The sequence below is a fragment of the Terrabacter sp. FW104-15G4B genome (assembly GCF_058790095.1).
Map to the genome: position 1 here is coordinate 1 of NZ_JBYTCI010000004.1, position 114762 is coordinate 114762.

Sequence of the window (114762 nt, forward strand, 5' to 3'; positions counted from 1 at the left end):
CCCTCCCCCAGGCCGCCGACCGCGCAGGAGCCACGCATGACTGAGACGACCAGCGAGACCCTCCACGACGTGACGGTCACGGTCAACGGCGTACGCCGGTCGGCCTCCGTCCCGGCTCGCCGGCTGCTCTCGGACTTCCTGCGCCACGACCTCGAGCTCACCGGCACCCACGTCGGCTGCGAGCACGGCGTGTGCGGTGCGTGCACCGTCCTCGTCGACGGCCAGCCGATGCGCTCGTGCCTGATGTTCGCCGTGACCGCCCAGGACCACGCCATCACGACGGTCGAGGGGCTCTGCACCGCGCCGGACGCGCGTGTCGCCCCGACCGGCGAGTCGATGAACCCCGTCCAGCAGGCCTTCGCCGAGTGCCACGGCCTGCAGTGCGGCTTCTGCACCCCCGGCTTCCTGACGACCGTCACGGCCTACCTCGAGGAGAACCCCTCGCCGACGAGCGAGGAGGCGCGAGAAGCGATCTCGGGCAACCTGTGCCGCTGCACCGGCTACCAGAACATCGTCAAGAGCGTCCTGCGCGCCGCGGAGATCAGGGCCGAGCGGGCTGGCTCGACCGGTGGGGAGCAGGCATGACGACGCAGATGTTCGGTGCGCCGATCAAGCGCAAGGAGGACCCCCGCCTCGTCACCGGCGGCGGCCGCTACCTCGACGACCTCGGGCACGACGCCCTCGCTGCGGCGTTCGTCCGCAGCCCGCACGCCCACGCGCGAATCGTCGACATCGACGCTGGCGACGCCATCGACGTCGAGGGCGTCCTCGGCATCTACGTCCACGAGGACCTCCCGGGACGCGTCGGCGAGCCGCTGCCCCTGCTCATCCCGCACCCGACGCTGACCCACGGGCGCACCGGGCATGCCCTGGCCAAGGACGAGGTCAACCACGTCGGCGAACCGGTCGCAATGGTGGTCGCGACCGACCGCTACGTCGCCGAGGACGCCTGCCAGCGCATCCGCGTCACCTACGAGCAGCTGCCCGTCGTCGTCGGCATCGACGCCGCCCGCGCCGGGGAGCTGCTCGTCCACGACGACGTGCCCGGCAACGTGGCCGCCCACATGCTCCAGGAGGTCGGCGACGTCGAGGCGGCGATGGCCGCCGCGCCGCACACCCTGACCCTCGACCTCGACATCGAGCGCAGCGCCTGTACGCCGATGGAGGGCAAGGGCGTCTACGCCCGCTGGGACCGCGACCGCGGCGAGCTGCGGATGTACTCCTCGACGCAGACCTCGACCGGGGTGCGTGCTGCGGTCGCCGCGAAGCTCGACCTGCCACTGGCGAAGGTCGAGTGCATCGCCCCCGACGTGGGCGGCGGCTTCGGCGTCAAGATCGTGCACCCCTGGCCGGAGGAGGTCCTGGTCCCTTGGGCCGCAATGCTGCTCGGCCGCCCGGTCAAGTGGTCCGAGGACCGCCGTGAGCACTTCATCAGCGCCGCGCACGAGCGTGGGCAGCTGCAGAAGGTCACCGTCGGCTTCGACGACGAGGGCCACCTGCTCGCGCTCGACGTGAAGCTCTGGCACGACAACGGCGCCTACACGCCCTACGGGATCATCGTCCCGATCATCACCTCGACGCAGCTGCTCGGGCCCTACAAGCCGGGCGCCTACCGCTGCGAGTTCTGGTCGCTCTACACGAACACCGTTCTCGTGACGCCCTATCGGGGTGCCGGCCGCCCGCAGGGCTGCTTCGCGATGGAGCGCACGATGGACGCCATCGCCGACGAGCTGGGCCTCGACCGCGCGGAGGTGCGTTCGCGCAACTTCATCCTCCCGAGCGAGATGCCGTGGGACCACGGGCTGCTCTTCCAAGACGGCCGCCCCCTGAAGTACGACTCCGGTGACTTCCCGGCGAGCCTGGCCAAGCTCAAGGAGCTCGTCGGCTGGGACGACTTCGCCGCCTACCGCCGCCAGGCGGAGGCCGAGGGACGCAGGGTCGGGCTCGGAATCGGCTGCTACGTCGAGGGGACCGGCGTGGGGCCGTACGAGGGCGGTCACATCCAGATCGAGACGAGCGGCCGCGTCAACGTTTCGACGGGCCTGACGTCCCAGGGCCAGGGGCACGAGACCGTCTTCGCGCAGATCGTCGCCCAGGAGCTCGGCGTGCGCATGGAGGACGTCTTCGTCACCACCGGCGACACCCGCAAGATGGCGTATGCCGTGGGCACCTTCGCGTCGCGCGCCGCGGTCATGAGCGGCAGCGCCATCGCGCTCGCGGCGCGCAACGTCAGGGCCAAGGCGCTGCGCATCGCCGCCGACGCCCTCGAGGTGTCACCCGAGGACCTCGAGATCGTCGAGGGCACCGTGCGGGTCAAGGGCGCCCCGACGACGTCGATGAGCCTCGGCACGGTGTCGGTGCTGTCCAACCCGCTGCGCTACGCCTTCGACGAGGCGGCTCAGGCCGCAACGCAGTTCGCGGGCACCTTCGACCCGGACAAGCCGCCGGTGGCCGACGACGAGGAGCCCGGTCTCGAGGGCAAGGACTTCTACTCCCCCACCCAGGCGACGTTCGCCAACGGCATGCACGCCGCGATCGTCGAGACCGACCCCGTGACCGCCGAGATCAAGATCCTGCGCTACTGCGTCATCCACGACTGCGGCACGATGATCAACCCGATGATCGTCGAGGGCCAGGTCCACGGCGGCGTCGCGCAGGGTGTCGGTGGCGCTCTCTACGAGCGGATGGCCTACGACGAGTCCGGACAGCTGCTCAACGCCTCCTTCATGGACTTCCTCATGCCCTACGCCTCGGAGGTGCCGACCATCGAGGCCGACCACCTCGAGACCCCCTCGCCGCTGAACCCCTTGGGCATCAAAGGCGCCGGCGAGGCCGGGTGCATCCCGGTGTCGGCCGTCATCGCATCGGCCATCGAGGACGCCGAAGGCTTCCCCATCACCCGCATGCCGATCTCGCCCTACGACCTCTGGGAGCTGCGCCGCCGCCACGCCGACGGCGAGATCCCGTCGCTGCACCGCACGTCTGACACGCCTCGCACGTCATCGAAGGAGCCGACCGCATGAAGATCACCGGATCCGCCACTCTCGCGGGCCACCCGCAGCAGGTGTGGGACGCCTTCCACGACCCGGCCGTGCTCGCTCGCTGCCTGCCCGGCTGCGAGAGCCTCACCGAGGTCGGTCCGGACCACTACGCCATGACCGTGACAGCCGGTGTGGCCGCGATCAAGGGCACCTACGACGGCGAGGTGTCGCTGCGCGACCCGCAGCACCCCGACTCCTTCACGATGAAGGCCTCCGGCGCCGGCGCTCCCGGCACCGTCGACGCCGACGTCGTCGTGCGCCTGCAGCCGTCGCCCACCGGCGGCACCGACCTGACCTACGACGCGGACGCCTCCGTCGGCGGCGTCATCGGCGGCGTCGGCCAGCGCATGCTCGCCGGCGTCACGAAGAAGATGGCAGGCCAGTTCTTCTCGGCCGTCGACGCCGAGATCTCCGGTGTCCCTGTCCTCGCCCCGAGCGCTCCCGCGGGAGTCCCGGACACCGCGGCACCCGGCATACCCAGTGGGGCGCCTGCGCCCGGAGCCCCGGTGACGTATGCCGGCCGGCCGGCCGCCGCTCCCTTCGCCGGGCGCGAGTACGCTCTCGGCGTCGTGACGGGCGGAGTGGTCGCCCTGGTCGGCGTCGTCGTCGGCTGGGCGATGGGGCGGAGGGGCTGACCATGCGTGCGTTCACCGCTGCGGCCGTGCAGGTCGCTCCCGTGCCGGCCCCGCTGACCGCGGAGACGATCCGCACCAACCTCGACGTGTGCGCCGAGATGACGCGCCGCTGCGTCGAGGCGACGGGCGCCGAGCTCGTCGTGCTCCCCGAGACGGCGACGACGGGCTTCACTCCCGGCTGCTCGAAGGAGGAGCTCTGGGACCTCGTCACCGAGCTGCCCGGCGCCATGGCGGAGCCGATGCAGGCGGTGGCCCGCGAGCTGGGCGTCCACCTCTGCTTCGGCACCTACGAGCGCGGGCCGGAGCGCGGCGTCGTCTACAACTCGTCGGTGCTCGTCGCGCCCTCGGGTGACGTGCTGGGGGTCTACCGCAAGACGCATCCCTTCTGTTCCGAGATCGTCTCGGGCGGCGGCTGGGTCACGCCCGGCGACACCGTCACCGTCTGCGACACCGAGCTCGGCCGCATCGGCATGATCATCTGCTTCGACGGCGACTACCCCGAGCTCTCCCGCATCCAGGCCGTGCAGGGGGCCGAGGTGATCTGCCGGCCCTCGGCGCTGCTGCGTTCGGCCGACATCTGGGACCTCACGTCGCGGGCGCGCGCCTACGACAACCACGTCTACGTCATCGGCGCCAACGCCGTCGGAAGCGACCCCGCCGGCGTGCTCTACTTCGGCAACTCGCACATCGTGACGCCGATCGGTCACATCGTGGCCAAGGCCGCGACGCACCCCGGCTGGGTCACGGCGCGACTCGACCCGGCCGACGCCCTCTCCTCGCTGACGCCGGGGTCCAACATCGGGCAGGCGTTCGACCACCTGCGCGACCGCAACCTCGACCTCATCCGCAACCACCGGGCCGAGCTCGAGGGCGCCGCCGAGACGCCCTTCCCGCACGCCCCCATCCACCGCGGCGACGCCGGCTGACGCTGGCCCTCCGCCGAGCGACGACCGTTGGTAGACCGGCCACGGCGTTCCCGGCGTGTCGGACGGCGTGTCGTGCCCTTCGGCGCACCAACGGTCGTCCGTGGGCGCTCAGCCGGCTCCGCCGGACTCGAAGCGACGCAGCAGCTCGCGGATCGCCGCCATCTCCTCGTCGAGGGCGCGGCGCCCGGCCCGCGTGATCGTGACCCACGTCCGAGGCCGCTTGCCCGCGTAGCCCTTCTCGACGTGCACGAGACCGCTGCCGGCGAGGACCTCGATGTGCCGCCCGAGGTTGCCGTCGGTGAGCTGGAGCAGCCTCTTGAGGTAGGTGAAGTCGGCCTTCTCGGTCTCGGCCAGCACGGCCAGGATCCCGAGCCGGGCCTTCTGGTGCACGACGTCGTCGAGCCCGCTCGTCGGGTGCGGTGGCACCTCGGGCGACTCCGCAGGACGGTGCGCCGAGCTCACGTCGCGGGGCCGGTGGCCGGGGTCCCTCCGCCACCGCCGTCCCGACGCATGGCCCGCGCGCCGGCGACGACCATGACGACGCCGAGGGCGACCTGCGCGACGATGTCGCCCTTGGCCCCGACGGACAGCATCGCCGCCTCGGGCACGCCCAGCAGGCTCAGCAGGTCGTAGAGGCGGTTGCTGAAGAAGCCGAGCGACGCGAGGACGGTGACGACGCCGAAGGCGAGGACCCACAGCGCGAGTCGCCCGTTGTGACGGCGCCACGCGATGACGAGCAGGGCGAGCGTGATGACCGAGCTCGGGGCGAGGAAGGTCGCCATGGCGAGGAACGGCGCCACCGTCAGGAGGAGCCCGCTGTAGGCCGCGAGCACGTAGACACCGGCCGCAGCGGCGATCCACGCGCCGGCCCCCGTGCCCACACCGCGGCGGCGACTGCGCCAGCCGAACCAGACCCCGATCGCCACGAGCCCGAGCGCGCCGACGGTGCCCCAGTACGAGTCGACGAAGTCCGAGAGTGCCAGCTCACCGTCGGTGGCTGACCGCGACTCACCGGGGCCGAGGTCGTGGAAGGTGACCCACTCCCACACGAGCTGCAGCACTGCGGCCGCGACGGCCAGCGGACCGAGCACGAGGAGCGGGATGGCGACGCCCTGCTGGTCGGCCCGGGCGGTGCGGCGCACCTGCTCGGTGCCCGTGAGCAGGTCGCGCGCCTCGTCGGGGTCGAGACGCGCCGGCCATGCCGTCGGTTCGGGCTGGTTCGTCGCATCCACGGTGCCTCCTCGATGGGAGACCGCTTGGCGTCCCTCGCGGCAAACTCTGCACTGCAGAGTGCTCACGCGTCAAGAGTTCTCGTGGTCGTCCGGGACTGAGCCACCCCTCACCCGTCGTGGGGCAGCACGATCGGCGGCGGGGTCGTCATCGGCTCCCGGCCGCGGCGGGCGCTCGAGGTCCAGTCGTAGACCACCGACGTGCGTAGCAGCACGTCGGGCACGGAGCGGTTCTCGCGGCTGACGACCGCCCAGAACAGCACGATCGGGAAGATGACGCAGAGCGCGGCGCGCACCAGCGCGCGGACGAACCCGACCGCGCCGCCGCCGTCGGCGACGACCCGCAAGCCGAACAGGCGGTTGCCCACGGTGCGGCCCGTCGTGGCCCACGCCACCGTGAGGTATGCCGTGAGCAGGGTCAGCACGAGTCCGAGCAGTCTCAGCCCGCCCGGTTCAGGGAAGCTGAACGACCGCGGGTCGAGCAGGAACGAGGTGCTCGACCACACGGCATACCCGAGGGCGATCCCCAGGAGGGCGACGGCGAGGTCGACCGCGCCGGCGCCGACCCGCGTGACGATGCCGGCCCGATGGCCCTGGATCGAGCGGGCCGGGCCCGGGAGGACGATCCGGGACACGGAGCCCCGGCCGGGTCGAGAGGGAGTCGTCATCGCGGCGAGCCGATCAGCCGGCCGGCCCGGGCACCGGAGAGACGGGGAGCTCGGCAGCGGCCGGGATCTCCGTCGCCGGAAGGGCGGGACCCGGACTGCGGGGCCTGCGACGCAGCATCCGGTCGACGATGTGGGCCACTCGCTCGTCGGCTCCGACGCCCTGCCACCTGACCTCCCGCATGCCCTCGGAGGCCATGGCGCCCGACGAGCTCTGGATGATGCCGGGCAGGTCGATCTCCTCGACGACGTACTCCGCGAGGCCCACGAGGTCCAGGCGCGCCACGACGGCGTCGATGTCCAACCGCTTCGCGATGGCATCGATGTCCACCTTCGCGACGATGGCGTCCAGGTCGAGCCGGTCCAGGATCGCGCCGATGTCGACGCGCGCCACGGCAGCGTCGAGATCCGCCCGGGCGACCGCGGCATCGAGGTCGACCTTCGCGACGATGGCGTCCAGGTCGAGCCGGTCCAGGATCGCGCCGATGTCGACCCGCGCGACAGCAGCGTCGAGATCCGCCCGGGCGACCGCGGCATCGAGGTCCACGCGCGCAACCGCAGCGTCGAGGTCCACGCGTGCGACGGCGCCGTCGAGGTCCACGGCCCGCACGACCGCGTCCAGGTCGACGTGGTCGATCACGATGTCCGTGAGGTCCACCAGGTCGAGGAGCGCCTCGACGACGAGGCCGGCCACTCGCCGGGCCGCCTGGTCGGCTCGCCCGGCGAGCTCGCGGCGCTCGAACCGTCCGCGACGGAGGAGGTCCTGCGACCACTCGGTGCGCCGCACGCGCCCGCTCAGTCCGGTCACGGCCGCCCTCAGCGGGACCGTCACCGCCGCGCTGACGAGGGACGGGGGCCGGAGCCGGTCGACAACCCTCCCGGCGGCACCGACCCCGACGGCGGCAAGACCGAGCACCAGCTCGGCTGCGTTGGTGGGCGTCCACGGGTCGGGCCGCGGGCCTGCACCTGCTGTCCCTGCCGCCGTGGTCTCGTCCATGCCTCGTCCTCACGTCATGGGCACCGTGGCCCGGGCGGGCCACGCCAGTGACTCGTTCCAGCCCCAGCATGCGTTTGCGCGTGGCCGCCTACATCACCCCAGAGGAGTGAGGGCCAGCCGCCCTGCACCCGGCGGCTCCCGCGTCAGCCGCCGACGCCGCATACGACTGGCGAGGGTTGGGCCGGGAGCCGATGGGCCTTGGCACGATGTGCCAACGCCGCGGGGGCGCCCCGCCGGTTGAATCCTTGCCATGACCGTCACGACCTCCACCCCACGGCGTCGCATCCGCATCGGCATCGACACGGGTGGCACCTTCACCGACGTGGTCGCGCTGGACGAGGACTCGGGCGAGCTCGTCACGACCAAGACGCCGTCGACCCCGGCCAACCCGGCCGACGGCTTCCTGGCGGGGGTCCGCAAGGTGCTCGACCTCATGGGCGCCAGCGGCGACGACATCAGCGCCGTCTCGCACGGCACGACCGTCGCGACGAACAAGCTGCTCGAGGGCAAGGTGGAGGCGCTCGGCTTCGTCACGACGGAGGGTTACGAGTTCATCCTCGAGATCGCCCGCCAGGCCGTACCGGATGGCTACGGCAACTCCTACTTCTGGGTCAAACCCCCGCGCATCGTCCCGGCCGACTACGTCAAGACCGTCGGTGGGCGCATCGACTTCGAGGGCAACGAGATCCGCCCGTTCGACGAGGAGCGCGCCGTCGCGGTCGCCCACTGGTTCAAGGAGCGCGGCATCACCACGATCGGCGTCTGCTTCCTGCACTCCTACGCCGACGACAGCCACGAGCTCGCGATGCGTGAGGTCCTCCGCCGCGAGCACCCCGACGCCGTCGTGTCGATCAGCTCGGAGGTGCTGCGCGAGTACCGCGAGTACGAGCGCTCGATGACGACCCTCGTGGACGCCGCCGTCAAGCCCAACGTCTCGCGCTACGTCCGCAACATCCACGAGCGGCTCGACGAGTTCACCGGTGGCGCCCCCATCCCCTTCTACGTGATGAAGAGCAACGGTGGCGTGCTCTCCGCCGACGAGGTCGTGCACCAGCCGATCACGACGGTCCTGTCCGGCCCGGCCGCGGGGGCGCTCGGCGCCGGCCTCATCGCCGGTCGCGCCGGCTTCGACAAGGTCCTCACCTGCGACGGCGGCGGCACCTCGACCGACGTCTCCGTCGTCCTCGGCGGCGAACCGACGCTGACGACGGAGGGCACCGTCGGCGCCTACCCGAGCAAGATCCCGATGATCGACGTCGTCACCGTCGGGGCCGGGGGCGGCTCGATCGCCTGGATCTCACCCGAGGGCTCACTCAAGGTCGGCCCGCAGTCCGCCGGCGCCGACCCGGGTCCCCTCTGCTACGCCAAGGGCGGGACGGAGCCGACGATCACCGACGCCCACCTCGTGCTCGGCCGCATCCCCCCGCACCTGCTCGGCGGCGAGATCCCCCTGGACGTCGACGCAGCGCGCGCCGGGGTCAGTGAGATCGCCGGGAGGCTCGGGCTCGACCTCGAGCACTGCGCGACCGGCATCCTCGAGATCTCCGCGTGGAACCAGGCCAACGCGCTGCGCCAGGTCTCCGTCAAGCGCGGCCTCGACGTGCGCGACTTCATGCTCGCCACCTTCGGCGGCTCCGGCTCCCTGCTCGCCTGCCGGCTCGTCGACGTCCTCGGCCTCGCCGGCGTCGTCGTCCCGCAGAACCCTGGGAACGTCTCGGCCTTCGGCCTGCTCACGGTCGACGTCAAGAACGACTACGTCCAGACCGCCGTCGCCCGGCACCACTCCCTCGACCACGCCGCCGTGCGGAAGACCTTCGACGACCTCACTGCCAGGGCGGCGAGCGCCCTTGACGCCGAGGGGTTCTCGCTCGAGCAGCACCGCTACTCACGCACGGTCGACCTGCGCTACTTCGGCCAGGCCTACGAGGTCCGTGTCCCAGCGCCGGAGGGCGAGGTCGACGAGGCGTATGCCGCTGCAATCGCCTCCCGCTTCCACGACGAGCACCGCGCGCTCTACGGCTACGACTTCCGCCACGACCCCACCCAGCAGGTCGAGTGGGTCAACCTCCGCGTCACCGGCGTGGGACCCATCACCCGGCCGGAGCTGCGGGAGCTCGCCGATGGGTCGGGCGGCGCGGCCGACGTGCGCCATCGCGCCCACCGCAGCGTCCGCCCGGTCTGCTTCGACGCCGACGCCGGCTACGTCGACACCGACGTGTGGTGGCGGGCCGAGCTGCTCGCCGGCGACACCATCAAGGGCCCGGCGGTCATCGAGGAGTTCGGCTCGACGGTGCCCGTCCACCCCGGCTTCACCGTCCGGGTCGACGCCCTCGGCAACCTCGTCATCACCAAGGAGGCCTGAGATGTGCTTCTCCTGCCAGACCGCCGCGACGCGCCTCGCACCCGTCGACGCCGCCACCGGCTCCCGGACCGCCGCGCCTCACGACGGCTCCCTCCCCCGCCACGACGGGAGCCCGGTGAACCCCGCGGGGCTGCCCACGGCATACGAGCACGGCAACCGGCTGACCCCGGAGGGCACGTCGGTCGACCCGATCCTGGTCGAGATCGTCGAGGGGACGCTCGCCAGCGTCGAGCTCGAGGTCGAGACGGCCATCGCCCGCACGTCGCGCTCCCCCATGATCCGCGACGCGCACGACTTCCGAGCCGGCATCCACGACCGCCAGCTGCGCAAGCTGACCGGACGGTCGTACAGCGCGCTGGTGCACCCGATCGCTCGGGACTTCCCGCTCGCCGAGATGAGCGAGGGCGACGTCTTCTTCCACAACGACGTCTACGAGTCCGAGGGCGGCATCGGCCACCTGCCCGACCTCTGCGTCACCGTGCCGGTCTTCACCGGCGGTGAGGTCGTCGCCTTCGTCCAGGCGTTCGGCCACCACGACGACATCGGCGGTGCCGTGCCCGGCTCGATGCCGAGCAACGCGCGGACCGTCTTCGAGGAGGGGCTCTCCGTCCCGCCGATAAAGCTGTGGGACCAAGGAGTTCCCAACCAAGCGGCGCTGCGCATCATGACCCGCAACAGCCGGATGCCCGACAGCCTCGCTGCCGACCTCGACGCCGAGTGCTCGGCCTGCCTCATGGGCGCCCGCCGCCTCGGCGAGCTGTTCGAGCGCTACGGCCGCGACACCATCGAGGCGGCCTTCGACGCCATCCTCGACCGGACGACCGAGACCTACCGACGCGAGATCCTCAGCAAGATCCCCGACGGCACGTACGTGTGGGAGGACTACGCCGAGCACGACGGCGTCGACGAGCCGAAGCTGCACACCCAGCGGATCACCTTGACGAAGCTGTCGACCGGTGGGCCGGGCCCCGGCGACGGCGGCCCCAAGCTGGTCATCGACTTCACCGGTACCGCCCCGCAGGCCAAGGGCCCGATCAACCACTGCGGCGACTACGTCGGCGGCAACTTCCTCAAGAAGTGGCTCGCCCCGATCCTGCGCAACCTCGCCGACACCCCCGAGCGGATGGCCGAGCTCGACGTCAACGAGGGCATCGTGCCGCTCATCGAGATGCGCTTCCCCGAGAAGGGCACGCTGCTGACGCCGATCTACCCGGCGCCGACCAACGCCCGCACCTTCGTCATCCTGCGCCTGCTCGGCGTCCTCGCCGGTGTCGTCGCCAAGGCGGTGGACGGCCGGATGCCCGCCGACCAGGAGACGATCCGCTACACCGGCGTCTACGGCAAGGACCGGGACGGCAACGACTACCTCATGCGCGAGGTGCTCGGCGGCGGCTCCGGCGGTCGCTACTACGCCGACGGCGAGGACACGATCCACGTCGTGCCCGACAGCCGCAACCTGCCGACGGAGTTCACGGAGAGCCGCTTCCCGTTCCTCGTCGAGCGCCTCGGCCTCGCGGTCGACTCCGGCGGCGCCGGACGCCACCGCGGTGGCCTCGGCTACGAGAAGCACATCCGGATGCTCAAGGACGCGCACTTCATGTCCATCGCCGACCGGTCGATCCTGGCCTGCTGGGGCGTCAAGGGCGGCAAGGCGGGGCGTCCCTTCGAGGTGACCGTCGACGTCGGCGGTCCCGAGGAGCGCACCGTCGACGCCCTCGCCGACGCCGAGGTCGTCAAGGCGGGTCAGGTCATCCGCATCCGCACCACCGGAGGCGGCGGCTGGGGCGACCCGCTCGAACGGCCCTACGACGAGGTCGAGCGCGACCTGCGCTGGGGCAAGGTCTCGTTCGAGGGCGCCCGTCGCGACTACGGCGTGGTCGCGGCGGGCGACCTCGACGAGCCGGTCGTCGACACGGCCGCGTCCGATGCCCTGCGCCAGCAGCTCCGCAGCGAGCGCGCCACCGAGCAGCCCTTCTTCGACCGCGGGCCTGGCTACGCGACGCTCGCCGCCGGTCGAACGGCCGCCGATGTCGACTGGGTGTGAGCATCGTGACGACGATCCTCGTCATCGGCGCCGCCGGCAAGACCGGGCGGGCGGTGGCGCGCGCCCTGACAGCCGGGGGCATCGCCGTGCGCGCTGCCGTGCGCTCCACGGCCAGGCACGAGGTGGTCAGTGCCGCTGGGGCACAGTCGATTTCGGAGATTGACCTCGAGACCGGCGCTGGCCTCGCGGAGGCGGTCGAGGACGTCGACGGCCTCTACCACCTCGCCCCGAACCTGCACCCCGACGAGGTCGGGATCGCCGACCGGGTCGCCCGCGCAGCCGCGGCGGCCGGGGTCCCCCGGTTCGCCTTCCACTCGGTGCTGCACCCGCACGAGGCGTCGATGCCGCACCACCTCCGCAAGGCGGAGGCCGAGGAGGTCGTGCGCACCCACCTGCCGGGTGCCACGATCCTGCGGCCCGCGGCATACCACCAGAACCTCGTCGCGGCGGCTCGGTCCGGCCGTCTCGCCGTGCCCTACTCGCTCGACGCGCCCTTCACGAACGTCGACCTCGACGACGTGGCGCTGGTGGCTGCCGTCGTGCTGACGCGCCCGGGCCACGAGGGCCTCACCTACGACCTCGCCGGTCCGGAGGTGCTGTCCGTGCGCGACCAGGCCGGCATCGCCATGGACGTGCTCGGCCGTCCCGTCGAGGCCGTACACGTGGAGCTCGCCGAGTGGGTCGCGGGACCGGGCGCGGCCCTGACGCCACACGCGCGTGCCGACCTCGTGGCGATGTTCGCCGCCTACGACCACGGCGGGCTCGTCGGCGACCCAGGGACGTTGCGCCGCCTGCTGCGACGCGAACCGCGCGGCTGGGCCGGGGTGCTCGCGCGTTCCTGAGCGGACCGGCCGCCGCTGACGCGCGCGTCAGTCGATGTCGCGTTCCTCGATCGTCTGACGCACCGTGCTGGTCGGCGTGGAGGCGCCGCTCGGACGCTCCTCGCGGGTGATGACACGCTTGCGGCGGCTGCCCTTGCTCCCGTGCCAGATCAGCGCGCCCCCGGCGACCATGAAGATCACCCCGACGGTCGGCAGGCTGATGACGGACGTGTTGGCCCGCACCGCGAAGGTCAGGATCGCCCCCACGATCGCGAGCAGAACTCCCACTCCCACGTGCGGCCACCTCTCGAGTCGAACCACGGGCACCGGACAACGCCCCAACGCTATCCCCGTACCCGGCCCGCGGAACGGGGCACCAGCGCACCGCCTCGCTGCTCCGTGGCGGCACCCCACGGCATACATCTGCCAACGTGCGGGGCCGCCTTGGGGCAGGAGGTGACAACGCGCCTGCCTCTCCCCGCTCCCTAGGCTCACGCCATGACGACCGAGGACGCGCCGTGAGGGTGCTCGTGGCGCTGGGCGGCAACGCCATGACCGGTCCCGACGGCGACGCGACACCCCAGGCGCAGACCGAGGCCATCGCAGGCGCGAGCCACCACGTGGCCGACCTCGTCGCAGCCGGCCACGAGGTCGTGCTCACGCACGGCAACGGCCCGCAGGTCGGCAACCTGCTGGTCAAGAACGAGCTCGCCGCTCACGTCGTCCCGCCGGTCCCGCTCGACTGGTGCGGCGCCCAGACCCAGGGCACGATCGGCTTCACGCTGCTCGACACCCTCGAGGCGGCCCTGGCGGCTCGCGGCGTCGCTCGCCCTGTGGCGGCCCTCGTCACCCGCACGCTCGTGCATGCCGAGGACGCCGGGTTCACCCATCCCACCAAGCCGATCGGGCGGTACCTGCCCCGCGAGCAGGCGCAGACCCTCATCGACCACGGCGAGCGCTGGGAGGACCGCGGCGAGAAGGGCTGGCGCCGCGTCGTCGCCTCGCCCGAGCCCGTCGAGGTCCTGGAGACGCCCGCGCTCCACACGCTTCTCGCCGCCGGTTACGTCGTCGTCACGGCCGGCGGTGGAGGCATCCCCGTCGTTCGCGACGACGACGGAACGTTGCGCGGCGTCGAGGCCGTCATCGACAAGGACCTCACCGCGGCGATGCTCGCCCGAGACGTCCACGCCGACGTCCTGCTCATCGCGACCGACGTCGCGCACGCCGTCGCCGGCTGGGGCACGCCCCAGGCGCACGACCTCGGCCGCGTCAGTCTGGCCGAGATGGAGGCGTATGCCGCCCAGGGGCACTTCGCGTCGGGCTCGATGGGCCCGAAGGTCGAGGCCGCCCTCCGCTTCGTCCGGTCGGGCGGTTCGCGCTCGATCATCACGGCACTCGACCAGCTCGCCTCGGCGATCGACGGCCAGGTCGGGACCGTCATCGAAAACCCAGCAACAGAAAGGTGATTCACGTGCCCGAAGCCATTGAGGTGCGCAAGGTGCCCATCCACTCGGTCGCCGACGCGTCGGAGCTGGCCAAGCTCATCGACGACGGCGTCATGGAGGCGAGCCGGGTCATCGCGATCATCGGCAAGACCGAGGGCAACGGCGGAGTCAACGACTACACACGCATCATCGCCGACCGGGCCTTTCGCGAGATCCTCGTCGAGAAGGGCGCCCCCGCCGAGCAGGTCCGACAGGTGCCGATCGTGTGGTCCGGCGGCACCGACGGCGTCATCAGCCCCCACGCCACGATCTTCGCCACGGTCCCGGCCGAGAAGGCCGAGCCGTCCGACGATCTCCGGCTCACCGTCGGCTTCGCCATGAGCGAGCCGATCAAGCCCGAGGAGATCGGCTACGTCGCCATGGTGCAGAAGGTCGCCGACGCGGTGAAGATCGCGATGGAACGAGCCGGCATCACCGACCCCGCGGACGTGCACTACGTGCAGACCAAGACCCCACTGTTGACGATCCACACCATCCGCGATGCGAAGTCCCGCGGCCACGAGGTCTGGACCGAGCACACGCACGAGTCGATGGACCTCTCCAACGGCACCACAGGCCTCGGCATCGCCGTCGCCCTCGGCGAGATCGAGATGCCCACCGACGCCGACATCATGCACAACCGCTCGCTCTTCTCGTCCGTCGCCTCGTGCAGCTCGGGCGTCGAGCTCGACCAGGCGCAGGTCGTCGTCGTCGGCAACGCGCGCGGCGCCGGCGGCCGCTACCGCATCGGCCACTCCGTCATGCAGGACGCCCTCGACGCCGACGGTGTGTGGGCGGCCATCAAGGACGCCGGGCTCGACCTGCCCGAGCGTCCGCACAGCAGCGACATCCAGGGGCGGCTCGTCAACGTCTTCCTCAAGTGCGAGGTCAGCCAGGACGGCACCGTCCACGGCCGCCGCAACGCGATGCTCGACGACTCCGACGTGCACTGGCACCGGCAGATCAAGTCGGCCGTCGGCGGCGTCACGGCGTCCGTCACCGGCGACCCTGCGGTTTTCGTGTCCGTGTCGGCCGCCCACCAGGGTCCCGACGGCGGCGGCCCGGTCGCCGCGATCGTCGACCTCGGCCAGGGCGAGCCGACCGGTTACCGCTGGACCCGCTGACGTTCGAGGCAGTCCCGGCACGCAGGCTAGGACCGGCCACTGTCGGCCAACTCCTCCAGCTGTCGCACGACGGCCTCCGGAGAGGGCATCGCGGCTATCTCGCCGCGGGCCCGAACCACCCGAGACCGCAGCAGCTCGTCCGACAGGACTCGGTCGATGGCGGCAACGACGCTCCCCTCCGGAGCGTCGTTGCCGACTGCGGCCCCGAGACCGAGCTCATCGATCCGGGCGGCGTTGAGGAACTGGTCGGCGCCTTGCGGGGTGATGACCTGCGGGACCCCCGCAGCGAGGCAGCCGAGCACGGTCCCGGTGCCGCCGTGATGGATCGCCAGGTCGACGTGGTCGAGCACCGCGGCCTGGTCGACGAAGCGCTCGACCCGCACGTTGGCCGGAAGCTCTCCCAGCAGAGCCGGGTCGCCCTCCGGGCCTGCGGCGACGAGAACCCGCTCGCACCGTTCCGCCGCTTCGACAACGGACCTTCTCAAGACCTCCACCGCGCCGAACGCGACCGTCCCCAGCGTGACGTAGACCCTGGGTCTCGGTACCTCGGAGATCCAGCTCGACACCGGATCCCTCGCGTTGGACCACGCCACCGAGCGGATCGGCAGCCGTTCGAAGGGCGGCTCACCGTCCGCGACCCAGATCGTCGGCCGCGGGTCGAGAGTGGGCCCGGGCTCCACGTCGATGACGCGGCTGAGCAGTCCCTGGAAGAAGGCCGGTGGCGCCATCGCGATGTGAAAGGACACGGACGGCACGCCGACCTCACGCGCCGCTATGGCGGCACCGACGTTGGAGCCCTCGTGGACGACGAGGTCCGGGACGCCTTCGCGGACCCACAGTCCGTGGAGGCGCGGAATGATGTGGCGGGGCATGACGATGCCGAACATCGCCGTGGGGAAAGCGAACGGGTCCGCGCCGTCCGTGACCTCGGCCATGGCCTGCTGCTCGGCGGCGTGCAGGGTCAGGCCCGGCGGCACCCCGGCCACGACCCGGAGCGGCAGCTTGCCCGCGAAGGTATCCCCCGCCGAGAAGGTCACCTCGTGGCCGGCCGGGGCGGCCGCCGCTGCCAACGGCACCATGGGCAGAAGGTGCCCATAGGCAGGGATCCCCGAGAAGGTGATCTTCACGTCACCGAGTATGACGGCGCCACGTCCCGGGAGCAGGGCTTCGGCGCCAAGCGGGCTCGGCGGCACACGGCCCTTCCGTACGCCGCTGAGCCCGCTGGCGTCGGCGCAGTCAGTGGGCGAAGTGGCGCGTCCCGGTGAAGTACATCGTCACGCCAGCCCCCTTGGCCGCCTCGATGACCTCCTCGTCGCGGATCGAGCCCCCGGGCGCGACCACGGCGCGCACCCCCGCCTCGAGCAGGATCTGCAGGCCGTCGGCGAACGGGAAGAACGCGTCGGAGGCCGCGACCGACCCACGCGCCCGCTCCTCCCCTGCTCGACGCACGGCGAGGTAGCAGGAGTCGACGCGGTTGACCTGCCCCATGCCGACGCCGACCGCGGCGCCGTCGTGGGCGAGCAGGATCGCGTTGGACTTGACGGCGCGGATCGCGCGCCAGGCGAACTGCAGGTCGGCAAGCGTTGCGTCGTCCGCGGCGTCACCGGCGACGAGACGCCAATTCGCTGCCTCGTCACCACCCGTCACGTCGCCGTCCTCCCCGCGCACGACGGCGTCCACCTTGTCGACCGTCTGCACGAGCAGGCCGCCGCTGACGGCACGCGTCTCGATGGGATCTGCGGCCTCGGCCATGCCGGCGGGCAGGCGCAGGACGCGGAGGTTCTTCTTCGCGGTGAGGATCTCGAGGGCCTCCGGCTCGTAGTCCGGCGCGATGATGACCTCGGTGAAGACCGGCTTGGCCGCCGCGGCCATCGCCGCCGTGACGGTGCGGTTGGCGGCGATGATGCCGCCGTAGGCGCTCACCGGGTCGGTCGCGTGGGCCCGCTCGTAGGCCTCCTCGATCGTGGCACCGACGGCGATGCCACACGGGTTGGCATGCTTGACGATCGCCACCGTCGGCTGGTCGCCGTGGTCGTGCGCGGCCCGCACGGCTGCGTCGGTGTCGACGTAGTTGTTGTAGGACATCTCCTTGCCGTGCAGCTGCTCTGCGCTCGCCACGCCCGGACGCCAGTGGCGGTAGAGCGCCGCGCCCTGGTGCGGGTTCTCGCCGTAGCGCAGGACCGCCGCTCGGTCGAACGTCGCGCCGGTCCACGCCGGGAAGCCGGTGCCATCGGTCGTGTCGGCGACGACGCTGCCCATCCAGCTCGCGACCGCGGTGTCGTAGCTCGCCGTCTGCACGAACGCCTCGGCGGCCAGGCGCCGGCGCTCCGTCAGCGTGAAGCCCCCCGCGGCCAGCGCCTCCGTGACGTGGGCGTATGCCGTGGGGCTCGTCACGATGGCGACGCTCGCGTGGTTCTTGGCGGCGGCCCGCACCATCGAGGGGCCGCCGATGTCGATCTGCTCGACGCACTCGTCCTCGCTCGCGCCGGACGCGACGGTCTCGCGGAAGGGGTAGAGGTTGACGACGACCAGGTCGAACGCCTCGACGCCGAGGTCTGCCAGCTGCTTCACGTGGTCGGGATTGCGCGTGTCGGCGAGGATGCCCGCGTGCACCTTCGGGTGCAGCGTCTTGACACGCCCGTCGAGGCACTCGGGGAAGCCCGTCAGCTCCTCGACCTGCGTCACCGGAACGCCTGCGGCAGCAATGGTCTTCGCGGTCGAGCCGGTCGAGACGATCGAGACGCCGGCGGCATCGAGCGCACGGGCGAGGTCGTCGAGGCCGGACTTGTCGTAGACGGAGACGAGGGCCCGCTTGATCGGGCGGCGGCTGGTGGCAGCGGACGAGGCGACGGTCATGAAGGTGCACTCCTGGTTCGGTGACATCGGTCGCGGCGTGCCGTGCAGGTCGGCGGGACCCGACGGCATCCGTTCTCGCGAGGCACCCAGGCGGTCGATGCTCCCGACGTCACTCCCCGGTGGTGTCCCACCCGCGCCAGTCGTGTGCCACCAGCGTAGCGGTCAGGCCCTGCCGATCCGAACTCGGCGGCCCTCGACGGCGAAGCCCTCGCGGGCGAGGCGGGCGACGACCTCGACGAGCAGCTCGCGCTCCTGCACCTTGATTCGCTCGTGCAGGCTCTCCTCGGTGTCGTCGTCCGCGACGGCCACGACCCGCTGCTCGATGATCGGGCCGGTGTCGACGCCGGCGTCGACCACGTGGCACGTCGTGCCCGTCACCTTGACCCCGTACGCGAGCGCGTCGCGTACACCGTGCGCGCCCGGGAAGCTCGGCAGCAGGGCCGGGTGGGTGTTGACCACTGGTGCCGCCCCGAGCGTGGTCGGGCCGAGGATCCGCATGAAGCCGGCCGTGACGACGAACCGTGGGCTCGCGGCGGCGACCCGCGCGGCCAGGGCGACGTCCCACGCGGCCCGGTCCCCGAAGTCGGCCGGGCGCACGACGAACGTGGGTATGCCCGCCCGCTCGGCGCGCTCGAGGCCCACACACGGGCGGTCAGCACCGACCGCCGCGATGCGCACGCCGTAGCCCGGCTCGGCGGCGGCGTCGATCAGCGCCTGCAGCAGGGTGCCCGAGCCGGACACGAGGACGACGACCGGGGCCATGCGCTCGGCGGCGGCCGCCACAGCGTCGCCGGTCTCGGACGGGCTGGCGGGTGCGTCGGTCGTCACGCGCCGGAGTTTAACGTCCACCTCCCCGCCGTCCCGATGACGTCCTGCGCGGGTCGATGGGCGAGGATGGTCCGCATGACCGAGCCCCACCCCGAGCAGGAGATCGCGTACGCGCGCGAGAAGGCCAAGCGCACCCTGCCCGTCTCGCTGCTCGTGCTGCTCGCCCTCATCGCGATGTACCTCCCTCTGCCGAAGCGCTTCGTCGCCTTCGTACCGCTCGTGCTGGCGGTCGTGCTCACGGTGCGCCTGCTCCGGTTCATGTCGGCTCGCGCCGGCCGGGAGAAGGTCTGGCCCGTCGTGACCCTCGTCATCGCCGGGATGCTGCTGTCGACCCTCGCGCTGCAGGTCGTGTTCTACGACTCGGTGAGCGCCTACGAGCGCTGCCTCGCCGGGGCACAGACGAGCATCGCGCAGGGTGACTGCCAGCAGCTGAAGAACGCCGGGACGTTCAGGCTGGTCATGCGCTGAGCGGCCGCCACGGCGCTCAGTCCTCGTCGGCCCCCGCCGCTGCGTCTGGCTGCTCCGCCTTGCGCTCCTGACCGCGTTCGCGCAGGAGAAGAGCCCCCGCGAAGAGCAGTGCTCCGCCGACGACCTCGGCGGTCAGGGCCGCCGCAAACGCCCACAGCGGCGGGCCGACGACCGAGAGCCGGTCGACCCCGACCGCGCCGTTGCCGAGGGCCGTCAGAGCGACGACCACCGCGACCGCGATCAAGCCCGCCACGGCCGTGGCCGACAGCCGCGCCCGCACGTTGCCGAAGAACTCGAGCTCGGCATCGACCCGCCGCCCGGCCCAGACCCCGAGGGCCACGGGAACGAGCACGACGGCATACATCAGCGGTGGGAAGTCACTGGCCCGCGGCAGCGCGCCGAGCACGGGGACGAGCGGCAGCAGTCCCGGCTGCGCGGCGGCGGGAGTGATCGCCGAGCCCAGCGCCACCTGGAAGCCGGGGCCGGCCAGGAAGGAGAGCGCCCACGTGGCGGCGTTGCCGAGCAGGGCGAGCTGCGCCAGGCCGATGACGAGCAGCGCGCCGAGATTGGCGCCGTACTCATCCTGGACCTCGGCCACGGACGACCACGCGACGACGAGCCGGACCAGCACGACGACCAGGCCGACGGCGAGCAGGAGCCCCGCGCCGCGCCAGCCCGTGCGCCAGACCGACGGCAGCCAGGTCGGTCCACGGCGGAACCACGTGCGCACGAAGGCCGGCGCCGACTCGTCGTCGGGGCGCAGCATCACGAAGCCGAGCGCGGCGGCCGGCACGAGGAGGGACCCGAGGACGGCGGCCACCCCAGGGGTGGCCGGGCCACCGAGGGTGAAGAGCGCGAAGACGGCGGACAGCAGCGCGTAGCCGACGAGGAAGCCCGGCACCACGCCCCACTGCGCGACCTTGCTCCAGTCCGCGGCGCCGACCCGGAGCCGCTCGGTGGCGGCGAGGCGGCGGGCGAAGCGGAAGGCGACGTAGACGAAGACGAGCAGCAGCAGCAGGGGCGTCACCGAGATGGCGACCGAGCCGGCACCCACCGACTGGCCGTGGCCGAGGAACCAGATCGCGCTGGCCACCGACACGGCCGAGAACCAGCCCACCGTGGTCTCGGGCGCCGCCAGCCAACCGATGAGGGCCGGGAGCACCACGACGGACCAGGTGCCGAGGGCGGCCAGCACGCCGGCGCGCAGGGCAGCCGGCATGGCGGTGGAGGGGCTCGTCGACGCGGTGGCCGACCTCGTGGTCGACGTCGTGGTCGTGCTCGGCGGGGCCAGTGGTCTCACTCCTGCGGTGGCTCGGGCGGTGCCTCCATGGTCACAAGATCGCCGCCCGGGAGCGAGCGCCCACGCCGGGCACGCCGCACACGGCACCAACTCGGTCACGGATTGCACGATCACCGACAGCGCCTCACGGCCCGGACGCACACTGGCAGTGAAGGGGATGAGACACATGAACAGAAAGAACCTCCACGCCCTGACGCCCCTGCTCGCAGCACTCGCGCTCACCGCCGCCCTCGCCGCACCCAGTGCGGTACCGACCACCGGGACGTCCCCGGCGCGTCCGACGACTGCGTCACCGACGGCCGGTCCGGACGTCGCCACGCTCCCCGTCGCCTACGCCGGGACCGTCTACTTCACCTTCGACGACGGGCCGCACCCGACCTGGACGCCGAAGATGCTGGCCGTCCTGCGCAAGTACGGCATCCACGCCGTCTTCTTCGAGATCGGCCAGAACGTCGCGTCGTACCCGTCGATCACCCGCAGCCTGCGCAGCAACGGCATGCTCATCGGGAACCACACCTGGAGCCACCCGGACCTGACGACGCTGTCGACCACGTCCGTGACCTCGCAGCTCAACCGGATGGAGTCCGCGCTCGGCTACCGGCCACGCTGCGTCCGCCCGCCCTACGGCGCGACCAACAGCCGCATCGCGACGATCATCGCCAACCGCGGGCAGCGGCAGATCCTCTGGACCGTCGACCCGCGCGACTGGTCACGGCCGGGCACGACGACCATCGTCAACCGGGTGCTGGCCAACGTGCGCGCAGGCTCGCGGATCCTCATGCACGACGGCGGCGGTGACCGTTCACAGTCCGTGGCCGCGGCCGACATCCTGATCCCGAAGCTGCGCGCCCGCGGCTTCGTCATCGGCCTGATGGCCTGTTGACCCCACCGGCCGTATGCCGTCACGCCGCCACAGCGCACCGGCCACACGGCATACGCCAACAGTCCACGACGACGGAGCGGGCGGCCACCCGAAGGTGACCGCCCGCTCCGGAACGCCCGTGGCGCAGACTACTTCGCGAGCTCCTGCATGATCTCGCGCATCAGGTCGGCAGTCTCGGACGGCGTCTTGCCGACCTTGACGCCGGCGGCCTCGAGGGCCTCCTTCTTGGCCTGGGCCGTGCCCGAGGAGCCCGACACGATGGCGCCCGCGTGGCCCATCGTCTTGCCCTCGGGGGCGGTGAAGCCGGCGACGTAGCCGACGACGGGCTTGGTCACGTGCTCCTTGATGTAGGCCGCCGCGCGCTCCTCGGCGTCGCCGCCGATCTCGCCGATCATGACGATCGCGTCGGTGTCGGGGTCGTTCTGGAACGCCTCGAGGCAGTCGATGTGCGTCGTGCCGATGATCGGGTCGCCGCCGATGCCGACGGCCGAGCTGAAGCCGAAGTCCCGCAGCTCATACATCATCTGGTAGGTCAGCGTGCCCGACTTGGAGACCAGGCCGATGCGGCCGGTGCCCGAGATGTCGGCGGGGATGATGCCGGCGTTGGAGACGCCCGGCGTGATCAGGCCGGGGCAGTTCGGGCCGACGATGCGGGTCGTGCCCTTGTCCTTGGCGTAGTTGTAGAACTCGGCGGTGTCCTTGACCGCGACGCCCTCGGTGATGACGACGGCGAGCGGGATCTCGGCGTCGATCGCCTCGACGGCGGCGGCCTTGGTGAACTGGGCGGGCACGAAGATCACGGACACGTTGGCGCCGGTGGCCTCGACGGCCTCCTTGACCGTGCCGTAGACGGGGACGGAGACGCCGCCCTCGAAGTCGACCGTGGTGCCGGCCTTGCGGGGATTGACGCCGCCGACGATGTCGGTGCCCGACTTCAGCATGCGCTGCGTGTGCTTCATGCCCTCGGACCCGGTCATGCCCTGGACGATGACCTTCGAGTCGGCGTTGAGGAAGATAGCCATGTTCGTCGTTCTCTCTTCTGTGGCTCTGTGGTCAGTTGGCGGCGGGCCGGGAGGCGAGCTCGGCGGCGCGGCGCGCGGCGCCGTCCATCGTCGGCTCGACCGTCACCAGCGGGTGGTTGCGCTCCTGCAGGATGCGTCGGCCCTCCTCGACGTTGTTGCCGTCGAGGCGCACGACCAGCGGGCGGTCCTCCTCGTCACCGAGGGCGTCGAGCGCGCCGACGATGCCGTTGGCCACCGCGTCGCAGGAGGTGATGCCGCCAAAGACGTTGACGAAGACGCTCTTGACCTGCGGGTCCGACAGGATGATGTGCAGGCCGTTGGCCATGACCTCGGCGCTCGCGCCGCCACCGATGTCGAGGAAGTTGGCCGGCTTCTGGCCGCCGAACTCCTCACCGGCGTACGCGACGACGTCGAGCGTGCTCATGACCAGGCCGGCGCCGTTGCCGATGATGCCGACGGAGCCGTCGAGCTTGACGTAGTTGAGGTTCTTCTCCTTGGCGGCCGCCTCGAGCGGGTCGGCCTGCGCCGTGTCCTCGAGGGCCTCGTGGTCCGCGTGGCGGAAGCCGGCGTTCTCGTCCAGCGTCACCTTGCCGTCGAGGGCCACGATCTGGCCGTCCTCGGTCTTGACGAGGGGGTTGACCTCGACGAGCGTCGCGTCCTCGTCGCGGTAGACGGTCCAGAGCTTCTGAATGGCGTCGGCGATGGCGGCCTTGTCGGCCTCGTCGAAGCCGGCGGTGTCGACGATCTCCTGCGCCTTGGCGGCGTCGATGCCGGTGTTGGGGTCGACCGCGATGCGCGCCAGGGCCTCGGGGCGCTCGACGGCGAGCTGCTCGATCTCCATGCCGCCCTCCTTGGAGCACATGGCGAGGTAGGTGCGGTTGGCGCGGTCCAGCAGGATCGAGAAGTAGTACTCCTCGGCGATGCGGGCGCCCTGGGCGATCATCACGGTGCCCACGGTGTGGCCCTTGATGTCCATGCCGAGGATCGCCTCGGCCGCGGCCTGCGCCTCGTCGGGGCTCTTGGTGACCTTGACGCCGCCGGCCTTGCCGCGGCCGCCGGTCTTCACCTGCGCCTTGACGACGGTGACACCTCCCGACTTCGGCCCGATCTGCTCGGCGGCCGCGCGGGCCTCCTCTGGCGTGGTGGCGATGGCGCCGGCCAGCACGGGCACCCCGTGCTTCTCGAACATGTCGCGGGCTTGGTACTCGAAGAGATCCACGGGTGGGGTCCGTCCTCGTCGTCGATTCGTATCGTCGTCGATCGCATCGCTGCGGCGTCCTTGGGGGCTCCCGTGCTCGCGCTCGGACGGGCCCTGCGCCGAGGCGCAACCGAATCAGGCTGTCCCTCGGACTCTAGTGGCTCCGAGGCGTGCTGCCGCCACCGGGGTGCGCCCGACTGGAGCAAGATCACACCGCCGCCGGGGCGCGCTGTCGCCTGCTCCGCGGGTTGGTGGCCCGTCCGCGCGGCCTGCCGTCCGTCTCGTGCCGGATCCCGCGGAGCAGGCCGTATGCCGCGTCGCACGTCAGGCGGCCGCCTGGCCGAGCGCCTGCTGCAGCCGACGCCTCAGGCGGTCGGCGTCGGCGAGCTCGGACCAGACGACCCTGACCACGACCCAGCCGGCCCGGCGCAGGGCATCCTCTCGCTGCTTCTCCTCGAACAGCGCCCGCGAGTCGGCGTACTTCACGGCACCGTCGAACTCGACCAGCACGCGGGTGCCATGGACCCGGAAGTCCGCCCGGTAGCGGCGGCCCTCGACCGTCAGCTCGACCTGCGGTTCGAGGTCCAGACCGAGGCTGCGCAGCACGTATGCCGTCCGCGTCTCCCCGGGCGACTCGTGCCGTCCGTCGACGTGGCGCAGGGCGGCCCTGACCGTCGCGAGGCCCGGATGCCCCGCCAGCCGGTCGACGGAGCGCCCGAGGCGGTCGGCGTCGACGACTCCGCGCGCGAGCGCCGCATCGGCCGCGACGAGTGCCGCCTCCGGCCCGTGCACGAGCCCCGTCTGCACGACGGCCAGCGCGATCGGCACCGTGGCCGTGGTCGAGGAGTCGGGGAGACCGGATGCGCGGAACGGCGCCAAGGCAGCGATCGGCCGATGGAGCACCAGTCCTCGTCGTCGCGCCGAGGCGTTGGGCACCCGAGCCCCTGACGCTCGGGGCAGGGAGGTCAGGTGGACGGTGTCGAGGTCGACGGCATACGTCGGCAGTCCGTGCAGGAGCAGCGCGGAGTGGTGGCTGACCACGGCCCGCCCCGCGTTGGCTCGGCCCAGAGCGGTGGCCATCAGCACGTGCCGCGCCTCCGCCGTGGGCGGCTCGCCGGACACGACGGCATACCAGCCTCGGGTGAGGCGCAGGCACTGCCCCGACCTCACGAGCCGGCGCAGGGCGTGGCCGTCCAGACCGTGAGCGGCGGCGTCCGCAGCCGAGAAGACGCCGTGGGCGCCCAGCAGGTCGAGTCGCATGGGCCGAGCGTCGCGCGGCCGGCCGTGTCGGGCCAGCGCCCGGCCGCCGGTTGTGGACGGACGCGCCGTGGCGCCACCGGCTGTGGACGACTCGCGCTCTTCCGGGCCGTACGCGGGTTGCGGGTCCGCTCGCCCGGTAGGCCCCCCGTCGGGGCCCCGAACCCGCGGAGCAGCCCGGAAGGCGCGGAGCGTCAGCCGGGGTGGACGTGCTCGCGGACCCAGCTGACGATCTCCATCGTCGTCGCGCCCGGGGTGAAGACCTTGGCGACGCCGAGCCGCTCGAGCTCAGCGATGTCGTCCACGGGGATGATGCCGCCGCCGAAGACGACGATGTCGCTCGCGTCGCGCTCGGCGAGCAGCTCGACGACCCGCGCGAACAGCGTCAGGTGCGCGCCCGAGAGCACCGAGAGCCCGACGACGTCGGCGTCCTCCTGGATGGCCGCCTCGACGATCTGCTCGGGAGTCTGGTGCAGCCCCGTGTAGATGACCTCCATGCCCGCGTCGCGCAGGGCCCGCGCGACCACCTTCGCACCGCGGTCGTGCCCGTCGAGCCCCGGCTTGGCCACGACCACGCGGATGACGTCGGTCTGCTCGGTCACGGCTTCGGCGGCGACTTCGGCGGCGGGGGTCTCGCTCATGCCGGGCACTCTAGCCAGCCCCACCAGACCCCGGCGCGCGATAGTGATGCATCGCCCACCCACAGGGGTACGGTCAGGAGGTGGGAGAGGCAGCACGGGCGGCGAGGACGCCGCCACAAGCCGGCACCCCGACAGGTGACGCGCAGGCCCCGCGGGGGTTCGCCGCAGCGGTCGGGGAGGTGGCCGGTGCGCTCCTGACGCCCACCGGACTGGCCGGGGCCGCGCTCGAGGCGTCGTGGATGGGCCTGCACCTCGGGCTCTACCCCTTGGGCCTGCTCGGCTCCCGGGCCAGTGACCGGCGGCAGGGCTACCGGCTCGGGCACCTGCCCCCGACCCAGCGGGGCCTCGCCATCCAGAACGTCGAGGCGGCCGAGACCCCGATCCTGCTGGTGCACGGGATGGCAGACAACCGCTCGATCTTCACCGTGTTGCGGCGCGGCCTCGTGCGCCGCGGTTTCGGGCGCCTCGAGACGATCAACTACTCGATCTTCACCCGCGACGTCCGAGCGGCCGCCGCCGAGCTCGGCGCCGAGGTCGAGCGCATCGTCGAGGAGACCGGCTACGAGCGCATCCACGTCATCGGCCACTCGATGGGCGGGCTGATCGCCCGCTACTACGTGACCCGCCTCGGCGGCGACGAGCACGTGCACACCCTCGTCACCCTGGGCACCCCGCACCAGGGCAGCTATCTCGCCTACACGTGGAACAACGGCCTGACCCGCCAGCTTCGCCCCGGCAGTGCCCTGATGAGGGAGCTCGCAGCCCCGGCCAAGGAGTGCCAGACCCGTTTCCTCGTCTACTGGTCCGACCTCGACCAGGTCGTGATCCCGCAGCACAACGCGGCACTGCACCACGACGACCTCAACGTGCACAACATCGCCCTGCACGGAGTGGGTCACATGAGCGTGCCCATCACGAGCAGCGTGGTGCACGGCATCTCGACCGCGCTGGCGCACCTGGACACCTCCGGCGCCACGGTGACTCCCGGCGTCAGCCCGCTGAGCAGCCGGCGCAGCCGTATGCCGTAGCGCCCATTCGCGGCGAATGTGCACAGCTATCCCCCAAATCGTCGGGGATGCCCTAGTCTCGTCGCAGTCGCGGCCTCCACCACGACGCCCGGACGTCCGCGTTCCTAACGTGATTTCGGATCACGAAACGATCACGTTACGCTGGCCCCTCGCCTCCTGTACTTGATAGGTAAATCTTTCGTGCCCCAAAACAGCTACACCGGCCGGCACCGTCCGGCAGCCAAGCCTTCGCGGGGTCGACAGTTCGTCGTCCCCGTTGCGCTGCTCTCCTCGACCGTCGCCGGAGGCCTCGTGATCCGCGACGCCGGCGCCAGCCAGCTGAGCCCCGAAGCGGCCGCGATGAAGAACGTCTCCGACTCGGTCACCGGTCTCGGCCTCACGGCGGACCCCGAGGCGGTCGCCGCAGCCGCGGGCAACCGAGCTGGTGCACGCTCCTCGCGTGACATGGCTCGCGACGCCAAGGCGCTGATCGCCAACGCGAGCGCCTCCGCGCAGCAGACGGCCGCGCAGGCCGAGGCCGCAGCCGCCAAGGCCGCCGCCGACAAGGCCGCCGCGGCCAAGGCGAAGGCCGACGCCGCCGCCAAGGCCCAGCGCGAGGCCCAGGAGCGCGCGCTCACCCAGGCGCACCGCTGGGTCTCCCCCGTCGCCGGCTACACCCTCACCTCCGGCTTCGGCATGCGCTGGGGCAAGATGCACCCCGCCCAGGACCTCGCCTGTCCCGTCGGCAGTCCCGTCCGGGCCCTCTCGAGCGGCACCGTCGTCTTCGCCGGCTGGTCCACCGAGGGCTACGGCAACTTCGTCAAGATCCGCTACTGGGACGGCACCGTCTCGTGGATGGCGCACAACAGCCGACTGCTCGTGGCCGTCGGCGAGCAGGTGACGCCGGGCCAGGTGGTCGCCTACAGCGGTAGCACCGGCCACTCGACGGGCCCTCACGTGCACCTCGAGATCCACCCCAAGGACGGCTCCGCCGTGCCGCCCAGCCCCTGGCTCGCAGCACGAGGCGTCAGCCTCTGACCGAGGCCCTCAGCGACTCGAGGCCCGTTCCCTTCCCGAGGGCGGGCCTCGTCGCGTCACAGGCCGTATGCCTTTGCGCCGCAACCAAGCCCGAGCCCGGGACCACGGCCGGCTGGGGGGCCAGCCCCGGCATACGCGATCGCCGTGAGGCTGGCGGAGCTCCGGCCCCGTGCGTCAGAGCTTGACGAGGGGGGCGTAGCGAAGGAGCAGGCGCTTGGTGCCGGTCTCGGCACCGAAGTCGACGTGGGCCATCGACTTGTCGCCGTCACCCTCGACCCGCACGACCGTGCCGAGCCCGAAGGAGTCGTGGCTCACCCGGTCGCCCGACTGCAGCGAGATGACCGGGCGCTTGCCGGCGCTGCGGACACCGGGACGGGCCGCGAGCGTGGCGACAGCCGGCCGGTCGGAACCACGGGCACCGCTGAACGACGGGCCCAGCCGCTGCCAGTCGAGCAGGTCGCCGGGGATCTCGTCGAGGAAGCGTGACGGCGGGTTGTACTGCGGGGCGCCCCACGCAGACCGTACCGCCGCGCGCGAGAGGTAGAGCCGCTCACGGGCCCGGGTGATGCCGACGTAGGCGAGGCGACGCTCCTCCTCGAGCTCCTTGGGGTCGCCGAGCGCCCGCATGTGCGGGAACGTGCCGTCCTCCATGCCGGTGAGGAAGACGACGGGGAACTCGAGGCCCTTGGCCGTGTGCAGCGTCATCAGCGTGACGACGCCCTGCGCCTTGGCCTCGGGCTCGTCGGGGATCTCGTCGGCGTCGGCCACGAGCGAGACCTGCTCGAGGAACTCCTCGAGTGCGCCGGCAGGGCCGACGTCCTCGGGCTCGACACCGGGCGGCAGCTCGCCGCCTGACTCCGCGAGCTCGGTGGCACGGCGGTCGTCGTACTCCTGCGCGACGGCGACGAGCTCGGCGAGGTTCTCGACGCGGGTCTCGTCCTGCGGGTCGTGGCTGGCGCGAAGCTCGGCGAGGTAGCCGCTCTCCTCGAGCGTCATCTCGAGCAGGGCCGCGACGCTGTCGTCGGCCTCGTAGGACGTGCGGAGCTTCTCGAGCAGGGCGGTGAAGCCCTGGATCGCCGCGACCGAGCGCGTGGCGATTCCCGGGGCGTCCTCCGCGCGGCCCAGGGCTGCGACGAACGGGATGCGCTCACGCTCGGCCAGCGCCGCGACGCAGGCCTCGGCCCGGTCACCGATGCCGCGCTTCGGGGTGTTGAGGATGCGGCGCAGGTTGACGGTGTCGGTGGGGTTGGAGACCACCCGGAGGTAGGCCAGGGCGTCCTTGACCTCGCGCCGCTCGTAGAAGCGCGTGCCGCCGACCACCTTGTAGGGCAGGCCCACCCGCACGAGCACCTCCTCGATGGCCCGGCTCTGGGCGTTGGTGCGGTAGAACACGGCCACATCGCCCGGCTTGACGCCCTTGTCGGCGAGGTCGTCGATCTCCTTGGCGATGAAGGCGGCCTCGTCGTGCTCGTTGTCGCCGACGTAGCCGGTGATCATCGCGCCGTCGCCGGAGTCGGTCCAGAGGTTCTTCGCGCGGCGCCCCTCGTTGCGGGCGATGACGCAGTTGGCGGCGCGCAGGATGCGCTGGGTCGAGCGGTAGTTCTGCTCGAGCAGGATCGTGCGGGCGTCGGGGTAGTCGTTCTCGAACTCGAGGATGTTGCGGATCGTCGCGCCGCGGAAGGCGTAGATCGACTGGTCGGAGTCGCCTACGACGCACAGCTCGGCCGGCGGCACGGCATACGACTCGACGCCCTCGGGCCCCTTAACCTCGCCGACGAGCTCCTTGATGAGCTGGTACTGCGCCTGGTTGGTGTCCTGGTACTCGTCGACGAGCACGTGGCGGAAGCGGCGGCGGTAGTACTCGGCGACGTCCGGGAAGGCCTGCAGCACGTTGACGGTCATCATGATGATGTCGTCGAAGTCGAGAGCGTTGGCCTGGCGCAGGCGGCGTTGGTACTGGGTGTACGCGTCGGCGACGGTGCGCTCGTAGTGGTTGCCCTCGGTGACCTGCGAGGCGTAGGTCTCCTCGTCGATCAGGTCGTTCTTGAGGTTGCTGACCTGAGCCGAGAAGCCGCGCGGCGGGTAGCGCTTCGGGTCGAGGTCGAGGTCGCGCAGCACGAGGCTCATCAGGCGCTGGCTGTCGGCGGCGTCGTAGATGGAGAAGGTCGACTTCATGCCGACCTTCGCGGCCTCGCGCCGCAGGATGCGCACGCACGCGGAGTGGAAGGTCATCACCCACATGGCGCGGGCGCGCGGGCCCACGAGGGATGCGACGCGCTCGCGCATCTCGGCCGCCGCCTTGTTGGTGAAGGTGATGGCGAGGATCTGGCCCGGCTGGGCGCCCCGCTCCCCGAGGAGCCACGCGATGCGGTGGGTGAGAACGCGGGTCTTGCCCGACCCGGCGCCGGCGACGATGAGCAGCGGCGTGCCCTCGTGGACGACGGCCTCGCGCTGCTGCGGGTTGAGCCCGTCGAGGAGCACGGTCGGGTCGAGGTCGGCGCGCCCTCCCTGGGCCGCACCCTCGCCGCCACGCGCCGCCGCCTCGGCCCAGGTCGGGACCCCCTGCTCTGTGACGTCGCCGCCGCGCCCGGTGCCGGCGGACCCGCTGGCGGGGCCGCCCTGGCCGGGGCCGAAACCGGGGATGGGGAGGTCGTCGAAGAGCGTGCTCATGATCGGACAAGCCTACGTCGACCCACCCACAGCCCCGACCACGACGCCCAGGTGCGCGACTCGGGAGAGGATGGCCCGGTGACCGACTTCGAGATCCGTGAGGCCACGGCCGCCGACGTGCCCGACCTCGTCCGCCTCGTACAAGCTCTCGCTGCCTACGAGAAGGAGCCCGACTCGGCGACAGCGACGCCCCAGCACTTCGGCGACGCCCTCTTCCCTGCGCAGGGCGACCCCACGGCATACGCCCTCGTGGCGGTTCGGGAGGACGCGGTCGTGGCGATGGCCATCTGGTTCCGCAGCTTCTCGACGTGGACGGGGCAGGCCGGCATCTGGCTCGAGGACCTCTTCGTGGAGCCGGGGCAGCGCGGCCACGGCATCGGCAAGGCGCTGCTGACCCGCCTCGCCGCGATGTGCGTCGAGCGCGGCTGGACGCGCCTCGAGTGGTCGGTGCTGAACTGGAACACCCCCTCCATCGACTTCTACCGGGCGCACGGTGCCCGCTCCCTCGACGACTGGTCGACCTTCCGCGTCGACGGCGACGGGCTCTCGAGACTGGCGGGCGAGTAGGTGGCCCGCGCGTCCCGCCGGATGGGGCCGGCCGACGTGCTCTGGCTCAACATGGACCGCCCGACGAACCTCATGGTGATCGTGTCGGTCGTGCTGCTCGACTCCGTCCCGGACTGGGATCGCGTGCTCGAGGTCATCCGTGCCCGCATCGTCGAGCCCTACCCCGTCTTCAGCCAGCGGGCCACGCGCGCCGGGCGTCCGTTCGCGCGCCACCGCTGGGAGGACGACCCGGACTTCGACCTCGACCGCCACGTGCACCGGGCCACGCTCACGGCCACGCTCACGGGCACGGACCGGGACACCGGGCGGACGGCCGACGGCAGCTCCGACGACGACGCCGCGCTGCAGGCGTACATCGAGGCGCACCTGTCGCGGCCCTTCGACCGCAGCCGGCCGCTCTGGGAGGTCCACCTCGTCGACGGCCACGGCGGGGGCGCCGCCCTCGTCTTCCGCATCCACCACGCCCTCGCCGACGGGATCGCGCTGACCCGTGTGCTGCTGGGGCTCACCGAGGACGCCGACGGGCGGCCGGGCGACCTCGTCGGGCCCGCGGCGAGCACGGGCCTCGGACCGGCGACTCTCGTCGGCTCGGCCATGGCTCCGGGTCCGGGAGCCGTGCGCTCGGCCGTGCGGTTGGCGCGGACTGCCACCCTCATGGCGTGGAAACGCCTGCGCGTCAGGGGTGCTCGTGCTGTCGTCACCGACGCGGCCGGCGTGACGCTGCGCACCGGACAGGTCGTCTCGGACCTGCTCCTCACGACGAACCCGACGAGCGCCGTCGGCGGTGATCCGGGGCGGAGCAAGCGGGTCCTGTGGACCCGGCCGCTGCCACTGCCGGGCCTCAAGCAAGCCGGGCGCCTGGTCGGCGCCACCCTCAACGACGTGCTGCTCAGCGCCGTGGCCGGCGCCCTGCACGTCTACCAGGACGAGCACGGCCGCGAGCCGGTCGACCTCGTCACCATGGTGCCGGTCAACGTGCGACCGCTCGACGAGCCGCTCCCCCGCGAGCTCGGCAACCGTTTCGCGCTGCTCTTCCTGCACTTCCCCAGCCGCGACGCCACCCCGCTGGGGCGCCTCGCGCTCTCCAAGGCCCGGATGGACTGGCTCAAGGCGTCCCCCGAGGCCGCGCTCACCTTCGCGCTCATCTCCGTCATCGGCCGGATACCCGCCGTGCTCGAGCGTCGGATCGTGGACTTCTTCGCCGACAAGGCGATCGGCGTCACCACCAACGTCGCCGGGCCTCGGGAGGTGCGCTACCTCGCGGGCGTCCCGTTGACCGGCCTGCTCGGCTGGGTGCCGGGCTCGGGGCGCCACACCCTCGGCGTCTGCATCGTCACCTACGACGACGCCGTGCGCATCGGCCTCATGGCCGACGAGGGCGTCGTGGGGCACCCCGAGGCGCTGCTCGCGGCGCTGGAGGACGAGGTTGCCCTGCTCGTGCGGATCGGTGCCGCGGGGAGCACCGCGCCGAGGCGCAGGCGGCGCCGGTCGTAGGGTGGCAAGCATGAACCGAGCGACCAGCGTCTTCGTCTCCGAGTCGGGCGACGGCAGCGTCCTACAGGTGCGCGACCATGACCTCCCCGACCCGTCGGACGGCGAGGTGCAGGTCGAGGTGGCGGCTGCCGGCGTCAACTTCATCGACGTCTACAAGCGCCAGGGCGTCTACCCCGTGCCGACCCCCTTCGTCCTCGGCGAGGAGGGCGCCGGCACCGTCACGGCCGTCGGACCCGGCGTCACCGACGTGGCCGTGGGCGACCGCGTCGCCTGGTGCCAGTCGAGCGGCAGCGAGTCGACCCTCGTCAACAAGCCCGCCCGCCTCGTCGTGCCCGTCCCCGACGGCGTCGACCTGGAGGTCGCGGCTGCGGCCATGCTCCAAGGCCTCACCGCCCACTACCTCGTCACGAGCACGTATGCCGTGTCGCCGGGAGCCGTCGCCCTCGTGCACGCCGCGGCCGGCGGGGTCGGGCAGCTGCTCGTGCAGATGGTCACGGCCCGCGGTGGAGTGGTGGTCGCGACGGCGGGATCGGACGAGAAGCTCGAGGTCGCAAGGGCGCTGGGGGCCCAGCACCTGATCAACTACTCGACCGTCGACGACCTCGCCGGCGCCGTCCGGGAGGCCGCCGGGCGCGGGGTCGACGTGGCCTACGACGGCGTCGGGAAGTCGACCTTCGACGCGTCGCTCGCCTCGCTGCGACCGCGCGGGATGATGGTCCTCTTCGGCGGCGCGAGCGGCCAGGTGCCGCCCTTCGACATCCAGCGCCTCAACAGCGGCGGCTCCCTCTTCCTGACGCGACCGACGCTGGCGCACCACGTCGCCGAGCGCGAGGAGTACGAGTGGCGCGCGGGCGAGGTGCTCGGCGCCGTCGCCGACGGTTCGCTGAAGATCGACGTCGGCGGACGGTATCCACTCACCGAGGCGGCGGCGGCCTACGAGGCCCTCGAGGGTCGACAGACCACGGGCAAGCTCATCCTGGTGCCCACCGCATGAGCCGCACCCTCTTCCGCCACGAGCACATCTGGACCGGCGACGCCGAGAACCCTTGGACCGACGCGCTGCTCGTCGACGACGGCCGCATCGTGGCCGTCGGTGTGGAGGCTGTCGAGGCGGCCGGGAGCGCGGCCTCCGTCGACCTCCCCGGCGCCCTCGTCATGCCCGGCCTGCACGACGCCCACATCCACACCGAGTGGCTGTCGCGCGACCAGTCATCCGTCGACCTGCGCGGGGCCGGATCGCTCGAGGACACGCTGGCGCTGGTGCGCGCCCACGCCGAAGGGCTGCCGGAGGGTGAGTGGCTGCACAGCGGACGCTGGAACCACAACCGGTGGGCCGTCCCCGTGCAGCCCGACCGGCACGCCCTCGACACGGTCTCGGGCGGCCGAGTAGCCGCGCTGTCGAGCGTCGACGGCCACACGATCTGGGCCAACTCCCTTGCGCTGCAACGGGCGGGGATCACCCGCGACACGCCCGACCCGGTCGGGGGTGAGATCGTCCGCGATGGGTCCGGCGAGCCCACCGGCATCCTCCGCGAGTCGGCGCAGGAGCTGCTCGACGTCATCCCCCACGAGGAGTCACCGCTGCGGCCGTGGCTCGAGCGGTGCCAGGACTGGCTGCTCTCGGTCGGGCTGACGAGCATCACCGACATCGACGGTGAGGACGCGCGAGCCGCCTACGCCTCCCTGCACGCGGACGGCGCGCTGCGGCTGCGCGTCACGAAGTGCACCCGCGATCCCGACCTCGAGCTGGCCATCGCCGAGGGGCGCCGGTCCGGCCAGGGCGACGAGCTCTTCCGCGTCGGACCGGTCAAGTTCTTCAGCGACGGCGCGCTCGGCTCGCACACGGCCCACATGACCGAGCCCTTCGTCGGGCACGAGAGCTGCGGCATCGCAGCCATGCCCTTCGAGGTGCTGCTCGAGCGGACCCTGCTCGCCGCGCGCTCCGGGCTGGACGTCGTCACGCACGCCATCGGCGACGAGGCCAACCGCCTCGTGCTCGACACCTTCGAGGCGGTCCGGGGCGACGGCCTCGACGCGCTGCTGAGGATCGAGCACGCGCAGCACGTCAGGCCGATCGACATCCCGCGCTTCCGGGCGCTCGACGTCGTCGCCTCGATGCAGCCCACGCACTGCACCGCCGACCTCGAGCTCGCCGACGAGATCATCGGCCCGCGCCGGCTCGCCTCATACGCATGGCGCACCTTCCTCAACGCCGGGGTGCAGGTGGCCTTCGGTTCCGACGCCCCCGTCGAGGACCCGAACCCGTTCCACGGCCTGCACGCGGCGGTCACCCGCCAGCGAGCCGACGGCCAGCCGTGGGGAGGGTGGCGACCGGAGGAGCGGATCACCCTGACCGAGGCCGTCCACGCCTTCACGGTCGCGGCGCACGAGTCGGTCGGCCGCACCGACGTCGGGCGCCTCGCACCCGGCCAGCTCGCCGACCTCGTGGCCGTCGACCGCGACCTCTGGGCCGTCGAGGAGTCGTCCCCGGCCGACATCCGCGACGCCGTGGTGCTGCAGACCTGGGTCGGCGGCGACCTCGCCTACGAGCGGACCTGAGGCACACGGCATACGCCCTCGCGTCCCGGACGACGACCACAACTCGCGGCTGGGGGTCCTCACGCGCTCAACCGGCCCGCCGGACCGCAGTGGTGGTCGCCTTCCGGAACTCGACGCCACGGGCCAGCACGGAGCGCACCCAATCCTGACGCCCCATCGCCTGTGGATGGGAGAAGCGCAGCACCAGCCACTCGTCGAGCGCCAGCTCGTCATAGCGCTCACAGTCGATGTCGATCTGGCGACGCATCGTGTGGAACTCATAGCTGTCGCCCTCCACGACGATCCGCAGCCCGGCGTCGCACAGGTCCGGGTGGATCACCCGACCCCCACACGGAACGGGCACCTGGGGCACCAGCCGCAAGCCCGGCACGTCGAGCGAGATCGCCCGGAGCACCGACTCAAAGGGGTTCTCGGCGCGGCCGTCGGCGTGCGCGGCGACCCGGAGCGTGACGGCGCAGTCGAGCACGGTCCGCAGCAGCGACGTCGCCTCGCCGCTGCGCACCTCCGCACGCTCGAGCTCTCGCCAGCTGATCCGGTAGTCGTCGCGGTCCTCCCGCCGCACACGGCGCCCACGTGGCACGGCGATCTCCGGCCGTGGCGGCTGGGTCTTGAGCCTGAGTCGCCACATCGCGGCAGCACCACGACCCACTGCCACCCCGTTGACCCGGCGCACCGCACGCCGCGCGGCGTCGGCAGAAGGCAAGGCGTACCGCCCTGGAGCGTCGCGCAGGACGAGCCCCGCCTCGACGGCCGCTCGGATCTCCCGACCGGTGAAGCGGGATGTCAGCTCGGGGCGCCCGGCTACGCCGCCAAGGGCCTGCAGGTGCCGCGTGACCGCGGAGGGTGGCTGTGCCATACGCACCACCGTGGCCCACCCCAGAAGCGCAGGGTCGGGACCATCCACAGGATCGTCGTCCGGGATGACGACCACTACTGCCGTGCCTGGGCACGGCCCCGCTCAGCAACGGCCTTGACGGGAAGTCGTGGTCGTCAACTCGAACGGCGAGTTCTAGCAGGGTGGGTCAGGGAGTGCCGGGGACGACGGCGAGCAACAGCGTCGCGAACCAGGTCAGGCCGCCGACCACGAGCAGGAAGACTCCGATCACCGACATGTTGCCGGCGCCATCGGCGCGGGACACACGCCGGCGCTGCCGACCCAGCACCACCAGCGCCACACCGGCGACGAGCCAGACCAGGCCGATGAGCAGACCCGCGAGGACCCCTGCATTCCAACGCATCTCAGTTGTCCACCCTCACCAGGGAGCCGGTCACCACAGCGCCGCGACGAGCACGTTGACCACCGCTCCGCCGCCCGCGACGTCGAGCAGGCTGCCGGTGTCCTGGCCCTTGCGGGATCGCGCGGCGCCGATCTCGGCGGCGGCCAGCACGACGAGCGCGATGACGAGCTTGACCGCGATCTTCGTGTTGTTGACAGTGTGGTCGTCGTCCTTGATCGCCGACGCGATGCCGACCAGAGCCAGTCCGGTCACGAGCTGCGCCCGCGCACCCCAGACGACAGGGGCGGTGACGGTGCGCCCGGCCCGGACGGCGATCCAGCCGCCGACGATCGCGGCCATACCGAGCAGGTGGAAGGCGACCAGCAGGTTGTAGACGAAGTCCATGGCCGTCATCCTACGGAGCGTCGTACTCCCCGGCCGGCCGGGTCGCGCCGGGGCCTCCCAGGGCAGCGAGACGCCGCCACGACGCCGCGAGCGGGTAGTCACCGATCTGGTCGGCCGGCACCCAACGAGCGTCGGAGGTCGTGCCACCGACATCGTGGATGACGATGTCGGCCGGCTCGGAACACGTTGCGGCATAGACGATCCGGACCGCATGGAAGTCCTCGAGCACACCGGAGGGCGCACGCCCCACCCAGTGCTGCGACTGGACGGTGAGCAGCTCGCCGAGCTCGATGCGCTGCCCGGTCTCCTCCCACACCTCGCGGTGAACACCCTCCTCGGGCGACTCTCCCTCGTCCAGGCCACCACCCGGCAGCCCCCAGTCGCCGGCCACGTGCGTCTGGCTGTTGAACTGCGTCAGCAGCAGGCCGCGCTCGCTCGTCACCACCGCGTAGGCGGCCACCCGCTGGTGCGGCTCCCCCACCTCGTCGTCGCTGACCCCGGCATCCCGGCGCACCTGCTGGGCCGGAGGACGTATGCCGTCCAGCTCGCGCACGCGGTAGCCGAGCTCGATCGCCCCGTCCTCGCGCGCCACTGCGAAGACCGGCGCCTCGATCAGCCACCCGGCATCGGCGAGGACGACGTCCGGATGGTCGCCGTGGCGGAGGCGTGCATCTGCCACACGGTTTCCGTCCGACGCGACCGCGACGACGTGCAGACCTGCGGGCACGTTGGTCCTCATCGGCGCGACAGCCGCACGGCCCGCTCGTACTCGGCGACAGCGAGCGCCACCACTTGCGACCACTCCTGCGCGGGCGGGTGGCTGACGTTCCACGCCCGCATGCGAGCCACCTCGTCAGGCGCGCTGACGAGCCGACCGATCTCCGACGACATGTGCGAGTCACCCTGCACTACAAGGCCGTTCACACCGTCGGTCACGAACTCGCCCATACCGGAGCCGGACCGGCCGATGACGGGCAGGCCGACGGTGCGCGCCTCGAGGGCGGCTATCCCGAAGGCCTCGAGACGCGTCGGTGACAGGTAGACGTCGGCAGCGGCATACAGCTCACGCAGCTCGTCGCGGGTGACCCGCCCCGGGAGGGAGACCCAGTCGAGACCCCGCTCGCGGACGACGGCCTCCATCCTGCGGCGGTAGGGCCCCTCCCCCAGCACCGTGAGCGAGACCGAGTCCTGGCCCGCCGTGCGCGCAGCGTCGGCCACGAGCTCGACGAGCGCCACGGGGCGCTTGCGGGCGGCGAGCCGCGTCGCGGTGACGAGGCGCAGGGGTCCCGGCTCGCGCGCCACCGTTCCGACCGCCCAGCGCCCGACGTCGATGCCGTTGGGCAGCACGGTGACCGGCGCACCGGGCCCCACGAGCCGACGCAGCGGCTGCGCCGCCACGTCGGACACGGCCGACATGGCCACGCCGCGTCCAGCCCACCGGCGCACGAAACGTGCCGCCCTGAAGACCGGCGCCATCCCGGCGAGCATGCAGTGCCAGGTCATCGCCGTCGGCAGCCCGATCCCGAGGGCGACCCGGGTGGCGTCCCACACGAACGGCGAGACGACACCGGTCTGCAGGTGCGCGACGTCGAAGGCGCCGTCGACGAGTCTGCGGCGTAGCTCTGCCGCGGCGAAGGGGTTGACGGGCAGCCGCCCCGGCATCGGGGCCGCGAGCCGGTGCACGAGGACACCGTCGACCACGGTGACCTCTCCCCGCATCTCCCCGTCGACGCCACGCGTGGCGGTGAAGACCTCGACGTCGTGACCGGCAGCCCGGAGATGCTGCGCGAGGTCGTGCGTCTGCACCTCGATCCCGCCCAGCCGGGGCAGGTAGCAGTCGGAGATCAGCGCCACTTTCACGGGAGACACTGTGCCATGGTCCAAGATGGGTGACCGTGCCGTACACGCTTTTGACCTTTCACGCACACCCCGACGACGAGGCCCTGCTGACCTCGGGGACGATGGCGCGCGCCGCCGCCGAGGGCCACCGCGTCGTCGTCGTCGTCGCGACGGACGGCGAGCTGGGCCTCGCTGCGAGCGAGTTCACGGGCGCCGGCGCGCTGGCTGCGACTCGCATGGACGAGCTGCGGGCGAGTGCCGAGGCCCTCGGGGTCGCCCGCGTCGAGCACCTCGGCTACGCCGACAGCGGGCTCGGCCCGCAGGTGGCGCCCGATCCGCCGGGCACGACACGCTTCGTCCGCGCCGACGTCGAGGAGGCCGCCCAGCGCCTCGCCGCGATCCTCCGCGAGGAGCAGGTCGACGTGCTGCTGCACTACGAGCCCAACGGCGGCTACGGCCACCCCGACCACAAGCAGGTGCACCTCGTGGGCCGCCGGGCCGCCAAGCTGGCCGGCACGCCCAAGGCGCTCGAGGCGACCGTGCCGCGGGACACGATCTGCCGCGCCATCGACCTCGCCGCCAAGGTCTACCGCTTCCCCCCGGAGTTCGACCGGGCGAGCTTCGACCACGCCTTCTCGGCGCGCAGCGAGATCACCCACCGCATCAGCGTCCGCCGGCACATCGCGGCCAAGCGCGCCTCGATGCGGGCACACGTCTCCCAGGCCACCGCCGACGGCGGCGCCGACCGGACGCTGGCGGCCTTCCTGCGGATCCCCCGGCCGCTCTACGACCTCGTCTTCGGGCGTGAGTGGTTCGTCGACCGATCGGCCCGACCGGGTGACCCCATCCGCCGGGACGTCTTCGACGGGCTCGCCTGACGCAGAATGTGGCCTCTCGATCGTCGGCAGGCCGCAGATTGTGGCCTTTCGACGGTTGGAGTGGGGTGGGCGCAGGGCGCATGCGCGCGCCGCACTGAGCCCCGGCTCGACGGGACGCCCGACTCGACATACTGGACGTGCCGCGCCGCAGCGTGGCAGCGACACGGCAGCGACACGGCAGCGACACGAAAGCGGAGGCGTGCATGGCGGCGGGACTGGAGCGCACCTGGGTGGCCCACTACGCCGACGGCGTGCCGGCCGAGATCGAGCCCCCGGACTCCTCGCTGGTCGACCTGCTGACCCAGGCCGTCGCCGATCACGGGCCACGAACCGCCTTGGAGTTCTTCGGCGCCGAGGTGACCTACGCCGAGCTCGGGCGCCGCGTGGAGCTGGTGGCCGAGGGGCTGCGGCGCCTCGGCGTCGGGCGTGGCGACCGCGTGGCCCTCGTGCTGCCGAACTGCCCGGAGCACATCGTCGCCTTCTACGCCGTGCTCCGCCTCGGGGCGGTCGTCGTCGAGCACAACCCGCTCTACACGACCACGGAGATGGCCCACCAGTTCGACGACCACACCGCAGCCGTCGCCATCGTCTGGGACAAGGTGGCCACCACGGTCACCGGCCTGACCGGCGTCGAGCACGTCGTGGCCGTGGACCTCACGGCGTCCATGCCGTGGGCGAAGCGCGCCGCCCTGCGCCTGCCGATCAGCCGCGCGAGGCGGCTACGGGCGCAACTCACCGCCGAGGCACCCGGCACCACGCCCTGGGCCGAGCTGCTGGGCCACGGCCCCCTGGACCGTGCAGTGCCCGGCCCGACGGTCGACGACCTCGCCGCCATCCAGTACACCAGCGGCACCACCGGCGTCCCGAAGGGCGCCATGCTCAGCCACCGCAACCTCGTGGCCAACGCCGCGCAGGGCCGCGCGTGGGTGCCCGGACTCACGCCGGGACAGGAGGTCGTGTATGCCGTCCTGCCGATGTTCCACGCCTACGGCCTGACCCTCTGCCTCACCTTCGCGATGAGCATGGGAGCCCGGCTCGTGCTCTTCCCGCGCTTCGACGTCGACCTCGTGCTCACCGCGGCCCGGAAGCACCCGCCGACCTTCCTGCCGGCCGTGCCGCCGATCTACGAGCGCCTCGCCAAGGCCGCGCGCGACCGCGGTATCGACCTGACCTCAGCGCGGTTCGCCATCTCGGGAGCGATGGCGCTGCCCCGCCAGACGCTGGAGCTGTGGGAGAGCGTCACGGGCGGCCTGCTCGTCGAGGGCTACGGGCTGACCGAGACCTCACCCGTCGCGATCGGCAACCCCATCGGCCTCGACCGGCGGCCCGGCGCCGTCGGGGTCCCCTTCCCGAGCACCGACATCCGGGTGGTCGACCCGGAGCACCCGGAACAGGACCGCGCGCCCGGCGAGCGGGGCGAGCTGCTGATCCGGGGGCCGCAGGTCTTCGGCGGCTACTGGGGCAAGCCCGAGGAGACCGAACGGGCCCTGCTCGAGGGTGGCTGGTTCCGCACCGGTGACATCGTCGTCGTCGACGCCGACGGCTTCGTCTCCATCGTCGACCGCATCAAGGAGGTCATCATCACCGGCGGCTTCAACGTCATGCCGTCGGAGGTCGAGGAGGTGCTGCGGGGCCTGCCGGGCATCACCGACGCGGCCGTCGTGGGCCTGCCGAAGGCGGACGGCAGCGAGGACGTCGTGGCCGCCGTCACGGTCCAGCCCGGCACCGAGCTGGACGTCGAGGACGTGCGGGCCCGATGCCGGTCGGCCCTGGCTGCCTACAAGGTGCCGCGCCGGGTCGTCGTCGTCGACGAGCTGCCGCGCTCGCAGATCGGCAAGGTGCTTCGCCGGCAGGTCCGCGACTCCCTCCTCGAGAGCTGACGCGGCAGCCGCGCCACGCTGGCTGCGCGGAGACGGCATACGGCATACGGCATACGTATGCGGCATGCCGACTGCCGCGCGCGAACAGATCTCAGGCAGAAGGGTGCTCGAAGACGACCGCCATCGGCGTCTGCTCCGAGCCCTGTCCGAGGGGGTTGTCGGCGAACATCGCCTCGTAGCGCTCCTTGGGGCCTGGCGCGTCCTTGCCCAGGACGTTGCGGCCGATGTCGTTGGCGTCCATGACGACGGTGCCGCCGAAGGTGTCACGGTACGCCGCGGGCACCCGCTCGCGGATCGCAGCGGAGAGCTGCGCGGCGACGTCGTCGGGGTCCTTGGGGCCGAGCTTCGCCGACACGTTGGCCGGGTAGACGGAGTACTCGGTCGGGCCGTCGATGGCGCGGATGTCGCCGCCGACGAGGTCGTAGAAGAGGCCACGCTTGCCGAGCACCTTGCCCACCGCGCCGCCGGCCGAGGCGAAGAGGACACGCGGGAGGCCGGCCTCCTCGATGGCCAGCTGCATCGTGAAGGGCGAGCCGAGGCCGATGCCGGCGGGAGTGCGCGTCACGTAGCGGCTGAGCAGCCGGGCGGGCCGGCCGACCTTGATGTCCCAGATGAAGTAGGAGCGGCCTTGGGTGATGGCGACGATCTTCTCGGAGATGAAGAAGTACCAGCGGCCCGTCGTGGCAGCGATGTGCTCCGGCCCGGCGTCGGGCAGGCCGGTGAAGAACCGCTCGATGTAGCCGAGGGTCTTCGCCTCCAGGTCGTCCTCCCGGGCGTAGAGGTCGGTGCGCAGCGGGTAGCGGCGCACGGTCGCGCCGCCGGCGGTCACGAGGTCGAGCTGCTTGCGGGCGTTGGCCTCGTAGTCGGTCTTGACGTGCTCGACCGGCTCGCCGTCCTCGGGCTTGCGCTCGTCGAAGAACTCCTGGAGCCACAGCTCGAGGTTGAGCATCCGCCAGAGCGTCATCGACTCGATCGAGCTCGTGCCCTTGATCCAGCCCTCGAAGGCGTGCAGGACGGCCGTCTGGTCGAAGTAGGGCCGGCTCGCGAACGACTCCGAGAGGAACTCGCCGTAGATGTGGTTCTTCAGGCGCATGAACCACTCGCCCTGCGGGGTGGCCGCGCCCACCTTGTCGCGGCGGTCCACCACGGAGTCGGGCAGCAGGCCGCGCATCGCGTCACGCAGCACCCGCTTGCCGAGCCCGTCCTTGACGAGGGCGTCCTCGCTGAGCGCGAAGACGAAGCGGACGAGGTCACGGTCGACGAACGGCATCCGAACGGTGACGCCGAAGCGCCGGGCGTTCTTGTCGGTGTAGCGCAGTCGGGCGGGGAGCGAGCCGGCGAAGACGTCGTCGGCGAGGCGGGCACGCAGGTCGGCGCGCTCGACGTCGTAGGCCTCCGAGGCGTGCGCCTGCGCGAACTGCGCGTCGAGCAGCGAGGTCACCGGGACGTTCTTGCGGCCGTGCAGCCGGTCACCGATGAGCGGCCGGCCGCGACGGTAGAGCACGTCGAGCGACCGGCCCAGCTCGGTGGCAGCGTCGACGGCGCTGTGCCGGCGCAGCTCGCGCAGGCGCACCAGGTGGTGGGGTCCGAAGCCGGCCAGCGTCTCGTCTCCGCCGTGGCCGTCGAGCACGACGGCGTCGTGACCGGCTGCCTCCTGCAGGACGCGGTACTGCGTGTAGGCACCGGTCGAGACGAGCGGCTCCTCCTGGGTGCGCACGAGGTCGCGCAGGTCGTTCTTGAACTCCGTCGGCGTCGGCTCGATCTTGTGCAACCGCACCCGGTCACCGAGGGCGGCGACGACGGCGTCGACCTGCTCGCTCTCGTCGTTGCGCGAGTCGGGATAGACCGCCGACCAGGCGTCCTGCGTGCCGTCGGCCGAGCGGCCCGGCTCGCGCTCGACGACGTCCAGCAGCGCGGCGATGGCGGCGGAGTCGATGCCGCCTGACAGGGAAGTGCCGGTGCGGCCGGGAGAGCTCGAGCGCCGGCGGACCGCGGCCGTGAGCAGCTCGCGGAACTGCGCGGCGACGGCCGGTGTGTACGGGCGTGGCGCGCCGGGCGCCGCAGTCAGCTCCTCGCGCAGCCGCGTGTAGGGCCGACGCTCCATGCCGCCGGCGACGTCGGCTCCGAGGGTGACGACCTCGCCCGCGCCGACGCGCTCGATGCCCGCGAAGAAGGTCGCAGGGCCGTCGTCGTGGACGCGGAAGCGCAGGTAGCGGTAGATGGTGCGGTCGTCGGGGCGCCGCTCGTGCAGCCCGCTGTCGAGGATGCCGCGGATCTCGCTCGCGACGAGCCAGCCGTCGCCGGACCGAGCGACGTAGAGGGGGCGCACCCCGAAGGCGTCGCGCGCCAGCGTCATCCGCCGGGTGTCACGGTCCCACACCGCGAGCGCGAAGGCCCCGTCGAGCCGGTCGAGGCCGTCGGTGCCCCACTCGGTGAAGGCGGCGAGCACGACCTCGGCATCGCTGCCCACCCCGAAGTCGTGGCCCAGGGTCTCGAGGTCGGCACGCAGCTCGGCGCGGTTGTAGAGCTCGCCGTCGAGGGCCAGCGTGAACCTCCCACCACGGCCCACGGCGAGCCGGGCGACGTCCCCGACGGCCACCGGCGCCGCCTGCTCCGGACGGCCATCGCGGACCCCGAGGCCGGCGTCGCCGTCCCGTGCCGTCGCTGCCGCACCCGCTGCCGGGTGCGCCGCAAGCAATCGGTCGAGCAGGGCCTCGTCGGCCTCGAACCCGCAGTAGGCCGCGATTCCACACATGGCGACAACCCTAACGGGCCGTCGAGGCGCCTCCGCGCAGACACTACGTGCCGGTACCAGCCCCCACACCCGCGCCGACACCAGCGCCGACGCACAACGGCCAGCGGAGCAGCAGCCACAGCACGAGGGAACCGAGCAACATCGACCCCACGACGTCGCCGAGCCAGTGGAAGTGCAGCCACAGCAGGGCCAGGACGACGAGCAGCGTCCACAGCGCCGCGGCAGCCCAGGCCAGCCTCCGGCGCTGCGGGCGCAGGCGCGCCACGAGCGCGGCCGTGACACCCGCACACACGAGTGCCGTGGCGGTGTGCCCGGAAGGGTAGGACCCGTCGCCGCCGAGCATCCCGGCGACGTCGGGCGCCGTCCGGCTGATGAGAGCCTTGCCGAGCAGCACCGAGCTGCTCATCAGGACGAGGGCAGGTGCGGCCAGGAGCAGCGGCGCCCACCGGCCCGTCCGCAGGCAGATGGCCATCGTGAGAGCACCCACGACGGCGATCGAGAGCGCCGGCGTCGCCAGGTCGACGACCCCGAGAGCCAGCAGCTCGGGCACCGCCGGACCGGCACCCCTGCCGGGGGTCAGTGACAGCACGAGGTCGTCCAGCGTGATCACCGCCCCGCCCCGGATCACGCTCAGGGTGACGGCCACCAGACCGGCGGCCAGCAGCAGCGCGACAACCGGCCCGGACAGGCGACGCCACAGGCCGTCCGGCGGGGGTCCGTCCGTCCGGGCCGGGTCCAACGCGGGACTGGTGCTCGGACGGGTCGTCATGACGACCACGGTAACGACGCCATCTGCGTCGACCCTCCCGTTCGCCGTGGATTCGCGGTGAACCCGCCACGTGCTCCCGGTCGTCCTCGTGGGAAGGGGGTCCGACCCTTCCTCCCGCACACTCACCAAGGAGCAGCCCATGCATGCGATCTCCCGAACCGCCGCCTTCCTCGCCGGGGCCGCCATCGGCGTCTCCGCCCTTGCCGGCATCTCGAGCGCCTCGGCGGACAGCGGCGGCGTCCCGCGCAGCGACATCCTCCGCGCCCCGCTCCAGGGCAGCCAGCTGAGCGACCCGCCCCTCTTCGGCCTGAACCGCGGCGGCGCGCCGTGGGTCATCTCGGAGGGCAGCGCCCGGCTGCGCGCCAGCGGGGACCTCTCGGTGGAAGTGGAGGGCCTCATCATCCCGACCCAGGGCAAGAACCCGCTGGCAACGCTGTCGGCCACCGTCGTCTGCAACGGCAAGGACCTGAGGATGACGGCGCCGGTGCCCTTCAGTGCCGCCGGCGACGCGCAGATCGAGGCGCACGTCACCCTGCCGGAGCGGTGCCTGGCCCCGGCCGTGCTGCTCAACCCGCTCAGCAACGCCGGCGTCTACATCGCCGCGACCGGTCGCTGAGCGCGAGGGGGCGTATGCCGTCCGGCGAAGGTCGGCACGGACGGCTCCGGCTCGGCGGTGGGCTGGACGGGGAACGCGGGTGGCTCGGCGTTCGGCGCGGAAGGCCTGGCGGCGGAGCTGGCCCAGGGGACCGACGAGATGAGGCCGCCCTCGGTGATGACGGTCGGCAGCTCGGGCGCCGCTGGGACCGGGAGCTCCGGCACGTCCGGCGCGGGCGCGGCATTCGTGACCGGCGCCGACGCCGGCTCGGTGACGACCGGGACGACCGGGACGACCGGGACGACCGGGACGACCGGGACGACAAGGTCCTCATCCCCTTCCGCTCCCTCCTCCTCGTCGTCGACGGTCAGCTGGGCAAGCACCTTGCGGTGCTCGTCGGCGGTGGTGGTGTGACCGAAGAGGTAGTCGTAGCTCGGAGGCGCATCGGCCGGCACGTGACTCTCGTCGGATGCGACCGGCGCAGCTGGAGGAGCGATGGCAGCGGCGGGCAGCTTCTGGTCCGGCGCAGCAGGGGTGCGCTCCGGTTGAAGGGCCGGGCGCGAGGCCCACGTCGACTGGACGTCCCGGTCGGCGACCGGGAGGTCCGCTGCCGTCGGGGCGGGCGACGGCTCAGGGGCAGGCGCCGAAGCTGCGGGCACCGAAGTGGGTGGCGTCGCCCGGACGGGCACCGCCGGCGCCGCCGACATCCACGACCGCAGTGCGGGCCCAGCCGGCTCCGCGGGCTCGGTCGGCACCGCGGGCGACGCCGTCGAGCCGTCCCCGGCGAGCGCCGCGTCGGGATGAGCGGTGTGCGCGTCCTCGGCGCCTTCCGCATCCGGGACTTCCCGATGGCCATCGGCTGTCAGGGCGGTCTCCGCCACGTCGGCGTCGTCCACGGGGTCGCCCACACCGGTGTCGGTCTCGACGTCCTGGCTCTCGACGTCCTGGCTCTCGACGTCGTGCCTCTCGGCGGCCGACGGACCGCCCGGCGCAGGCAGGCAGGCTACGAGCAGCTGGGGCGGCACCGGCTGCAACCGTTCCGAGTCATCGAGCACGCGCAGGTCCACGCGCTCCGGGTGCTCGTCGAGCTCGAGGTCGGTCCACACCCGGCTGCTGGTGGCGCGGACGTCGTGCTGGGTGCCGTCGGCCAGGGTGACGAGGGCAGACACCGGGCCGAAGGCGACGATGCGGGTGCGAGGCTGCCAGTGGACGCCGACGAAGTGGTGCGCCTTGCGCATACCGCCTGTCGTCAGGACCTCGACGACGTCGTCGAGGTCCCCGCCGTCGGCCGCATCGCTCGCGGCGATCGTGCGCTCGTCGTCCTCGTCGAGGCCGATGAGCAGGTGCATGCCGGGTCCCCCGATGTGCGTCCACCCGTCGGGGGCCCGTTCGACGACGACAGACGGGCCACTCACGTCTACGACCTGCTCTCCCCTGATGAGCCGTTCACGTTCTCGCGGGGGGTGGTGTCCTCGTCCACGTCGGAGTCGGCGGCCTGCCCCTGCACCGCGACGACGATAGCAGTGACGTTGTCGTGTCCACCTGCCTCGACACCGCGGCGGACCAGCGCCTCGGCTGCCTCGCCGGCGTCCGGATGCTCGTGCAGGACGGCCTCGATCTCCTCGAGGGTCAGCTCGTTGGAGAGGCCGTCCGAGCAGATGACGAAGACCTCGCCCGGGTAGGGCGGGAAGACCCACGTGTCGACGGCCCCCATCGGGTCGCGACCGAGGGAGCGGGTGACGACATTGCGTCCTGGGTGGCGCTGCGCCTGCTCCGGGGTGATGAGACCGCGCTCGACGAGCTCCCACACCTCCGAGTGGTCGACGGTGACCTGCGAGAGCCGGCTGTCGAGGCAGCGGTAGACGCGGGAGTCGCCGATGTTGAAGACGGCCCAGTGGCGTGAGCCACCCACCGTGACGAGGGCGAGGCCGGCGACGGTCGTGCCCATGCCGGTCTGCTCCGGGTGCCGGGCGGCTGAGGCGAGGATGCGGCGGTTGGCCTCACCGAGCTGGTCGACGATGTCGCGCACCTGCAGCACCTGGCGGTCCGAGAGCTCGACGACCGTCTCGGCGGCGATGCGGCTCGCCACCTCGCCGGCGGCGTGGCCGCCCATGCCGTCGGCCACGACGAAGACCGTCCCCTCCGCCTTGGCCAAGTCCTCGTTGTGCTGGCGCACCCGGCCGACGTCGGTGGCGAGACCGACCGTGATGGCCGGCGTGGCGGGGCTCATGCCTCCACACCCTCGGGGCCGGCAGCGCCATCGGTGCCAGTCGTGCCGGTCTTGCCGGTGGTGGCGGGCCTGCCGGTCCTGCCGACCGTGCCGTCGGAGCCCCACGGGGTGACCTGCACCGTCGTCAGCACCTGGCGGACGAGCTCGTAGTCGGCCTCGGCGCCGGGGCCGCCCACCGCGCCGGTCAGCTGCACGAGGTGACCGGCCGAACGCGGTGACGCGGAGGGAACGAGGTGGAAGAGGTTGGCCTGCAGCACGGTCTCGACGTCGGCGTCGGGCCAGGTGGCATCGCACCCGACGAAGTCGGCGCCGGCCAGCTCGGCGGCATACAGCTCGGACACCGCGCCGCCGCGGGCGGCCGCCATGGCAGCGACCTGCTGGAGCGAGTCCTCCACGCGGAAGTCGGGACCGCACGGCTCGATGGTGACGACGACGTTGGGCGCGAAGACGCCGTCACGCGGCAGGCGAGCGGCCAGCGTCGTGCCGGGCGCGTGCGCCGGCTCCCAGCCGTCGGGCACCTCGAGCGATACCGACGGCTGGCCCGGGAAGTCGGCGCTCGGGTAGGCGAGGGTGGGCATGGCTCGTTCCTTTCGGTCGTTCCCGCAGGGGGTCGGGGACGGCGCGGTCAGTCAACCATCCACGGCAGGCCGTGTCAGATCGGCGGATGCGACGTCTCGGCAGTCCACGCGAACGAGGTCAGCCCGAGCGTACGTCGGGGGCCCGAGCGCCGCGATGGGGAGATCTCCCCGTCGCCCCCCTGCGTACCCGGCTCAGGCCGTCGGCTGGCGGGCCGCCCACCAGGCCAGCAGCTTCTCGCGGGCGGCGTCCTTGCCGATCAGGCCGTCGTCGAGACGGACCGAGAGCAGAAAGTCGTAGGCCTCGCCGAGCACAGGACCAGGGCGGATGCCGAGGGCCTCGGCGATCTCGTTGCCGTTGAGCTCGGGCCGAACCCGCGCGAGCTCCTCCTCCGCGGCGAGGCGCTCGATGCGCTTCTCCAGGTCGTCGTACGCGCGGGCGAGCCGCTGCGCCTTGCGCACGTTGCGGGTCGTGCAGTCCGAACGCGTGAGGCGGTGCAGGCGCGGCAGCAGGGGCCCGGCGTCGGTGACGTAGCGGCGCACGGCCGAGTCGGTCCACTGCCCGTCGCCGTAGCCGTGGAAGCGCAGGTGGAGCTCGACGAGGCGGGCCACCTGCTTGGTCGTGTCCTTGTCGAAGCGCATGGCCTTCAGCCGCTTGCTGGTCAGCTTGGCGCCGACGAGCTCGTGGTGGTGGAAGGAGACCCCTCCGCCGTCCTCGAAGCGGCGGGTGGCCGGCTTGCCGATGTCGTGGAGCAGCGCGGCCAGCCGCAGCACGAGGTCGGGGCCGGGCACGGACTCCGGGGGCCCGTCGGCCGGTCCCTCGAGGTCGATGGCCTGCTCGAGGACGATGAGCGAGTGGTCGTAGACGTCCTTGTGGCGGTGGTGCTCGTCGAGCTCCAGGCGCAGGGCCGGCAGCTCGGGCAGGAAGACCTCAGCCAGGCCGGTGTCGACGAGGAGCGTGAGGCCGAGTCGCGGCCGCGGTGAGAGCAGCAGCTTGGCGAACTCGTCCCGGACTCGCTCTGCGGAGATCATCGAGAGCGTGCCGGCCCGGTCCGTCATCGCGGCGCGCACCTCGGCCGCCACCTCGAAGCCGAGCTGCGAGGCGAACCGCGCGGCCCGCATCATCCGCAGCGGGTCGTCGGCGAAGGACTCCTCCGGCGCCGCCGGGGTCATGAGCCGCTGGCGCACCAGGTCGGACAGGCCGCCGTGGACGTCGACGAACTCGAGGCTCGGCAGCCGGATCGCCATGGCGTTGACCGTGAAGTCGCGCCGCACGAGGTCGCCCGCGAGGCTCTCGCCGAACATCACCTCGGGCTTGCGTGAGGTGCGGTCGTAGGTGTCGGCGCGGTAGGTCGTGATCTCGATGACGTGCGAGCCCTTGCGCAGCCCGATGGTGCCGAAGTCGCGGCCGATGTCCCAGTGTGCGTCAGCCCAACCGACGACCACGCCGAGGATCTGCTCCGGTCGGGCGTCTGAGGTCAGGTCGAGGTCGGGCGACACCCGGCCGAGGAACGCGTCGCGCACCGGGCCTCCGACGAGGGCCAGCTCGTGCCCCGCCGCCGCGAACCGGTCACCGAGCTCGGTCAGCATCGGGAGGACGGGGGCGAGCCTCGTGACGGCAGCCCGCAGGAGCGGGAGGCCGGCGTCGGCGGGCTGGTTTCCGTCGGGCGCGGGTGTGTCGGGTCGGTCAGGCACGCGCCCAGCCTAGTGAGCCGTGGACGGGCCTCCGACCGGCCGCGACCGGCCCCTGGCCGGCCGGTGATCAGCCAGGACCCGCCTCGTCCGAACCACGGGGGCCCTTCGGGCCTCGCCCGTTATGGTGGCGATGTGAGCGCCGAGCCCGTCCCCAACCCGGTCCCGGGACGGCGCCTGCCCGCGGTCGAGGAGCGCTCCGCCGGCGGCATCGTCGTCGACGTGCGGGAAGGGTTGGCGCTCATCGCCATCATCGCCCGGCGCAACCGGGCCGGACGCATCGAGTGGTGCCTGCCCAAGGGGCACGTCGAGCCCGGCGAGACGCTGGTCGAGACGGCGGCGCGCGAGGTCGCGGAGGAGACCGGCATCGTCGGGCGCGTGCTCGTCGAGCTCGGCACCATCGACTACTGGTTCGCCACGTCCAACAAACGCGTCCACAAGTTCGTGCACCACTACCTCCTCGAGGCCACCGGCGGCGAGCTCACGATCGAGAACGACCCGGACCACGAGGCCATCGACGTCGCGTGGATGCGTCTCGACGAGGTGCACCGCAGGCTGACCTTCCCCAACGAGCGCCGCATCGCCCAGGCCGCGTGGAACCGGCTGGCGGGGACGGCGTGACCATCGGAGGGTGGCGGCGTCCGGCAACGGACGGCCGCCGCCGGGGCCACCTCGGGCGCCGGCTCGCGGCCACGGCCAGCACGCTCGTGGCACTGGGCCTCACCCTGGGAGGTGCGGTCGCGAGCGCCTCCGCCCGGCTCGATGTCCCGATGGCGTATGCCGCGGGCTCCCTTCCAGCCACGCCGGCGCACGCCGCCGTGACCCCGGCCAAGGACGTCGCGGTCATCGTCCTCGACACCCTCTCGCCGGCCGTGGTGCAGCCGGGCACCGACGTGACCATCACCGGCACGGTCACCGCCCCGCTCACCGGGCCGCTGTCCTCCCCCGAGATCCGCGTCGTGCGCTCCGGCGTGGAGGTCGACCAGCGCGAGGCCCTCGACAACTGGGCGTCCGGCCGCACGCAGACGTCGGGACGCACCGTAGGCACGACTCCCCTGCCCACCGTGCCCGTCGGGCAGAGCCGTTCGTTCACGACGAGGGTGCCGTGGGAGCAGCTGCGCTCCGAGAAGGCCTTCGCGGCGCTGCCCATCGCGGTCGAGGTGGTCCAGGCCGGCGCCAGCGAGCCCACCGGCACCACTCGGACGTTCGTCGCCTGGAACGGCCGCAAGGAGTACGTGCCGCTCACGGTCGCCACCGTGGTGCCCGTCACCCTCGACCCGGACGTCGCGCTCTTCTCCCGCGACGACGCGAAGCGGCAGTCCGCCTGGGAGCGTGCGATCGGCCCGGACTCCCGCGTGACCCGCATCGTGCAGGGCACACGAGGCGCGTCGGTCACCCTCGCGGTCGACCCGTCCGTGCTCGGCCCCGGGGCGCCCGCGGGCTCCGGCGACGCGGGGGCAGCCCCTGCTCCAACCCCCTCGACCACCGCGCCAGACACCCCTTCCGCCGCTCCCAGCGGCACCCCGACGGCCAGCTCCACCGGCAGCTCGACCGGCACCGGCACCAACCCCACGCCGACGAGCACACCGTCCGCCCCGGCGGGTGCCGCCCCGACGACTGCGGCGCAGACCGCCGCCGGTCTCGGCGACGACCTGGTGCGCGCGCTGCACGGCCGGAGCGTCTGGGCGCTGCCGTACTCCGACGCCGACGTGGCCGCCACCGCCGCCGCAGACCCCGCGAACGCCCTCGTCCGCGACCTCGTCAGCCGGGCGTCCACGCTCGCCTCGCGCCTGGGCCAACCGGCCCGCTCCGACATCGCCTGGCCGGTCGACGGGCTGCTCCCCGCCGGGCGCGAGGCCGGCATCAAGACGCTCTGGTCGGGCACCACCGCCAAGAAGCCCGCCGGCATCGTCGTCAGCGCTCCGGCGGTGACCAAGGTGACGGCATACACCCCCACCGCGCGGCGGGTGGCGACCGGCGGCACCCGGCTGCTCGCCTACGACGCCCGCCTGTCGACCCTGCTGCCCAGGCGCAGCGACCCGAGCCCGGTCCTGTCGACGCAGCGCTACCTCGCCGAGTCGCTCGTCCTGCTCGGCGAGCGCGCCGGCACCCCCCGCTCGGTGCTCGTCGCCGCCCCCCGCACCTACGACCCCGACCCCGCCGACCTCGCAGCGTTCCTCTCCGCGACGTCGAAGGCGCCGTGGCTGCAAACGGTCGACGCGGCGTCGCTGCTCGCTGACAACGGGCCAGACAAGGCGCAGCCGCAGACCAGGCCGACCACCGCGGTGCCCTCGGCCGCGCCCAGGCCGGTGCTCGATGCGCAGCGCCTGGCGTTGATGGCCCGGCAGCGCGAGACGCTCCTCAGTGTCTCGTCGGTGCTGAGGGACGGTGCGCAGTTCGAACGCACCTACCGCGAGGTGCTCGACCAGCTCGCGAGCTCAAGGTGGCGCTACCAGCCCGGCTCGTGGGTCGTGCTGTCCGGTTCGGTCGCCGCGGACATGCGGGCCGCCACCCGCGCCATCCGTGTGGTGCCCCGCACGAGCACCATCAACCTGCTGGCCGAGAACGGCACCCTGCGGATCACCGTCGAGAACGGCCTTGACTACACCGTCGAGGACATCCGTCTCCGGCTCCTCCCCGACAACCCGCGAATCCGGGTCGTCGAGCAGCCGGCCCCGGTGACGATCGGCCCCTCCTCGCGCACCAACGTGCCCGTGGAGGTGGTCGCCGTCGCCGCCGGGCGCACCGAGATCCGTGCCTACCTCACGACCGCCGACGGCACCGTGATCGGCACGGCGGCCACCATCCCGGTCGCGGCCAACCCGCTCGACGGCGCCATCTACTGGGTCGGCGGGGTGCTCGTGGGCCTCGTCCTGCTCGCCGGTGTCGTCCGTGCCGTGGTCAAGGGGACCTCGCGCGTCGACCAGATCGCCGACATCGAGGCGGTCACCGCGGCGCACCAGTCGCTCGGCGATTCGGACGAGGGGGATCGCGGGTGAGTCCGCCTAGGATGGTGTCGAGCCAGGCAGCCACGTACCAACGGACGAGGGGAGGGTGACCCACGTGCAGGGAGTCGGACCCGGAACAGTGCTCGGGGGGCGCTATGCGGTCACGCTGCGCACGTCCGAGGGAGCCCACCACGAGCGCTGGAGGGCCAACGACCACACGCTGGAGCGCGATGTCGTGCTCGTGTGCTTCCCCGCCGCGTCGTCCGTCGCCCCCGCTGCGCTCGACGCGGCCCGACGCGCCGCCGGCATCGAGGACCCGCGCCTCGTGCGCGTGCTCGACGTCGGCACCGACCAGGGCGTCGGCTTCATCGTCGAGGAGCCCCTGACCGGCGCCGTCCCCCTCTCGCACCTGCTCCAGAGCGGCGGCCTGGCGCCCGACGAGGTTCGCCGGCTCACCGGCGAGGCCGCCACCGCACTCGACAAGGCCAGCCACCGCGGGCTGCACCACCTCGCCCTCACGCCCAGCGCGCTGCTGAGGATGCCGGACGGGGCCGTCAAGCTGCGCGGCCTCGCCACCGAGGCCGCGCTGACCGAGGCGGACCAGCTCTCCGACGAGCGCGCGTCCCGGGCCGACGCCGTGGGTCTGGTGAAGATCTCGTATGCCGGCCTCACCGGGCGCTGGCCCATGGTGACCGTCGACGACGGGCTGATCCCGCAGGGCGGTCCGGTGGGACTCGAGCCGGCACCGACCATCGTCGGCGGCGTGGCCGCGCCCTCGGAGATCGCAGTCGGCGTCCCCAACGACCTCGACCTCATCTGCCGGATGACCCTCAGCAGCGGCCGTCGTGGCCCCGTGTCGCCAGGGGACCTCGCCCTGCAGATCGCACCGTGGGCCTCGACGCTGGCCTCGTCCGACGGGGCCACCGGCATCGGCCTGCGCGCCCGTGACGCCCACGAGCCGGTCCAGCCGACGCGGGTCATGCCGTCCGTCGGTGCTGGCGCCGCGTCAGCCGCAGGCGCCGGTGCCGGCGCCGCCGCCGGTGCCTCCTCTCACGCGTCGACCCGCGCCGGGGGCGACTCCGGTCAGGCCGGCACCGTCATCTTCGAGCCCCTCGCCGACGACGAGGCAGCTGCGGAGGCCCGTGCGGCAGACTCGACCGATCGCATTCCGGGCGGTCTCGCCGCAGCGGGCGCAGCGGCCGCCGGAGTGGCCGGCGCCATCGGCGGCCGCGTCGGCTCGTTCGCACGCTCCGCGGCCGACAAGGCGGCAGCCCGCGCAGCCGAGCGCCGCGCCTCCCATGTCGACGACTTCGACGGCGAGGAGATCGGACTCGACGACGCCCTCGACGGTGCGCCGTCGACACGTCTGGACCCTCCCCTCCCGGTCTTCGCGCGGGAGGCGCCCGAAGCCCCGAGCGGCGCCCAGTCCCGGATCGCGCTCGCGATCGTAGGAGTCCTGGTGCTGCTGGCCCTTTTCATCGGCATCAACAACGTCGCGAAGATCGGGCAGCACGACGGCCCCGCCACCGCGATCACCATCACCCGGACACGGACCCCCAGTGCCTCCCAGGCTCCGAGCGCGACGAGCCAGGCGCCCCCCACCACGACGCAGGCTCCCCCGGCGGCGCCGGTCGAGATCACGGGCGGCACGGGATTCGACCCGCAGGACGGCACCGAGTCCGACCAGAACGTCAAGAAGGTCTTCGACGGGTCCACCAGCGACGGCTGGCGCTCGCGCTGGTACGCCACGCGGACCTTCAACGGTGACAAGGACGGCGTCGGGCTGCTGCTGGACCTCAACGCCCCCACGGCCGTCAAGGAGGTGGTGCTCGAGCTCCCCGCCGCCCAGGACGTCACCGTCTACGCCACCGACTCCGACTCCACCAAGTCGCTCGACGGCGCCCGGAAGATCGGGTCCGCCAGCAACGCGAGCGGCACCGTCACGATCAAGGCGGACGGGACGCTCGAGCCCGCGAGCAAGATCATCGTCTTCGTGACCAAGGCGGGCCAGGCGGAGTCCGACCGTCGCTACCGAGCGCAGATCAGTGAAGTGACGGTGCGCTGACCGTGACCTCGGGGGTGGCCGCCCCGATCGCCGACGTGAGCGACCGGGAGCTGCTGGCCATGCACGTCGCCGGTGACGACCATGCCTTCGCCGAGCTCTTCCGCCGGCACAAGGACCGCATGTGGGCGGTCGCCCTGCGCACTGTCCGCGACCCGGAGCTGGCCGCCGACTGCGTCCAGGACGGCTTTCTCGCTGCCTTCCGCCGCGCCGACTCCTTCCGCGGCGAGGCCGCCGTCACGACGTGGTTGCACCGCATCGTCGTCAACGCCTGCCTCGACCGACTGCGCCGGCGCAAGCCGGCGAGCGAGCTGCCCGAGTACGAGCTCGCGGACCGGCGCGACCACCATGCCTCCACCGAGGTGCGCCTCGACATCCAGGAGGCGCTCGCCACGCTTCCCGCGGGCCAGCGCGCGGCGCTCGTGCTCGTCGACATGCACGCCGTGCCGGTCGCCGAGGCCGCCGTCATCCTCGGCGTGGCCGAGGGGACCATCAAGTCCCGGTGTGCCCGCGGCCGGGCAGCGCTCGCCCAGCAGCTCGGCCTGACACCCGGCGTCCATCCTGTCGCGCAGGACTGAAGCGACACCGGGCGGAACCCCGCGACAGCACCTGCCGTCGAAAACCCGGTGACCGGCATACCCCTGCCTGCCCCTACCACCCACGCTCTGCCCGAAGGACCACATCCGTGGACGAGTCCGCGAACACCAACCACGAGATCGAGGACGACGCCCCCGTTCCCCGTCTCGACCCCGACGTCGAGAGCCGGATCCGGGCACTGCTCGCCGACACCCGACAGGCGGGGCCCATGCCCGACGACGTCTCGGCGCGCATCACCGCGGCGATCCGCGAGACCGCCCGCCTACGCGTCGACCCGGGGCCGCTGTCCGTCGCTCCCCGTCCCCCGGACCCCTTCGACCCTGTCACCACCAGTGGTGCGGGCACCGTCGTGCCGAGGCGCCCGCGGGCCGAGCGCCTCAAGCCGATCTACCTTGCGGCCGCGGTGGCGGCTGCGGCCGTCGTCGTCGTGGCGGGTACGTCGGTCCTGCACCTGACCAAGCGGCCCAACAGTGCAGCGCTGGTGAGCGGCTTCAGCTCCCCGACCCGCCTTGCCCCAACGCCCGCCACGGCGGGGGCCCCGCACATCCAGCTCAGCACGACCGCATACACCTCCGGCAACCTCGCCGACCAGGCGCGCCGGCTCCTCGACGCGCCCGGCCCACCGCTGCGCGACCTGGCGGCCGAGTCGCCGGGCATCGGACCGATCGGGACGCCAGTCGGGCTCGCGTCCTGCCTCCAGGCCCTCGGGGCAGTCGGCCCGTCCGGCCCCGCTCCCGAGGCTGTCTCGGCCGACCTCGCCACGTTCGATGGCCGCCCTGCGGTCGTCGTCGTCGTGACCCGCGCCGGTGCGAGCACCGCCTGGGCTGTCGAGCGCAGCTGCACGGCGGGCGCGCCCGGGATCCTCCGGGACGCCACGCCGGTCCCGTAGCGGCCGACCCCCGCACGCGGGCCGCGCGCCTGCGTGAGCTGCCGCCCGTGGGAACAACGACCACCTAGGATCGGTTGAGGCCTATGCGGCTTGCGGGCCCCTCGGCACCGGCATCAGCCGGCCAGCTCGCGGGACCAGCGGCCACGACACCAGAGCGTCACGAGGAGCAGCCAACCATGTCCCGTCCGGACACCGTCCGCAACGTCATCATCATCGGCTCCGGCCCCGCGGGCTACACCGCAGCCGTCTACGCCGCCCGCGCCAACCTCGCCCCCCTCGTCTTCGAGGGAGCGGTGACGGCCGGTGGCGCCCTGATGAACACGACCGAGGTCGAGAACTTCCCCGGCTTCAAGGACGGCATCATGGGGCCCGACCTCATGGACGGTATGCGCGCCCAGGCGGAGCGCTTCGGCGCCGAGCTCGTGACCGACGACGTCACCGCCGTTGACCTGAGCGGCGAGGTCAAGACCGTCACCGACGGCGAGGGCGTCGTCCACCGGGCACGCTCGGTCATTCTCGCCATGGGCTCGGCCTACCGTGAGCTCGGGCTGCCCCGCGAGAAGGAGCTCTCCGGGCACGGCGTCTCGTGGTGCGCCACCTGCGACGGCTTCTTCTTCCGCGACCAGGACATCGCCGTCGTCGGTGGTGGCGACTCCGCCATCGAGGAGGCGACCTTCCTGACGAAATTCGCCCGCACGGTCACGATCATCCACCGCCGCGACGCGCTGCGGGCCAGCAAGATCATGGCCGACCGCGCCCACTCCAACGACAAGATCCGGTTCGCCTGGAACTCCGAGGTCGCCGAGATCCACGGCGAGGGCAAGCTCTCCGGCGTCACCCTGCGCGACACCGTCACCGGCGAGACGCGCGAGCTGGCCGTCACAGGCCTCTTCGTCGCGATCGGCCACGACCCCCGCAACGAGCTCGTCACGGGGGTCGTCGACACCGACGACGCCGGCTACGTCCTGGTCGACGGCCGCTCTACCCGTACCAACGTCCCCGGCGTCTTCGCCTGCGGCGACCTCGTCGACCACACCTACCGCCAAGCCATCACCGCCGCGGGCTCCGGCTGCGCAGCGGCGCTCGACGCCGAGCACTACCTCGCCGCCCTCGAGGACACCTCCAGCCCGGCCGAGGCGGCCGCCGAGGCCGCCCTCATCGACGAGACGGACTCCGGCGTGATCCCCGACGTGCGCGCCACCGTCGGCGCCGACGCCTAGCCTGCAACTCCCGAACCCCACCAATCCCCCCGCACACCGAGAAGGAGCCTCCATGGCACTGAAGAACACGACTGACGCCACCTTCGCCGACGACGTCCTCATGAGTGACAAGCCCGTCCTCGTCGACTTCTGGGCGACGTGGTGCGGCCCCTGCCGCAAGGTCGCCCCGATCCTCGAGGAGATCAACGAGCAGTACGGCGACAAGATCGAGGTCGTCAAGCTCGACACCGATGCCAACGTCGACACGGCGGCCCGCTACGGCGTCGTCTCGATCCCGACGCTCAACGTCTACGTCAAGGGCGAGGTCGTCAAGACCATCGTCGGCGCGCACCCGAAGCCGAAGCTGCTGCGTGAGCTCGAGGAGTTCATCGCCTGACCGGGTGATGTCAAAGGGGTGGCCCGACCGACACGGTGCCACCCCTTCGGCGTACTACGCTGCTGACCGGCGCCCGACCGCTCCGGCTCCCCAACGCACAGCAGCCCGCGTACCCCTCCCGGAGCTCATGCAAGGAAAGGAGCCGCGATGACTCCCCAGCAGTCAGTCCTGCTCCGGCTCGGAGACTCAGGTCCCGCCGTGACCGCCGTGTGCGAACGCCTCGTGCTCTCGGGCGACCTGCCCGCAGGCCGCGAGCACACCGACGCCTCTGGCCACGCCGTCTACGACGAGCGCGTGGAGCAGGCCGTCAAGTCCTTCCAGCAGCGACGTGGGCTCATCGTCGACGGCATCGTCGGCCGGTCGACGTATGCCGTCCTCGACGGTGCGCGGTGGGCCCTCGGTGACAGGGTGCTGCGCTACGTGCCTGAGCACTTCGTGGAGGGCGACGACGTCGTGGCCCTGCAGGCCCGGCTCGCGGAGCTCGGTTTCGCCCCCGGCAAGGTCGACGGCCTTCACGGCCCGAGCACCGACTCGGCGCTGCGCGCCTTCCAGGCCGCCGTGGGCCTCGTGCCCGACGGCACCGTGGGCCCCGAGACGATGCGCGCCTTCGCCGGGCTGCGCCGCTCGGTCAGCGGTGGGTCGGCCAACGCGCTGCGCGAACGCGAGCAGATCCGCCGCAGCGGCTTCAGCCTGAGTGGTCGCACCATCGTGCTGGACCCGGGCCACGGGGGCCGCGACGCCGGCGCCCACGGACGCCACGGCCTCGTCGAGTCCCGCCTCGCGCTCGACCTCGCCCGCCGCATGGAGGGCCGGCTGTCCGCGCACGGGGTCAACGTCGTGTTCACCCGCACCGAGGCCACCGACGGCGGCACCGACGAAGAGCGGGCTGCCTTCGCCAATTCGTGCGACGCCGACCTGGTGCTCTCCCTGCACGCCGACCACTCGATCTCCGGCTCCGCCCATGGGGCTGCCACCTACTTCTACGGCCATCCCGACAGCCCCGACCGTGCCGACTGGTCGGTGATCGGCGAGAGCTTCGCCGATCTGCTGCTGCGCGAGGTCGTGGCCCGCACCGGGCTGACCGACTGCCGATCGCACGCGCGCACCTGGCCACTCCTGCGCCGCACCCGGATGCCGGCGGTGCGCCTCGACTTCGGCTACCTCAACCACGGCGGCGACGCCGCGTCCCTCGCCGACGCGCAGACGCTGGACCGCGTGGCCGAAGCCGTCGTCGTCGCGCTCCAGCGGGTCTACCTCGGTGACGCCGACACCTCCCGCACGGGCGTGCTGCGGCTCGACGACCTGCGCCGCCACCTCGAGGCGATGCGCGAGCAGCAGCTCGGGGTGGGCGACGGCACGGTCGGCTGACCGTCCCGCTCACCTGTGGGCTCGGTGCGGGTCGTCAGTGCCGGTCGGCCAGCTGGGCGTGGCTCGACCCGTTGGGGTGCGTCTCCGGGACGGGCCGCACGCCCGGCACGCGGGCGAGGGCGCGCGACAGTGCCGCGGCTGCCTCCTCGCGCAACGTCACGACGGTGCGCAGCTCCATCTTCATCCTCGGGTAGGCCGGGTGCTCGCGCTCCACCCGGAAGCCGACCTTCTCCAGGAAGCCGACGTCGAGCACGCAGTTGTGCCTCGACACGGCGAGCGGGCGTGCTCCGACGGCTTCCAGGACGCGAACGCGGTGCCGCAGGGCGTCCTTCGCCGCCGCCTGCACGAGCGCCTTCCGCAGCCCCCGGTCGGTGGACGTGGGGCTCGTGACGGCCGCGACGAGCATCAGCGTCGACGGGTCCGACGGGGAGGTCGGGAAGGCCGCCAGGCGAGGTAGGTACCGCGCCGGCGCGACGAGGAGGTGTCCGGCGGGCTCCCCGTCGACATACGCCACCCGGCCGGGGGGTCCCCAGTCGCTGCTCACGGTCTCGACCCAGTCGGCCAGCTGCTCGAGCGGGTCGCTCGGCTCGCCGTGACCGTTGCGAGGCACGGTCTGCCAGAAGGTGCACGGCGCACACGTCCCGACGAGGTCGCCGACGAGCTCCGGCGTGAGAGGACGGAGCTCACGCACCGCGACTCCTGAGTTCCCTCATGCGCCCATTCTGGCCCGCCTCGCTCCCCGAGGCACGCGGTCCGGGCCATTCGAGCCGTGTCGCACCCGGCGCACACACCGGGGGTTGACGGCATACCGAATTAGGGTGGGTCGCATGAGCGAGCCGGGAACCTACGTCGAGAAGAGCTTCAAGCGCGACACTAACTACATCACGACCCGCATCACCGCGGACGGACGTGAGGGCTTCCCCGTCGAGGGTGGGCGCTACCGCCTCGTGGTCGCCCGCGCCTGCCCGTGGGCCAACCGCGCCATCATCGTGCGCCGACTCCTGGGTCTCGAGGACGCCCTCTCGATGGGCATCTGCGGCCCGACCCACGACCAGCGCAGCTGGACCTTCGACCTCGACCCGGGCGGTCTCGACCCCGTGCTGCAGATCCCGCGCATCCAGGACGCCTACTTCAAGCGCGACCCCGACTACCCCCGCGGCATCACGGTGCCTGCCCTCGTCGATGTCACCACCGGCGCCGTGGTCACCAACGACTTCAAGCAGATCACGGTCGATCTGGAGACGGAGTGGACGCAGTTCCACCGCGAGGGCGCGCCCGACCTCTACCCGGAGCACCTGCGCGACGAGATCGAGTCGGTCAGCGAGCCGATCTACCGCCACGTCAACAACGGCGTCTACCGCTGCGGGTTCGCCGGCACCCAGGAGGCCTACGACAAGGCCTACCGCAGGCTGTGGGAGAACCTCGACCTGCTCGAGGAGCGCCTGTCGACGCGTCGCTACCTCGTCGGCGACCACATCACCGAGGCCGACGTGCGCCTCTTCACGACGCTCGTGCGGTTCGACCCCGTCTACCACGGTCATTTCAAGTGCAACCGCAGCAAGCTGATCGAGCTGCCGGCGCTGTGGGCCTACGCGCGCGACCTCTTCCAGACGCCCGGCTTCGGCGACACCGTCGACTTCACCCACATCAAGCAGCACTACTACATCGTCCACAAGGACGTGAACCCCACGGGCGTGGTGCCGCTCGGTCCGGCGCTGGAGAACTGGGCGACGCCCCACGGCCGCGAGCAGCTCGGCGGCTCGCCCTTCGGCGACGGCACTCCCCCGGGGCCGCCTCGCGAGGTCGTGCCGCCGGAGCACAACCCCGTGCTGGCACTCCTGGCCGGCTGACGCCGACCACGTATGCCGTCGAGTTCCCCTGTCCCACAGGGAAACTCGACAGCGCCCCGTGCGGTCAGGCGGTGAAGAACTCGGCGAGGGCCGGGGCAAGCACGGGCGCCGGCACCTGGTGGAACTCGCCGGGCAGCTCGACGGCGCGTCCCTGCGGGAGGGCGTCGGCGAGCACCTCGGCCGAGTCGTGCAGCCACGGCATCGCGGTCCCGCTGCTGCAGACCGAGAGGAAGGGCACGGTGATGCCCTGCAGGGTCTCGGTGGGCAGGCCCTGGTCGTCGCCACCGAGACAGAAGCCGTCGTACTTCACCGTGTAGGTCATCGCGAGCATCGGCTCCCACATCGGTGTCCCCACCATGCCGTCGACCATCTCGGGCGGCATCCCGACGACGACGTCGTTGAAGTATCGCAGGATGCCTTCCCGGTCACCGGCGGCCTCGAACCGCTCGAGGGTGGCGATGTAGTCGTCCGGGGACGGCGGCCAGGCGGGGGTGCGGTAGGGCACCTCGAGGGCTGCGGCCCTCGCGACCGGGACGCCCGCGGCGACCGCCTCCACCACCAGGGCCCCACCCGACGAGACGCCGAAGGCGTAGGCGGCAGAGTCGGATTCGCTCGCTGCCTCGATCACTGCGGTGAGGTCCTCCAGCTCACGCGCGACGGCATAGGGCTGCGTGTCGCCGCTCTCGCCGCGACCCCGTCGGTCATAGGTCACGCCGGTCAGCCCCAGCCCGCCCAGCGCCTGGGCGACATCGCGAAAGGCCCCACGGTCGCAGAAGGCGCCACCGACGACGACGGCGACCGGTCCGGATCCGTAGGCCTCGTAGGCGATGGTGGTGCCGTCTGCCGACGTGGCCTTGCTGAGCTCGTTCATCTCTGACTCCTTCGGTCCGTGGTCCGATGCCGGACCCTCACTCCCACGTCGATCGCGGGACTGCGTCCTCGACGCTTTGAATCTCGAAAGAACTCGGTGGTCAGCCCGGCTTGCGGGAGAAGACATCGCGACGCTCGTGCTCCGGCACGGTGTCCATGAAGTCCCGGACGGCCCGTGAGAGCGCAGGCCAGGTGGTGTGCTGCTCGATCGGCACCACGGTGGCGACGACCTGGTCGCGATGCACCTCGACGAGGTTCCACGACTGCGGCCCGTCCACCGCCATGAGCAGCTCCCGAGGGGCGCCCACGTCGTCCACGTAGCTGACGCCGCCCGCGACGATCACGGGCACCGGTCCGAGCGTGCCGAAGCTCGTGACGTGGAGGTGGCCACTGAGGACCGCCCGAACGTCCGAACCGTCGACGACCTGGCGAAGGCGTGCGACGTCGTCGAAGTCGAGCAGCTGCATCACGGGAGAGCGGTAGATGACCGGTGCGTGATGGATCACCAGGATCGTGCCGTGCTCAGCCGGTTCGGCGAGTTCGTCTGTCAGCCAAGCGTATTGGGCGTCGGAGAAGCCACCATGGTGGTGGCCGGGCACGGCCGAGTCGACGGCGATGATCCGCAGCCCACGCACGTGGGTCACGGTGTCCTGCGGCTCATCCGTGTCCTTGCCGTGCAGCGCCCGGGCGAGGGGGCGGCGTTCATCGTGGTTGCCCCCGGTCAGCACGAGGGCGCAGCGGAGCCGGGCGACGACCGGCTCCACGATCTGCCGCAGCAGGTCGTACGCCGCCGGGTCGCCGGTGTCGGTGAGGTCCCCGGAGATGACGAGGGCGTCGATCGACTCGCTGGACACCTCGATCCGCGCCAACGCCTTACGCAGCTGTGCAGCCGTGTCGATGTGGCCGGCGAGCAGGCGATCACCGGCCAGCAGGTGTGGGTCGGAGAGGTGGGCGATGACGTGGGACGGCGCCGGATGGCGTCCGGGAAGGGCCATGGCGTCAGCCTAGGTGCGCAGCTGGCACACCGGGCACCAGTAGAGCCGTCGGCCCGCAACAGCCCTCTCGCGCACCGGGCTCGCGCACCTGGGACAGGCCTGGCCAGTGCGTTTGTAGACGAGGAAGCGCCGCTCGAAGGTGTCGCCGAGCCGCTCCCCCGTGAGCCGCTCCGTGATCTCGCGGGCGCGTCCCGAGCGTCTGGCCCGTACGGCTTGCTGCACCTGGTCCGGCATCGTGATGATCTGGGAGAAGGTGCGTCCCAGGGGCATGAGCAGCACGAGGTCGTCCCAGATCTCGCGCCAGACGGCCTCCGTCAGGTCGACGCCGCGCACCAACGGGTCGACGGCGAGCCGGTGCAGCACCTCGCAGCGGTAGACGTTGCCCACCCCGGCCACGACGGACTGGTCCATCAGCAGTTCGGCGATCGCGCGCCGGCTGCGGCGCACCCGCTCCCAGCCGGCCTCCGGACGCTGCGCACGGCGCAGGGGGTCAGGCCCCAGGGTCGCGACGATCTCCCGCTGCCGGGCACGGTCCACGAGCGTGCAGATCATCGGTCCGCGCAGGTCGGCCCAGTGATGTGGACCCACCAGGCGCAGTCGCACCGCCCCGACGGGCGGTGGCACGGCGGTCGTCTTCAGGCGATGTTTCACGGGAAACATGCCGATCAGACCGAGATGCACGTGCAGGGTCGCGTCACCGATGTCGACGAAGAGGTGCTTGCCCCACGCCTGCGCGCGGTCGAGGGTGCGACCGTCCAGGCGCTCCGCGTCGGCGCCGAACCGCCCCTGCGGGCTCGATGCCGCGATCACCTCACCGCGGAAGGCGCGTTCCAGCCGGTCGGCCAGCGCGTGGATGGTGTGCCCCTCCGGCACGTCAGTCCTGCGACGGCGAGCTCATGCCCATCAGTCCGATGATGCGCCTCAGGTCCTCCATCGACGCGAACTCCACGGTGATCTTGCCCTTGCGCTGACCGAGCGCGATCGCGACGCGGGTCTCGAGGTGGTCCGAGAGCGTGGTGGTGAAGTCGTCGAGCTGCGGGTGTCGCCGTCCGGCGCGGGGTCGACGCGCCTTGGGAGCGTCGTTGCCCTCACCGAGCGAGACGAGCTCCTCCACGGTGCGCACCGAGAGGCCCTCCGCGACGATGCGCTGGGCCATCCGCTCCATCGCGGCGGCGTCTGCCATCCCGAGCAGTGCCCGGGCGTGCCCGGCGCTGAGCACACCCGCCGCGACGCGGCGCTGGACGAGCGGCGGCAGCTTGAGCAGGCGCAGCGTGTTCGAGATCTGGGGCCGGGAGCGCCCGATCCGGGTGGCGAGCTCCTCGTGGGAGCAGCCGAAGTCGTCGAGGAGCTGCTGGTATGCCGCAGCCTCCTCCAGCGGGTTCAGCTGGCTGCGGTGCAGGTTCTCGAGCAGGGCGTCGCGGAGCAGGTCATCGTCGCTGGTGTCCTTGATGATGGCGGGCACGACGCCGAGGCCTGCTGCCTGCGAGGCGCGCCAGCGGCGCTCGCCCATGATCAGCTCGAACGTCTTGCCCTGCGCCTCGGCGAGCTGGTCGGCCGGGATGCGACGCACGACGACGGGCTGCAGCACGCCGATCTCGCGGATCGAGTGCACGAGCTCGCCCATGTGGTCCTCGTCGAAGACCGTTCGCGGCTGCTTGGGGTTGGGCCGGATCGACTCGATGTCGAGCTCTGCGAACTCCGCCCCGGGCACCGGCGCCAAGCCGCTCGCAGCTTCGTCGGCAGAGGTCGACGACGGCGTGGCGTCGGAGCCGTTCAGGGGCGCGGCGTCCTCACCGGTGCCGGATGCTCGCTCAGGCGTCTCCGAAGACTCCGGGCTTGCATGCGTCGCGGCCTCTGCCGTGGGGCCGGCCGGCGCGGCGTCGGTCTGCGCATCGACGGGAGCCTGCTTCTGCTCCGTGAAGAAGACGTCGACCGGTCGTCCTGCGCCCGTGCTGGGTGCGCTCGGGATGAGTGCCCCCAGGCCTCGACCCAGTGCTCGACGCTTCTCCGCCATTCGCCAACCCCTCGCCATCCCGGACACGGCCATCGCGCCCGGCGATCAGTCTAGGTGGTGCCGAGCGGCCCCTTGCACACCGACGGTTCGGCACGCCACCCGGCTTGTGCCTGGGCGTTTCACGTGAAACGGCATCGGCCGCAGATGACGATGGGGCTGACGCCTTGGGTGTGCGCTCCCGTGGCTCGGTGCAGAGGCGCAGCCGCGACGTTTCACGTGAAACGACTCGACAGTCAAGGCGTGCGTGGCCAGGTTGCCTCCCGGTTTCACGTGAAACGAGCCCGGTCGATGGCAGCTCGTCGAGCGCGGCCTCAGACCGGTAGTGCCGCACCGCGGTCGGCGATCTCGCCGGCCGCCTCCAGGTAGGCGAGGGCGCCGCTGCTGGCGGGGTCGTACGTCATGACCGTCTCACCGAAGCTGGGGGCCTCCGACACCCGGACCGACCGCGGCACCGTCGTGCGCAGCACCTCCTCGGGGAAGTGCTCACGGACCTCGTCGGCCACCTGCGCGGAGAGCCGGGTGCGTCCGTCGTACATGGTGAGCAGGATGGTCGAGACGTGCAGTGTCGGGTTGAGGTGCCGCTTGATGAGGTCGACGTTCTTGAGCAGCTGGGACAGCCCCTCGAGCGCGTAGTACTCGCACTGGATGGGGATGAACACCTCACTGGCGGCCACCATGGCGTTGACGGTCAGCAGGCCCAGGCTGGGTGGGCAGTCGATGAGGATGTAGTCGAACTCGTGACCCTCCTGGCCCGCGGCCGCGATCGCCTTCTGCAGGCGGGACTCACGAGCGACCAGCGACACGAGCTCGATCTCGGCGCCGGCGAGGTCGATCGTCGCGGGCGCACAGTGGAGGTTCTCGACCGTGGTGCAGGACTGCACCACCTCGAGCAATGGGGTGCCGTCGACGAGTACGTCGTAGATCGAGGGGACCTCCGCATGGTGGTCGATGCCGAGGGCGGTGCTCGCGTTCCCCTGGGGGTCGAGATCGATCACGAGGACCTTGAGGCCAGCCTGCGCCAGGGCTGCCGCGATGTTGACGGTCGTGGTGGTCTTGCCCACCCCGCCCTTCTGGTTGGCGACCGTGAGCACCCGTGGGGTGATCGGCTTGGGGAAGAGGCGGCCCGTCAGCTGGATGCGGCGACGGGCGTTGACGGCCAGCTCCATGGCGAGCGGCGTGTCCTGGCCCGCTGTGGGGATGGCCGCAGCCAGCGCCTCACGCTCGGCGTTGGCAGCCTGGGCCGCAGCGTCGTCAGCGCGAGCACGGGACGCTTCGTCCACAGGGTTGTCCCCAGCCTGCGAATGTGGCGTTTCCAGTTCAACATCGCCGATTTCGGCAGTCTCATCCACTGCGTTGTCCACAGGGGCGCCGACGGCGTCGTGGGTCGCCTCGATCGGGTCGGGCTGCACGCCAGGCGCCTCGGGGACGGAGCGAGGGCCGGCATCATCCAGCTCAGGCCGAACCGCATCGGGCGGCATCTCGCTGGTTGCCGACGGCCCGGCCTCAGTCGCCGGGTGGCTCCCATTGCGCTCCGTGTCCCCCGCTGCCGTCGACGGCTGGGACAGCACCAATGCCTCCGGACGAGTCGCAAACTCAGTTGCAACCTCAGCCGCCACCTCAGGCGCTGCCGGGGTCGCTGCCGGGGTAGCCGCCGCGACCGGCGTGGAAGGTGCCACTTGCTCAGAGGATCCCGGTCTGTCCGTCCCTGCAGGCGACGTCGTCGGGCTCGACTCGGCGGGGGCCTGTGTCGTTTCAGGTGAAACACCCAACATGCGCGCCAGCCAACCGAGACGGCGGTGCTCCGGACCGGGCTCGGGTTCGCTCGGCCAGCCCAGGTTGGTCGACGTCGTCACAGGGAGAGCACCTCCGGGATTGAGGTCGGCACGCGGTGAGCCGCAGGGGCCGGCCTTCGAAATGGTCTGGACACGATCATGGCTGATGCGGCGGCCGGGCGCCCGCTCCGGGCCCGGAGCGTCGCGATCCGCGCGGCCGGTCGGCCCGCCGCCGTGCCGAACCGGCGCTGGTGGGCTGCCGAGCGCGGAAGCGGCGCCGGTCCACCACCTCGGCGATCGTGGCGCGAAGGACAAGCGTCGGATCGGTGAGGATGCCTGTGCCGTACGCGTCCACCTCGGCGTCGACGACGCCGAGCCGGGCCAGCGCGGTGCGGCTGTCGGCCAGCTCCTCGGGGGCGCGGCTGCCCTTCAGGGCGAGCAGGCTGCCACCTGCCTCGAGGAGCGGCAGGGTCCACTCCGCGAGCTGCACGATGCGAGATACGGCTCGGGCCGTGACCCATGGCGCGTGGAGCCGGTCCCACATGGCCTCCGCTCTCGCCGTGTGCACGGTGACGTTGGACAGGCCGAGCTGGGCCACGGTCCCGGACAGCCACCCGGTCCTCCTGGCAAGAGGCTCCACGAGGTGCAGCTGGAGGTCGGGCCGGGCGATGGCGAGGGCCAGTCCCGGCAGGCCGGCGCCGGACCCCACGTCGATGACCTGCTGGGTGCTGCCCGTGTGCGGAATCGCCTCGTGGGCGACCGCGCAGTTGAGGACGTGCCGGTCCCACAGCCGCGGGGTTTCACGGGGGCCGATCAGACCGTGGCTGATCCCGGTGTCGGCCAGGATCGCGACGAACTCCTCCGCGAGCTGCAGTCGCTCACCGAAGACCGCGGCCGCTTCCCGGGGCGTCGGCGGCAGGGCCACAGGCTCGAGAGCATCGTGGCCCACGCGCTCTCACTCCTCGGCTCGTGCAGGTCGGATCTCGGACATCACTGCTCGTTTCACGTGAAACGAGCAGTGATCAGGCAGGAAGGATGACGATGTGACGGTGAGGGTCGACGCCCTCGGACTCGGAGACCAAGCCGGCGGCGGACACCTCGTCGTGGACGACCTTGCGCTCGAACGCGCTCATCGGGTCGAGAGCACGCTTCGTGCCCGACTCCTTGACCTCGGCGATGGCCGCGTGGGCGAGCTCGACCAGGGCCGAACGGCGCTGCGCGCGGTGGCCGGCGATGTCGAGCATGAGGCGGCTGCGCTCACCCGTCTCCGCCTGCACCGCGAGCCGGGTCAGCTCCTGCAGGGCCTCGAGCACCTTGCCGTCGGCGCCGACGAGCCGGCGAGGCACACGGCCTTCGTCGGAGTCGACGATGGCGATGGCGGCGCGGTCACCGTCCACGTCGACGTCGATGTCGCCATCGAGGTCGGCGATGTCCAGCAGCGTCTCGAGGAAGTCCGCGGCCACCTCGCCCTCGCGCTCGAGCTGGCGCAGGCGCGACTTCTTGTCGGTCGGCTGGGCGGGGGGTCCGGGCTCGACGGGCTCGATGGATTCGGTGGGCTCGACGGGCTCGATGGATTCGGTGGGCTGGGAGGGCTCGACCGACTCGGTCTTGTCGGCTTGCTCGATCGGTCCGGTGGACTCGCCCGCCGGGGACGCCTCCTCCGCCGGCGTGTGGGCCTCGGGACCGGGCTGGGCCTCGACCTCAGCGTCGACCTCACGGGCCTCGACGTCGGTGTCCTGCATGTCGCTCATGGATGCTCCTTCGTTCACCGGGGCCGGACTGTGGACAACCTGCATCTCCGCAGGTCAAGGGCCCCGAGCAATGTGGACAAGTGTGTGGATGAGCCTCAGCGGCGGTTCTTGGTGGGCTGCGTCCGGGCGCGCTTCTTGCCCTTCGGCTGCTGGCGCTGACCGGACTTCGGGGCATCGTCGGGCACGGTGTCCTCGCCCACCAACCCGGGCACGGTCAGCTCCTCCATGTCCTTGCCCCGGCGCTTCAACCGCTCGCGGCGGGCACGCTCGGCCTCGGAACCGGGTGCCGGCATGTTGCGGATGACGTAGAACTGCTGACCCATCGTCCAGAGGTTGGTGGTCAACCAGTAGATCAGGACACCGATCGGGAAATTGACGCCGGAGAACGCGAAGAAGATGGGCATCAGGTAGAGCAGGACCTTCTGCTGCTTCGCGAAGGGGTTGTCGAGCGCCGACGCCGGCATGTTCTTGCGCATCAGCTGGTACTGCGTCGTGAACGTCGTGGCCGACATCAAGATGATGAGCACGGCCGTGAGGATCTTGGTGTTGAGCGGCACGTCGGTGCCCAGGAAGTGGTCCGACAGCTTCGATCCGAAGATCGTCGAGCTCTCGATCTCAGCGGCCACCTGGCGGGTGATCGGGCCGATCGCGTCGTGGCCGGGCACGCCCTCGGCCTGCGCCTTGAGGTTGTTGAGCAGCTGGAAGAGCGCGAAGAAGAACGGGCTCTGGATCAGGATCGGCAGGCAGCTGCTGAACGGGTTGGTCCCGGTGCGCCGGTAGAGATCCATGATCTCCGCCTGCTGCGCCTTCTGGGACTCGGGGTCGCGCTTGCCCTTGTACTTCTTCTGGATCTTCTGCATCTCCGGCTGGATGAGCTGCATCCGGCGGGAGGAGTGGATCTGGCGCACGAAGAGCGGCATGAGCAGGAGGCGGACGACGACCGTGAGGCCGACGATCGACATGGCCCAGGCCCACCCGGTGGACATCCCCATGCCGTTGAAGAGCCAGTGCCAGGCGTACATGACCCAGGCTTCACCGAGCTTGATCGGGTAGAGCAGGGTGTTGAAGAAGTCGATCACGTGTTTCCTCTGTGGTCTGGTGGGCCGGCCGGTTCAGCCGCGTGTTCGAGGTGAACGGCCACTCACCACTGATCGGCAACCATATGCCGGTTGGTCAGGTCGTGGGTTTCTCGTGCGGGACCCGGAAGTCCTCGGGCCGCACGTCGTTGCGGGTGACCCATGTCTTGGGAACGGGGTCGACACCCCCCGGGTTCCACGGGTTGCAGCGGCCGAGGCGTCGGATCGCGAGCCAGCCACCACGGATCGGGCCGAACCGCGTGAGCGCCGTGACGGCATACGCGGAGCAGCTCGGGTAGAAGCGGCAGGTCGGTGGCGACAGGGGGGAGACGAACCGCTGGTAGGCGCGAATCAGGAGCAGCAGCGGAGCGGAGAGCACCTGGTTGGCGGAGCGGCTCATGGTCGGCAGACCTTGTCGAGCTGGCGGCCGACGGCGAGGTCGAGCTCGTCCCAGGTGGCCTGCGCGGCGGCGGGGTTGGCGCGCACGACGAGGTCCAGACCAGCAGGTATGCCGGTCAGCCGGGTCGCGACGCTGGCGCGCAGGCGGCGCTTGGTCCGGTTGCGGACGACCGCGTTGCCGACGGCCTTGGACACAACAAAACCGACGCGCGGCGGAAGTTCCGCACGCGCATCGGTCCGGTTGGCATGCACGACGATGAGCCGCCCGCCTGCTCTGCTGGCGCCGGGCCCGCGTACTGCCGTCGTGAAGTCCGTCCGCTCACGCAGTCGGTGACGTGCCGGCAGCACGCCGCGGCCTCCGGCTGCTCAGGCGGAGAGCTCGGCGCGGCCCTTGCTGCGGCGGCGGGCGAGGATGGCGCGGCCGGCGCGGGTGCGCATGCGCAGGCGGAAGCCGTGCGTCTTGGCGCGGCGACGGTTGTTCGGCTGGAAGGTGCGCTTGCTCACGAGGTTCTCCGTTGGTTGCAGGGGCCCGTCCGAACGTCACGACGACGTCGGCCCGGCTCCCGTTCTTGGGGCTGGCGGTGGCCGATGCGACCGCAATCGGCAAGCCCGTGGAGAGCCGAGGTGGTCCGGCGAGGCCGGCTCGGGCGCCATGGGCATGCGAAAGAGGTCGCAGACACGCTCGGCCAACGATACGGGAGCCGTCGAACGAGGGTCAAACCGGCAGGACGCGCGAGGGCACGACGCGCGCCGAACGCGTAAAACCCCCGATCCTCGGACCTCGGGGGCGGATTGCAAGGCGACACGCCGACGCCGGGAAAGATCTGTGGGCGACTCGATTGTCATCGGCGCTTCCGCGCCTGTAGGTTGGCCGCTTCCTCGACTCTCGACACCCATGCACAGGCTGTGGACAAACGTGTGGACAACAGGGCATCGTGCACGAGGACACCGATGGACCCAGGTCGTCCGACCCGGCAGGTTCGAGCCCGTGCCCGAGCCGCCCGAGCCCGGGGACGCAACAGATGCAACGCAATTCAGTCAGGGGCAGGTGGGATCAAGGTGGCCGAGACAGGCGTGGACTACGCGCAGATCTGGCAGCAGACGCTCGGCACACTCGACGCAGTGGGCTTGTCCAATCAAGAGCGCGCGTTCGTCAGGCTGTGCCGGCTAGTGGGGGTGCTCGACCAGACTGCCCTCGTGCGGGCGCCCAACACCTTCACCAAGGACTTCCTCGAACAGCGAGTGCGTGAGCAGATCCACGAGGCGCTGGCCAGCCAGCTCGGGCACCCGGTGCAGCTCGCTGTCTCGGTCGACGAGAGCCTCGAGACCGATCTCGGCCTGATCAGCGACGAACCGACCGGACAGGCGTCGGTGCACGACCTGCGCGGCGGCTCCGGCGGGCCGGGCGCGCCCGGGGGGCCCGGCCTGAACGGCGGCTACCAGAACGGCTACGGCTCCGCGGCCCACACCGGCCAGTACAACCCCCAGCACGCCCCCCAGCACAACGGGCAGCACCACGGCCAGCCGAACCCGCTGCGCGACCTGGCCGAGAGCGCGCCCGCGCTCAACGGCGCGGACCTCGACGAGCCGCGCAAGCCGGCATACTCCGGTGGTCAGACGCGGATGGAGCTCGGCCCCGACCCGCTGAGCGGCGGCGAGAGCGGGCCGCTGCGCCTGCAGCACCGCCCCGAGCCGAGCTCGCCCGGCGACACGCGGCTGAACCCCAAGTACACCTTCGACACCTTCGTCATCGGCGCGAGCAACCGCTTCGCCCACGCGGCGGCCGTCGCCGTCGCCGAGGCTCCGGCCAAGGCGTACAACCCGCTCTTCGTCTACGGCGAGTCCGGGCTGGGCAAGACGCACCTGCTCCACGCGATCGGGCACTACGCCCGCACGATGTTCCCGAACGTCCGGGTGCGCTACGTGAACTCCGAGGAGTTCACCAACGACTTCATCAACAGCATCCGTGACGACAAGGCGAGCGCGTTCCAGAACCGCTATCGCAGCGTCGACGTGCTGCTCATCGACGACATCCAGTTCCTCCAGGGCAAGCTGCAGACCCAGGAGGAGTTCTTCCACACCTTCAACACGCTGCACAACGCGAACAAGCAGATCGTCATCACGAGTGACCTGCCGCCGAGGGAGCTGTCGGGATTCGAGGACCGGATGCGCACGCGCTTCGAGTCCGGGCTGCTGACCGACGTGCAGCCGCCCGACCTCGAGACCCGCATCGCGATCCTGCGCAAGAAGGCGATCCAGGACCGCATGAAGGTGCCGGACGATGTCCTGGAGTACATCGCGACGAACTTCAGCACCAACATCCGCGAGCTCGAGGGCGCCCTGATCCGCGTCACGGCGTTCAGCAACCTCAACCGCCAGGCGGTCGACCTGCCGCTGGCCGAGATCGTGCTCAAGGACGTGCTGCCGAACGAGACGCCCAACCAGGTGACGGCCGCGACGATCATGGCCGTGACGGCTGCGTACTACGCCGTGACGCTCGAGGACCTCTGCGGCTCCTCGCGCTCGCGCCAGCTCGTGACCGCCCGTCAGATCGCGATGTACCTGTGCCGCGAGATGACCGACCTGTCGCTGCCGAAGATCGGCCAGCACTTCGGCGGCCGCGACCACACGACCGTCATGCACGCCGACCGCAAGATCCGCGAGCTCATGGGTGAGCGCCGCGCCATCTACAACCAGGTCACCGAGCTGACCAACCGGATCCGCCAGCAGTCGCACTGACGCCCGCGCCCGGCCCCATGGCGTATGCCGTCAGGCCGGGTCGCGTCAGGCCGCGGTTTTCGCATCGGCGGCCTTCAAGGCCCGCCGCGCCGCGATGGTCGTGGCCAGGGCCTGCTCCCACGGGGTGGGCGCGAGGTCGAACGTGCGCTGGGTCAGGGTCGAGTCGAGCACGAAGGGCAGCTCGAACTGGTGCCGCGTCTCGCGGAGCTCGCGCATGAAGGGGACGACGACGCCGGCCGCGGTGCCGAGCGGCCGGGGCAGCACGCGTACCCGGCGGTGCTTCACCTCGGCGACGCGCGCGACGTCGGCGGCGGCCTCGTCGAACGTGCGGGCGGACGCCGTGGGCACGTGCCAGGCGCGACCCCAGCCCTGATCGGAGGTGGCGACGCGGGCGGCGAGGCGGCCAACGTCCGGCACGTAGGTCCACGAGTGGGATGCGTCGGCGCGACCGGCGGGGACGAAGGGCGGACGGCCGGCGAGCAGCGAGTCGATGACGATGTCGTTGAGGTAGCTCGTCCGGGGTGTCGTGCCGGGGCCGAAGTAGTCGCTCGAGCGCAGCTCGGTGGCCCGAAGGCGGCCAGCGTCATGACGGGCCAGGGCCTCGGTCCACATGTCGGCGCGCAGGCGGCCCTTGTGGCCGACCGGGCGCATCGGGTCGTCCTCGCGCATGGGGGCGTTCACCCGGCCGTAGCCGTAGAGGTTGCCGATGATGACCAGCCCGGCACCGGAGGCTTCCGCGGCGCCCAAGGTCGCGGCGGCGACAGGAGGCCAGTCGGTGTCCCAGGTCGTGTAGCTGGGCGGGTTGACGGCGTTGACGATGCTGGCGGCGCCCCGGGCGAGCGCGGTCACGGCTGCTTCGTCCGCGGCGTCCACGGCGACGACCTCGACGGCATCCGGATGACTGGCCTGCCAGGGCTGCTCGACGACGCGGCCCGATCGGGAGGCGAGGGTCACGGTGTGGCCGAGCGCGACGAGCTCGGCGGTGGTCGAGCGGCCGACGCCGCCGGCGCCGAGGACGAGGTGGTGGGTCATGTCAGCTCCTGGGTTTCAGGCTAAGCGTGAGCACCGCTCACAATCTCAGCATGACAGCCGGGCCGGCGTAAAACAAGAGCGGTGCTCACAATTTCGCCCGGCCTGTGGCAGGCTGATGTCATGGACGCTCGCCCCGACGCCTCGGACGCCTTGGACGCCTCGGACGCCTTGGAAGCCTCGGGGGCACCGACGGCCGCCATCGGCAAGCGCGCTCGCAACCGCCTGACCGTCGAGGCCGACATCCTGCGGGTCGCCCGCGCGCACCTGGCCACGGACGGCGCCGCAGGCCTGAGCCTGCGGGCAGTCGCCCGCGACCTGGGCATGGTCTCGTCCGGCATCTACCGCTACGTCGAGAGCCGCGACGAGCTGCTCACCCGCCTCATCGTCGACTCCTACCGGTCCTTGGCGGCCGACGTCCGTGCGGCTCACGACGCCGTCCCGCACGCGGACCTCGACGGACGGTGGGATGCCATCGGCCGCTCCCTGCGCGGGTGGGCGATCGAGCGCCCGCATGACTTCGCGCTGATCTACGGCTCCCCGGTCCCGGACTACCAGGCGCCGGCCGAGCGCACGCAGGAGCCGGGCACGGCCGTGCTGGCCCTCCTCGTCTCCCTCCTGGACGACGTCGGCCGCGCCGACCGCCTCGTCGACCCGGCCCGGCTGGGGCTGCCGGCGGCCTGCGCCCAGGCAGGCGTCGGCCCGCTGCTCGACGCGCCGATGTTCGCCGGGACCGACCTCGACGCCGTGCGGCTGGCCCAGGGCATCGCCGCCTGGACGCTGCTTCTCGGTGCCGTGACGAGCGAGGTCTTCGTCCAGCTGGGCCCCCTGCCGGACGGCCAGGCGCTCTTCGAGTGCCTCCTCGCGGCCTCGAGACGCTGCGTCATCGCGGCCCCGGGTGACTAGTCGATGCTCCCTTGCACACCCCGGCGGGGCACCAGGACGCGCCACCAGGTCCACATTCGTCCACAGGCTTGTCCACACCTGTGTGCACAGCGTGACCGGACCGTGACCGAGCCTCGCCAGAGCCGACTTCACGTCGAACCACGGATCAGCCACAGAGTTGTCCACCGGTTGTGGACAACTCTGTGGACTCGTGGAGGCCAATCGATGCACAGGTGACTAGTCCGCTTCCCGACCATTCAGGACATATGGCGATCGCTCCTCCACACCCCCCTGTGGAAACCTGTGGACGAGGCCAGTCGACTTGCGGACAACCTCTCCCCCGCCTGTGAGGTCGATGTGCACGCCGTGATCGCGTCCACAGCCGACTGTCGCGTCACCTGTGCGGCGCCCACATCGGGTCCACACCCCTGTCGGCGGGCTGACCTGCCCCGACGCACGTTGTCCACAGCATCCACAGCACCTATGACTATGACGAGATCCCAGTCATAGGGAGGAGCCCCGACAACGAGGGTCTCGATCCGGCCCCTCTCGGGCCCCGGCCTGAAAGCCATCTCGCGGACATTTCCCGCGGCGACCGATTCGGGGAGTGTCTGTGGTGCCGCTACCCAGCAGGCACTAGTGTCTGAGCCCCAATGTCCTTCCTTGTCGAAGTGAGTGCAGCGTGAAGTTTCGGGTTGAGCGAGACGTCCTGGCCGAGGCCGTGACCTGGGTGGCCCGTGGGCTCCCGGCGCGCCCCCCGGTCCCCGTCCTCGCAGGCGTGCTCATCGACGCAAACGAGGACGGCACCCTGACGCTCTCGGCGTTCGACTACGAGGTGTCCGCACGGATCACCGTGCCGGCCGACGTCGCCGAGGCCGGTCAGGTGCTCGTGCTCGGCCGGCTGCTGGCCGACATCTCGCGCAACCTGCCCAACAAGCCGATCGACGTCAGCACCGACGGCAGCAAGGTCAACGTCGCGTGCGGGTCCTCCCGCTTCGCCCTACGCGAGATGCCGGTCGCCGACTACCCCACGCTCCCCCTGGCGCCCGAGACGAGCGGCACCATCGCCGGCGACGTCTTCACCCAGGCCGTGGCCCAGGTCTCGGTGGCCGCAGACAAGGGCGACACCCTGCCGATCCTCACGGGCGTGCGCATGGAGATCGACGGCGACAAGATCACCCTGCTCGCCACCGACCGCTACCGCCTCGCCATGCGCGAGCTCACGTGGAGCCCGGCCGCCACCGACGCCAGCCACGTGGCACTCATCCCGGCGCGGCAGCTGTCCGACACGGCGCGAGCACTCGGCGCGTCCGGCTCCGTCGAGCTCGCCCTCGGCCAGGGCGGCGACGGGCTGATCGGCTTCGAGGCAGGCCAGCGCCGTGCCACGACCCGGCTGCTCGACGGCGAGTACCCCAAGGTCACCTCGATCTTCCCGACCTCCGTCGACACCGAGGCAGTCATCGAGACGGCGGCGCTCGAGGAGGCGGTCAAGCGCGTCGCGCTCGTCGCCGAGCGCAACACCCCCGTCCTGCTGAAGTTCACCGACGGCCAGGTAGCCATCGAGGCCGGCACCGGCGACGACGCGCAGGCCTCCGAGGCGGTCGAGGCGACCCTCAACGGTCCCGAGATCCAGATCGCGTTCAACCCCCAGTTCCTGCTCGACGGCCTGCACGCGGTCGGCACCCCCTGGAGCCGGCTGTCCTTCACGCAGGCGAGCCGTCCCGCCGTGCTGACCGGTCAGGCCGAGGCCGACTCCGAGCCGGACACGGGCTACCGCTACGTCCTCATGCCGGTGCGCTTCGCGAGCTGAGGCAGGCTGCCCCGTCCCCGAAGGTGTCCCGGTGGGTAGGCGTAACCTCGTAGCGCCTCACCCGATCCGTCCTGTTCCGCCATCTGCAGAAAGGCTCACGACATGCAGCTAGGTCTCATCGGTCTCGGCAAGATGGGCGGCAACATGCGTGAGCGGTTGCGTCGTGCGGGCCACGAGGTGGTCGGCTTCGACCGCAACCCCGACGTCGCGGACGTGGCCACGCTGCCGGCCCTCGTCGAGGCGCTCGAGGCTCCCCGCGTCGTCTGGGTCATGGTCCCGGCTGGCGACCCGACCCGCGAGACGGTTGCGGCGCTCGGCGACCTGCTCGAGCCCGGCGACCTCGTCATCGACGGTGGCAACTCCCGCTTCACCGACGACTTCGAGAACGCCAAGCTGCTCGGTGAGAAGCAGATCGGCTACGTCGACTGTGGCGTCAGCGGCGGCATCTGGGGCCTCGACAACGGCTACGGCCTGATGTGCGGCGGCGACCAGGAGTGGGTCGAGCGCGCCATGCCGATCTTCGACGCGCTGCGCCCCGAGGGTCCGCGCGAGGAGGGCTTCGTCCACGCGGGCGAGGTCGGTGCCGGTCACTACACGAAGATGGTCCACAACGGCATCGAGTACGGCCTCATGGCGGCGTACGCCGAGGGCTTCGAGCTGCTCGAGAAGAAGGACATCGTCAAGGACGTCCCCGGGGCGTTCAAGGCGTGGAGTCGCGGCACGGTCGTGCGCTCCTGGCTGCTCGACCTCATGGTCAAGGCCCTCGAGGAGAACCCCCACCTCGACGACGTCTCCGACTACACCAACGACTCCGGCGAGGGCCGGTGGACCGTCGAGGAGGCCATCGCGCTCGGCGTGCCGATGCCCGTCATCTCCGCGTCGCTCTTCGCCCGTTTCGCCTCGCGCCAGCAGAGCTCACCGACGATGCAGGCGGTGGCAGCCCTGCGCGGCCAGTTCGGCGGGCACGAGGTGCTGAGCATCAGCGAGGGCGAGGAGCTGCGCCGTGGCGCGGGGGCCGAGGGCTCCACCCACCCCGCTCCGGCGGCCGAGAAGGAGAAGGTCAGCACCCCGAACCGCCCGAGCGAGGCCGCCGTGAACGCGGCGACCGCCGGACCGTCCTCCGGTACCGGCTCGACGGGCGGCGGCGCTCCCGGCGGCGGCCCCACCTCCGGCTCCAGCGACGCCTCGTCCTGAGCTCCCTGTCGCCGGCGCTGGCCGCCGCGACAGCGAGCCGACTCGAACCAGCCTGACGTGTACATCCGACACCTGACACTCAAGGACTTCCGCAGCTATCCCAGCGCCGAGCTGACGCTGCCGGTCGGGGTCACCACGCTCGTGGGCCTCAACGGGCAGGGCAAGACCAACCTCGTCGAGGCCATCGGCTACCTCGCCACTCTCGGCTCGCACCGGGTCGCCACCGACCAGCCGCTCGTGCGGTTCGGGGCGGCGCAGGCCATCGTGCGGGGGGCCGTCGTGCGCGACGACCGCGAGACGATGGTCGAGCTGGAGATCACGCCGGGTCGGGCCAATCGGGCGCGACTCGGGCGGTCGCCGGTCTCTCGGCCCCGGGACGTCCTCGGCACCGTCCGGACGGTGCTCTTCGCCCCCGAGGACCTCGCCCTCGTCAAGGGCGACCCGTCCGAGCGACGCCGCTTTCTCGACGAGCTGCTCGTCCAGCGCCAGCCGCGGTGGTCGGGCGTGCGCTCGGACTACGACAAGATCCTCAAGCAGCGCAACGCCTTGCTGAAGTCGGCCGCGCCCGTGCTGCGCAAGGGCACCCGGCGCCAGCCCCGCCCTCCTCGTGACGGCGAGCAGCCGCTCGACGAGGCCCGCGAGTCGGCGCTGCACACCCTCGATGTGTGGAACGACCACCTGGCGACGGTCGGGGCGCAGCTGGTCTACGCGCGGCTGCGCCTGCTGCGTGACCTCGTCCCCGACCTCTCCGAGTGCTACGACGCCGTGAGCGCGGTCAGCTCCAACGCCCGCGCCACCTACAGAAGCTCGCTGCACGAGCAGCTGGCGGCCCGACTCGCCGCCGGAGAGGTGCCGGAGATCGACGAGCTGCGCACCGGGATGCTCGAGACCCTTGCACAGCTGCGTCCCAACGAGATCGAACGCGGCATCTCGCTCGTCGGCCCGCACCGTGACGACCTCGTCCTGTCGCTGGGCGAGCTGCCCGCGAAGGGCTATGCCAGCCACGGCGAGTCGTGGAGCTTCGCGCTGGGGCTCAAGCTCGCGGCATACCGCCTCCTGCGGCGCGATCTGGGCGACGACCCGGTGCTCGTGCTCGACGACGTCTTCGCCGAGCTCGACTCCGGCCGGCGTGAGCGCCTGGCGGCCCTGGTCGCCGACTGCGAGCAGGTGCTCATCACGGCCGCGGTCGGCGCGGACGTGCCGGACGTGCTGCGCGAGAAGGGCACGACGTATGCCGTCGAGCTCGGTCAGGTGCACCCTGCCGACCGCGACACCGACACCGAGCAGGACCCGGTGGCTGACGTGGTGCCTGCCGCCGTCCCCGCCGTGGTCCCTCCGGTGCCGGTCGAGGACGACGGCGATGAGTGACGAGGACCGCGGCGCCGAGGAGGTGACGGAGCCGACCGACGAGGACACCCGGATCGCCGACGCTGCGGCCTCCGCCCTGGCCCGCGCCCGCGCGGCCGCGGCGGAGAAGGGTCTCCGTCCGGGCATGAAGCCGAAGAAGCGCCGCCGCCCCATCGGCCACGCCCCGGTGTTGTCCGGCTCCTCCCGCGACGGGCGCGACCCCTCGCTGCTCGGAGACCAGCTCGACCGCCTGCTCCTCGACCGCGGCTGGAAGGTCGACGTCGCCGTCGGCTCGGTGATGGGTCGCTGGCCCGAGATCGTCGGACCCGACATAGCGGCGCACGTCGAGCCGCTGAGCTTCGTCGACGGCGTGCTCTCCGTGCGCGCCGACTCGACGGCGTGGGCGACTCAGATGCGCCTCCTCTCCTCGTCGCTGCTGGCCCGGATCGACGAGGAGATCGGCGCAGGGGCGGTCAGCGAGCTGAAGGTCGCCGGACCGAGCGCGCCGTCGTGGAACCGCGGCACCCGGCGCTCCCCCGACTCACGGGGCCCGCGCGACACGTACGGCTGACCAGCCGCGGGCGACGGTGCCCAGTCGACGCCAGCGCGCGGGTGTCGGTGTTGCGACGCACACTGTCGTCATGACCTCGACGCAGCCCTCCACCGACAGCCGGATGCCACACTGCGCCATCGTGCCGCCCTACATCCTCGAGGCGCTGGCTGCCAGCGACGAGCCGACCCTCGCGGCCCACGCCCGCAGCGCCCTGCGCCACGACGAGCAGCTGCGTGCCGCGCGCCGCACGCCCACGGCGCGGCCCGCGGGCCGCCGCGCCCCTCGTCGGAGCGACGTGGGCGAGGCACACGGCACCGGTCCGCACCGCACGATCGCCGACGCCAAGGGCACCCAGACGACGCCGGGCACGACGGTACGCATCGAAGGGCAGGCGCCCAGCGCCGACCAGAGCGTCAACGAGGCCTACGACGGGCTCGGCGCGACCTGGCAGCTGTGGTCGACCGCCTACGACCGCGACTCGCTCGACGGCAAGGGGATGCCGCTGCTCGCGAGCGTCCACTACGGCCGCAACTACGACAACGCCTTCTGGGACGGGTCGCAGATGGTGTTCGGCGACGGCGACGGCGTGATCTTCGAGCGGTTCACCAAGAGCATCGACGTCATCGGCCACGAGCTCGCGCACGGCGTCACCGAGCACACCGCCGGCCTGCTCTACCAGGGGCAGTCGGGGGCCCTCAACGAGTCGGTCTCCGACGTCTTCGGCGTGCTCGTCAAGCAGCGCGCGCTGGGGCAGAGCGCGGCCGAGGCCGACTGGCTCGTCGGCGCCGACCTGCTCAACGCGTCCGTCAAGGGCCGCGCGCTGCGGGACATGCGCAACCCCGGCACCGCCTACGACGACCCGCGCCTCGGCAAGGACCCTCAGCCGGCCGACATGGCTCACTTCGTCGACACCCAGGACGACAACGGCGGCGTCCACATCAACTCCGGCATCCCCAACCGCGCCTTCGTGCTCGCGGCCGAGGCGATCGGCGGCAACGCGTGGGACGGCGCCGGCGCGATCTGGTATGCCGTGCTGTCGGGTGACGGCATCAAGGCCGACTGCGACTTCGCGACGTTCGCCGGCCTGACGGTGGCCGCGGCAGGCACGGCGCACGGCGAGGGCTCCTCCCAGCAGGCGGCGGTGCGCTCGGCCTGGGAGCAGGTCGGGGTGATCACAGCCGGTGCGTCGTCCTCGTCCTCGCCAGGGAGCGCGAACGGGCGCGCATCGGCGTCGGGCAGCGAGCCGGGCACGGACGCCCAGGTTCTGCTGCGGCGCAGCGGCGGCTTCGCGGGTCTGGTGCGGGAGCGGCGGATGGCCCTCGGTGAGCTGCCCGAGCGCGACGCGAAGGACTGGCAGCACCTGCTCTCCGCCCCGACCCTGCAGCGCATCGCAGCCTCGACCGAACGCACGCACCCCGACGCGTACATCTACGTGGTCGTGTGTGACGAGGCTGGCTGCGATGTCACGCTCCAGGAGCCGCACCTGCCCGAGGCGATCCACTCCCTCTTCGAGCGCACCCTCGCCGACGACTGACCCGCTCCCGCACCGGCCAGCCTTTCGACATGCTCAGTTGACCGAGAGGAAGTAGGGGTCGTCTCCCTCGGGGATGTCCGGGTTGTCGCGCGCGTGGTCCGGTTCAACCACCTCGCAGGATCCGTCGAGCGCGCACACCTGGAGGTTGCGCTCGCCGGTTGCACTCCCAACCTGGACCGTGAGGCGGTCGTCGGCGCCCATCCGGTAGGTGACGGGCCAACCACCTCCTCCGTTCACGTCGCCCGACCCTTCGAGCACGATCGACGCATCGCTTGTGCGGATCACGACCAGACCTCCGTAACGGAAGGTGCCGTCCGGGTTCAGCTGCGACGTGGGGAGGCCGTCGGAGTACCCCGTGGCGAGCAGGTAGTCGCCGTTCGTCGAGAAGGAGCGGAAGACCAGCGGACCGCAGAGTCGCCAGATCGCCCGGCCCGAGCCAAGCTCCCGCAGCTCCTTGCAGGACTGGTCTGATCCCGGCTTCTGCTCCACGGGGACGAGGGCGGTCCCGCGGGAGGCGTTGACGAGCTGGAGAGGGCCGTCCACACGGCGGCGGGTGCCCGTGGATACGTCCCAAGCGACGGAGTCCCCGGTCGATCCGCGGTTCGCGTAGACGACGGATCCGACGATGCCGATTGCCTCGTAGCCGGGAGAGTCGGCGTCCGAGACTCCGTCAGGGGTGCAGTCGCAGGTCTTGGCCGAAAGCGTGCGCACGAGAGCACCGGAGGAGTCGTAGGCGCGGAGCGTGCCGCGGTCCTGAAGGACGAAGAGCCTGCCGTCGTCAGCGACCGTGGCGGTACCGACGAGAGGGACTTCTGGACCGAAGCCCGCGCCGGTGGAGTCCACGAGGAGCGTGGACATCGTCTGCTCGCCGGACATGAGCCAGCGACCGCCGGCCAGCCGGGCCAGCGTGCCGCGCTGGCCCTTGCTCTGGATGAGGATCTGTTGGGAGCCGTCATGGATGGTGCGACCGACGAAATACGGGACCGTTGTCGTCCCGGTGACGCCACCTTCTGCCGGGCGCAGGGTCACCGGCGCGGGTGAGCCGTCCGCCGTGATGGTCGGGATGGCCGTCGGGGTGGGGCTCGGCTGCTTCGTCGGTGACGAGGGCCGGTCCGTCGGCGCGGTCGTGGACTGCGACGGGCCGACCGGCAGCGGGCGGTCACCCGTCGGGCGCGTTGCCCCCCATCCGACAGGGACCGCCACCGCGAGCACGAGGCCGGCGCCGAGGGCGGTCGCGCCGATCTGGCGCCGCCGGTTGGAGCGGTCGCGGGCGATGGCGCGGGCGGCGAGGTCGCCGACGACGCGTACGCCCTGGCCGCGCTCGTCGAGCACCTGCTTGAGACCGGGGTCGAAGGTGTTCATGCCGTGGCCTCGCTCATCCTCGTGCGCAGCGCGGAGATCGCGCGGCTGGTGTGGCTCTTGACCGTGCCGACGGAGCAGCCGAGGATCTCGGCGGTCTGCGCCTCGGTGAGGCCCTCGTAGTAGCGCAGCACGATGGCCGCCCGCTGCTGAGTCGGCAGGCTGCGGACGTGGCACCACAGGTCCATCGAGGCCGCCCGGTCGAGCCCCGGTGCGGCCGGTGGGTCAAGCACCTCGAGCACGTGGCTGCTCGGTGACTCGTGACGGCGCAGCAGCCCGCGCCACCGCGAGTTGTTCTCGTTGACCATGATCCGGCGCACGTACGCATCGGGCAGCTCGGCGGCCCGGACGCGGTCCCAGTGCCGGTAGATCTTGGCGAGCGCGTTCTGCAGCAGGTCCTCGGCGGCGTCGCGCTCCCCCGCCAGCAGGTACGCGAGGCGGGCGAGCGACTGCTCGCGCGCCCTGACGTATGCCGTGAAGTCGGCTATCCGCTCGGCGTCCTCCATGCGGCGTGTCCCCTGTTCGCTCCCTGTCCCGGCAGGTGCCGGCACCCATCCAGACCGGCCGGCGCCCGGGAAGGTTGTCCACGCATTCTGACGAGGTGCGGGCCATCGTCCAGCGGGCACGCCGACCGCCACCAGCGGCCGCCGGGCGCCAGGCGGACGGCTGTGGACAACGTCGCTCGAGAGGTCCGCGACCGGGAAGAATGGGAAGTGGACCCCGCTCGGATGGGACGGCCCTTGCGCCGACGAGTGAAGGCGCCTGAGGCGCGCTGGAGCCCCGGGACGTGATCCTCCCCTCGGAACCACGGGTTCGCGGGCCGGAAAGTGGCCGTTTCGGGCGTCTGAGGGCACGGTTTCACCGCCGGGACCGGTAGACTGGAGCGGTTGCGGCTCGACGTCCACGTCGGGCCGCCCGTATGAGGTCTGACCACCAAGGAGAGACGTGTCCGACGCCGACGAGCCGACCACCCCCAGCAGCGCCCCCCGTTCCACCGGACCCGACTCCGTGTCAGCACCCGACACCCCCACCACCGACATCCCGGCCAGCGACACGCCCGTCCCCGATGCAGCCGTCGTCGACGCATCCGTCTCGGACGGCACCATCTCGGGCGACGCGGTCTCCGAGGCCCCAGTCTCGGACACAGTCTCACCGGCCCTTGCTGCCACCGACTCCGCGGCCGCGCCGGCCGACCTGCGCCCCAACGGCGTCGACTACGACGCCAGCCAGATCACCGTGCTCGAGGGGCTCGAGGCCGTGCGCAAGCGCCCCGGCATGTACATCGGCTCCACGGGCCCTCGCGGCCTGCACCACCTCGTCTACGAGATCGTCGACAACGCGGTCGACGAGGCGCTGGCCGGCTACGCCGACACGATCGACGTGACGCTGCTGGCCGACGGTGGCGTCCGCGTCAAGGACAACGGCCGCGGGATCCCCACCGACATCCACCCGGTGGAGAAGATCAGCGCCGTCGAGCTCGTGCTCACCCAGCTGCACGCCGGTGGCAAGTTCGGTGGCGGCGGTTACAAGGTGTCCGGCGGCCTGCACGGCGTCGGCAGCTCGGTCGTCAACGCCCTGTCCAAGCGCCTGAAGGCAGCGGTCCGCCAGAAGGGCCACGTCTTCCGGATGAGCTTCACCGACGGGGTGCCCGACGGTCCCCTGGAGCAGCAGGAGGCGACCGACGAGACCGGCACCACGATCACGTTCTGGGCCAACGACGAGATCTTCGAGACGGTCGACTACGACTTCGAGACGCTGCGCGCCCGGTTCCAGCAGATGGCCTTCCTCAACAAGGGCCTGACGATCAACCTCGTCGACGAGCGGGTCGCCCCGGCCGAGGGCACGGCCGACGACGTCGACCTCGACGACATCGACTCGGACCTCACCGAGGTCGAGCACGACGAGGACGACGGCGAGCAGGCGCAGGGCAGCGCGGAGGCCGGCGACAAGAAGACCGTCACGGCCAAGAAGATCAGCTACTGCTACGACAACGGCCTGATCGACTACGTCAACCACCTCAACAGCTCCAAGCGCAGCGAGCCGGTGCACCCCGAGGTGATCAGCATCGAGGTCGAGGACGAGGCCAAGTCGCTCAGCCTCGAGCTGGCGATGCAGTGGACCAACGCGTACAGCGAGTCGGTGCACACCTACGCCAACGCGATCAACACCCACGAGGGCGGCACGCACGAGGAGGGCTTCCGCGCGGCGATGACCAAGCTCGTCAACGAGTTCGCGCGCAAGCAGAACCTCCTGAAGGAGAAGGACGAGAACCTCACGGGCGACGACATCCGCGAGGGCCTGACAGCCGTCATCTCGGTCAAGCTCGCCGAGCCGCAGTTCGAGGGGCAGACCAAGACCAAGCTCGGCAACTCCGAGGTCAAGGGCTTCGTGCAGCGGGCCATGACCGACGAGTTCGGTCACTGGCTCGAGGCGCACCCGGGTGAGGGCAAGGACATCGTCCGCAAGTCGGTGCAGGCCGCGGCCGCCCGCATGGCGGCCCGCAAGGCCCGCGAGGCCACCCGCCGCAAGGGCCTGCTCGAGTCGGGCGGCCTGCCGGGCAAGCTCAAGGACTGCCAGAGCAAGGACCCCAGCATCTCCGAGGTCTTCATCGTCGAGGGCGACAGCGCCGGCGGCTCGGCCACCCAGGCCCGCGACCCGCACACGCAGGCCATCCTCCCGATCCGCGGCAAGATCCTCAACGTCGAGAAGGCGCGCATCGACAAGATCCTCGCCAACAACGAGGTCCAGGCGCTCATCTCCGCCTTCGGCACCGGTATCGGCGAGGACTTCGACATCGCGAAGGCGCGCTACCACAAGATCGTGCTGATGGCCGATGCCGACGTCGACGGCATGCACATCCGCACGCTGCTGCTGACGCTGCTCTTCCGCTTCATGCGCCCGCTCATCGAGGCCGGCTACGTCTACCTCGCGCAGCCGCCGCTCTTCCGCCTGCGGTGGAGCAACGCCGACCACCAGTTCGCCTACAGCGACCGGGAGCGCGACGGCCTGCGCATCCTCGGTGAGGGCAAGGGCTGGCGCCTGCCCAAGGACAACCCGATCCAGCGCTACAAGGGCCTCGGCGAGATGAACTACCAGGAGCTCGGCGAGACGACGATGGACGCCAACACCCGCACGCTGCTGCAGGTGACGCTCGACGACGCCGCCAAGGCCGACGAGGTCTTCGCCGTCCTCATGGGTGAGGACGTCGAGTCCCGGCGCTCCTTCATCCAGAAGAACGCGCGCGACGTGAAGTTCCTCGACATCTAGCCCACCGCCGGCGTATGCCGTGTGGCCGCCCCCGCTGGAACGTGACGTTCCACGTGAAACGGGCGAGACGGCATACGCCATCGGCGGTGACCCACGAACCTGTTCGAATGTGACTGAGAGACAAAGGGATCTGACGTGAGCGACGACCTGCCTCCCAACGACGGAGACGACGTCAACGAGACGCCCGACGAGAGCATCGACGACATCCTCGGCCCCGACCCGGAGTCCCTGGACCCCGAGGCCGACGCCGACGACGAAGGCGACCCGGACGCCAGCGCGGTGGTCATTCCGGCCGACATCGGCCAGCACGACCGGGTCGAGCCGATCGACCTCAACACCGAGATGCAGCGCAGCTACATCGAGTACGCCATGTCGGTCATCGTCAGCCGCGCCCTGCCCGACGTGCGCGACGGGCTCAAGCCGGTGCACCGGCGCATCGTCTACGCGATGTACGACGGCGGCTACCGCCCCGACCGCGGCTACAACAAGTGCGCGCGTGTCGTCGGCGACGTCATGGGCCACTACCACCCGCACGGCGACTCGGCGATCTACGACGCCCTCGTGCGCCTCGTGCAGGACTGGTCGCTGCGCTACCCGCTCGTCGACGGGCAGGGCAACTTCGGCTCCCGCGGCAACGACGGCGCCGCGGCCCCGCGATACACCGAGTGCCGGATGGCCTCGATCGCGATGGAGATGGTCCGCGACATCGAGCAGGACACCGTCGACTTCGTCCCGAACTACGACGGCAAGACGATGCAGCCGTCCGTGCTGCCCAGCCGCTTCCCCAACCTGCTCGTCAACGGCTCCGCCGGCATCGCCGTCGGCATGGCCACGCAGATCCCCGCGCACAACCTGCGTGAGGTCGCGGCCGGCGCGCAGTACTACCTCGACCACCCGGACATCTCCCGCGAGGAGCTCCTCGAGGCGCTGCTCGGCATCATCAAGGGCCCCGACTTCCCGACCGGCGCCCTGATCATGGGGCACAAGGGCATCGAGGAGGCCTACCGCACGGGTCGCGGCTCGATCATCATGCGAGCGGTCGTCGAGGTCGAGGAGATCCAGAACCGCCAGTGCCTCGTCGTCACCGAGCTGCCCTACCAGGTCAACCCGGACATGCTGGCGCTGAAGATCGCCGACCTCGTCAAGGACGGCAAGATCTCCGGCATCGCCGACATCCGTGACGAGACCTCGGGCCGCACGGGGCAGCGCCTCGTCATCGTGCTCAAGCGCGACGCCGTCGCGAAGGTGGTGCTCAACAACCTCTACAAGCACACCCAGCTGCAGACGACCTTCGGCGCCAACATGCTCGCCCTCGTCGACGAGGTGCCGCGCACGCTGCCGCTCGACGGCTTCATCCGGCACTGGGTCGACCACCAGGTCGAGGTCATCGTCCGCCGCACGCAGTTCCGGCTCAACAAGGCCGAGGCCGACATCCACATCCTGCGCGGGCTGCTCAAGGCGCTCGACCGCCTCGACGACGTCATCGCCCTCATCCGCGGCTCGCGCACGGTCGAGATCGCCCGCGAGGGCCTCATCGAGCTGCTCGAGATCGACGAGATCCAGGCCAACGCGATCCTCAACATGCAGCTGCGCCGCCTGGCCGCCCTCGAGCGCGAGAAGCTCATCGAGGCGCACGACGAGCTGCAGGCGCTCATCGACGAGTACACCGCGATCCTCGCCTCGCCCGTACGCCAGCGCGAGATCATCAGCGAGGAGCTGGCCGGGATCGTCGAGCGCTACGGCGACGAGCGCCGCACGACGATCGTGCCCTTCGACGGCGACATGTCGATGGAGGACCTCATCCCCGAGGAGGACGTCGTCGTCACGATCACCCGTGGCGGCTACGCCAAGCGCACCCGCGTCGACCAGTACCGCTCGCAGAAGCGCGGCGGCAAGGGTGTGCGGGGCGCGACCCTGCGCGGCGAGGACGTCGTCGAGCACTTCTTCACCACGACGACCCACCACTGGCTGCTCTTCTTCACCAACCTCGGCCGGGTCTACCGCGCGAAGGCCTACGAGCTGCCCGAGGGCTCACGGGACAGCAAGGGCCAGCACGTGGCCAACCTGCTCGCCTTCCAGCCCGGCGAGCAGATCGCCCAGGTCCTCGCCGTCCGTGACTACGCCAAGGCCGACTACCTGGTCCTCGCGACCCGCGCCGGCCTGGTGAAGAAGACCCGCCTGGCCGACTACGACTCCAACCGCTCCGGCGGCCTCATCGCGATCAACCTGCGCGAGGGTGACGAGCTCGTCGGCGCCGGGCTCGCATCCAACCGCGACGACCTGCTGCTCGTCTCGCGCAAGGGACAGTCGGTGCGATTCACGGCCACCGACGAGGCGCTGCGTCCGATGGGCCGCTCGACCTCCGGCGTCACGGGCATGAAGTTCCGCGACGGCGACGACCTGCTCGCCATGTCGGTCGTCGAGGAGGGCGAGAGCCCCGACGTCTTCGTCGTCTTCGAGAACGGCCTGGCCAAGCGCACCCCCGTGTCGGAGTACCGCCTCCAGGGCCGCGGCGGACTCGGCATCCAGGTGGCCAAGCTCTCGGAGAAGGGCGGAGACCTCGTCGGGGCCCTGACGGTGATCGACACCGACGAGGTGATGGTCGTCATGGAGAAGGGCAAGATCGTGCGCTCCAAGGTCGAGGAGGTGCGCCACACCGGTCGCTCGACGCAGGGCGTGAAGTTCGCGACCCCCGACAAGGGCGACTCGATCGTCGCCGTTGCCCGTAACGCCGAGTCCGAGATCGCCGTGGCCGAGATCGAGGAGGGCAACCCCGTCGACCAGCCATCCGGCACGGGAGCGCCGGCTGCGGTACCGGCTGCCGATGGCGTACCGTCAGAGCAGACGTCGGGCGACGAGGCGAGCTCGTCGGAGACCGACAACGGAGGTGACGAATGAGCGCGACCAGCCCCGAGGGATCGCTGAGCCGCTCCGGTACGTCGACGCGGACGGGCACGCAGTCCGAACGCTCGGACGACACCGGCTCCTACTACGCCTCGAGCGGGTCCGGCAGCACGTCCGGTGCCTCTGGTGCCTCGAGCCCCGACCAGGGCACCCCGCTCTCCCGCGGAGCCGTCACCAACCGCACCGCTCCCACCCAGCGCGTCGGCTCGGCCCAGTCCGGTGCCGGCACGGGGCCGACCGCCTCGACGGGGGCGTCGGCTCCCTCGACAGGCGCCGGTGCCCGCACCGGCACCGCCCCCCGCAAGCACAAGGGCCCGCGCCGCGTGCGCCTCGCCGTCGCCAGGGTCGACCCCTGGTCGGTGATGAAGATGAGCTTCCTGCTCTCGGTCGCCATCGGCATCGCCGGCGTCATCCTCACCGCCGTGCTGTGGATGATCCTGTCGACGATGAACGTCTTCACCGACGTCGAGGGCGTGCTGCAGTCGCTGCAGACCACGACCTCCGACCCGTTCTCGATCAAGGACTACGTCGGCTTCGGCCGCGTCGTGTCCCTCTCGATCGTCATCGGCGTCATCGACGTCATCCTCATGACCGCCATCGCGACGGTCATGGCCTTCCTCTACAACATCTGCTCGGCCCTCGTCGGCGGCGTGCAGCTGACGCTCACCGACGACTGAGACGGCCACACGGCATACGCAAAACGGTCTCCGCCCTGACGGGCGGGGGCCGTTTTGTAGGTTGCCGGGGCCATCGGGTAACGTTTCCCCTCGCGTCCGGTCGTCATCTCTGACGGGGTGGATCGGTCGCGCGAAGGTGACGATGGGCCTATAGCTCAGACGGTTAGAGCGCTTCCCTGATAAGGAAGAGGTCGGAGGTTCAAGTCCTCCTAGGCCCACCATCACCGCCACCACGGAGAGGATCCCTCGCATGCTGAAGCGTCTCGCGCTCGTCGCTGGCGCCGCCGCCGGCCTCGTCTTCCTTCGCAAGAAGGCTAAGCAGCAGCAAGCTGAGCAGGACCTCTGGACCCAGGCGACGGACGACGTGCACGCACCGGTCACCCCCACTCCGGGGCCCGCCGCAGCATCCGAGGGCTCCACGCCGGCCTGAGGCCGCTCTCCCCACTCGGGGCCATGGCGCAATTGGTAGCGCACCTGCTTTGCAAGCAGGGGGTTAGGGGTTCGAGTCCCCTTGGCTCCACCAGCACGACCTCGCCCGTCAGGGCGAGGTCGTCGTGCTTTCCGGGCCGCATGCCGCGTCGCAGCGACCGTGCGCATGGTCGGGCGCCTGGTCGTGCGCATCGTCGTGCGTTGGTGCGTCCCGCCGACAGCGCCGGGGCGATCTCGTGCCGGATCCCGCGGCGTAGTCGTCCAGCGGATGCACAGGCAATCCATGGGCCGCGACCTCTGGCGCAACTCGGGCACTGGTGCCATGCTCGGTGAGGCAGCAATCTCCGAGTCCCGTCCCGGAACTCGTGGCACGATCTGCGGGAGGGACCGGTTCTGGCGCGGTCGATGTGATGCAATCTTCATCGAGGCCCTCGCGCTTCCACCCAGACTGGGTCTAGAGTGGGGGAAGCGAAGGGTTGGGCACGCACGAACCGCGCCCAGCCCTTCTGCATGTGCTGGCTCGCACTGTCCCCCTGTCGGTGCGAGCCAGCTCAAGCAGAGAAGGACCCGGATGCCCATGGCACCCGGGTCCTTCTCTTTGTGCGCTCTTCGTGCGCTGTGTCAGCGGACGAGCGGCCCTCAGGTCGTGCTCTCGCCGTTCTCCTCGGCGAGGCGGGCCTTGGCCGAACCGCGTGGGGAGGACGTGCTCGAGGCGCCGTTGATCGTGCCGCCCTCGACGGCGTCGGAGCTGATCGCGTCGGAGTCGGGAGCCGGGTCGACGTCCGTGACCTGGCCGCCGGCGCTGGCCGGACCACCGGTCGACTCGCCGTCGCCCAGGGTGTCGGTCGCGTCGTCCATGGCCTCGCCGGACCGGTCCTTCGCGTCGGCTACGGCGGACTGGCCCTTGGAGGCCAGCTCGCCGGCCTTGTCCTTGGCCTTGCTCGCGACGTCGGCGACGACGTCCTTGACATGTCCCACCTGCCCGGCGGCCTTGTCCTTGAGCGTCGACGTCTCGGAGCCAGAGCCCGTGGATCCGGACCGCGAGTCGAGCGGGGTCGCCCACGGGTCGTCAGCCTGCTTGCGCCTACGGAACGCGGCGACGGCGGCGACGATCGCGGCGGTCAGGCCGATGGCGATGAGCCACCTGCCCCTGCCGCCACGCCTCTTGGCCACGGCGTCGCCCTTGAGCACGGCGTAGGCGTCCGAGGCGCGGTGGGTGCCGACGGCTGCGGTCTCCCGCGCCGAGGCCGTCGCCTGCTCGAGGTGCGGCGCAGCCGCCTCCCGGGCCTGCTCCGCGCTCGCGGCGAGAGCCGCCGCAGCGGTGGTGAGGGCCGCGCCCACCTTCGGCAGCACCGAGTCGACGAAGGTCGACTGCGCGGACTCGACCCTGGGGCGGGCACGGTCGGCGGCGTCGTGGAAAGCATCGCCGGCGGCCTCCTTCGCGGTGGCCGCCGTGGCGAGTAGCACGGGGCCTGCAGCTTCCTTGGCCGTGGTCAGCCGCTCGCGGGCCACGTCGGCCGCGTTCTGCAGCAGCGGTGTCGCCGTCTCGCGTGCCAGCAGGGCACGCTCCTTGGCAAGAGCGGCGGCCTCGGTGGCAGCAGCGGCGGCGCTGGCTCTGAGCTTGGCCGCCGTTTGTGCCTGCTCGACGGCAGCCTCGGTGCGGGACTGCTTGGTTTGGAACATACGTCCTCCTAGGTCCTTCGGTCCTTACCCATCCTGTCAATTCCGGCCACGCACCGTACGGACAACGGTCGTGCGTGGGCGGAGTCGTCTCCGACGCCGATCACGTATGCCGTGACGCCCCTGCGTTCAGCTCGTGGCGTCCTGCGGTCGGGGTGTCCGGTCCGTCCCGAAGTCGGCGTCCTCGGGTGTCGGCGCGTCGTGGTGTGCCGGGGCCACCGGCGGGTGGTCGAGCCCGAGAACGGTGTCCTCGAGCGCCGTCTCGGCGAGCGACTCCTGGGCCGGGACCGGTAGGTCACCCGAGGCGGCGTCGAAGCCGCTGTCGTCGATCGACGTCGGCGCGTCGATCGGGGACGGGGCCTCGAGCGGACTCGCCGACACCGGGGCCGGCGGCGAGTCGGGATCCGCCGGGAAGGGCTCCCGGTCGGTCACGTCAGCCGCGCCCGCGGCCGCCGCGGCACCGGTGGCGGTCGACGCGCCGGACGCGTGACCCTCGGCGACCTTGTCGACTCCCCGGCCCACCTGCTCCTTCACCTTGGCGAGCTTGTCGGCGTACTTGCCCTCGGTCTTCTCGTCGATCTTCGCCGTCGCCGTCTCGACGTAGCCGTCGATCTTCTCGCGGTTCTCGACCGTGAAGTCCCCGGCCTTCTCCCGCGCCTGCTTCGCAGCCTGCGCGGCCGCCTCCTGCAGCTCCTTGGCCTTGGTCTCGAGGCCGAGCTCCTCGGCCTTCTTCCTCAGCTTGTCCATGAACGACATCGGCACTCCGTCCTGCACCGGCTCGGCGCCGGCAGCTATCGGGTCGCGACCTCACGGTTGTGAGGCTGATCCTTCTCCTTGGCCAACGGTGGGTCCACCCCCAGCGTTCCGGATCCTGTGCCGCATACCCGTCCCGACGGCTTACGTACGCGGTCGTGCAAGGATTGGGCCCATGAAGGCAACCCTGCACACGAACCACGGTGACATCGTCATCGACCTCTTCGAGCACCAGGCACCGAAGACGGTGGAGAACTTCGTCGGTCTCGCAAAGGGCGAGAAGGAGTACAAGGACGACGCCGGGCGCACCAACCCGACCCCGTTCTACGACGGGCTGATCTTCCACCGCATCATCCCGAACTTCATGATCCAGGGCGGCTGCCCGATCGGTCAGGGCTTCGGCGGTCCGGGCTACGCGTTCGACGACGAGATCAGCCCCGACAAGGACTTCACCAAGCCCTACATCCTCGCCATGGCCAACGCCGGCAAGCGGATGGGCAAGGGCACCAACGGTTCCCAGTTCTTCATCACCACCGCGCCGACCACCTGGCTCCAGGGCAAGCACACGATCTTCGGCGAGGTCGCCGACCAGGCGTCCCGCGACGTCGTCGACAAGATCGGCACCGTGCCCACCGGCGCCAACGACAAGCCCGTCGAGGACGTCGTGATCAACTCCGTCACGATCCAGGACTGACGCAGCACCAGCACCATCGCCCACGGACGTGACCGGCAGGGGGAATCCCGTTGTCTGACAACCCGAGCAACGCGACCGGCGGCCAGCCGCCGCTCGAGCCGGGAGTGCCGCAGCCCGCTGCCGGTCCGTCCGTGTGCCCCCGCCACCCCGACCGGGAGGCCTACGTCCGCTGCCAGCGCTGCGGGCGTCCGGCGTGTCCCGAGTGCCAGCGCCCGGCCGCCGTGGGCATCCAGTGCGTCGACTGCGTACGCGACGCCGCCCGCACCGCGCCCAGCAGCCGCACCGTCTTCGGTGGCCGGGCGACCGCCGGCCCGCCGGTCGTCACCTACTCGATCATCGCCATCTGCGCCGTGGCCTACCTCGCGCAGCGGGTCAACCCCGGCGTCACCCAGGACTACGCGTTCGCGCCCTTCCTCGGCTGGACCGAGCCGTGGCGCTTCGTCACCGCCGCGTTCCTGCACTCGCCGGCGACGGTCTTCCACATCCTGCTCAACATGTTCGCCCTGTGGTCCCTGGGGCAGTACCTCGAGCCGATGCTCGGCCGGGCCCGGTTCGCCGCCCTCTACCTGATCAGCGGCATCGGCGGGCAGGTCGCCGTCACGCTCCTGGCCGGCTCCCCCACCATCGCCGGCGTGGCCGCCGGGCGCGACGACGCGTGGTTCGTGCCGGTCGTCGGTGCGTCCGGGGCGATCTTCGGGCTGTTCGGCGCACTGCTCGTGCTGAACCGGCACCTCGGCCGGTCCTCGACCGCCATGTACGCGACGATCGCCATCAACGCGGCCTTCGGCTTCCTCTACCCCGGGATCTCGTGGCAGGCCCACCTGGGCGGCCTCGTCACCGGTGTCGCCTGTGCCGGGGTCATCGTGCTGTTCCGGCACCAGAAGGTGCGCCACTTCGTGTGGGCCGGACTCGGCGCCGTGCTCGTCGTCCTGGTGGCCCTCGCCGTCGCCAAGTACCTCACCGTCCCCGAAGCCATCCGCGAGCTCAGCATCTTCCGCTGACGGGTCAGCCGACCCCGTGCAGCTGGCGGTCACGCGACTGGCACCCCGCCGCGCCCCAGGGTGCTCACGGCACACGCCAACGTGCGAGGGGCGCCGCGGACGCCTGCACGCGGAGTTGTCCACCGCCTGTGGACAAACCTGTGGATCGAGTTACACACGTGTCATTCATCCCCAGCTGGGGACAACCATGTGGATAACTTGCCCGTCCTGCTGTCGCGGTTGTGCACGGCGGTCATCCACAGCTGTGGACCCAAAAGCACGACGCCGGCTGTCCACAGGTGTGGACAGCCGGCGTCGGTGTGCCTGTGGGCCACTCGGCCTGCGGTTGGGCGCTCAGCGCCAGCGCATCGTCATGATGAAGCCGGCCATGAGGAGCACGAAGCCCACCCCGAGGTTCCACACCCCGATCGAGCCGATGGGGTACTTGTACTCGGTCACGTAGTAGACGACGATCCACAGCAGCCCGAGGACGAGCAGCGTGATGAAGACAGGCGCCCACCAGGTGGGGTTGGGCTCGGCGGCCTTGCTCGTGGGGGGCGGGGTGTACGCCGCCGCCTTGTGGTCGCGGCCTTTGGACTCGGGCACTGCGTTCTCCTTGCTCTGAGTTGAGGCAAGGGTAACCAACAACGCGCTCGCCGTCCTCGCACGACGGGTCGCTGCCGCCTGGCTCAGCTCGGTCCCTGCTCGGTGACGAGGCACAATGGTGGCGGCGCGGACGGTCCGCGTCAGCGAGGTCACCCGTGATGAAGGACGTCGAGCCGCCCGAGGCGGCGACGGACGCAGAGCCGGCCGCAGAGCCCGGCGACGCCGATGTGACCCCTGCGGCTGCCGCACCGGAGCAGCCGGAGTCGGAGCCGCGACCCCGGCCACGCATCTCGTGGCGCGTGCTCGTGCCGGTCGTGATGGCAGGCGCCGGCCTGATGTTCGCGATGAGCTTCCAGGCGGCCCGGGGCGGCGACCTCCGCGCCGACCGCGACCTGCCCCAGCTGATCATGGAGGGCGACGCGAGGGTCGCCCAGGACGCCAGCGCGCTCGACGGGCTGCAGAAGGAGGTCGAGGCGCTGACCCGGAACAACGCGCCGACCGACGACCACCTCTCCAGCCTCACCCGCGCCGCCGACGAGCTGGCGGCGCCGGCTGCCACCACCAAGGTCCGCGGCGCCGCGCTCGAGGTCGTGCTCGACGACGCGAAGCGCACCGCCGACTCGCTCCCCGACGGCTTCACCCCGGACGACATCGTCGTGCACCAGCAGGACGTCCAGGCCGTCGTCAACGCCCTGTGGGCCTCCGGCGCCGAGGCGATGACGATCCAGGACCAGCGGGTCATCTCCACGAGTGCCGTCCGCTGCGTCGGCAACACCCTGATCCTGCAGGGCCGCGTCTACGCGCCGCCCTACCGCATCACGGCGATCGGCGACCTCGACCGCCTGCAGCGGGGGCTGGATGCCGACCCGTCGGTCTCCATCTACAAGCAGTACGTCGACGCCGTCGGCCTCGGCTACGCCGTCCACACGCACAGCTCACTCGAGTTCCCGGCATACTCTGGGTCGGTCGACTTCCAGTACGCGTCGCCGATCCGCTGAGCCCGACCACTCCCATGAGGCCCGTATGACCCGCATCCTCGTCGTCGACAACTACGACAGCTTCGTCTACACGATCGTCGGCTACCTCGAGCAGCTCGGCGCCGACTGCACCGTCGTGCGCAACGATGCGGTTCCCGCCACCGAGGCAGCGGACTACGACGGCGTGCTCGTCTCGCCCGGCCCTGGAACCCCGGAGCTGGCCGGGATCTCGATGGATGTCATCCGCGAGTGCGCACGCCTCGCCAAGCCGATGTTCGGCGTCTGCCTGGGGCACCAGGCCCTCGGCGTCGTCGCCGGCGCCACGGTCGGCCGGGCCCCGGAGCTGCTGCACGGCAAGACCTCGGTCGTGCACCACGACGGCACCGGCGTGCTCGAGGGCCTGCCCGACCCGTTCACGGCCACGCGCTACCACTCGCTGACGATCGACCCGGCCACACTGCCCGACGACCTCGTCGCGACCGGACACACCGACTCCGGCCTCGTCATGGCCGTGCGCCACCGGGAGCTGCCGCTGCACGGCGTGCAGTTCCATCCCGAGAGCGTCCTGACCGAGGGCGGCCACCGGATGCTCGCGAACTTCCTGGCCATGTGCGGCGACGAGCACGCCGTGGCTCGCTCGGCGGGGCTCAGCCCGCTCGTCACCGCAGCGGTCTGACCGACCCTACCGACCCGACCAGCCGGGCCTGCCCGACCTACGGCGCCGGCGGCGTCGTCGCGGTCCCGGTGCCGGTCGAGCTCGGGGTGCCGGCGGTGGTGCTCGGCGGCGGCGGGGTGACGGTGACCGTGGACGGCTGCGGGCTCGGCGCGCGGGCCACCTTGACCGTGATGTCGGTGCCGAGCTTGACGACGTCGCCGGCCTTGTCCACCGACAGCACCTCGTCCGGGTTCTTGGTGGAGTCGACGGTCTCCTTGCGCGGGTTGAGGCCGGCGTTCTGCAGCGCGACGGCGGCGAGGGCCCAGTCCCGACCGTCGAGGTTGTCGGGCACCTTGACGTTGCCGGTGGCGTAGAAGATGCGGATCTTCGAGCCCTTGGCGACGACGGCCTGTGCGCCCGGATCGGTCTTCGTCACCTTGTTCTTGTCCTGGTCCGGGGTGTTCTCCTCCTGGAAGCCCGAGACGACGAAACCCTGCTTCTGCAGCTCCTCGCGCGCGGCGTCCTTGTCGAAGCCGGTGACGTCGGGGACGGTGACGGTGTCGGGACCGGACGAGACGACGTACTTCACGGTCGACTGCTCGGCGACGCTCACGCCGGACTTGGGGTCCTGGCTCACCACGTCGTCGACGGCAACGGTGCCGTTCGCGGCAGGCGAGCTCTCACCGCGCAGGCCGGCGGCTGCCAGGGTGCGCGCCGCGACGTCCTTGTTGAGACCCTCGATCGTCGGCACCGTGACCATCCGGACGGCGGGGGTCTGGTTGCCGAACCACTGCACGGCTCCCCACCCGACGAGCACGAGCACGGCGATGACGAGCGTGGTCACGAGCGCGGCCCGACCCCTGCCGGCCCTCTTCTCGCGGTCCTCCTCCTCGTCGTGGCCGACCGCCGGCATGCCGGCCGTGTCGTAGCGCTCACGCAGCGCGACCGGCTGCTGCACCGCGGTCGGGGTGCCCGGGGCGGCATACGCCTGCGGCAGTGTCTGCGTGGCGGCAGAGCCCACGGCGGCTGCGGTGCCGAGCGCACCGGCGCTGATCGGTCGGCCGAGGCGGACGTTCTCGAGGTCGTCGCGGAAGCTACGGGCGTCCTGGTAGCGGGCCTCGCGGTCCTTCGCCAGGGCGTGCAGGGTCACGGCGTCGAGATCGCCGCCGACGGCGTCGTTCCACACGCTCGGCGGCTGGGGCGGCTCACCCACGTGCTGGTAGGCGATGGCGACGGCGGAGTCACCCGTGAAGGGGGGACGCCCGGCCAGCAGCTCGAAGAGCAGGCAGCCTGTGGAGTACAGGTCGGAGCGCGCGTCGACGGTCTGCCCCTGCGCCTGCTCGGGCGAGAGGTACTGCGCCGTGCCGACGACCGACTGCGTCTGGGTCATCGTCGCGGCGGTGTCGGCGATCGCGCGGGCGATGCCGAAGTCCATCAGCTTGACGTGGCCGCTGCTCGTGATCATGACGTTGGCGGGCTTGATGTCGCGGTGGACGATGCCCATCCGGTGGCTGTACGCCAGAGCGTCGAGGATGCCCTCGGTGACCCGGATGGCCTCGGCGGGCTGGAGCTGCTGGTGCTCGATCAGCTTCTGGCGCAGCGTCTCGCCGTCGACGTACTCCATGACGATGTAGGGCAGCGTGGTGCGGGTGCCGTTGGGACCCTCGACCGCGCTGTCGTCCTCGCCGGAGTCGAAGATCGCGACGATGGACGGGTGGTTCAGCCCGGCTGCCGACTGTGCCTCGCGCCGGAAGCGCATGAGGAAGTTCGCGTCGCGCGCGAGGTCCGAGCGCAGCATCTTGATCGCGACCTGACGCCCGAGGCGGGTGTCGTGGCCGAGGTGAACATCGGCCATCCCGCCTCGGCCGATCAGCTCGCCGACCTCGTAGCGTCCGCCGAGGACACGGGGTGCGGTGGTCACGTCGTTGGCCTCTGATCGTTCGGGGGCTGGAACCTGGAGGGGTGCTGTGGCGCTCGGGTCGCGCGGCTCGCGCTGATCGGTCATCTCACTTCGCCTTGCCCTTCCCCTTGCCCTTGCGGGGGTGCGCGGGCTGCTTGGCGGTCGAGGAGGAGACCGTGCTCCTCGCAGTGGTCGTATGCGTCGTGCTGGCTCTCGTCGGCGGTGCCGTCGTCCGGTCGGCCGGGTGGGTCGTCGCGCTCGTCGTGCTGCTGGTGGCGTCGGCGGGAGTGGGCGCTGCGGTCGGGCTTGCGCCAGAGGTCCGTGCGGCACCTGACGTGGCCGTCGCCGCTCCGGCGGGGCCCGAAGCGGGGCTGTTCACGGCGCTCCCCAGGGCGAACCCGCTCCACGCGACGACGCCGACGGCCGGCACGACGAGCCAGCCCCACCGACGGGCGAGCGGGGTCGGTCGGCGGCGGGCCCGCTCGGGGACGAGCCGCGTCGCCGCGGAGGGACCGGACGCCGCGCCCGGAACCGTAGGGGTGGCCCCGGCGAGCGCGGTGGCGCCCTCGGCCCCAGCCGCCCGCGCCACGGCTCGCGCGTCGGAAGGGCGGTCTGCTGCCGACTTCGCCAGGCAGGCGTCGATGACCTGGCGCAGGTCGAGCGGCACCGTCGGTGACAGCTCGGGGGGTGGATCGGTGACCTGCGCGATGGCCGTGGCCACCGGGGTGCCCATGTCGAACGGCTTCTGGCCGGTGATCATCTCGTGCGCGATGACGCCGAGGGAGTAGATGTCGCTGGCCGGGGTCGCCGGCTCGCCCAGGGCCTGCTCCGGGCTGATGTAGTCCGGCGTGCCGAGCACCTCGCCGGTCAGCGTGTGGCCGGACCCGGCTCCGAGCCGGGCGATGCCGAAGTCGGTGAGCTTCGCCTGCCCCGAGGGGGTGACGAGGATGTTGGCGGGCTTGACGTCGCGGTGCACGACGCCGGCGTCGTGGGCGGCCGAGAGGGCCAGGGCCGCCTGGCCCAGCACCGAGCGCACCTGCTCGGACGGCATACCACCGTCGTGCTCGCGGATGATGTCGCCGAGCGTGCGCCCCGGCACGAGCTCCATGACGAGGTATGCCGTGCCGTCCTGCTCGCCGTAGTCGAAGACGGACGCGATGTTGGGGTGGTGCAGGGACGCGCTGCCGCGTGCTTCGTCGCGGAAGCGTTCGAGGAACGCGCCGTCGTCGGGTCCCTGGGAGCGCATCACCTTGACGGCCACCGGACGCTGCAGGACCTCGTCGGTGGCTTCCCAGACGTCCCCCATGCCGCCCGACGCGATGAGGTCGCCGAGCGTGTAGCGGCCGCCGAGCGCGGCTCCGGTCTCGAGGGTCATCGGTTCAGCACCGCCTCCATGACCTGGCGCGCGATGGGCGCGGCGACGCGGCCGCCGCCCACCTCGCTGCCGGTCACGCCGCCGTCCTCGACGACGACCGCGACGGCGACCTTGGGGTCGGTGGCCGGCGCGAACGAGATGAACCACGCGTGCGGCGGCTTGTCGGGGTCGTGCTGCGCCGTGCCCGTCTTGCCGGCGACCTCGACGCCGTTGATCTGCGCCCGGGCGCCGCTGCCGTTGTCGACGACCGAGACCATCATCTTGGTCAGCGTGGAGGCGGTCTGCGGCGAGACGGCCTGGGAGAGCTCGACGGGCTCGGGCGCCGAGTCGATGATGTCGAGGTTCGCGCTGCGCACCGACTGGATCAGGTAGGGCGTCATGACGCTGCCCTGGTTGGCGATGCCGGCGGCCACCATCGCCATCTGCAGCGGGGTCGTGCGCACGTCGTACTGCCCGATGGCGGCCTGGGCTGACTGCGGGGCGTTGAGGTCGGCAGGGACCGAGCTCGTCGAGACGCGCATCGGGATCTGCAGCGAGTCACCGAAGCCGAACTTGGCCGCCTGCGCGCGGATCTTCTCGCCGCCGAGCTCGAGGCCGAGCGAGCCGAAGGCGGTGTTGCACGAGATCTCCAGCGCGTGGATGAGCGTCGTCTTGTCGCCGGGTCCGCAGGCGCGGCCGTCCTCGTTGGGCAGGTTGGTCGGCGTCAGCGGCAGGTCGAGCGAGGGCGGCCCGGGCACCATGGAGTTCTCGCCGGTGACGACGCCGTTCTCCAGCGCGGCTGCCGCCGTGACGACCTTGAAGGTCGAGCCGGGCGGGTAGACCCCGTTGATGGTCCGGTTGAGGTAGGCCTTGTCCTTGTCGGTCGAGAGCGACTTCCAGGCCTTGGACGCCTTGCCCAGGTCGTGGCTCGAGAGCGGGTTGGGGTCGTAGGAGGGGTGACTGACCATGGCGAGGATCGCGCCGGTCTTGGGGTCGAGCGCAACGACGGCCCCCTTGCTGTCACCGAGGGCCTTGTCGGCCGCAGCCTGCGCCTTGGGGTCGATCGTCAGCTCGATCGTGGCGCCGGACGTCTTGCGCCCCGTGATGAGGTCGGTGACCCGCCGCACGAAGAGGGTGTCGGCGTCACCGGAGAGCAGGTCGTCGGCGGCGTGCTCGAGGCCGTAGGGAGCGCCCACGGAGTAGGAGTAGAAACCGGTGAGCTGGGCGTACAGCTCGTCCTGCGGGTAGCTGCGCAGGAAGCGGTACTGGTCCTGCACGGAGACCGACTTGGCGATCGCCTGCCCACCGACGATGATCGACCCGCGCTCGCGGGAATAGTTGTCCAGCAGGGTGCGCTTGTTGGTCGCCATGGCGCCGAGCGACTTCGCCTGGGTGAACTGCACGACCGTGGACGCGACGAGCAGGGCGGTGAAGAGCGCGGCGATGAGCACCGACAGGCGGCGGATCGGGGTGTTCACTGCAGCCTCACCACCTGGGTCACCTCGGCCGGTGCCGGCTCGTCGGCGGCCACCCCGACCGGCATCTCCGGCATGGGGCGACGCGCCTGGTCGGAGATGCGCAGCAGCAGCGCCATGATCACCCAGTTCGCGAGCAGCGACGAGCCGCCGAGCGACATGAAGGGCGTCGTCAGGCCGGTCAGCGGGATGACCCGCGTGACGCCGCCGATGACGATGAACAGCTGGAAGGCGACCGAGAAGGACAGGCCGATCGCGAGAAGCTTGCCGAAGCCGTCGCGCACGCCGAGGGCCGTGCGGATGCCGCGCTCGCAGAAGAGCAGATAGAGCACGATGATCGCGACCGAGCCGAAGAGGCCGAGCTCCTCACCGAGGCTGGGGAAGATGAAGTCGCTCTCGGCGAAGGCGGTCAGGTAGGGCCGCCCGGCGCCGAGGCCGGTGCCGGTGAGGCCGCCCGAGGCCATCCCCCAGAGGCCGTTGGCCAGCTGGTTGGACAGGTCGAGGCTCTCCTGCGAGAAGGGGTCGAGCCAGAGGTCGACGCGCTTCTGGAAGTGGGTGAAGGCCGAGAGGGCGAATGCCACCGCGGCGGCGAAGAGCAGCAGGCCGATGGCGATCCACGAGACGCGCTCGGTGGCGATGTAGAGCATCGCGACGAAGAGCCCGAAGAAGAGCAGCGCCGAGCCCAGGTCCTTCTCGAAGACGAGGACGAGCAGCGAGAGCACCCAGGCCACGAGGATCGGGCCGAGGTCACGCCCGCGCGGGAACGTGAAGCCGAGGACCTTCTTGCCCGCCAGGGAGAGCACGTCGCGGGTCTGCACGAGGTAGCCCGCGAAGAAGATGGCGAGGGCGAGCTTGGCGAACTCGCCGGGCTGGAAGTTCAGGGGGCCGACGGAGATCCAGATCTGCGAGCCGTTGATGGTGCGGCCGATGCCGGGCACGAGCGGCAGCAGGAGCAGCACGAAGCCGGCCGCCATGCTGACGTAGGTGTAGCGGCGCAGCAGGCGGTGGTCGCGCAGCGCGATGAGCACCGCGACGGCGAGGACCACGGCCAGCGTGGTCCAGATGAGCTGGCGGTACGCGTCGCCGTCGGTGCCGAGCTTGCCGCGGGCGAGGTCGAGGCGGTGGATCATCACGAGACCCAGCCCGTTGAGCACGGTGGTGATGGGCAGCAGGACGGGGTCGGCATACGCCGCCTTCCACCGCAGCACGAGGTGCACGATGAGCACGAGCACGGTGAAGCCGCCCGCGACGGGCAGCATGTTGGCCGGCACGGTGCCGTTGCGGTTGAGGTCGGTGCTGACCCAGGCGAGCAGCACGATGCCGATGGCCAGCAGCAGGAGCAGCAGCTCCGCGCCGCGGCGAGTGCGTGTGGTGAGCGGCTCGACGGTCGTGGTCACGCCACCACCTCCGCGGGCGGCGAGGGGTATGCCGCGTGCGAGGCGGCGCCCGCGCCGGACCCCGCTGCGGGCGGCGGGGTGGTCGGCGTGGTTCCGGCACCCGGCGTCGACGGTCGCGGCGCCGGAAGGGAGGGCGTCAGAGGGGGCGCCGTCGGGGTGGTCGCGGTGCCCGAGGGGGGCGTCGTGCCGGTGCCCGAGGGTGTCGGGACGGGGGTGCTGCCGCAGGGGGTCCCGGCGGCGGCGAGCTGTCGGCAGCGCAGGGCCTCGCCGCGCAGTGCCGTGACCTTGCCTTGCGCGTCGGCCAGGTCGCGCGCCGAGATGGTGCTGCCCACCGAGCCCTGGACGTCGGCGGGGAGGTCGGAGACCAGCACGTCGGTCTGCGACTCCACGTGCGAGAGCTTGACCGGGCCGAGGTCCTGGGCGACACCGCGGAAGATCGCGACGTGCCCGGCATCGGCCGCGACGAAGTACTGCTTCTGGGACCAGGCCCACGCGGCATACCCACCGCCCGTGAGGATCGCGGCGACCACGATCACGCCGAGGGTGCGCAGCAGGATCTTCGTGCGGCGGGAGCGGGTGCGGTCCTCGGCGAGCTCCAAGGAGTCGTCCTCAGGCTCGGCCCGGCCGGTGGCCTCCCGCGACAGTGCGGCGGCCTTCGCGGCGGGGCTCGTGGGGATGGCCCGGGTCGGGCTGCGCATACGCTTGCCGGCCGCGCCCACCACCTGCGGGACCGTCGTCGGCAGGTCGTCGCCGTCGGCGTCGACGACGTCGGCGACGATGACCGTCACGTTGTCGCGGGTGCTGGCCTTGAGCGCGACCTGGATGCAGCGGTCGGCCGCCTCGGCAGGGGTTCGCGCCTCGCGCAGGATCTCCTCGATGACGTCGCCGCCGACGAAGTCGGACAGCCCGTCGGAGCAGAGCAGGAAGCGGTCGCCGATCTTCGCCTCCCGCAGGGAGGTGTCCGGCTCGTCGTCGGGATGGCCCGTCATGACGCGCGTGACGACGGAGCGCTGGGGGTGCTGGCCGGCATCCTCCTTGGAGATGCGGCCCTCGTCGACGAGCTGCTGCACGAAGGAGTGGTCCTTCGTGATCTGCGAGAACGTGTCGCCGCGGAGCATGAAGGCCCGCGAGTCGCCGATGTGGGCCATCGCCAGCTTGTTGCCGGTGCGGAGCATGACGATCGTCGTGCTGCCCATGCCGGACAGGTCGGAGTTCTCGTGCATCGCCTTGGTGAGCCTGGCGTTGGCCGAGTGCAGTGCCTCCTCGAGGAGTGGGATGGCCTGGTCGGCGGTGACGTCCTCCTCGTCGAGCGGGGCCAGCTCGCCGACGATCATGGAGCTCGCGACGTCGCCTGCGGCGTGACCACCCATGCCGTCCGCGAGGACGAGCAGGTTGGGGCCGGCATACCCCGAGTCCTCGTTGCGGGACTTGGGTCCCAGCCCGAGGTCGGAGCGCGCGGCGTAGCGCAGGGCGATGGCCATCGGGTCAGCCTCGCAGTTCGAGGACGGTCTTGCCGATCCGCAGGGTGGTGCCGACCTCGACGGGGCGCGAGCCGTTGAGCCGCTCGCGGCCGATGAACGTGCCGTTCGTGGAGCCGAGGTCCTCGACGACCCAGCCGTCCCGGCCGGACGGGTCGGGGTAGATGCGGCAGTGGCGGCCCGAGGCGTAGTCGTCGTCGAGGACGAGCGCGCACTCGGGGTTGCGGCCGATGAGGACGCCGCCGCTGCGCAGCGGCAGCGACGTGCCGGTGAGCGGGCCCTCCGTGACGACGAGGGTGGTGGGGACGCCCTTGGCGCGGCCCCGACCCTTGCGTGCGGGGGACCCCTCTGCGGCGCCGACGCCCGGGGCGCCGGCGGCCGGGGTTCCGCCGGCCGGGGTCACCGGCGCTCGCCGCGCGCTGCGCGAGCGGTCGCGCTTCTCGGCCGCCTTGACTGCCTTGCGCTGGCTGCGGCGGCTCACGGCCGTGCCGTAGATGTCGGTGCGCAGCACGCCGACGACGCTGAAGATGAAGATCCACAGCAGCGCGAGGAGACCCAGCCGAAGCAGGGTCAGGGTGAGTTCACTCATGCGTCACCAGACGTCACGGAGGGCAGGTCGTGGGTCGTCATCGCGGTCACCGGCGTCCGGCCCGGAAGGTCGCGGACGTGCGGCCGATCGTGAGCCGGTCGCCGTCCTGCAGCCGCTGGCTCGAGATGCGCTCGCCGTTGACGAAGGTGCCGTTGGTGGAGTTGAGGTCGCGGATCGAGGTCACCAGGTGAGGACCGTCGGTGGTGACACGGATCTCGCTGTGCCGTCGCGAGACTCCGGGGTCGTCGATGACGATGTCGGCGCTCTCGTCGCGGCCGAGGGTGGTCAGGCTGCCCAGCAGGGGGTAGCGGTCGCCGGCGATGTCGAGCCACGGGCGCGCCGACGGGTTGGACCGCGGGACCGCACGCGGGACGGGCGCCTCGTCGACGGCCGTGCCGGTGCTGCTGTGCGGCGCCGGGGCCGCGACGTGCTCGCGGACGGGGTGCTCGCGGCCGGCCTGCTTGGCGGTGGCCGGGCGCACGCGGAAGACGCCGGTCTCGAGGCCCTCCCCCTCGACGAGCGCCACCTCGAGCGGACCGCCGGGCTGGTAGCCCTGCGAGTCGGCGTGCTCCTGGGCGGCCGCGACGAGGTCGTCCGACAGGTCCTCCTCGTAGTCGCCGAGCCGCTCGTAGTCGGTCTGGCTGAGCTCGATCGTGTAGAGGTTGGGGACCATGGACCGGCCGTGGCCCATCAGGGCCGCGCGGTCGTCCATGGCCCGGCGGATCGCCGAGGCGATCTCGACGGGCTGCACCTCGGACTTGAACGCCTTGGCGAAGGCGCCGTGGACAGCCCTGGCGAGACCGTGCTCGACACGGTTGATGATTCCCACGCCGTCTCCTCCTCCTTGGTAGCGCTCCTGTCGGGCGCTTCATCGTAACCGGGTCAGCCGCTCCAGCCCCGAACCGACAGCCGCGGCGGAGGCTCGGGGCGCCCCGCGCCGGGGTCGCTTCGGGCGCCTTCCGGCGGGTCAGCCGATTTGCCGTGTGCTGAGAGCATGGGAGGATTTCCCGGGGTCCGTGGCGGGCTCCCGCACGTGGTCGGCCAGCAAGGAGTGCTCGATGAGCAAGGACGAGACCGGTAGCACCGAGAACCAGGGCATCCCCGGCTTCTCGGCGAACAACTCCATCCCGGGTGGCTTCACGCTTCCCATTCCCATGGCGGGGTCCGGCGCGCCGGAGCCCGAGGAGACCGCGGCCGACCCTTGGAGCTCGACGTGGGACGACGCCTCGTGGTCGTCCCACGACACCGGTGCTGTGCCGCCGGTGGCCGGCCACAACGGCGCCGAGCCGTCCGGCTCGCACGGCACGACGAACGCGTGGACCGACTGGGAGCCGTCCGACCCCGGCCCCGCCGAGTGGTCGTCCACGACCACCGACGAGCCGGACGAGAAGTACACCGGCTGGACGCCCGCGGGCGCCACCCTCGAGGAGTACGCGTCCGGCACCGACTCCGAGCAGCCCGCCGCCACCGACCACGCGACGGACCACACGGCCCACTTCACGACCGACCACACCACTGCCGAGCGGGCGTATGCCGCCCGGCCGGCCGTGGACCCCGACGTCGCCGCCGCGGCCGCCGAGCTGGGCCGCGAGCCCGAGGACACGGCATACGACCTGACGCCCGTCTCGCGCACCGGCAGCTCCGACCGGCCGAGTGCCGAGGACCTCATCACCGCGCGCTCCAAGGGGCAGCGGCAGAAGGTCAAGGCCAACTCCGGTCTGCGCAAGGCCCTGGGCCTCGGCCCGAGCTCCAAGGAGCTGCTCGAGCGCGAGCGCATCGACCGCATCGCGCGCCCGCTCAACGGGCGCAAGACGATCATGGTCATCAACACCAAGGGCGGCGGCGGCAAGACGCTCGTCACGCTCATGCTCGCCAGCTACCTCGGGCGCTACCGTTCGGGCTCGGTCCTCGCCTGGGACAACAACGAGACCGAGGGCACGCTCGGCATGCGGGCGCCGTCGCAGAGCCACCACCGCACGGTCGTCGACCTGCTCGGCGCCCTGCCCAGCATCGCCAACGACCCCAACGCCGGCACGTCCGAGCTCGAGCACTGGGTGCGCGAGCAGCGGGGCATGTCGTTCGACGTGCTGGCGTCGGCCGACGACGACGAGGCGATGCGCATCATCGGTGAGCAGGAGTTCGAGGACCTCCACACGCAGCTCTCGCGCTTCTACCGGATGATCGTCGTCGACACCGGCAACAACCGCCTGTCGCCCAACTGGCTCGCCGCTGCCGCCCGCGCCGACATGCTCGTCTTCGCCACCTCTCTCAAGGACGACACGTCCGTGGTGGCGGCCAAGAACCTCGACGCGCTCGTGGCGATGGGCCGCGGTGACCTCGTGCGCAACGCGGTGTGCGTCATCTCGCACACCTCCGCGAAGAGCAACGACATCGGGGCGGGCGTGCACACCCGCGAGCACTTCGAGCAGTGGGTGCGGGCGGTCGTCGACATCCCCTACGACCCGATGCTCGCCCCGGGGCTGCACCTGGACCCGCTGAAGATCAGCCGCAAGACGCACGAGTCGTGCATGGAGATGGCGGCGGTCGTCGTCGACGGCCTCTGACCACCGAATGTGACCAACCGACTTCGACCGGCCGACTCCGACCCACGAGACGTGTGCGCCGGACGGGTCTGGCCACGGCACAGCCGACCGGGGTCGTGCTCGTCCCGTAGCGCGCCACACGGCATACGTTCTCGGTGCTCCGGGTGCCGGCGTGCCCCGGTTTGGCGATAGCGGGCCTGATACAGCACACTGTCTCCTTGTCACGCGCGAGTGGCGGAACGGCAGACGCGCTGGCTTCAGGTGCCAGTGTCCGAAAGGGCGTGGGGGTTCAAATCCCCCCTCGCGCACGCGTGTAGAGAAGGGCCCCGACCCATGTGGTCGGGGCCCTTCGTGCTGTATGGGGCCCACCCCAGCGCGCGTCCATGAAGCAGGCCGGATTCGGGAAGACGATCGAGCGCCAGCGAGGGAGAACTTTTCCTCCCTCGCGCTCGATGACGAAGGGCCCCCATGTTCACGGAACCGGGGCCCTGTTGCGCGTCAGGGCCGAGGGTTCGTGCGGGTCCAGCGGCGCTCGTCGCGGCGCCGGCCCATGCCGGCCGCGCACCGCGGGCACACGGCGGCGACCTCGTCGGCGTCCCGGCCGGTGGCGGGCTGCACGTCGAGCCAGTCGATGTGCGAGAAGCGCAGCAGTCGCGACCGATGCAACGACAGGCCGCACAGGGTCTGGTTGGTGCCGGGGTGCCACGCGTGCACCTCGCCGGCGGGCGCGCGGATGCCGTCGGGGTCGGTCCACGAACCGGTGGCCGCCACTGCTGCTCTCATGCCTACTCGCTACCCAGCCCGCCCGACGGAAAACGGAGGAACTGAGGTTGATGCAAGCCCGGAAATGGCGGGTATGTATGCGAGAGCCGCAACACCGGGGAGCGGTTCAGCAGAGCAGCCCGTGAAGTATCAACCGTTCCCACGGGTCCCGTAACATGACCGCTGACGAAGGCCCCTGAGATGTCAACTGACGTGCACCTTCAGTCCCGAGAGACAGAGGTGCCCCACCCATGAACCGCTTGCAGGAAGGGTTCGTGCTGGGCGAACGCTACCGGCTGGACAGCCGCATCGCCTCCGGCGGGATGGCCGACGTCTGGGCGGGCACCGACTCGGTGCTCAAGCGCGAGGTCGCCGTCAAGATCATGCGTCCCGACGTGGACCACGAGCGGCTATTCGCCCTGCGGTTCCGCGACGAGGCGGTCCACTCGGCCGCGCTGATGCACACCAACATCGCCACCGTCTTCGACTATGGCGAGGACGACGGCCTCGCCTTCCTCGTCATGGAGCTCGTCTCCGGGGAGCCGCTCTCGGCGATCCTCAACCACCGTGGCCCGCTCCCGGCGAGCGAGGTCCGCTCGATCATGGGCCAGGCGGCGCTCGCGCTGGGCGTCGCCCACGAGGCTCGGGTGGTCCACCGCGACATCAAGCCGGCCAACATCATGGTGCGCGAGGACGGGCTCGTGAAGCTCACCGACTTCGGCATCGCGCGGGCTCTCGACGCCTCCGGCCACACCCAGCACGGCGAGATGCTCGGGACCCCCAACTACATCAGTCCCGAGCAGGCCCTCGGCCACGCCGCCACCGGCGCCAGCGACCTCTACGCCCTCGGCGTCGTGGCCCACGAGATGCTCTCGGGCAGGCGGCCCTTCGACCGCGGCACGCCGATCGCGACGGCCCTCAGCCACGTCAACGAGCCGACTCCGCCGCTGCCCGACGACGTCCCGGAGGACCTGCGCGACCTCATCAACGAGTGCCTCGAGAAGGACCCCGAGAAGCGCCCGGCCAATGCCGCCGCGGTCGCGGTGCGCCTGGGTCTCGGCGACCAGGAGCTTCGCGGACTCGCGCTCGGCCTCGCCACCGCCATCAACGGCTCCCCCGCGGAGATGCTCGACGAGGTCGAGGAGCTCCACGGGGAGGTGCGCGACCCAGAGCGAGCCGAGGCCCACGCGGCTGCCCAGGCCCCTTCGCACGCCGCTTCGTACGCGGCTTCGGACGCCCAGCCGGAGTCCGCTCCCGAGGTCAGCCCTGTGGCCGACTCGGCTGCCGCTTCGCCGGCCATGTCGTCGGCTGAGTCGGAGGTCGACGCGGACGGGCTGGGCGCCACCCAGCGGATGCCGTCCGGCGTTCCCGACTGACGCCACCTGAAGCCGCCTTCCCCGTCGGGCAGGAGCGGTCACGGCTTCCAGCGCTCCTGCCACCGGGGGCCAACCCCACCTAGGCTGGCTGTATGGCGACTCTGCCGTTGTTCCCCCTCGGCACCGTGCTCATGCCCGGTGGCCGGCTACCGCTGCAGATCTTCGAGCCGCGCTACATCCAGCTGCTGCGTGACCTGCTCGACGGCCAGGACGAGCGCTCCCCCGTCTTCGGCGTGGTCGCCATCCGCGAGGGCTTCGAGGTCGGCGACGACGGCGTCCGCGCACTGCACCCGATCGGCTGCGGCGCCCTGCTGACCCAGGCCGCAGCCCTCGAGGGGGAGCGTTTCCTCGTCGTGTCCGAGGGCACCGACCGCTTCCGCATCGACGGCATCGACGAGAGCGCCGGCACGCCGTACACCACGGCGCGCATCACCTGGCTGACCGAGCCCGACGGCGACACGGCGACGATCATCGAGCTCGCGGCCCGCCTGCGTGCCGAGCTGGCCGCCTTCGCCGCCGCCGCGGGGACCGAGGCGGAGATCCCGGAGGACGACCGGGTGCTGGCGTATGCCGTGCCGGACTGTGTCGGTCTCGACGTGGCCGACCGCCAGCGCGTCCTGTCGAGCAGCGACACCGAGTCGCGCCTGCGGCTCGGCCTGCACCTGGTGCGGCGCGAGCACGAGTTCGCCTCCGCCCTCGGTGCGGTCGCCAAGCCCCCGATCCCGCCCTTCAGCCTCAACTGAGCGCCCAGCGCTAGGCTCACGGCTCCGTCCGTGTCGCACAGAAGCAGGGGACCCCTCTTGATCGACTTCCAGAACGCCAGCTACATCAAGCTCGGTCGAATCGAGTACGCCGAGGTCGCAGCACAGGTCGATCCGCTCCTGATCGAGGGCGAGCAGGGTTACCTCGCCTTCAAGGGGATGCGGGACTACATCGTCTTCACGAGCAAGCGCATCATCGCGGTCAACGTGCAGGGAATCACGGGGAAGAAGAAGGACTTCACGTCCCTGCCCTACGTCAAGGTCCAGGCCTTCTCGCTCGAGACCGCCGGAACCTTCGATCTCGACGCTGAGCTCGAGCTGTGGTTCTCAGGTCTGGGCAAGGTGAAGTTCGAGTTCAAGGGAAACACCGACGTGGCCTACCTCAACAAGCTGATCGCCCACCACGTTCTCTAACAACGGGCAGTGCGACGGAGCGGGCGGCATACGCCATCTCCGGCCGCAGCCGGCACCGGTCAGCGGAGCGTGTGGAGCACCTCGGCCGCGACGACCCACGTCGCGAGGGCACAGACGATGACGAAGGAGCCGTTCCAGAGCGTGCGGGGCAGGTGCGTCAGGGACGCAAGCACGCCCGGGTCGCTCCCTGGGCTCCGGTCGCGGATCACCGCGGACAGGTGGCGCCACGCGCCGACCAGGAGCACGACGCCCAACCCGACGAGCACCTGCGTCTGCAGCGCGTCGTCGCGCCACCACCACAGCGCGGCCGAGCCCGCGATCGCGACGACCATGACGACGGCGGTCAGCGCCGAGCGGACCCGCACCAGCGCGAGGAGCAGGACCAGCAGGCCAGCGGTGATGAGCGGCGCGGCCCAGCCCCGCTCGGCCGCCCACACCATCGCTGCACCGAGCAGCGCCGGCACGGGGTAGCCCGACCAGGCGGAGGCGACCCGGCCGGGGCCGCGCACGGGCCCCCGGGTCACGGCGTGCCCGGACATGTCGCCGCGCAGCACGAAGCCGGTGAACTGACGGCCCACCAGCACCCCGACGACCGCGTGCCCGAGCTCGTGCACGAGCGTGACGGCGAGGCGGACCACCCGCCAGAGCGGGTCGACGGCGACGATCACCAGCGCGGTGGCGAGCACGACGCCAAGCCGAGGCGCCGTCAGTGAGACGTCACCGACCGCGGACACCGCCCGGTCGCGCACCGCCTCGAACCACTCCACGAGGGCTGAATCTAGCCGAGGGACGTGTGGCCGGGCTGCGGGGGTGCCTGCGGGGGTGCATGGGCCGGCGCAGCGGTGGGTACGGCATACCCGGGCCACGCAGGTGCAGGGCCCGATGGGACGGAACGGGCAGTCAGGGGCACGATGCAGGTCAGGCGTCAGGGGTCCCTTCGTCGCGCGCGCGGACGCCACCGGGTCGTCGGGGCGCCCCGTCGTGGTCATCGCCTCTGGGTCGGCTTCGCGGTCATCGCCGTGCTGGCGGTGGCGCTCCCGATGTGGCTCTGGCAGGTGCGGCCCTTCGACTCCCGGCACGGCATCGGGGTGGACGCGCCATCAGCTGGCATCGGTGCCGCGCAGGCTCCCCTCGGTCGGCCGCCCTCGACGCCCGGTGGCCACGGCGGCTACACCTTCATGAAGCTGCAGCCCGACGGCGCCGACCCGGTCGCCTACGACCCCTGCCGGCCGATCCACTTCACGACGAGTCGCATCGGGCTGCCCGCGGGCGGCGACGCACTCGTGCGCGAGGCGGTCGCCGCGATGGCGCGGGCGAGCGGGCTGCGCTTCGTCGACGACGGGCTGACGGACGAGGCCCCGACCCCCGAGCGCGACCCCTACCAGCCGGACCGCTACGGCGACCGGTGGGCGCCCCTGTACATCGCCTTCGCCACCCCCGAGCAGATCCCGGGGTTGGCGGGCGGCGTCGTCGGGCTGGGCGGGAGCACCCCGCGGGCGGCGGCCGACGGCGTCCTCGTCTATGTCACCGGCTCCGTCTGGCTCGACGGGCAGGCCATGGACGACCTGCTGGGCGCCGGACGGCGCGACTCGGCCCGCGCCGTCGTCGAGCACGAGATCGGGCACGTGCTCGGGCTCGGGCACGTGTCCGACGCGACGCAGCTGATGTCCCAGACGGGCGGCACGGGCGCCGGACCCGCCGACGGCGACCGCCGCGGCCTCGCCATCCTCGGCCGCGGGGTGTGCCGGCCCGACCTGTGAGGCCACGTCCTCGTCGGGGCACCTGTGGGCGTATGCCGTCATTGGGCTCGCGTCGTGACCACCGTCGGCGTCGCTGACCTTCAACAGCATCGTCGCACCCGCGTCCCCTGGCCGGTAGCGTGCGGATCGCACCGTCTCGTCGAGACGCAGCCGCAGGAGGCGCCATGGAGCTCACCACCACGGTCAACGACGAGGCCCGGGTGATCGAGGTCGAGGGCACCCAGTCGGCGGTCGACGTGGTGCGGGACGGTCTGGGGCTGACCGGCACCAAGCTGGTCTGCGGCAGCGGGGTCTGCGGCGCCTGCACCATCCTCGTCGACGGTGAGCCGGTGCTCGGCTGCCTGACTCCGGCGACGCGGTTGCGCGGCGCCTGCGTGACGACCGTCGAGGGCCTGGCCGACGGGGACGAGCTCCACCCGGTGCAGCGGGCCTTCGCCCATCACGACGGGTTGCAGTGCGGCTACTGCACTCCCGGCTTCGTCGTCGACGCCGTGGCCTTCCACGACCGGTGGCGCGCCGAGCACCGGGGCCCCGGTGCGGACGGTGCGGTGGGCGGCCAGGCGCCGGAGGGACCCGACCGGGAGACGATCGCGCAGGCGCTCGCCGGGCACCTGTGCCGGTGCGGCTCCTACGAGGGGATCTACCGCGCCGTGGCTGCGGCCTGCCGGGGGGAGCACGACGCGGGTGCCGGCCAGGTGGAGCGCGTCGACGCGCCGGCCAAGCTGACCGGCGCCGCTGTCTACACGACCGATGTCGTCCTGCCCGGCATGCTGCACGCGGTGATCGTCCGCTCCGACGTGGCGGCCGGGATCGTGGGCCCGATCGCCTTCCCGGACGGCGCCATCGGAATCGATGTCCTGTCCGAGGACCGTCGCGTCCGCTGGGCGGGGCAGCCCGTGGCGGTGCTCGCCGCCGAGTGCGAGGCCGCCGCCCGCCGCGAGGCCAGGGAGCTCACGGTGCCGATCACGCCGCAGCCCTTCGTCCTCGACCCGGAGGCGGCCGTGCAGCCGTGGGCGCCGCTCGTCTACGCCACCCGGGCGGACCGCAAGCGGGCCCCGACCTCCGGTGAGGGCGGCTCGATGCCGGCCCCGTGGGACGGCAACCGCCACGGCCCCTCGAGGACGCCCTACCTCGGCACGCTTGCCAAGCGCCGCATCCGCTCGGCCCGCGAGGACGGCCGCCGCGGTCTGGTCGAGCTCGAGTTCCACACGGCCGCCCAGCTGCACACGGCCTTCGAGCCGCACGCCTGCGTCGCCGACTGGAGCGACCCGCAGCACCTGCGGGTGTGGCTCAGCACGCAGGGCGTCGAGGCGATGCGCCTGGAGATCGCCGAGCACTTCGAGCTCGACCCGAGCCAGGTGGAGGTATTCGCCGAGTACGTCGGCGGCGGCTTCGGCGCCAAGCTGGCCCTGACCATGGAGGCCATCGGCGCGATCTCCCTCAGCCGCCTGTCCCGTCGCCCCGTGCGCCTCGTCCTCGACCGTCACGAGGAGCTGACCGGCACCGGCAACCGTCCCGGCAGCGGCTCGCGGGTCTCGCTCCTCGTCGACGACGACGGCCAGGCGATCCGGGCCCTGACCGTCGACACCGACAGCCACGCCGGTGTCGCCACCGGCAACAGCGTCGCCGCGCTCGCGATGCTCGTCTACGACCGGACGCCACGCCTGGCGCGCGACGTCGACGTCGTCACGAACGCGCCTCCGGGAGCGCCTTTCCGCGGCCCCGGCGGCCCGACGATGGCCTGGGCGCTCGAGCAGACTGTCGACGAGGCGGCGCACCGCTTCGGCCGCGACCCCATCGAGCTGCGGGCGCAGTGGGACGGCAACCCCAAGCGCCAGGCTCTCTACCGGTGGGCCTCGGCCCTGCCGACGTGGCAGCAGCGCCCCGTGACCGGCAGCCAGACCGGGCGCCACCGCCGTGGCGTCGGCGTGGCCGCCGCCAACTGGATGTACTTCGTCGACCCCGACTGCGAGGTCGTCGTCTCCGTCGAGGGCGGTCGGCTGGTGGTGTCGACGGCGGTGCAGGACATGGGCACCGGCAGCCGAACCGTGCTCGCCCGCGCGGTGGCCGGCGTCTTCGGCGTCGACCCGACCTCGGTCGAGGTCCGCCTCGGCCACGCCCACAGCGGTGGGACGCACGGACCGGCGTCGGGCGGCAGCCGCACGACGGTCTCGCTGTGGTCGACGGCGGTCGAGGCAGCCACCAGCCTGCTCGCCCGCATCGGCGCGGACCTCGGCCGCGCGCCGGACGGAGCATCCGCCACGGCCAAGCGAGGCGGCGACCGGGGACTGCGCGCCGTGCCCGTCACGATGGGCGGCGTCCAGATAGGGCGCGGCTTCTCGGGGGCCGTCCACGTCACTGAGGTCGAGGTCGACACCCGCACCGGCACGACGCGCGTGCTCCGGGTCCACGGCGGCATCGCCGTCGGCCGCATCCACGCACCCGTCCTCGCCCGCAGCCAGTGCGAGGGATCGGTCATCCAGGGCATCGGCCTCGCGCTCTGGGAGAACCAGGTGCTCGACCCGCACACCGGGCTGACCCTGACGGCCAACCTCGAGGACTACCGCATCCCGCAGCTCGGCGACACCCCGGAGATCGACATCCACTTCCACGAGGAGGGCTGGGACCGCGTCCCGGGTGGCGGCGTCGGCCTTGGCGAGGTCGCCACCATCAGCCCGGCGGCCTCCGTCGGCAACGCCATCTTCAACGCTACCGGTTGGCGACCGCTGGCGCTTCCGGTGCG

The 114762-nt window shown here is 71.6% G+C and carries 102 protein-coding genes, 3 tRNA genes and 1 riboswitch (1 of these 106 only partly in view); of the genes, 53 read left to right on the top strand and 52 right to left on the bottom strand.

The genetic code is table 11. From position 1 onward, the window contains the following. Window positions 1–36: 36 nt before the first annotated feature. Genes AC3WRT_RS04715 through AC3WRT_RS04730 form a run of 4 tightly spaced genes read left to right on the top strand, consistent with a single transcriptional unit; the run spans window position 37 to window position 4602 of the window. Complete coding sequence (locus AC3WRT_RS04715) at window positions 37–585, top strand: (2Fe-2S)-binding protein (protein ID WP_492719690.1); 549 nt, start codon at window positions 37–39, stop codon at window positions 583–585. After that, complete coding sequence (gene cutA, locus AC3WRT_RS04720) at window positions 582–3023, top strand: aerobic carbon-monoxide dehydrogenase large subunit (RefSeq protein WP_492719692.1); 2442 nt, start codon at window positions 582–584, stop codon at window positions 3021–3023. Before AC3WRT_RS04715 ends, cutA begins: the two co-directional genes overlap by 4 nt. Beyond that, on the top strand, window positions 3020–3676 hold the full coding sequence (locus AC3WRT_RS04725) for an SRPBCC family protein (RefSeq protein ID WP_492719697.1): 657 nt from the start codon (window positions 3020–3022) through the stop codon (window positions 3674–3676). Before cutA ends, AC3WRT_RS04725 begins: the two co-directional genes overlap by 4 nt. Window positions 3677–3678: 2 nt before the next feature. Beyond that, window positions 3679–4602, top strand: a complete 924-nt coding sequence (locus tag AC3WRT_RS04730; protein WP_492719702.1) for a carbon-nitrogen hydrolase family protein — start codon at window positions 3679–3681, stop codon at window positions 4600–4602. Window positions 4603–4710: 108 nt separating this feature from the next. Here the strand turns inward: AC3WRT_RS04730 and AC3WRT_RS04735 are convergent, their stop codons facing one another. The 4 genes from AC3WRT_RS04735 to AC3WRT_RS04750 all read right to left on the bottom strand — a co-directional run bounded on the left by AC3WRT_RS04735 (window position 4711) and on the right by AC3WRT_RS04750 (window position 7493). Then, window positions 4711–5064, bottom strand: a complete 354-nt coding sequence (locus AC3WRT_RS04735; RefSeq protein WP_492719705.1) for a winged helix-turn-helix domain-containing protein — start codon at window positions 5062–5064, stop codon at window positions 4711–4713. Further along, window positions 5061–5834, bottom strand: coding sequence for a hypothetical protein (locus AC3WRT_RS04740; protein ID WP_492719708.1), 774 nt, complete (start codon window positions 5832–5834; stop codon window positions 5061–5063). The genes AC3WRT_RS04735 and AC3WRT_RS04740 overlap by 4 nt, the downstream gene beginning before the upstream one ends. 107 nt (window positions 5835–5941) lie before the next feature. Then, window positions 5942–6499, bottom strand: a complete 558-nt coding sequence (locus tag AC3WRT_RS04745) for an RDD family protein (protein WP_492719710.1) — start codon at window positions 6497–6499, stop codon at window positions 5942–5944. A gap of 13 nt (window positions 6500–6512) precedes the next feature. After that, entirely contained in the window at window positions 6513–7493 is a 981-nt protein-coding gene (locus AC3WRT_RS04750; protein WP_492719713.1) for a hypothetical protein, read from the bottom strand. Between the two features lie 250 nt (window positions 7494–7743). On the opposite strand from AC3WRT_RS04750, the gene AC3WRT_RS04755 reads away from it, so the two are divergent. The 3 genes from AC3WRT_RS04755 to AC3WRT_RS04765 are packed head-to-tail and all read left to right on the top strand — an operon-like array spanning window position 7744 to window position 12741. Beyond that, on the top strand, window positions 7744–9855 hold the full coding sequence (locus tag AC3WRT_RS04755; RefSeq protein ID WP_492719715.1) for a hydantoinase/oxoprolinase family protein: 2112 nt from the start codon (window positions 7744–7746) through the stop codon (window positions 9853–9855). Window position 9856: 1 nt separating this feature from the next. Further along, a complete protein-coding gene (locus AC3WRT_RS04760) occupies window positions 9857–11899 on the top strand; it encodes a hydantoinase B/oxoprolinase family protein (protein ID WP_492719717.1) in 2043 nt (680 codons plus the stop codon). Further along, window positions 11896–12741 carry an SDR family oxidoreductase gene (locus AC3WRT_RS04765; RefSeq protein WP_492719719.1) on the top strand — a complete coding sequence of 282 codons (846 nt, stop codon included), beginning with the start codon at window positions 11896–11898 and terminating at the stop codon, window positions 12739–12741. The genes AC3WRT_RS04760 and AC3WRT_RS04765 overlap by 4 nt, the downstream gene beginning before the upstream one ends. Window positions 12742–12768: 27 nt before the next feature. Here the strand turns inward: AC3WRT_RS04765 and AC3WRT_RS04770 are convergent, their stop codons facing one another. After that, window positions 12769–13014 carry a hypothetical protein gene (locus AC3WRT_RS04770; protein WP_492719721.1) on the bottom strand — a complete coding sequence of 82 codons (246 nt, stop codon included), beginning with the start codon at window positions 13012–13014 and terminating at the stop codon, window positions 12769–12771. A 224-nt stretch (window positions 13015–13238) separates the two neighbouring features. Between AC3WRT_RS04770 and AC3WRT_RS04775 the strand changes: the two genes are divergently transcribed. Beyond that, window positions 13239–14186, top strand: coding sequence for a carbamate kinase (locus AC3WRT_RS04775; RefSeq protein ID WP_492719723.1), 948 nt, complete (start codon window positions 13239–13241; stop codon window positions 14184–14186). 5 nt (window positions 14187–14191) lie between these two features. Further along, window positions 14192–15328, top strand: a complete 1137-nt coding sequence (gene bar / locus AC3WRT_RS04780; protein ID WP_492719725.1) for a barbiturase — start codon at window positions 14192–14194, stop codon at window positions 15326–15328. Window positions 15329–15354: 26 nt separating this feature from the next. On the opposite strand, the gene AC3WRT_RS04785 is transcribed toward bar, so the two are convergent. From AC3WRT_RS04785 to purN, 3 genes are all read right to left on the bottom strand, one after another. Continuing rightward, window positions 15355–16455: a glycosyltransferase gene (locus tag AC3WRT_RS04785; protein ID WP_492719727.1), complete on the bottom strand. Its 1101-nt coding sequence runs from the start codon at window positions 16453–16455 to the stop codon at window positions 15355–15357. A 109-nt stretch (window positions 16456–16564) separates the two neighbouring features. Further along, on the bottom strand, window positions 16565–18211 hold the full coding sequence (gene purH / locus AC3WRT_RS04790) for a bifunctional phosphoribosylaminoimidazolecarboxamide formyltransferase/IMP cyclohydrolase (protein ID WP_492719729.1): 1647 nt from the start codon (window positions 18209–18211) through the stop codon (window positions 16565–16567). A 50-nt stretch (window positions 18212–18261) separates the two neighbouring features. Continuing rightward, a riboswitch (ZMP/ZTP riboswitch) is annotated at window positions 18262–18338 on the bottom strand. 8 nt (window positions 18339–18346) lie between these two features. Beyond that, window positions 18347–18946 carry a phosphoribosylglycinamide formyltransferase gene (gene purN / locus AC3WRT_RS04795; protein ID WP_492720181.1) on the bottom strand — a complete coding sequence of 200 codons (600 nt, stop codon included), beginning with the start codon at window positions 18944–18946 and terminating at the stop codon, window positions 18347–18349. Window positions 18947–19087: 141 nt separating this feature from the next. Here purN and AC3WRT_RS04800 point away from each other — a divergent pair, with 141 nt between their 5' ends. Beyond that, window positions 19088–19480: a hypothetical protein gene (locus AC3WRT_RS04800; RefSeq protein WP_492719731.1), complete on the top strand. Its 393-nt coding sequence runs from the start codon at window positions 19088–19090 to the stop codon at window positions 19478–19480. A 16-nt stretch (window positions 19481–19496) separates the two neighbouring features. Here AC3WRT_RS04800 and AC3WRT_RS04805 read toward each other — a convergent pair whose 3' ends face one another. Further along, window positions 19497–20780: a cell division protein PerM gene (locus AC3WRT_RS04805; RefSeq protein WP_492719734.1), complete on the bottom strand. Its 1284-nt coding sequence runs from the start codon at window positions 20778–20780 to the stop codon at window positions 19497–19499. A gap of 166 nt (window positions 20781–20946) precedes the next feature. Here AC3WRT_RS04805 and AC3WRT_RS04810 point away from each other — a divergent pair, with 166 nt between their 5' ends. Then, window positions 20947–21663 (top strand): polysaccharide deacetylase family protein, encoded by a 717-nt coding sequence (locus AC3WRT_RS04810; RefSeq protein ID WP_492719737.1) that lies wholly within the window; start codon window positions 20947–20949, stop codon window positions 21661–21663. 128 nt (window positions 21664–21791) lie between these two features. On the opposite strand, the gene sucD is transcribed toward AC3WRT_RS04810, so the two are convergent. The 4 genes from sucD to AC3WRT_RS04830 all read right to left on the bottom strand — a co-directional run bounded on the left by sucD (window position 21792) and on the right by AC3WRT_RS04830 (window position 25781). Then, window positions 21792–22685: a succinate--CoA ligase subunit alpha gene (gene sucD, locus AC3WRT_RS04815; protein WP_492719739.1), complete on the bottom strand. Its 894-nt coding sequence runs from the start codon at window positions 22683–22685 to the stop codon at window positions 21792–21794. A 31-nt stretch (window positions 22686–22716) separates the two neighbouring features. Then, the gene (gene sucC, locus AC3WRT_RS04820; protein WP_492719742.1) at window positions 22717–23904 is read right to left on the bottom strand and encodes an ADP-forming succinate--CoA ligase subunit beta; all 1188 of its coding nucleotides are present in this window, start codon (window positions 23902–23904) and stop codon (window positions 22717–22719) included. Window positions 23905–24207: 303 nt separating this feature from the next. Then, window positions 24208–25143 (bottom strand): type IV toxin-antitoxin system AbiEi family antitoxin domain-containing protein, encoded by a 936-nt coding sequence (locus AC3WRT_RS04825; protein WP_492719744.1) that lies wholly within the window; start codon window positions 25141–25143, stop codon window positions 24208–24210. Window positions 25144–25334: 191 nt separating this feature from the next. Then, complete coding sequence (locus AC3WRT_RS04830) at window positions 25335–25781, bottom strand: cobalamin B12-binding domain-containing protein (RefSeq protein ID WP_492719746.1); 447 nt, start codon at window positions 25779–25781, stop codon at window positions 25335–25337. Between the two features lie 80 nt (window positions 25782–25861). On the opposite strand from AC3WRT_RS04830, the gene AC3WRT_RS04835 reads away from it, so the two are divergent. Together AC3WRT_RS04835 and AC3WRT_RS04840 are read left to right on the top strand one after the other, a co-directional pair. Next, complete coding sequence (locus AC3WRT_RS04835; RefSeq protein ID WP_492719749.1) at window positions 25862–26809, top strand: lipase family alpha/beta hydrolase; 948 nt, start codon at window positions 25862–25864, stop codon at window positions 26807–26809. Window positions 26810–26989: 180 nt separating this feature from the next. Continuing rightward, the gene (locus AC3WRT_RS04840) at window positions 26990–27826 is read left to right on the top strand and encodes a M23 family metallopeptidase (RefSeq protein WP_492719752.1); all 837 of its coding nucleotides are present in this window, start codon (window positions 26990–26992) and stop codon (window positions 27824–27826) included. Window positions 27827–28000: 174 nt separating this feature from the next. Here AC3WRT_RS04840 and pcrA read toward each other — a convergent pair whose 3' ends face one another. Then, window positions 28001–30496: a DNA helicase PcrA gene (gene pcrA, locus AC3WRT_RS04845; protein WP_492719755.1), complete on the bottom strand. Its 2496-nt coding sequence runs from the start codon at window positions 30494–30496 to the stop codon at window positions 28001–28003. A 78-nt stretch (window positions 30497–30574) separates the two neighbouring features. Between pcrA and AC3WRT_RS04850 the strand changes: the two genes are divergently transcribed. The 4 genes from AC3WRT_RS04850 to AC3WRT_RS04865 are packed head-to-tail and all read left to right on the top strand — an operon-like array spanning window position 30575 to window position 35116. Then, window positions 30575–31063, top strand: a complete 489-nt coding sequence (locus tag AC3WRT_RS04850; protein ID WP_492719759.1) for a GNAT family N-acetyltransferase — start codon at window positions 30575–30577, stop codon at window positions 31061–31063. Then, window positions 31064–32557, top strand: a complete 1494-nt coding sequence (locus tag AC3WRT_RS04855) for a WS/DGAT domain-containing protein (RefSeq protein ID WP_492719763.1) — start codon at window positions 31064–31066, stop codon at window positions 32555–32557. 10 nt (window positions 32558–32567) lie between these two features. Then, window positions 32568–33551: a quinone oxidoreductase family protein gene (locus AC3WRT_RS04860; protein WP_492719768.1), complete on the top strand. Its 984-nt coding sequence runs from the start codon at window positions 32568–32570 to the stop codon at window positions 33549–33551. Then, on the top strand, window positions 33548–35116 hold the full coding sequence (locus tag AC3WRT_RS04865) for an amidohydrolase (protein WP_492719772.1): 1569 nt from the start codon (window positions 33548–33550) through the stop codon (window positions 35114–35116). The genes AC3WRT_RS04860 and AC3WRT_RS04865 overlap by 4 nt, the downstream gene beginning before the upstream one ends. A gap of 67 nt (window positions 35117–35183) precedes the next feature. Here the strand turns inward: AC3WRT_RS04865 and AC3WRT_RS04870 are convergent, their stop codons facing one another. From AC3WRT_RS04870 to AC3WRT_RS04890, 5 genes are all read right to left on the bottom strand, one after another. Then, window positions 35184–35972 (bottom strand): putative endonuclease domain-containing protein, encoded by a 789-nt coding sequence (locus AC3WRT_RS04870; protein ID WP_492719774.1) that lies wholly within the window; start codon window positions 35970–35972, stop codon window positions 35184–35186. 166 nt (window positions 35973–36138) lie between these two features. Further along, the gene (locus tag AC3WRT_RS04875) at window positions 36139–36354 is read right to left on the bottom strand and encodes a hypothetical protein (protein WP_492719777.1); all 216 of its coding nucleotides are present in this window, start codon (window positions 36352–36354) and stop codon (window positions 36139–36141) included. A gap of 30 nt (window positions 36355–36384) precedes the next feature. After that, window positions 36385–36747, bottom strand: a complete 363-nt coding sequence (locus tag AC3WRT_RS04880) for a hypothetical protein (RefSeq protein WP_492719779.1) — start codon at window positions 36745–36747, stop codon at window positions 36385–36387. Window position 36748: 1 nt separating this feature from the next. Then, window positions 36749–37417: an NUDIX hydrolase gene (locus tag AC3WRT_RS04885; protein ID WP_492719781.1), complete on the bottom strand. Its 669-nt coding sequence runs from the start codon at window positions 37415–37417 to the stop codon at window positions 36749–36751. A 56-nt stretch (window positions 37418–37473) separates the two neighbouring features. Next, window positions 37474–38598: a glycosyltransferase family 4 protein gene (locus tag AC3WRT_RS04890; protein WP_492719784.1), complete on the bottom strand. Its 1125-nt coding sequence runs from the start codon at window positions 38596–38598 to the stop codon at window positions 37474–37476. Between the two features lie 35 nt (window positions 38599–38633). Here AC3WRT_RS04890 and AC3WRT_RS04895 point away from each other — a divergent pair, with 35 nt between their 5' ends. After that, on the top strand, window positions 38634–39455 hold the full coding sequence (locus AC3WRT_RS04895) for a PIG-L deacetylase family protein (protein WP_492719786.1): 822 nt from the start codon (window positions 38634–38636) through the stop codon (window positions 39453–39455). Between the two features lie 203 nt (window positions 39456–39658). Further along, on the top strand, window positions 39659–41335 hold the full coding sequence (locus tag AC3WRT_RS04900) for a long-chain-fatty-acid--CoA ligase (RefSeq protein ID WP_492719788.1): 1677 nt from the start codon (window positions 39659–39661) through the stop codon (window positions 41333–41335). Between the two features lie 91 nt (window positions 41336–41426). On the opposite strand, the gene AC3WRT_RS04905 is transcribed toward AC3WRT_RS04900, so the two are convergent. Together AC3WRT_RS04905 and AC3WRT_RS04910 are read right to left on the bottom strand one after the other, a co-directional pair. Then, the gene (locus AC3WRT_RS04905; protein ID WP_492719790.1) at window positions 41427–44090 is read right to left on the bottom strand and encodes an asparagine synthase-related protein; all 2664 of its coding nucleotides are present in this window, start codon (window positions 44088–44090) and stop codon (window positions 41427–41429) included. A gap of 43 nt (window positions 44091–44133) precedes the next feature. Beyond that, window positions 44134–44859 (bottom strand): phosphatase PAP2 family protein, encoded by a 726-nt coding sequence (locus AC3WRT_RS04910; protein WP_492719792.1) that lies wholly within the window; start codon window positions 44857–44859, stop codon window positions 44134–44136. 139 nt (window positions 44860–44998) lie between these two features. On the opposite strand from AC3WRT_RS04910, the gene AC3WRT_RS04915 reads away from it, so the two are divergent. Beyond that, complete coding sequence (locus tag AC3WRT_RS04915) at window positions 44999–45475, top strand: hypothetical protein (RefSeq protein ID WP_492719794.1); 477 nt, start codon at window positions 44999–45001, stop codon at window positions 45473–45475. Here AC3WRT_RS04915 and AC3WRT_RS04920 read toward each other — a convergent pair. The 4 genes from AC3WRT_RS04920 to AC3WRT_RS04935 form a co-directional block, all read right to left on the bottom strand. Continuing rightward, on the bottom strand, window positions 45451–46869 hold the full coding sequence (locus tag AC3WRT_RS04920; protein WP_492719796.1) for a hypothetical protein: 1419 nt from the start codon (window positions 46867–46869) through the stop codon (window positions 45451–45453). The genes AC3WRT_RS04915 and AC3WRT_RS04920 overlap by 25 nt on opposite strands. A gap of 2 nt (window positions 46870–46871) precedes the next feature. Then, window positions 46872–47684: a PP2C family protein-serine/threonine phosphatase gene (locus AC3WRT_RS04925; protein WP_492719798.1), complete on the bottom strand. Its 813-nt coding sequence runs from the start codon at window positions 47682–47684 to the stop codon at window positions 46872–46874. Further along, the gene (locus AC3WRT_RS04930) at window positions 47681–48262 is read right to left on the bottom strand and encodes a hypothetical protein (RefSeq protein ID WP_492719800.1); all 582 of its coding nucleotides are present in this window, start codon (window positions 48260–48262) and stop codon (window positions 47681–47683) included. The genes AC3WRT_RS04925 and AC3WRT_RS04930 overlap by 4 nt, the downstream gene beginning before the upstream one ends. 192 nt (window positions 48263–48454) lie before the next feature. Then, entirely contained in the window at window positions 48455–49954 is a 1500-nt protein-coding gene (locus AC3WRT_RS04935; protein ID WP_492719802.1) for a CCA tRNA nucleotidyltransferase, read from the bottom strand. Window positions 49955–50086: 132 nt separating this feature from the next. Here AC3WRT_RS04935 and AC3WRT_RS04940 point away from each other — a divergent pair, with 132 nt between their 5' ends. The 8 genes from AC3WRT_RS04940 (at window position 50087) to AC3WRT_RS04975 (ending at window position 59411) form a co-directional block, all read left to right on the top strand. Next, the gene (locus tag AC3WRT_RS04940) at window positions 50087–50572 is read left to right on the top strand and encodes an NUDIX hydrolase (protein WP_492719804.1); all 486 of its coding nucleotides are present in this window, start codon (window positions 50087–50089) and stop codon (window positions 50570–50572) included. Continuing rightward, window positions 50569–52950 carry a DUF6049 family protein gene (locus AC3WRT_RS04945; protein ID WP_492719807.1) on the top strand — a complete coding sequence of 794 codons (2382 nt, stop codon included), beginning with the start codon at window positions 50569–50571 and terminating at the stop codon, window positions 52948–52950. Before AC3WRT_RS04940 ends, AC3WRT_RS04945 begins: the two co-directional genes overlap by 4 nt. Window positions 52951–53005: 55 nt before the next feature. Beyond that, complete coding sequence (locus tag AC3WRT_RS04950) at window positions 53006–54964, top strand: protein kinase family protein (protein ID WP_492719809.1); 1959 nt, start codon at window positions 53006–53008, stop codon at window positions 54962–54964. 59 nt (window positions 54965–55023) lie between these two features. Continuing rightward, window positions 55024–55539, top strand: a complete 516-nt coding sequence (sigM, locus tag AC3WRT_RS04955; protein ID WP_492720184.1) for an RNA polymerase sigma factor SigM — start codon at window positions 55024–55026, stop codon at window positions 55537–55539. Between the two features lie 107 nt (window positions 55540–55646). After that, window positions 55647–56447 carry an RsmA family anti-sigma factor gene (locus AC3WRT_RS04960; RefSeq protein ID WP_492719812.1) on the top strand — a complete coding sequence of 267 codons (801 nt, stop codon included), beginning with the start codon at window positions 55647–55649 and terminating at the stop codon, window positions 56445–56447. 176 nt (window positions 56448–56623) lie between these two features. Then, window positions 56624–57667, top strand: coding sequence for a thioredoxin-disulfide reductase (gene trxB / locus AC3WRT_RS04965; protein ID WP_492719814.1), 1044 nt, complete (start codon window positions 56624–56626; stop codon window positions 57665–57667). A gap of 52 nt (window positions 57668–57719) precedes the next feature. Further along, window positions 57720–58043: a thioredoxin gene (gene trxA, locus AC3WRT_RS04970; protein WP_020141635.1), complete on the top strand. Its 324-nt coding sequence runs from the start codon at window positions 57720–57722 to the stop codon at window positions 58041–58043. A 147-nt stretch (window positions 58044–58190) separates the two neighbouring features. Continuing rightward, on the top strand, window positions 58191–59411 hold the full coding sequence (locus tag AC3WRT_RS04975) for an N-acetylmuramoyl-L-alanine amidase (protein ID WP_492719817.1): 1221 nt from the start codon (window positions 58191–58193) through the stop codon (window positions 59409–59411). Between the two features lie 34 nt (window positions 59412–59445). Here AC3WRT_RS04975 and AC3WRT_RS04980 read toward each other — a convergent pair whose 3' ends face one another. After that, on the bottom strand, window positions 59446–60102 hold the full coding sequence (locus tag AC3WRT_RS04980; protein ID WP_492719821.1) for a GNAT family N-acetyltransferase: 657 nt from the start codon (window positions 60100–60102) through the stop codon (window positions 59446–59448). 136 nt (window positions 60103–60238) lie between these two features. On the opposite strand from AC3WRT_RS04980, the gene AC3WRT_RS04985 reads away from it, so the two are divergent. Continuing rightward, a complete protein-coding gene (locus AC3WRT_RS04985; RefSeq protein ID WP_492719823.1) occupies window positions 60239–61261 on the top strand; it encodes a glutathione S-transferase family protein in 1023 nt (340 codons plus the stop codon). Window positions 61262–61325: 64 nt separating this feature from the next. Here AC3WRT_RS04985 and AC3WRT_RS04990 read toward each other — a convergent pair whose 3' ends face one another. From AC3WRT_RS04990 to rpmH, 11 genes are all read right to left on the bottom strand, one after another. Then, on the bottom strand, window positions 61326–62132 hold the full coding sequence (locus tag AC3WRT_RS04990) for an alpha/beta fold hydrolase (protein WP_492719825.1): 807 nt from the start codon (window positions 62130–62132) through the stop codon (window positions 61326–61328). A 100-nt stretch (window positions 62133–62232) separates the two neighbouring features. Continuing rightward, window positions 62233–63126 (bottom strand): metallophosphoesterase, encoded by an 894-nt coding sequence (locus tag AC3WRT_RS04995; protein ID WP_492719829.1) that lies wholly within the window; start codon window positions 63124–63126, stop codon window positions 62233–62235. Window positions 63127–63135: 9 nt separating this feature from the next. Beyond that, a complete protein-coding gene (locus tag AC3WRT_RS05000; protein WP_492719831.1) occupies window positions 63136–63999 on the bottom strand; it encodes an Fpg/Nei family DNA glycosylase in 864 nt (287 codons plus the stop codon). A gap of 1 nt (window position 64000) precedes the next feature. Next, on the bottom strand, window positions 64001–65140 hold the full coding sequence (locus tag AC3WRT_RS05005; RefSeq protein ID WP_492719833.1) for a ParB/RepB/Spo0J family partition protein: 1140 nt from the start codon (window positions 65138–65140) through the stop codon (window positions 64001–64003). Window positions 65141–65451: 311 nt separating this feature from the next. After that, window positions 65452–66420, bottom strand: coding sequence for a ParA family protein (locus AC3WRT_RS05010; RefSeq protein WP_492719835.1), 969 nt, complete (start codon window positions 66418–66420; stop codon window positions 65452–65454). A gap of 649 nt (window positions 66421–67069) precedes the next feature. Beyond that, complete coding sequence (rsmG, locus tag AC3WRT_RS05015; RefSeq protein WP_492719837.1) at window positions 67070–67861, bottom strand: 16S rRNA (guanine(527)-N(7))-methyltransferase RsmG; 792 nt, start codon at window positions 67859–67861, stop codon at window positions 67070–67072. A gap of 73 nt (window positions 67862–67934) precedes the next feature. After that, on the bottom strand, window positions 67935–68663 hold the full coding sequence (locus tag AC3WRT_RS05020; RefSeq protein ID WP_492719840.1) for a Jag family protein: 729 nt from the start codon (window positions 68661–68663) through the stop codon (window positions 67935–67937). A 95-nt stretch (window positions 68664–68758) separates the two neighbouring features. Next, window positions 68759–69742 carry a membrane protein insertase YidC gene (gene yidC, locus AC3WRT_RS05025; RefSeq protein ID WP_492719843.1) on the bottom strand — a complete coding sequence of 328 codons (984 nt, stop codon included), beginning with the start codon at window positions 69740–69742 and terminating at the stop codon, window positions 68759–68761. 94 nt (window positions 69743–69836) lie between these two features. Further along, the gene (yidD, locus tag AC3WRT_RS05030; protein WP_492719847.1) at window positions 69837–70139 is read right to left on the bottom strand and encodes a membrane protein insertion efficiency factor YidD; all 303 of its coding nucleotides are present in this window, start codon (window positions 70137–70139) and stop codon (window positions 69837–69839) included. Further along, window positions 70136–70486 (bottom strand): ribonuclease P protein component, encoded by a 351-nt coding sequence (gene rnpA / locus AC3WRT_RS05035; RefSeq protein ID WP_492719852.1) that lies wholly within the window; start codon window positions 70484–70486, stop codon window positions 70136–70138. Before rnpA ends, yidD begins: the two co-directional genes overlap by 4 nt. Before the next feature lie 18 nt (window positions 70487–70504). Beyond that, window positions 70505–70642, bottom strand: coding sequence for a 50S ribosomal protein L34 (gene rpmH / locus AC3WRT_RS05040; RefSeq protein WP_020141619.1), 138 nt, complete (start codon window positions 70640–70642; stop codon window positions 70505–70507). 555 nt (window positions 70643–71197) lie between these two features. On the opposite strand from rpmH, the gene dnaA reads away from it, so the two are divergent. Next, window positions 71198–72877: a chromosomal replication initiator protein DnaA gene (gene dnaA, locus AC3WRT_RS05045; RefSeq protein ID WP_492719855.1), complete on the top strand. Its 1680-nt coding sequence runs from the start codon at window positions 71198–71200 to the stop codon at window positions 72875–72877. A gap of 45 nt (window positions 72878–72922) precedes the next feature. Here the strand turns inward: dnaA and AC3WRT_RS05050 are convergent, their stop codons facing one another. After that, window positions 72923–73909, bottom strand: coding sequence for an NAD-dependent epimerase/dehydratase family protein (locus tag AC3WRT_RS05050; RefSeq protein WP_492719858.1), 987 nt, complete (start codon window positions 73907–73909; stop codon window positions 72923–72925). Window positions 73910–74029: 120 nt separating this feature from the next. On the opposite strand from AC3WRT_RS05050, the gene AC3WRT_RS05055 reads away from it, so the two are divergent. The 6 genes from AC3WRT_RS05055 to AC3WRT_RS05080 all read left to right on the top strand — a co-directional run bounded on the left by AC3WRT_RS05055 (window position 74030) and on the right by AC3WRT_RS05080 (window position 81229). Beyond that, window positions 74030–74812 carry a TetR/AcrR family transcriptional regulator gene (locus AC3WRT_RS05055; RefSeq protein ID WP_492719861.1) on the top strand — a complete coding sequence of 261 codons (783 nt, stop codon included), beginning with the start codon at window positions 74030–74032 and terminating at the stop codon, window positions 74810–74812. A gap of 661 nt (window positions 74813–75473) precedes the next feature. Next, window positions 75474–76601, top strand: a complete 1128-nt coding sequence (gene dnaN, locus AC3WRT_RS05060; protein WP_492719864.1) for a DNA polymerase III subunit beta — start codon at window positions 75474–75476, stop codon at window positions 76599–76601. 102 nt (window positions 76602–76703) lie between these two features. Continuing rightward, on the top strand, window positions 76704–77795 hold the full coding sequence (gnd, locus tag AC3WRT_RS05065; protein ID WP_492719867.1) for a phosphogluconate dehydrogenase (NAD(+)-dependent, decarboxylating): 1092 nt from the start codon (window positions 76704–76706) through the stop codon (window positions 77793–77795). Between the two features lie 57 nt (window positions 77796–77852). Then, on the top strand, window positions 77853–79163 hold the full coding sequence (gene recF, locus AC3WRT_RS05070; RefSeq protein ID WP_492719870.1) for a DNA replication/repair protein RecF: 1311 nt from the start codon (window positions 77853–77855) through the stop codon (window positions 79161–79163). Further along, window positions 79156–79713, top strand: a complete 558-nt coding sequence (locus AC3WRT_RS05075; protein ID WP_492719873.1) for a DciA family protein — start codon at window positions 79156–79158, stop codon at window positions 79711–79713. Before recF ends, AC3WRT_RS05075 begins: the two co-directional genes overlap by 8 nt. Before the next feature lie 70 nt (window positions 79714–79783). Next, window positions 79784–81229, top strand: coding sequence for a protealysin inhibitor emfourin (locus tag AC3WRT_RS05080; RefSeq protein WP_492719876.1), 1446 nt, complete (start codon window positions 79784–79786; stop codon window positions 81227–81229). 33 nt (window positions 81230–81262) lie between these two features. Here the strand turns inward: AC3WRT_RS05080 and AC3WRT_RS05085 are convergent, their stop codons facing one another. Then, window positions 81263–82591, bottom strand: coding sequence for a hypothetical protein (locus tag AC3WRT_RS05085; RefSeq protein WP_492719879.1), 1329 nt, complete (start codon window positions 82589–82591; stop codon window positions 81263–81265). After that, window positions 82588–83094, bottom strand: coding sequence for a SigE family RNA polymerase sigma factor (locus AC3WRT_RS05090; RefSeq protein WP_492719882.1), 507 nt, complete (start codon window positions 83092–83094; stop codon window positions 82588–82590). The genes AC3WRT_RS05085 and AC3WRT_RS05090 overlap by 4 nt, the downstream gene beginning before the upstream one ends. Before the next feature lie 598 nt (window positions 83095–83692). On the opposite strand from AC3WRT_RS05090, the gene gyrB reads away from it, so the two are divergent. The 6 genes from gyrB to AC3WRT_RS05120 all read left to right on the top strand — a co-directional run bounded on the left by gyrB (window position 83693) and on the right by AC3WRT_RS05120 (window position 89959). Next, window positions 83693–85855 (top strand): DNA topoisomerase (ATP-hydrolyzing) subunit B, encoded by a 2163-nt coding sequence (gene gyrB, locus AC3WRT_RS05095; RefSeq protein WP_492720189.1) that lies wholly within the window; start codon window positions 83693–83695, stop codon window positions 85853–85855. 135 nt (window positions 85856–85990) lie between these two features. Beyond that, window positions 85991–88753 carry a DNA gyrase subunit A gene (gene gyrA / locus AC3WRT_RS05100; RefSeq protein WP_492719887.1) on the top strand — a complete coding sequence of 921 codons (2763 nt, stop codon included), beginning with the start codon at window positions 85991–85993 and terminating at the stop codon, window positions 88751–88753. After that, window positions 88750–89436, top strand: a complete 687-nt coding sequence (locus AC3WRT_RS05105) for a DUF3566 domain-containing protein (RefSeq protein ID WP_492719889.1) — start codon at window positions 88750–88752, stop codon at window positions 89434–89436. The genes gyrA and AC3WRT_RS05105 overlap by 4 nt, the downstream gene beginning before the upstream one ends. 144 nt (window positions 89437–89580) lie before the next feature. Then, window positions 89581–89657, top strand: a tRNA-Ile gene (locus tag AC3WRT_RS05110). A gap of 29 nt (window positions 89658–89686) precedes the next feature. Then, window positions 89687–89866 carry a DLW-39 family protein gene (locus AC3WRT_RS05115; RefSeq protein ID WP_492719891.1) on the top strand — a complete coding sequence of 60 codons (180 nt, stop codon included), beginning with the start codon at window positions 89687–89689 and terminating at the stop codon, window positions 89864–89866. Window positions 89867–89883: 17 nt separating this feature from the next. Then, window positions 89884–89959 (top strand) — tRNA-Ala (locus tag AC3WRT_RS05120). Between the two features lie 545 nt (window positions 89960–90504). Here the strand turns inward: AC3WRT_RS05120 and AC3WRT_RS05125 are convergent. Then, window positions 90505–91548 carry a hypothetical protein gene (locus tag AC3WRT_RS05125; protein ID WP_492719893.1) on the bottom strand — a complete coding sequence of 348 codons (1044 nt, stop codon included), beginning with the start codon at window positions 91546–91548 and terminating at the stop codon, window positions 90505–90507. 126 nt (window positions 91549–91674) lie between these two features. Next, window positions 91675–92292: an antitoxin gene (locus AC3WRT_RS05130; protein WP_492719895.1), complete on the bottom strand. Its 618-nt coding sequence runs from the start codon at window positions 92290–92292 to the stop codon at window positions 91675–91677. A 181-nt stretch (window positions 92293–92473) separates the two neighbouring features. Here AC3WRT_RS05130 and AC3WRT_RS05135 point away from each other — a divergent pair, with 181 nt between their 5' ends. Together AC3WRT_RS05135 and AC3WRT_RS05140 are read left to right on the top strand one after the other, a co-directional pair. Beyond that, window positions 92474–92992, top strand: a complete 519-nt coding sequence (locus tag AC3WRT_RS05135) for a peptidylprolyl isomerase (protein ID WP_492719897.1) — start codon at window positions 92474–92476, stop codon at window positions 92990–92992. A 50-nt stretch (window positions 92993–93042) separates the two neighbouring features. After that, the gene (locus tag AC3WRT_RS05140; RefSeq protein WP_492719899.1) at window positions 93043–93993 is read left to right on the top strand and encodes a rhomboid family intramembrane serine protease; all 951 of its coding nucleotides are present in this window, start codon (window positions 93043–93045) and stop codon (window positions 93991–93993) included. 333 nt (window positions 93994–94326) lie between these two features. Here the strand turns inward: AC3WRT_RS05140 and AC3WRT_RS05145 are convergent, their stop codons facing one another. After that, entirely contained in the window at window positions 94327–94578 is a 252-nt protein-coding gene (locus AC3WRT_RS05145; protein WP_492719901.1) for a cell division protein CrgA, read from the bottom strand. A 158-nt stretch (window positions 94579–94736) separates the two neighbouring features. Between AC3WRT_RS05145 and AC3WRT_RS05150 the strand changes: the two genes are divergently transcribed. Together AC3WRT_RS05150 and AC3WRT_RS05155 are read left to right on the top strand one after the other, a co-directional pair. Further along, a complete protein-coding gene (locus tag AC3WRT_RS05150) occupies window positions 94737–95576 on the top strand; it encodes a DUF881 domain-containing protein (RefSeq protein WP_492719903.1) in 840 nt (279 codons plus the stop codon). Between the two features lie 25 nt (window positions 95577–95601). After that, entirely contained in the window at window positions 95602–96231 is a 630-nt protein-coding gene (locus AC3WRT_RS05155) for an aminodeoxychorismate/anthranilate synthase component II (RefSeq protein WP_492719905.1), read from the top strand. A gap of 37 nt (window positions 96232–96268) precedes the next feature. Here the strand turns inward: AC3WRT_RS05155 and pknB are convergent, their stop codons facing one another. The 7 genes from pknB to AC3WRT_RS05190 form a co-directional block, all read right to left on the bottom strand. Beyond that, on the bottom strand, window positions 96269–98131 hold the full coding sequence (pknB, locus tag AC3WRT_RS05160) for a Stk1 family PASTA domain-containing Ser/Thr kinase (RefSeq protein ID WP_492719907.1): 1863 nt from the start codon (window positions 98129–98131) through the stop codon (window positions 96269–96271). 85 nt (window positions 98132–98216) lie between these two features. Then, entirely contained in the window at window positions 98217–99485 is a 1269-nt protein-coding gene (locus AC3WRT_RS05165) for a serine/threonine-protein kinase (RefSeq protein WP_492719909.1), read from the bottom strand. Further along, window positions 99482–100942, bottom strand: coding sequence for a peptidoglycan D,D-transpeptidase FtsI family protein (locus AC3WRT_RS05170; protein WP_492719911.1), 1461 nt, complete (start codon window positions 100940–100942; stop codon window positions 99482–99484). Before AC3WRT_RS05170 ends, AC3WRT_RS05165 begins: the two co-directional genes overlap by 4 nt. Beyond that, entirely contained in the window at window positions 100939–102336 is a 1398-nt protein-coding gene (locus AC3WRT_RS05175) for an FtsW/RodA/SpoVE family cell cycle protein (RefSeq protein ID WP_492719914.1), read from the bottom strand. Before AC3WRT_RS05175 ends, AC3WRT_RS05170 begins: the two co-directional genes overlap by 4 nt. Further along, window positions 102333–103817, bottom strand: a complete 1485-nt coding sequence (locus AC3WRT_RS05180; protein WP_492719916.1) for a PP2C family protein-serine/threonine phosphatase — start codon at window positions 103815–103817, stop codon at window positions 102333–102335. Before AC3WRT_RS05180 ends, AC3WRT_RS05175 begins: the two co-directional genes overlap by 4 nt. Before the next feature lie 4 nt (window positions 103818–103821). Then, on the bottom strand, window positions 103822–104403 hold the full coding sequence (locus AC3WRT_RS05185; protein WP_492719920.1) for an FHA domain-containing protein FhaB/FipA: 582 nt from the start codon (window positions 104401–104403) through the stop codon (window positions 103822–103824). Window positions 104404–104449: 46 nt separating this feature from the next. Beyond that, on the bottom strand, window positions 104450–105232 hold the full coding sequence (locus AC3WRT_RS05190; RefSeq protein WP_492719923.1) for an FHA domain-containing protein: 783 nt from the start codon (window positions 105230–105232) through the stop codon (window positions 104450–104452). Window positions 105233–105461: 229 nt separating this feature from the next. On the opposite strand from AC3WRT_RS05190, the gene AC3WRT_RS05195 reads away from it, so the two are divergent. Then, window positions 105462–106967: a MinD/ParA family ATP-binding protein gene (locus tag AC3WRT_RS05195; RefSeq protein ID WP_492719928.1), complete on the top strand. Its 1506-nt coding sequence runs from the start codon at window positions 105462–105464 to the stop codon at window positions 106965–106967. A 204-nt stretch (window positions 106968–107171) separates the two neighbouring features. After that, a tRNA-Leu gene (locus AC3WRT_RS05200) sits at window positions 107172–107254 on the top strand. Window positions 107255–107444: 190 nt separating this feature from the next. On the opposite strand, the gene AC3WRT_RS05205 is transcribed toward AC3WRT_RS05200, so the two are convergent. Beyond that, window positions 107445–107729, bottom strand: coding sequence for a hypothetical protein (locus AC3WRT_RS05205; RefSeq protein ID WP_492719931.1), 285 nt, complete (start codon window positions 107727–107729; stop codon window positions 107445–107447). Between the two features lie 230 nt (window positions 107730–107959). On the opposite strand from AC3WRT_RS05205, the gene AC3WRT_RS05210 reads away from it, so the two are divergent. The 3 genes from AC3WRT_RS05210 to AC3WRT_RS05220 all read left to right on the top strand — a co-directional run bounded on the left by AC3WRT_RS05210 (window position 107960) and on the right by AC3WRT_RS05220 (window position 110259). Next, window positions 107960–109084, top strand: coding sequence for a serine/threonine-protein kinase (locus AC3WRT_RS05210; RefSeq protein ID WP_492719933.1), 1125 nt, complete (start codon window positions 107960–107962; stop codon window positions 109082–109084). A gap of 92 nt (window positions 109085–109176) precedes the next feature. Then, entirely contained in the window at window positions 109177–109827 is a 651-nt protein-coding gene (locus AC3WRT_RS05215; protein ID WP_492719937.1) for an LON peptidase substrate-binding domain-containing protein, read from the top strand. A 57-nt stretch (window positions 109828–109884) separates the two neighbouring features. After that, complete coding sequence (locus AC3WRT_RS05220) at window positions 109885–110259, top strand: PH domain-containing protein (RefSeq protein ID WP_492719939.1); 375 nt, start codon at window positions 109885–109887, stop codon at window positions 110257–110259. Between the two features lie 59 nt (window positions 110260–110318). Here AC3WRT_RS05220 and AC3WRT_RS05225 read toward each other — a convergent pair whose 3' ends face one another. Continuing rightward, a complete protein-coding gene (locus AC3WRT_RS05225) occupies window positions 110319–111026 on the bottom strand; it encodes a M50 family metallopeptidase (RefSeq protein WP_492719941.1) in 708 nt (235 codons plus the stop codon). A gap of 144 nt (window positions 111027–111170) precedes the next feature. Between AC3WRT_RS05225 and AC3WRT_RS05230 the strand changes: the two genes are divergently transcribed. Both AC3WRT_RS05230 and AC3WRT_RS05235 read left to right on the top strand, forming a co-directional pair. Continuing rightward, on the top strand, window positions 111171–112019 hold the full coding sequence (locus AC3WRT_RS05230; protein WP_492719943.1) for a matrixin family metalloprotease: 849 nt from the start codon (window positions 111171–111173) through the stop codon (window positions 112017–112019). Window positions 112020–112183: 164 nt separating this feature from the next. Then, window positions 112184–114762 carry the 5' portion of a molybdopterin-dependent oxidoreductase gene (locus AC3WRT_RS05235; protein ID WP_492719945.1) on the top strand. The gene runs 46 nt beyond the window's last position, so only the first 2579 of its 2625 coding nucleotides appear in the window; the start codon lies at window positions 112184–112186; its stop codon lies beyond the right edge, outside the window.

Coding starts and splice junctions, on each gene's coding strand:
- AC3WRT_RS04905 (WP_492719790.1), bottom strand. CDS start 44,090: ATGTGTGGAATCGCGGCCTACTGCGGGTTCGAGGCCGACGAGGCCCTG.
- AC3WRT_RS04870 (WP_492719774.1), bottom strand. CDS start 35,972: ATGGCACAGCCACCCTCCGCGGTCACGCGGCACCTGCAGGCCCTTGGC.
- AC3WRT_RS05195 (WP_492719928.1), top strand. CDS start 105,462: ATGAGCAAGGACGAGACCGGTAGCACCGAGAACCAGGGCATCCCCGGC.
- gnd (WP_492719867.1), top strand. CDS start 76,704: ATGCAGCTAGGTCTCATCGGTCTCGGCAAGATGGGCGGCAACATGCGT.
- AC3WRT_RS05230 (WP_492719943.1), top strand. CDS start 111,171: ATGCAGGTCAGGCGTCAGGGGTCCCTTCGTCGCGCGCGCGGACGCCAC.
- sigM (WP_492720184.1), top strand. CDS start 55,024: ATGCACGTCGCCGGTGACGACCATGCCTTCGCCGAGCTCTTCCGCCGG.
- AC3WRT_RS04810 (WP_492719737.1), top strand. CDS start 20,947: ATGAACAGAAAGAACCTCCACGCCCTGACGCCCCTGCTCGCAGCACTC.
- AC3WRT_RS05020 (WP_492719840.1), bottom strand. CDS start 68,663: ATGAGCGACATGCAGGACACCGACGTCGAGGCCCGTGAGGTCGACGCT.
- AC3WRT_RS04875 (WP_492719777.1), bottom strand. CDS start 36,354: ATGCGTTGGAATGCAGGGGTCCTCGCGGGTCTGCTCATCGGCCTGGTC.
- pcrA (WP_492719755.1), bottom strand. CDS start 30,496: ATGAGCACGCTCTTCGACGACCTCCCCATCCCCGGTTTCGGCCCCGGC.
- AC3WRT_RS04745 (WP_492719710.1), bottom strand. CDS start 6,499: ATGACGACTCCCTCTCGACCCGGCCGGGGCTCCGTGTCCCGGATCGTC.
- AC3WRT_RS04800 (WP_492719731.1), top strand. CDS start 19,088: ATGACCGAGCCCCACCCCGAGCAGGAGATCGCGTACGCGCGCGAGAAG.
- AC3WRT_RS04830 (WP_492719746.1), bottom strand. CDS start 25,781: ATGAGCGAGACCCCCGCCGCCGAAGTCGCCGCCGAAGCCGTGACCGAG.
- AC3WRT_RS05075 (WP_492719873.1), top strand. CDS start 79,156: ATGAGTGACGAGGACCGCGGCGCCGAGGAGGTGACGGAGCCGACCGAC.
- AC3WRT_RS05105 (WP_492719889.1), top strand. CDS start 88,750: ATGAGCGCGACCAGCCCCGAGGGATCGCTGAGCCGCTCCGGTACGTCG.
- AC3WRT_RS04750 (WP_492719713.1), bottom strand. CDS start 7,493: ATGGACGAGACCACGGCGGCAGGGACAGCAGGTGCAGGCCCGCGGCCC.
- AC3WRT_RS04880 (WP_492719779.1), bottom strand. CDS start 36,747: ATGACGGCCATGGACTTCGTCTACAACCTGCTGGTCGCCTTCCACCTG.
- AC3WRT_RS05005 (WP_492719833.1), bottom strand. CDS start 65,140: ATGGCGGAGAAGCGTCGAGCACTGGGTCGAGGCCTGGGGGCACTCATC.
- AC3WRT_RS04860 (WP_492719768.1), top strand. CDS start 32,568: ATGAACCGAGCGACCAGCGTCTTCGTCTCCGAGTCGGGCGACGGCAGC.
- trxA (WP_020141635.1), top strand. CDS start 57,720: ATGGCACTGAAGAACACGACTGACGCCACCTTCGCCGACGACGTCCTC.
- AC3WRT_RS05215 (WP_492719937.1), top strand. CDS start 109,177: ATGGCGACTCTGCCGTTGTTCCCCCTCGGCACCGTGCTCATGCCCGGT.
- AC3WRT_RS05135 (WP_492719897.1), top strand. CDS start 92,474: ATGAAGGCAACCCTGCACACGAACCACGGTGACATCGTCATCGACCTC.
- trxB (WP_492719814.1), top strand. CDS start 56,624: ATGTCCCGTCCGGACACCGTCCGCAACGTCATCATCATCGGCTCCGGC.
- AC3WRT_RS04915 (WP_492719794.1), top strand. CDS start 44,999: ATGCATGCGATCTCCCGAACCGCCGCCTTCCTCGCCGGGGCCGCCATC.
- yidD (WP_492719847.1), bottom strand. CDS start 70,139: ATGAGCCGCTCCGCCAACCAGGTGCTCTCCGCTCCGCTGCTGCTCCTG.
- AC3WRT_RS04985 (WP_492719823.1), top strand. CDS start 60,239: ATGAGCGAGCCGGGAACCTACGTCGAGAAGAGCTTCAAGCGCGACACT.
- AC3WRT_RS05165 (WP_492719909.1), bottom strand. CDS start 99,485: ATGACCCTCGAGACCGGAGCCGCGCTCGGCGGCCGCTACACGCTCGGC.
- AC3WRT_RS05210 (WP_492719933.1), top strand. CDS start 107,960: ATGAACCGCTTGCAGGAAGGGTTCGTGCTGGGCGAACGCTACCGGCTG.
- AC3WRT_RS04755 (WP_492719715.1), top strand. CDS start 7,744: ATGACCGTCACGACCTCCACCCCACGGCGTCGCATCCGCATCGGCATC.
- AC3WRT_RS05050 (WP_492719858.1), bottom strand. CDS start 73,909: ATGACCCACCACCTCGTCCTCGGCGCCGGCGGCGTCGGCCGCTCGACC.
- AC3WRT_RS04975 (WP_492719817.1), top strand. CDS start 58,191: ATGACTCCCCAGCAGTCAGTCCTGCTCCGGCTCGGAGACTCAGGTCCC.
- AC3WRT_RS05130 (WP_492719895.1), bottom strand. CDS start 92,292: ATGGACAAGCTGAGGAAGAAGGCCGAGGAGCTCGGCCTCGAGACCAAG.
- AC3WRT_RS05090 (WP_492719882.1), bottom strand. CDS start 83,094: ATGGAGGACGCCGAGCGGATAGCCGACTTCACGGCATACGTCAGGGCG.
- AC3WRT_RS04725 (WP_492719697.1), top strand. CDS start 3,020: ATGAAGATCACCGGATCCGCCACTCTCGCGGGCCACCCGCAGCAGGTG.
- AC3WRT_RS05205 (WP_492719931.1), bottom strand. CDS start 107,729: ATGAGAGCAGCAGTGGCGGCCACCGGTTCGTGGACCGACCCCGACGGC.
- AC3WRT_RS04930 (WP_492719800.1), bottom strand. CDS start 48,262: ATGCCCACCCTCGCCTACCCGAGCGCCGACTTCCCGGGCCAGCCGTCG.
- AC3WRT_RS05180 (WP_492719916.1), bottom strand. CDS start 103,817: ATGGCCATCGCCCTGCGCTACGCCGCGCGCTCCGACCTCGGGCTGGGA.
- AC3WRT_RS04910 (WP_492719792.1), bottom strand. CDS start 44,859: ATGACGACCCGTCCGAGCACCAGTCCCGCGTTGGACCCGGCCCGGACG.
- AC3WRT_RS05185 (WP_492719920.1), bottom strand. CDS start 104,403: ATGAGTGAACTCACCCTGACCCTGCTTCGGCTGGGTCTCCTCGCGCTG.
- AC3WRT_RS05115 (WP_492719891.1), top strand. CDS start 89,687: ATGCTGAAGCGTCTCGCGCTCGTCGCTGGCGCCGCCGCCGGCCTCGTC.
- AC3WRT_RS05155 (WP_492719905.1), top strand. CDS start 95,602: ATGACCCGCATCCTCGTCGTCGACAACTACGACAGCTTCGTCTACACG.
- purN (WP_492720181.1), bottom strand. CDS start 18,946: ATGGCCCCGGTCGTCGTCCTCGTGTCCGGCTCGGGCACCCTGCTGCAG.
- AC3WRT_RS05055 (WP_492719861.1), top strand. CDS start 74,030: ATGGACGCTCGCCCCGACGCCTCGGACGCCTTGGACGCCTCGGACGCC.
- AC3WRT_RS04825 (WP_492719744.1), bottom strand. CDS start 25,143: ATGCGACTCGACCTGCTGGGCGCCCACGGCGTCTTCTCGGCTGCGGAC.
- AC3WRT_RS04760 (WP_492719717.1), top strand. CDS start 9,857: ATGTGCTTCTCCTGCCAGACCGCCGCGACGCGCCTCGCACCCGTCGAC.
- AC3WRT_RS04730 (WP_492719702.1), top strand. CDS start 3,679: ATGCGTGCGTTCACCGCTGCGGCCGTGCAGGTCGCTCCCGTGCCGGCC.
- AC3WRT_RS04925 (WP_492719798.1), bottom strand. CDS start 47,684: ATGAGCCCCGCCACGCCGGCCATCACGGTCGGTCTCGCCACCGACGTC.
- AC3WRT_RS04865 (WP_492719772.1), top strand. CDS start 33,548: ATGAGCCGCACCCTCTTCCGCCACGAGCACATCTGGACCGGCGACGCC.
- sucD (WP_492719739.1), bottom strand. CDS start 22,685: ATGGCTATCTTCCTCAACGCCGACTCGAAGGTCATCGTCCAGGGCATG.
- AC3WRT_RS04715 (WP_492719690.1), top strand. CDS start 37: ATGACTGAGACGACCAGCGAGACCCTCCACGACGTGACGGTCACGGTC.
- AC3WRT_RS05150 (WP_492719903.1), top strand. CDS start 94,737: ATGAAGGACGTCGAGCCGCCCGAGGCGGCGACGGACGCAGAGCCGGCC.
- purH (WP_492719729.1), bottom strand. CDS start 18,211: ATGTCACCGAACCAGGAGTGCACCTTCATGACCGTCGCCTCGTCCGCT.
- AC3WRT_RS05125 (WP_492719893.1), bottom strand. CDS start 91,548: ATGTTCCAAACCAAGCAGTCCCGCACCGAGGCTGCCGTCGAGCAGGCA.
- AC3WRT_RS05085 (WP_492719879.1), bottom strand. CDS start 82,591: ATGAACACCTTCGACCCCGGTCTCAAGCAGGTGCTCGACGAGCGCGGC.
- AC3WRT_RS04995 (WP_492719829.1), bottom strand. CDS start 63,126: ATGGCCCTTCCCGGACGCCATCCGGCGCCGTCCCACGTCATCGCCCAC.
- AC3WRT_RS05080 (WP_492719876.1), top strand. CDS start 79,784: ATGACCTCGACGCAGCCCTCCACCGACAGCCGGATGCCACACTGCGCC.
- AC3WRT_RS04990 (WP_492719825.1), bottom strand. CDS start 62,132: ATGAACGAGCTCAGCAAGGCCACGTCGGCAGACGGCACCACCATCGCC.
- cutA (WP_492719692.1), top strand. CDS start 582: ATGACGACGCAGATGTTCGGTGCGCCGATCAAGCGCAAGGAGGACCCC.
- AC3WRT_RS04900 (WP_492719788.1), top strand. CDS start 39,659: ATGGCGGCGGGACTGGAGCGCACCTGGGTGGCCCACTACGCCGACGGC.